Raw genomic sequence first — 115,343 nt, forward strand, 5'->3', positions numbered from 1 at the left:
TTTTTATGCTTTATGTTGGGACAACATGTGTCGGTAATACATTCATAATAGATTGGGGGGCGCCTGATTTCTTTGTCGTTAAAAGAGGCTCCCCTGTTTCATGGTTTTGGGCATCTTTACACATACCAAGGTGATAACGATCACCTAAAAATGGATCAATATAAAAACCGTTTTTGAATATTTTATCATTTGGATGTTTTTCATGATGAATATCAGAGCAGTTAATGCAATAGAACATAGCGTTCAACCCCTTTTTATTTTGTTTGAAAAAAGTGAGTCGGTAGTCATTTCGCTCCTGAGGAAATGTTGAGGAGAAGAGAAATAACTACCTACTCAAATGGTGGGCATATTCCTTCTGATTTGTCATATCTCGCGTATTGTCCCTGAGGGAAGGAGGAGAGACGAAGTACGCATGATATAAGTAAGGCGTTTCTTTCAATATGAATGATGGAGTTTCATGTTGAGAGAAGTTTTTATTTTGTATTGCCTTTGTGAGTATATTATGAGGAAATGCTAAGAGGGTGTTTGTCCTGTTGAAAAAATGTTGAGAATTTCTCAACAGTAAAAGAATTAGCGTTGACATGAAACTAAAAGGTGTTATATTATCGAAGTGTAACCAAAAGGTGTTATGTTATAACGCCGAGTAAAGGAGAATGAACATGGAACAACAAAATACATTAAATGATATTAAACAAACAATCGTTTTTAACGCGTCTATTCAAAAGGTATGGAGTGTAGTATCAACTGCAGAAGGGATTGCGTCATGGTTTATGCCAAATGATTTTGTATTAGAGGTAGGGCATGAATTTCATGTGCAATCGCCATTTGGGCCATCACCATGTAAAGTGTTAGAAATTGATGAGCCAAACCATTTATCTTTCTCATGGGATACAGATGGCTGGGTTGTTTCATTTAATTTGAAAGACTTAGGAGATAACAAAACAGAATTTACGTTAATTCACGGCGGCTGGAAACATCCTGATGAAATTCTTCCGAAAGCGAATGCGAAGAGCTCTATTATTCGCGATAGAATGAGCGGTGGTTGGGTAGCGATTGTAAATGAAAAACTGAAAAAGGTTGTCGAAGGCTAAGTGTCCTCGTCAGCAGCGAAATATGATGTATTTCAAGCAATTGCTGATCCAACCCGCCGAGAAGTAATACGGTTATTAAGTGACAAAGAGTTACCGATTTCCAAAATAACGGATCATTTTCCGATGAGTCGTACTGCGGTTGTAAAGCACCTTCATATTCTTTCGGAAGCGAATTTAGTAAGTGGAAGAAAAAGCGGAAGAGAGAAGATATATCGTTTGCATCCAGAACCATTAGAAGAATTACAACAGTGGCTCTCGTATTATGAACGTTTTTGGGATAATAAATTATCCATGCTGAAACATATTGTGGAAAATGAAGAATAAAAAAAGGGTGACCAAAATGGTCATCCTTTTTATTGTTGCTCACTTGTTTGTGTAGCTGGTTTTAATAAAAGCCAAGCAATAATTAATGTAAATACTGCTAATACGAAAGTGCTCATATAAATGACATGTACGCTTGATGCTAATGCGGATTGTGATTCGGTTACTACGTTTGCTGTAGTACCGCCATGTCCACCAGATACAAGATCAAGATTTTTAATACCACGTGCGTGAATCATCGTATTAAAGATTGTACCGAATATTGCAGCACCTAACGTTTGACTAAATGTATTAATAAATGTATTTAAACCAACAGCTGTCCCGCGTGTATGAGCTGGCACGGCTGCTTGAATTGTTACCATGTAAATCGGTGTCACAAGCCCCATTCCTAAGCCGAATAACCCGACTGCTACATAAATAAGGAATGATGGTGAATTTGTTGATAGTGTAAATAATAAGAACGTAGCAACTGATAAAATGCTAGCTCCAAGTAAAATAATTTGTTTCGTTTTTAACTTGCCAACTAAGTTACCCGAGAACATAGCCCCAAATGTCCACATAACAGGAATTGGCATTAAAATGAGTCCAGCTTCTGTTGCATTTTTTCCTAAAACACCCTGGCTCCAAATTGGAAGATACACAGTAATACTAATAATCATTGCGCCAGCAATAAGAGTTAATATATTTATCGTAGATAATGTACGGTTAGAGAAAAGTGCTAGCGGAATTAATGGTTCCGGAGATTTTTTCTCGATGAATAAGAAAATAATAAATGAAACGACGGCGAAGATTAATAGGCCGATAATTGTTATGTCTCCCCAGTTTTGCTTACTGCTACCTGTTAATAATGCATATAGTAGAGCGATTGTACTTAATGAGAAGACTGTTGCACCAAGATAATCGATATGATGTTTAGCAGGTTTAATAGATTCTTTGTAGTAAATTACAATCATTAAGCAAGCGATAATTCCGAATGGTACGTTTAAGAAGAAAATATAACGCCAAGAAAGGGAATCAACTAAAAATCCACCTACTAACGGTCCGATAACACCGGATACACCCCAAACGGCACTCATCCAACCTTGTGCTTTCGCGCGGTCTTTCGCTTCGCTATATAAGTCTCCAATAATCGTCATTGTGATTGGCATAACAGCACCAGCACCGATACCTTGAAGTGCGCGGAAGAAAATTAATTGTTCCATCGATGTAACGACTCCGCAAAGTGCAGAACCGACTAAAAAGATTGTAGCCCCGATCAGTAAAACCTTTTTACGACCGAATAAATCAGCGAGCTTTCCGTATATTGGAGTCGAAACAGCTGTTGCAAGCATATAAATTGCATATACCCAACTAACAAGTTCGACGCCTGACAAATCACTCGTTATACGAGGGATTGCTGTACTAACAATCGTTCCTTCTACCGCAGAAAGAAACGTCATTAACATTAAAGACATCATGACTTTTTTTCTCATTTGTTTTCCCCTTACCCTTTTTTAAATATTCAACAATATAAAATATAAAGGTACTAAGGTATATAAAGCAACAAAAAAGCAATGGAAAGTTACATGGAGCAGATGTTTATCGCTTCTTGTCGGTAAGTCGATATATTTGAGAAATCGCCGATATAATTACAGAATCGCTGATATATCTGTGGAATCGCCGATAATGATTTCATGGCAATATTAAAAAAGAAACAGGAATCCCTGTTTCTTTTTTTAATATTGCATTTTCGCGTTTTCTCCAGCAGTCGTTCCAGCAATTCTACCAGTAACAAGGGCTGATGTAATATTATAGCCACCAGTATAACCGTGGATATCAAGAACTTCTCCGCAGAAATATAAGCCGTTCGTAAATTTAGAAGACATTTCTTTCGGATTAATTTCTTTCACGGATACACCTCCGCCAGTAACGAATGCTTTTTCAATTGACTGCGTACCATTTACATTCACAGTAAACTCTTTAAAGTCTTTCACAAGTGCACGAATCTTTTCGTGAGAAACTTGTCCAGCTTGTTCACTACCGTCAATTTCATTTTTTTCTAATAAGAATAGGAAGTAACGTTCAGGGACATAACCTTTTAAAACGTTTTTAATTCCTTTTTTCGGATCTTCTTTCATTTGTTTCAGCATGCGCTGAAATAATTGCTCACTATTTTCCTCTGGCAATGCATCAATACTCATTTGTATTGTATTCGTTTTAAACTTTTTAAGTGCTTTCACGACGAATTGACTACAGCGAAGAGCAGCAGGACCAGATAGGCCGAAATGAGTGAAGAGCATGTCCATTTTGTGAGAAATGATAGCTTTTCCTTTCGGGTTTAATACGCTTAAGTTTATATCACGTAAAGCAAGACCTTGTAATGAGCGATCACGTATAAACGGCTCGTTTGACAGGATAGGTACTTCTGTTGGGAATAATTCTGTAATTGTATGACCTGCTTTTTCAGCCCAAGCGTATCCGTCTCCAGTAGATCCAGTTTGAGGAACTGATTTTCCGCCAACAGCGATAACGACGTGATTTGTTTCTAACACTTCGCCTGTTTGCAGTATAACTGCTTTCGTTTGACCATTTTCATATTCAATCGTTTCAACAGGTGTATTTGTACGGATTTTTACACCTAAGTTTTTTAATCGTGTTAAAAGTGCGTCTACAACAGATTGCGCTTTGTTTGACACAGGGAACATGCGACCGTGGTCTTCTTCTTTCAATTTAACACCAAGATTTTCGAAGAATGTAATAATATCTTCATTATTAAAAATAGAAAAAGCGCTGTATAAGAAGCGACCGTTTCCTGGTATATGTTTAACAATTTCATCAAGTGGTAGACGGTTTGTTACGTTGCAGCGTCCGCCACCAGAAATCGCAAGTTTACGCCCAAGTTTATTTCCTTTATCAAGAAGTAAGACATTTGCGCCTTCTTCTGCAGCACCAATTGCAGCCATTAGCCCAGAAGGACCGCCGCCGATGACAATAACATCATAATGCATAATATATCGACCTCATTTTCTACATTTCCTGCCTAAAAGAATAGCATGTTTTCCCTTAAAAGAAAAATAGAGTGAAGTACTGCTTAATGAGAGAATTGTGGTACAATACAAAAGTTAGAGTTCAGCACTATCCTGCTATTTGTAGGCGATAAGACTAAAACCTCAAGATTTAGGAGAAGTAAATAGGGAGTCTGTTAGCCTGTAAATGCTCGAATGGTTCAACTAATAAGGAGTAGGAGAGAAGTCTCCAACTAATTATAGTTTCACTTTATGTAGATGTAGGAGGATTTTTGTATGTCCGATTCGAAATTTCTGCGCGGAACGCTTATTGTTACGCTAGGGACATTTTTAGTAAAGTTCTTAGGCATGATTTACGTCTTTCCGTTTCATGCATTAGTAGGCACAGAAGGCGGAACGCTCTATACATATGGATACATTCCATATACGATCTTTTTAAGTATCGCAACGGCAGGTGTGCCGCTTGCTGTTTCAAAATTTGTTTCCAAATATAATGCGCTTGGCGATTATAAAACGAGCCGGAGAATGTTCCGCTCGGGAATGGTTATGATGATAGTAACAGGAGTTCTTTCGTTCCTAGTACTGTACATGACGGCGCCATTGTTTGCAGAAGCGATGCTTGGTAAACAAAGTATACACAATAATGTAGGAGAAGTTACGACGATCATTCGTCTTGTAAGTTTCGCACTTATTGTTGTACCAGCAGCGAGTTTAATTCGTGGTTATTTCCAAGGTCACCAGTCTATGGGACCAACTACCGTTTCACAAATTATTGAACAAATTATTCGTATCGTCTTTTTATTAGCTGGTAGTTTTATCGTTATTAAAGTACTTGGCGGTACAGTTGCAACAGCAGTTGGAGTAGCGACGTTTGCTGCGTTCGTTTCAGCGGTTGGAGCACTTGGTGTGTTAATTTGGTACTGGTTAAAACGTAAAAAATATTTGGATCAATATTTAATTGAACAAACTGTACCAGAATCAACAGTAAGTACCGTTCAATTGTTTAAAGAGTTATTCGCATATGCGATTCCTTACGTGGTAATTGGGTTAACAATTCCTTTATATCAACAAATTGATACATTGACATTTAACTCAATTATGCAGGCGATTGGTCAAGGTGATATCGCAGAGCGAGCGCTTGGTATTTTCACAATGTGGACGCATAAGTTAATTATGATTCCTGTATCACTTGCAACAGCGTTTAGTTTAACGCTTGTACCAGCAATTACAAAATCATTTACTGAAAAACAATACCGCTATTTGAAATTACAAATTACACAAACATTCCAAGCAAATATGTTTTTAACATTGCCAGCAGTTATCGGTATTTCAACACTTGCATATCCAATTTACACTGCTTTCTATGACTCAGATCCATTAGGTGGACAAGTATTAATGTGGTATGCACCAGTTGCATTGTTATTTGCTTTATTTACAGTAACAGCGGCAATTCTTCAAGGGATTAATCAGCAAAAGCATGCGATTGTCGCGCTTATTATGGGTGTTATTTTGAAATTTGTATGTAACGTAATCTTTATTCGTTATTTCGGTACAGTAGGAGCAATTCTAGCGACCGCAGTTGGTTTCTTAGCTTCTGTTTGGTATACAAATCGACAAATTAAAAAATACGCACACTATTCATTCGGTGTTGTATATAAAAGAACATTCCAAATTGCAGTACTGACACTTATAATGGTCGTTGCTGTAAAACTATCACAATGGCTTCTATCCTTCATGATTTCGCCTGATGGCCGTATTGGTGCTCTTATAACAGTTGCGATTTGTGCAGGTATTGGTGGTCTTGTTTACGGATTGTTAGCAATTCGCACAGGAGTACTTGAAAGAGTATTTGGCGGAGAAGCATTAGATAAAATTCAACGTAAACTTGGTAGTAGATTTAAAATAAAGTTGAAATCAAGAGGGGCGTAATTACGTCCCCTTTTCTATGATAAATAAAGAAGGTGAAAAACGTGAGATTAGATAAATTATTAGCGAATATGGGATATGGAAGTAGAAAAGAAGTAAAGAAATTATTGAAAGATGGCGTTGTGAAAATTGATGGAACGCCAGTAAAAGATGCGAAAGTTCATGTAAATGTAGAAGAGCAAGAAGTTATGATTCACGGTGAAGTTGTGGAATACAAAGAGTTTGTTTACTTAATGATGCATAAACCACAAGGTGTTATTTCAGCGACGGAAGATGATAATCATGAAACAGTAATAGATTTATTAGAATTAGAAGATGCAATCTTTGATCCGTTCCCAGTTGGACGACTTGATATCGATACGGAAGGTTTCTTATTGATAACAAATGATGGGAAGTTATCACATCAATTATTATCTCCTAAAAAGCATGTGCCGAAAAAATATTATGCACACGTTGCAGGAGTAGTAACAGAAGAGGATGTAAAAGAGTTTGCTAAAGGTGTTATTTTAGACGATGGCTATGAAACAAAGCCCGGTGCGCTTACAATATTGAAAAGCGATGATATTTCTGAAATTGAGCTTGTGATTACGGAAGGGAAATTCCATCAAGTGAAGCGTATGTTTGAAGCGGTAGGGAAAAAAGTAGTCTACCTAAAAAGAACAGAGATGGGTCCGTTAGTATTAGATGAAGAACTAGAACTTGGACAATACCGAGAGCTAACAGATGAAGAAGTAGAAATGTTAAGAACATATCAAGTAGATACTGAAAAGTAGTACCTTTATAGGTGCAGAAAAAACCCCTTTCTAATAGTTAGAAAGGGGTATGTATTTATTTACATACAATTATTTTTCGTTATGAGGTCATTCTCACTTTCTTTCCTGTTGTTGTCCACTTACCGCGGCAAGGGCTATACACGAGTTCATTAAACTGCAACACATTTAGATCACGTTGTATCGTTCGCGGTGTGATCCCGAACTCATCTACAAGGTCTTTCGTCGTTACCGTTCCGTTTTCATTGATGTACATATAAATTGATTTAATGCGTGTTAGCATACGAGTAGTTGTAGGTTTCAAGAGAAAACCACTCCTCTACTAGTTTTTTTGACCCCATTCAGGAAAGAAGGTCGTTACTACCATTGTACTCTACATGATAAAATTCATGCTTTAATCTACTTAAATTTTACAAAAGTTTAACAAATATTTATATAGAAAAATATTGGTAGTTGACATTGTATATATGGTCAGTCAACTAACACATAAAATTCTACGTAAAACGCCAAATTCCTGCAAATTTTTTTGAAAAAATAAAAGAAAAACTAATAAGAAATGTCTGAAATATTACAATTGTTCGGTATTTAGTTTTCGTGTATGGCATAAGGGATTTCGGTTTGCTATGATGAAAGAGATAATATAGTGAAGGATGGATGCGTGATGTCAGCGATTAATTGGACTGAAGAAGTTGCAAAACGAAAAGATGATTTAATTCGTGATACACAACAATTTTTACAAATTAAAAGTGTATGGGAAGAAGAATCGGCGAAAGAAGGCGCACCATTCGGTGAAGGTGTAGAAAAAGCGCTATCTTTCATGTTACATAAAGGAGAAGCTGAAGGTTTTGCTTCTAAAAATTTAGAAGGATATGCAGGTCATCTTGAAATGGGACAAGGAGAAGAGTTAGTAGGTATTCTTTGTCACGTTGATGTTGTACCAGAAGGAGATGGCTGGACGACTCCTGCGTATAGTGCGGATATTCGCGACGGAAAGATTTTTGCACGTGGTGCAATTGACGATAAAGGCCCAACGATGGCAGCATATTATGCGATGAAAATTGTGAAAGAATTAGGCTTACCTCTTTCAAAACGTGTGCGTATGATTATAGGAACAGATGAGGAAAGCAATTGGAAATGTGTAGATCACTACTTTAAAAACGAAGAAATGCCAACAATCGGTTTTGCACCAGATGCAGACTTTCCAATTATTAATGCAGAAAAAGGAATTTCTGATATACAAGTTGTGCAAAATGGTAGTGAAGAGAAAAAAGGTACATATGAACTTGTTTCATTTGATTCAGGGCGTCGTTTAAATATGGTTCCTGATTTTGCAGAAGCAGTTATTACAGGAGAAGATGTAAATGCACTTACAGTAGCATATGAAGAGTATTTACAAACTGCTAAAAAAATAGGGAAATCGACTATAGAAGGCAATACAGTGACGTTGCAAATAGAAGGAATTTCAGCGCACGGATCTACTCCTGAAAAAGGAGAAAATGCAGGTTTATTATTAGCAAACTTCTTAACTACAGTTTCACTTGATGGAAAAGCAACTGCATTTGCGACATTTGCAACAGAAACATTTACTGGTGATATTTTTGGTGAAAAAGCTACTATTGCTTATAAAGATGAAATTAGCGGTCCATTAACAGTGAATGTTGGTCGCCTTTCTTATACGAAAGAGAATGGTGGTAATTTAGGATTAAACGTACGTTACCCAGTTACGACTAACTTTGAAGAAATGATTGCAAAGTTAAAAGAATATGTAGGTACGTATGGATTTGCAGTAGCAGACTATTCTAACTCTCGTCCGCATCACGTTGATAAAGATCACGAGTTAATTCGTACGTTGCAACGTGTATATGAGGAACAAACAGGTGAAAAAGCTGAATTGTTAGCAATCGGCGGAGGTACTTATGCTCGCTCATTAAAAGCTGGTGTGGCATTTGGACCGCTATTCCCTGGAAAAGAAGAACTTGCGCATCAAAAAGATGAGTACATTGAAATTGAAGACTTATTAAAAGCAACAGCAATTTATGCGCAAGCAATTCATGAACTAGCGAAGTAAAGTGAAACTTTAATCACCGATATATGAATAATGACCGCTCTCTACTTTAGAGGGCGGCTTCTTTTTAATTGAATGAGATAAGAAAGAAAAGAAACAATAGAAAGAAGGAGACGGTGTACATGGATAGGCATTATTTTGTCGCAATTACGTTACCAAATCATATAAAAGAAGTGCTGTCTAACTATAAAGAGGATACGAATGCGGAATTACCATTTCGCTCGTGGGTACATAAGGAAGATTATCATATTACCCTTTCCTTTTTAGGAGGTGCGACAGAAGAACAGTTAAAAGGGATAAAGAATGGATTACAAACACTTACAAAAACAAAAGAACTATCGTTCACGTTACAAGGTTTTTCAACGTTTGGTAGAGAAGATCAGCCCCGTATTTTTTGGGCGAAGGTAAGTGAGAATCACGGTTTGTTTCAGTTGCAAAAGCAAGTACATGTCATTTGTGAAGAAAATGGATTTTCTCTAGAAACACGCCCGTATCATCCGCATATTACTGTTGCTCGTAAATGGATAGGAGAAGAAAAGTTTCATTTAGAAAGTATAAAAGAAGTACCTGAAATATCATTTCAAGCAGATACAATTACTTTATACGAATCCCACGTGAAAGAAACCCCGAAGTATAAATCGATTGCTGAAATAAAATTACAAAAATAGAATGGTGAAAACGTTTTTTATGCAGGTGAATATAATATAGAGAAGAATGGAGTTACTGTATAGAGTCTTGTTGATAAGAAAAGCCTTATCATTTGCAGCTCATTTTATCTCGCTCATTAAAGTTTCACTTTATTTTAACTTTGAGAATGATGGTGATTTTTTTATGTTGAAAGTAAAACGTCCATTTGATGCCTATTTAGATGAAATGAATAAAATTACAATTTTGCTCCCACATGCGTATGGAACAAGTCGGACATTTCGTTTGCAAGAAGGAAGTAATGTGAAAGATTTACCGATTGCTCATACGATTGCGCTTCCAGATGCAACGAAGTATGAGTGCTTTATAGAAGAGCCGCTAGATGTGGGAAAGTATTATACAGTACGAGATGAACGGAATGAAGAAACGGATTTACAAATAGGTGCTGTTATTCGAACAACAATTTTCGATGAAAAGTATTATTACGAAGGTACAGATTTAGGTGCTGTGTATCAAAAAGAAGAAACGACATTTAAAGTATGGGCCCCAACTGCAAGGCTTGCAAAAGTAAGAATTTATAAGAGCGATAAAGAATATGCCGATCATGAAATGTACAGGGGAGAAAACGGAGTTTGGATTCAAACATTACAAGGTGATTTAGACGGAGCACGCTATACATTTCTCGTTTGTATTAATTTAATATGGAACGAAGCTGTAGATCCTTATGCAAAGTCGGTGACGGTAAACGGAAAACACGGTGTTGTTATCGATTTAGAAAAAACGAATGTAACAAGAAGAGAAGGATTACCACCATTACAATCAATGACAGATGCCATATTGTATGAACTGCATATTCGTGATGCGACTATACATCAAAATAGTGGAGTGATTCAAAAGGGAACATATAAAGGATTGATGGAAGAGGGAACAACAGGACGGAATGGGACTTTAACAGGGTTGTCTCATATAAAAGATTTAGGTGTTACACATGTTGAACTATTACCGTTATATTGTTTCGGTGGTGTAGATGAGGCGAATCCTTCGTCTGCCTATAATTGGGGGTATAATCCATTATATTACAATGCACCAACAGGATTTTATGCTACAAATCCCTCTGATCCGTATAACAGGATAGTAGAGTGTAAACAGTTGATCGAGACATTTCATGAGCATGGCATTAGGGTAATTATAGATGTTGTATATAATCATGTTTATGAAAGAGAGCTATCATCATTTGAAAAGCTTGTTCCAGGATACTATTTTCGTCATGGTGAAGATGGTATGCCTTCTAATGGGACGGGAGTCGGAAATGATATAGCATCTGAACGGAAAATGATGAGGAAATTCATTGTAGAGTCTATTTTATATTGGCTTACTGAATATAATGTCGATGGATTCCGATTCGACTTAATGGGAATTTTAGATGTTGATACAATGAATATGATAGAAAAAGAAGTGCGAAACATAAAACGAGATGCTTTGTTATTAGGAGAAGGATGGGACTTACAAACACCGCTTCCTCGTGAGGAAAAAGCAACGTTAAATAATGCGAAGAAAATGCCACATATGGCGCAGTTTAATGATCAATTTCGTGATGGGATAAAAGGGAGTACATTTCATATAAATAAGCGTGGTTTTGCATTTGGTGGGCATGTAGACTGTAATCATTTGCAGTATATTGCAGCAGGAAGTCTTTTAAGTATGAAAGAAACAGGGCTGTTTCTAGAGCCGGCGCAAAGCATTAACTATGTAGAATGTCATGATAATATGACGATGTGGGATAAACTAGTGCGCAGTAATGAAGAATCAGAAGCGATTTTGAAAAAACGTCACCTGCTAGCGAGCGCAATGGTTATTCTTTCACAAGGTATTCCTTTCTTACATGCAGGACAAGAGTTTTATCGTACGAAGAAAGGAAATGAAAATAGCTATAATGCAAGTGATGAGATCAATCAATTAGATTGGGATCAAAAAGAGAAAGAAATAGAGACCGTTAACTATATAAAAGGTTTAATTGCGATTCGTAAAGAGCATGGGGCATTCCGATTACAAAACGCAGACCTTATAAAAAAACATATGACTTTTTTACAAACATCTACAGAAGTACTTGCATATCACCTAGAGCATGCAGAATCGTTTGGGCCGTGGAAAGAGATTGTCGTTTTATTTAATAGCGGTTTAGAAGCTAAAACTGTGCAACTTCCGAAAGAAGAAACGTGGCATGTGATAGTAGACGAAAAGCAAGCGAAAATAGAGCCAATTTCTTCATTTAGAGGAAAGGAACTTAGGCTCGCTCCAATTAGCACGTATATATTGACGATAATGTGACAAATCGCTACTTGACGATGAGAATGTAATAAATGTAGAATTGACAAAGGTGACGATTTTGATAAGTTGTCATTCTATGACAGGTTTTGTAAAATAAAATAGAGAATTTTTGGCTGAGGCTAATTTTTCTTTTCATTTACAGTAAAATATATGAATCCACAACATGTGTAGAAATGTTGCGGTTTTTCTTTTCATAACTATAAAAGATAAGGATTTGTTAACGGGTAATGAATATGGAATGGTTGGAACAATTATTAGGAAAAGAGTGGAGTCTTGTACCGGCTGGTGGAGTAACGGGCGATGCATATATTGCGCAAAACGGACAACAGAAGTTATTTTTAAAGCGGAATACATCGCCCTTTTTAGCGGTATTGTCAGCAGAAGGAATTGTTCCAAAATTACTTTGGACAAGAAGGGTAACGAACGGTGATGTAATTTCTGCTCAAAAATGGCTTCCGGGACAGAAGTTAGAGCCAGAGGATATGAAACTAGAACGTGTTGCGAAACTTTTGAAGAAAATTCACTCCTCTAAAGCGCTTGTACAGATGATTCAAAGACTTGGGAAGCAACCGCTTCACGCACAAGAGTTATTACAACAACTGCAACTCGTTTTAAGAGGAGATATAAGGGATGATGAAACAATTCAGCAAGGCCTTCAATATTTAATGGATTCATTAAAAGCTATTGAATACAATGAATTCGTTGTATGCCATTGTGATGTAAACCATAACAACTGGATATTGTCGGATGAAGATGAGTTGTTTTTAATTGATTGGGATGGAGCTGTAATTGCTGACCCAGCTCTAGACCTTGGTATGTTATTATATTGGTACATTCCGCGCCAGGAGTGGAGTGAGTGGCTCGGTTTTTATGATATTGAAATGGATGAATCGCTGCTTAGGCGCATGAGATGGTATGTGATAGCACAAACGATTTTGTCTATTCAATGGCATACAACAAAAAAACAGCAAGCAGAAGCTGAATATTGGCATCAATATTTACAGCAACTACTTGCTTCAGAATAATACTTAAGAAAAATTGTCCATTCCAGCAATCCACTGAGTAAGTTGTTCTTGATTATTGGAAATATGGTTGTCCAAATTAGAGGAAGATTTACCCGATTGACTATAAGAATATACATCGTTTAGCATTGTTTTAGCGTCACTACTTATATTATCGTTTGCGAGTAACGATTGAATGAGGCGCTCTAATTGCTCGCATTCTGAAACTGTCCCGCAGCAATCACTTTGGTGGTTGACTAAAATATCTTTCAGCACTTCTAATTGATGTTGTTGATTAATTGGCATGAACGGATCATCCTTTCGATTGTTTTTCTCTTCAAATGTAAGAGAAAAAGCTGTTTCGTCATGGAATGTTTAATGCTGTATGTAGTTTTTATCAAAATGGTACATCTTATACTTGAAAGAAACGGACCGAGTGCTCGTACGTACTTGGTTTTTTGTTTGGTAGATTGATAAAAAAAAGAAAGAAGGAATTATTCCTTTAAAATAGTTTTGTAAAGAGAGGGAGACATCTATGCGTTTAAGACATAAACCATATGCAATGGATCGAATTAACGAGTATTCACATATCGTAATCGGAAACCCAGAGGAGCGCGCTGGTAACTGGAAAGAAGTATTTGGAAATGAACAACCAATTCATATTGAAGTAGGTACAGGTCGTGGCCGCTTTATGTATGATATGGCAAAAGCGAATCCACATATTAATTATATTGGAATTGAAAAATTCACAAGTGTTGTTGTAGATGCACTTGATAAATTAATTGAAGAAGAAGTGCCGAACTTAAAGTTAATTAATAAAGATGCTGAAGATTTAACAGTTTTCTTTGCAAAAGGTGAGATTGATCGCGTTTATTTAAACTTCTCAGATCCATGGCCAAAGAAGCGTCATACGAAGCGTCGTTTAACGTATAAAACGTTTTTACGCAATTATGAAGAAGTGTTAGTAGAAGGCGGAGAAATTCATTTCAAAACAGATAACCAAGGTTTATTTGAATATTCTCTTATGAGTATGGCTGAGTATGGTATGTTACTAACTTACTTAAGCTTAGATCTTCATAACAGCGACTTTGAAGGTAACATCATGACTGAATACGAAGAGAAATTCTCTAGTAAAGGTCATCGTATTTACCGAGTTGAAGCAAAATATCGTACAGAGCCTATGCAGTAATGCATAGGTTTTTTTATATCTAAAATAATCAGAATTTTATGTTAAGATTAATTGAAAGGGGGATGTGTAATGGAACAGTTACAAATTGGAGATATAAAAGTAACGTGGTTAAAAGGCGGAAATACACATTTAGATGGAGGGGCAATGTTTGGTGTTGTGCCGAAAGTACTTTGGTCACGTAAATATAAACATAATGACACAAATCATATTTACTTACGAACAGATCCGTTACTTTTACAAACGAAAGATGGAAATATGCTCATTGATTCAGGAATAGGAAACGGTAAGTTGGATGAGAAGATGAAACGAAATCAAGGTGTAACAGAAGAATCATCGGTTTATGAATCGTTAGAAAAACAGGGATTAAAGCCTGAAGATATTCAATATGTTTTAATGACACACCTTCATTTTGATCATGCATCTGGCCTAACAAAATGGGATGGGGATCACCTTGTACCAGCGTTTCCAAATGCGAAAGTTTACGTAAGTGAAACAGAGTGGAATGAAATGAGGAACCCAAATATTAGATCCCGTAATACATATTGGAAGGAAAATTGGGAACCGATTGTAGATCAAGTTGTTACGTTTCAGCAAGAAATAGAAATTACAGATGAAATCAAGATGGCACATACGGGTGGGCATAGTGATGGACATGCAGTCATCATTTTGGAGAGTCAAGGGGAAACGATGCTACATTTAGCAGATCTCTTGCCGACGCACGCGCATCAAAATGTATTATGGGTAATGGCATACGATGATTATCCGATGACCTCGATTGAAAATAAACAAAAATGGATGAAGTATGGTGCTGAAAAAGAGGCATGGTTTACGTTTTACCATGACGCATATTATCGCGCTGTGAAGTGGAATGAGGAAGGTCATATCGTAGAAAAAATAGAACGGAAAACGAGTATAGAAGCATAAAAATAGGAGGTTGTTCCATCATATTTATTGGAGCAGCTTCTTTTTTATTGTCGGGTTTTGTCGGTAAGTCGATATATTTAAAAAATCGCTGATATAATTTGAGTTGCGCTGATATATTTAAAAAATCGCCGATATAATTTGAGTTGCGCTGATATATTCGAAAAATCGCTGATATAATTTTAAGCAATACCCGCAATTTCAAAAAAATAAGAGGTTCACCTAATGGGAACCCTCCGTTTTATGCTGCTATAACCTCTAAAACAGTACCTGTTTTAGCATCAACTAAAAATTCAAATCGTTCTTGTATATCATCTAACATTGTTGTAAGACCGCCGCGATAAACTTCATATGCGACATCATATTTTTCAAATGTCTCTGGAACCATATGTACCCAAGAGCCAGTAATTTCACCTTTATGACTTAATGCTTGTTTCACCATTTTCAATGCTTTTTCTGAAGAAATATGGGATTGTTCTTGTACTTTGTTTGCAACGAGATAACCAGCTGCGAACCCAACGCCAAGACCTGCTACTAAACCTTTCCAGCTCATATATTCACCTCAATTCTATAAAATAAAAATAGTGTACCAATAATAATTATAAAGCAAATACAGCTAAAAAAGAAGAAACTAGAAACATTTCGAAAATTTCGTTACAATAAAAGAGGTATTCTACTAAGGTTTGAAAGAAGGGGACTTCGTGAATAAAGAGACATTGCAATTATTTCGTACGTTAACAGAATTACAAGGTGCATCAGGTTTTGAACATGATGTACGCCGTTTTATGAAACAAGAATTAAGCAAATATGCGGATGAAATTGTACAAGACGGTTTAGGTAGCGTATTTGGTCTGAAAAAAGGGGACGAAACTGGCCCGCGTGTTCTTGTAGCAGGTCATATGGATGAAGTAGGTTTCATGGTTACGCAAATTACGAAAAACGGAATGCTTCGTTTTCAAACGTTAGGCGGCTGGTGGAGCCAAGTTTTATTAGCGCAGCGTGTACAAGTTATGACGAAGAATGGTCCTGTTATTGGGGTTGTTGGTTCTATTCCTCCTCATTTATTAAGTGACGCGCAACGTGCAAAACCGATGGATATAAAAAATATGTTAATTGATATAGGTGCAGATAGTTATGAAGATGCGATTGAAATTGGTGTAAAACCAGGACAACAAATCGTGCCGATTTGCCCATTCACACCGATGGCAAATGAGAAGAAAATTATGGCGAAAGCTTGGGACAACCGTTACGGATGTGGTCTTGCAATCGAATTGTTAAAAGAATTAAAAGACGAAACATTACCAAATACATTATATTCTGGTGCTACTGTACAAGAAGAAGTAGGTCTTCGCGGAGCGCAAACCGCTGCAAATATGATTCAACCAGACATTTTCTATGCGCTTGATGCAAGTCCAGCAAACGATGCATCTGGTGACAAAACGCAGTTCGGTCAATTAGGAAAAGGTGCCCTTCTTCGTATTTACGATCGCACGATGGTAACACATAGAGGAATGCGCGAATTCATTTTAGATACAGCAGAAACAAACAACATTCCGTACCAATACTTTATTTCACAAGGTGGTACAGATGCTGGTCGTGTACATACAAGTAACTCTGGTATCCCATCAGCAGTAATTGGTGTTTGTGCACGCTACATTCATACACATGCTTCAATTTTACATGTTGATGATTATGCAGCGGCGAAAGAATTAATTACGAAGCTTGTAAGAACAACAGATAAAACGACGTTAGAGACAATTAAGAATAACGCGTAGAGAAGAAGGGCGAAAAACCCTTCTTTTTTTAGGTTGAATAGATGACCCAGCGATGAGTGGGAGCGGTCAGTGCTTAATTGGTGTTCGAATGATGTATGAAGACTCCAAGTAGGAAGTGAGAGGAAGGCTGTTTTTGTTTTCGAAGACGGTAATGTTGCTAGAAAAAACCTTCTTTTTTAGGCTGAATAGATGACTTGGTGATATGTGGTAGTGGTTGATGTTTAATTTGTAACTGAAGCGGATATTAGAATAGAATGATGAATTTTTATAGAGGTGAACGAAATGAAAGTAGTAGTTGGATCGAAGAATAAAACGAAGGTTGGCGCTGTGGAGAAGGTTTGGAAAGATGCTGAAATTACATCTTTTTCTGTTCCTTCAGGAGTAGCAAATCAGCCGTTTTCAGATGAAGAGACGATGCAAGGAGCGATTAATAGAGCGAAGCGAGCGCTAGAGGAAGGAGGAGCTCAAATTGGTATTGGGCTAGAAGGCGGCGTAATGAAAACGGAGTACGGTTTATTTATGTGTAATTGGGGCGCGCTAGCAACAAGTGATGGTAAAATATTTGTTGCCGGCGGGGCACGTATTACGTTACCGGATGATTTTTTAGCACCTCTTGAAGAGGGCAAGGAGTTAAGTGAAGTGATGGAAGAGTTTGTACAGAGAAAAGATATTCGTAGTCACGAAGGTGCAATCGGTATTTTTACAGATGATTATGTTGATCGCACGGAATTATTTGTACACGTTGTTAAGTTACTTGTTGGGCAATATAAGTATGACAAAAAGCAAGCATAAACCTTGCACCATGCGTGATGTATGGTAGTATAAAAGAAAGATTATAACATGAAAACATGCACTCGTTAGAGGAGGAAATATAGATGAAGTCATTAGAAAGCATGGAGCAATTCCAACAATTAAAAAATGAAGAGAATGTAGTCTTTATGTTCTCAGCAGAATGGTGCCCAGACTGCCGTTTTGTAGACCCATTTATGCCAGAAGTAGAAGAGAAATATAGTGATTTCTCATTTTACTATGTAGATCGTGATGAGTTTATTGATCTATGTGTAAAATTAGACGTATTTGGCATTCCGAGCTTTGTAGCGTACAATAAGGGTGAAGAAACTGGTCGCTATGTAAACAAAGATCGTAAAACACAAGAACAAATCGAAGAGTTCATTGAAGGTTTAAAATAAGGCAATTTGCCAATTGAATTGTAAAACAACCTCTACCTTCGCGGGGGAGGTTATTTTTTTGGAAGGGAGGAAAAAGAGATGAAGATGACAAGTAAAAAGATGAAAGACGAGTTAATGAAGAAATTATCTCGCCCAGAATGGGACTTTCAGTATGATAGCGAGAAAGAAGTTCTACGTATTGAACAGAAAGACTCTAAAAAAGGTATTAACGTATCGCTTCCAGGAGTTGTGGCAAAATGGGAAGTGAATAAAGAAAAAGCAATTGAAGAGGTTGCTTATTACGTACAAGAAGCGCTAATTGCGATGCATAAAGAAGAAAATAGCGGAGCGAAAATTTTACCTGTTATTCGCTCTACTTCTTTCCCGAAACAAGCAGAAGAAGGAAATCCGTTTATTATGACGGATCATACGGCGGAAACACGTATTTACTACGCGTTAGATTCTAATAAAACGTATCGACTAATCGATGAGCGTTTATTACAAAAGTTAGAGCTTACAGAACAACAAGTACGTGAAATGGCATTATTCAATGCTCGTTCATTAGGTTATGAATTTAAACAAGACACAGTAGCGGGTAATACATTCTACTTTTTAAACACAAATGATGGATATGACGCGACGCGTATTTTAAACGAATCGTTACTACAATCGATGCGTGAAAAGATTTCTGGTGACATGGTTGTTGCTGTTCCTCACCAAGATGTATTAATTATTGCTGATATCGTTAACGAAATCGGTTATGATATTATTGCACAAATGACAATGAAATTTTTTGCCGAAGGGCATGTTCCGATTACATCACTTTCATTCGTATATGAAGATGGAGACTTTGAACCAATCTTTATTTTAGCGAAGAATCGGAAGAAGACAGATGGAAAAGAGAAAGGATGAACGAAGTGAACGTTTTTTACAACCTTGAAGGAATTGGTGACACTTTAATTGTTGCCTTACAAGATATTACTTTAGAGAACCGTACTTTTGATCGCAAAGGAGATGTTGCTCGCGTTTATGATCGTGAAAGCAACGTAACGGGAGGATTCAACATCTTTAATGCATCTTCTTATTTAGAAGTAACAGAAACAGGTAACCTTACATTAACGAAAGAGCTTGTTGAGAAAATCAACGAAATTTTAGCGAAGAACGGCTTTGAAGAAACAGTAGAAGCAGATCTTTCTCCGAAATTTGTTGTAGGTTATGTAGCTGAAAAAGAAAAGCATCCAAATGCTGATAAGTTAAACATCTGTAAAGTAGAAATCGGTACAGAAACATTACAAATCGTATGTGGCGCACCAAACGTTGATGCAGGACAAAAAGTTGTCGTTGCAAAAATCGGTGCTGTAATGCCAAGCGGTATGTTAATCAAGCCAGCTGAGCTTCGCGGTGTTCCTTCTTCTGGAATGATCTGCTCTGCACGTGAATTAGAGCTTCCAGACGCTCCACAAGAAAAAGGTATTCTTGTATTAGAAGATAGTTTTGAAGTTGGACAAGAATTTAAATTTTAATTGATATAAGAAAAGAGAGGTTGTCCTTTTGGGCAGCCTCTCTTTTTTGTCATTTTTGTTGGTAAATCGAAATTTCGTGTTGAATCGTTGATATATTGAGAGTTGTGATAGATATACTCAAAAAATCGTAAATATGATCAGGGTGTCACCTTTTGTCTTAAAATCTATATTGTATTTTATAAACAAACTAGTTAAAATTTAGAAAAATAGAAGGGGATAGACGTATGAAACAACAACTAAAAATCGCAGAACTTCTAAAACGAATTGAAACTTCAAAACAGCAAGATGTTGAGCTAGGTACTTATGAAATATATGTGTTTAGTGAAAGGGAATTAGAAAAAGGACAAATCGGTTACCGATACGATAAACATAAAAATTCATTAATAAGTGAAGAAAACGGAAAGTGGCAAGAAGGATGGATTGCAATTGGATATGAAACGGATATGGGCGATCCAGTTTTCGTAAATATAGATGATGACGCTTATCCGGTTTATACTGCAGAACGTGGTACAGAAAAATGGCAGCCAGTTTATATTGGAAATATGGATGAGATTATAGGGCAATTATAAGAGAAACTTTGAATCCGGTGTAAAGTGATGGGAGAGAAGTATGAAGTATATAAAAATAATGAGCATGATTGTATTCATTGGAATATATATGGCCGGTTGTTCACAAGAGCAGCCGAAAAAAGAAACTACATCTTCTATACAAGAGAAAAACAAAGATACCAAAGAAGACGCACCGGTAGAAAAGCAGCAAGAACAAGAAAAGAATGAAGAATCACAAGTAGAACATAGGCAAGAGAAAGTATCAGCCGAGGAAAAGAAAGAAGAAACTACAACGGTGCAGCCAATTGAGCAACCAGTGCAAAATAATGAACAAAAAGTAGAGAGTAATGAAAAGCAAGGAAAGTTTCTCGTCGTTATTGATCCAGGGCATCAACAAAAAGCGAATTTAAATTTAGAGCCGATTGGACCAGGGGCAACAACGCAAAAATATAAAGTGACAGACGGTACAACAGGTGTTGTGACGAAAAAGAGAGAGGCTGTACTTGTATTAGAAATGGCTTTTTTATTAAAAGAAAAGCTTGAAGCAAAAGGGATACAAGTGTTAATGACGAGAATATCACAAGACGTTGATATAAGTAATAAAGAACGGGCGACATTCGCAAATAATCATAAGGCCAATTTATTTTTACGTCTTCATGCAGATGGTTCTGAAAATCCAAACCAAAGTGGATTTGCTGTATTGACGCCGGCAGAAGGAAGTCCATATACGAAAGAGATTTATGTGGAAAGTCTTCAAATCTCTCAAACGATAGTAAATAAAATGAGAGAAAATCAGCAAGTGAAAGTAAATGGAATTAAATTTAGGGATGACCTTTCTGGATTCAATTGGTCCAAAGTACCTGGCGTACTATTAGAACTTGGGTTTATGTCAAACCATGAAGAAGATAAAAAATTATCTGACCCGCAGTATGTAAATTCTTTATTGCAAAGTGTAACGGATAGTGTAGATGCATATCGGAAGAGTAAAGCTTAAGCGCAGTCTTACATGAAAGGCTGCGTTTTTCCATATGAAAACACTCGTAAATTAGAATATTGTGGATAAATATGACATGCTTAATTTTACCTGCACTTTTTGCCGAATGCTGATACAATAAAGGATGTTACTATTTAGTAGAAAGAGTGGTAAGCATGTTAGATTGGATGAAAAAGCTGTTTAACAAAGAGGAAGAACAAACAGCGATGAATAAAGAAGTACCAAAGCAAATTGAAAGTCAGCCGAAAATTCCTCGTGTAAACCACTACACTGAAGCAAGAGAAGCACAAATGGCAAGTAGGAATGCAGGTAAATGCCGTTTTCCTTTAGTACCGGATAATGGGTTCGATGAAGAGGATGAAAGCGAAGTAAATCGCTTTGAAGAACAACCTGTTCAAGGAGTAGCATATGAAGAACCGACTGCCCAAAGAGGAATAAAGGTGGAAAGAAGCAGACGACCGTATGTGGAAAAGGTTGTTTCTACATATGAAGAACCGGAAGTGCAATATGAACCGGTGCGGGAGTCTGTCGTTAAAAAGGCATCTGCACCTTCGCAAGAGAGTAACCGTAGACCATTTCGTCCAACAGAAATGATTTCGCCAATTTATGGATATAATCGTCCTTCAGTAGAGAAAAAGGTTGAAAAGCAGGAGGAAGTAAAAGAAAGAGAAGATCTTGAAATATCTGTAGAGGGAAAAGCAGTTGTTGATGCATGGTTAGAGAAAAAAGGATATAAATTATCTGATTTCTCAGAAGGGCAAGCAACGTCTTCTGCTCCAGGTGAAGTAGTTGAACAGAAAGGCCAACAGGGCAAAAAAGAAGAAAAATCAGTTGTTGATCAATGGCTAGAGAAAAACGGTTATGAAATTGAACGCCAAGTGCATTTAGTAGAAGAAAAAGAAGTGATTAAAGAAATGAGTACACCGCAGGAAGTTTCAGCGGATGAATTACTTCATAAAACAGTAGCTGAGCAGATGGAAAGTGTTAAGCTAGAAAAAGATGTAGTGGTGTTAAACGAAAACAATCTACAAGAAGAATTAGTAGCTTCTAAAGTAGAGCACGAGGATACAATATTATCAGAAGAAATTAAACGTAATACAGAAATAAAACAACCTACTATTGAAGTAGAAAAGCAAGCTCCAGAAGAATCAGTGATTGTCAAAGCAGAAGAAAAACTTGAAGAAACAATCATTGTGGAAATACCAGAAGAGCTAGAAGAAGTGGAAGTAATTACAGAAACAGAAGAGCTAGAAGAAGTAGAAGTAATTGCAGAAACAGAAGAGCCAGAAGAAGTAGAAGTAATTGCAGAAACAGAAGAAACAGAAGAATCAGAAGAAGTGGAAGTAATCGCAGAAACAGAAGAATCAGAAGAAGTGGAAGTAATTGCAGAAGCAGAAGAGCTAGAAGAAGTAGAAGTAATTGCAGAAACAGAAGAATCAGAAGAAGTGGAAGTAATCGCAGAAACAGAAGAATCAGAAGAAGTGGAAGTAATCGCAGAAACAGAAGAATCAGAAGAAGTAGAAGTGATTGCAGAAGCAGAAGAGCTAGAAGAAGTAGAAGTAATTGCAGAAACAGAAGAATCAGAAGAAGTGGAAGAAATTGCGGAAACAGAAGAATCAGAAGAAGTGGAAGTAATTGCAGAAGCGGAAGAGTCAGAAGAAGTGGAAGTAATTGCAGAAGCGGAAGAGTCAGAAGAAGTGGAAGTGATTGCGGAAACAGAAGAGCTAGAAGAAGTGGAAGTGATTGCGGAAACAGAAGAGCTAGAAGAAGTGGAAGTAATTGCGGAAACAGAAGAGCTAGAAGAAGTGGAAGTAATTGCGGAAACAGAAGAGCTAGAAGAAGTGGAAGTAATTGCGGAAACAGAAGAGCTAGAAGAAGTAGAAGTGATCGCAGAAACAAAAGCGCCTGTAGTAGAGACATTTGTAGCACTTGAGGAAATTCAGCAAGAAGATGAAGTAATTGAACAAAACAGTGAATTCATACATGTAGCTGAGGCTGATGAACAGACAAAGAACGATGTTCAAAGCTTTGCGAATGTTTTAATTGCAGAAACAGAAGAAAATAAACGAGTTGAAGAAGAAGCACCGGTCGTAGAAGAGCAATCAGTTGAAGAAGAAGCACCGGTCGTAGAAGAGCAATCAGTTGAAGAAGAAGCACCGGTCGTAGAAGAGCAATCAGTTGAAGAAGAAGTGCCGGTCGTAGAAGAACAACCCGTTGTAAAAAAAGAAGAACCAAAACGTGAGAAAAAGCGTCATGTACCATTTAATGTTGTTATGTTGAAACAAGATAGAACACGATTAATGGAAAGACATGCAGTTAGAGCAAATGCAATGCAGCCTTCTGCTAATGTACGAGTAGAGAATAAGCCAGTACAACAAGAGGTAGCAGAACCACAAGTGGAAGAAAGCCCAGTGCAGCAAGTAGTAGCAGAACCACAAGTGGAAGAAAGCCCAGTGCAGCAAGTAGTGGCAGAACCACAAGTGGAAGAAAGCCTAGAGCAACAGGTAGTAGTAGAACCACAAGTGGAAGAACAACCAATGCAGCAAGTAGTAGCAGAACCACAAGTGGAAGAGCAACCAATGCAGCAGGTGGTAGTAGAATCACAAGTGGAAGAAAGCCCAGTGCAGCAAGTAGTAGCAGAACCACAAGTGGAAGAACAACCAATGCAGCAGGTGGTAGTAGAATCACAAGTGGAAGAAAGCCCAATGCAGCAAGTAGTAGCAGAACCACAAGTGGAAGAACAACCAATGCAACAAGTAGTGGTAGAGCAAGTACAAAAGTCAATTTCAAGTACAGAACCAAAAGAGAAAGCATATGTTGTAAATCAAAGAGAGAACGATATGCGAAATGTATTGCACACACCACCGACATATACTGTTCCGCCATTAGCGTTGTTGTCAATTCCACAGCAATCAGCGCTAGATAATACAGAATGGTTAGATGAGCAAAAAGAATTATTAGATACAACGTTTAATAATTTTCATGTTGGAGCACATGTTATTAATGTATCGCAAGGGCCAGCAGTAACTCGTTTTGAAGTGCAACCAGACCCAGGCGTGAAAGTAAATAAAATTACAAATTTAAGTGATGATATTAAGTTAAGTTTAGCTGCGAAAGATATTCGTATTGAAGCGCCGATTCCAGGGAAGAGTGCAATTGGAATTGAAGTTCCAAATAAAGAAAGTAAGCCAGTATTTCTTCGCGAGATTTTAAGAAGTCCTGTATTCACAAAGAGTGAATCACCGCTTACTGTTGCGCTTGGACTTGATATTTCAGGGGATCCAATTGTAACGGATATTCGAAAAATGCCGCACGGACTTATTGCGGGTGCAACGGGTTCAGGTAAAAGTGTGTGTATTAACGCGATTTTAACGAGTATTTTATATAAAGCGAAACCACATGAAGTGAAGTTAATGTTAATTGATCCGAAGATGGTTGAGCTTGCACCATACAATTCTGTTCCGCATCTTGTAGCACCTGTTATTACGGATGTAAAAGCAGCGACAGCTGCGTTAAAGTGGGCAGTTGATGAGATGGAGCGTCGTTATGAATTGTTTGCGCATGCTGGTGCTCGTGATTTAACTCGCTATAATACAATTGTAAGTGAGCGAGATATTCCAGGTGAGACATTACCTTATATCGTTATCGTTATTGATGAGTTAGCCGATTTAATGATGGTAGCACCAGGTGATGTTGAGGAAGCAATTTGTCGTATTGCGCAAAAAGCACGTGCTTGTGGTATTCATTTATTAGTTGCGACGCAGCGTCCATCTGTAGATGTTATTACAGGGTTAATTAAATCAAATATTCCAACGCGTATTGCGTTTACTGTATCATCTCAAGTTGATTCACGTACGATTATCGATATTGGGGGCGCGGAAAAATTACTTGGCCGTGGTGATATGTTATTTTTAGGGAACGGTACATCTAAGCCAGTTCGTGTACAAGGTGTATATGTATCGGATGATGAGATTGAAAAAACAGTTGATCATGTGAGAAAGCAAATGAAGCCGAATTACTTATTTAAGCAAGAGGATTTATTAGCGAAAACAGAACAGGCTGAGTCGGAAGATGAGCTGTTCTTTGATGCATGTCAATTTGTTGTAGAACAAGGGGGAGCGTCCACATCTTCTGTACAGCGAAAATTCCGTATTGGTTATAATCGCGCAGCACGTCTCATTGAAGAGATGGAATCGCAAGGGATTATTTCTGAAGCGAGAGGAACTAAGCCGAGAGATGTCCTTATTTCTGAGGATGAATTTGCTGCTATGCAGGAAACCAATGTATAGTCCACGGTTTTGCTGTATACTAATAGAAAATGTTGGATAGTAAAGTAGGGAGTAAAGCGACATGAAAGAAATTGAATTAAAATTAAAAGGTGAAATAAATCGACTAACAAATAAAACATTTAAATTTGACGAACGCGTTGGGGAAGGTTGGTTCTCCGCCGTTTACTTTTTAAAAACTAGAGAAATTATTGAAGAATTTCGCCCAAAAAGTGTTGTAACGATGCAATTTTTCCAAAAAGAAAATGCAGTTCTTTGCGGAACAGATGAAGTAATTGCATTGCTGCAAACATTCGCTAAAAATCCTGAGGAACTTGAAATTAACTCTTTAAAAGATGGCGATAAAATTAGTCCATTTGAAACAGTGTTAACAATTCATGGTCCTTATGAGAATTTCGGATTTTTAGAAGGTGTTATTGATGGGATTTTAGCTCGTCGTACATCGGTTGCAACAAACGTATATAATGTTGTCCAAGCTGCACGTAGTGTAGATAAAGAAAAACCAGTTATTTTCATGGGAGATCGTGACGATCATTATACACAACAAGCTGGTGACGGTTATGCAGCATACATCGGAGGTATGAGCGCACAAGCGACGCATGCAATGAATGAATGGTGGGGCAGAAGTGGTATGGGAACAATGCCTCACGCATTAATTCAAATGTTTAATGGTGATGTTGTAGAAGCGGCAAAAGCATATCATAAGAAATTCCCAGAAGATGAATTAGTTGTACTAATTGATTACAATAATGATGTTATTACAGATGCACTTCGTGTAGCGCGTGAGTTTGGATCAACATTAAAAGGTGTGCGTGTAGATACGTCTCGCACAATGATTGATCAATACTTTATTCGCCATCCAGAAGTACTTGGAACATTCGATCCACGTGGTGTAAACCCATCGCTCGTATTTGCACTTCGCAAGGCGCTTGATGAAGAAGGATTCCAGCATGTAGACATCGTTGTAACTGGTGGATTTGATGAAAAACGTATTCGTGAATTTGAAGCTCAAAAGGTACCTGTTGACATATACGGGGTAGGAAGTAGCTTGTTAAAAATGAATATTGGCTTTACTGGTGATAATGTAGAATTAAATGGGAAACCAGAAGCAAAAGCTGGTCGTAAATATCGTCCAAACCCACGTTTAGAGCGTGTTCAATTAGAAAAAAGAGAAGATATGTAAAAGAGAGAAAAACTGATAGGTGATTGACCCTATCAGTTTTTCTGTTATCATAGTATAGCGGCTTCTTTTTTGCTATAATGGACTTGTTATGGACATATAAAGAAGTACGTACGAGTTTATCCTGATAAGTGAAGGGAAAGAATAACTTCACTACATCAAAAATGTATGATGATTACCAAAATAAGAAAAGATTCATATACTGTCTTATAGATAGGCCGTTGTATTAGTTCGAAATGTTGGAGGTTCTTTAAGATGACAGTTTACCATTTTGTAGGAATTAAAGGAACAGGAATGAGTTCATTAGCGCAAATTCTTCATGATATGAAGCATACTGTTCAAGGGTCTGATTATGAAAAGCGTTTCTTTACACAAACAGCGTTGGAAAAGCGTAGTATCTCGATCCTTCCTTTTGATAAGAATAATGTAGAAGAAGGACAAGTGATTATTGCAGGAAATGCATTTCCTGATACGCATGAAGAAATCGTAGCAGCAAAAGAATTAAACATCCCAGTCCATCGTTACCATCACTTCTTAGGTGACCTGATGAGCCAATACACAAGTGTTGCTGTAACTGGTGCACACGGAAAAACATCAACAACAGGTTTGTTAGCCCATGTAATGCAAGGTGCACACCCGACATCTTACCTTATTGGAGATGGAACAGGGCATGGGGTAGAAAATAGTAAGTATTTTGTATTTGAAGCTTGTGAGTATCGTCGTCATTTCTTGTCTTACAATCCAGACTATGCAATTATGACGAATATTGATTTTGATCATCCAGATTATTTTGCAGACATCAATGATGTATTCAGTGCATTCCAAGAGATGGCATTGCAAGTGAAAAAAGGCATTATTGCATGTGGAGATGATGAAGAACTTCAAAAAATTCAAGCGAAAGTACCTGTTATTTTCTATGGATTTGGAGAAGATAATGATTTCCAAGCACGTAACATTCAAAAGAGAACAGATGGCACGATATTCGATGTATTCGTTCGTAATACGTACTATGACACGTTCAAAATTACAGGATACGGCAACCATAGCGTATTAAATGCATTAGCAGTAATCGCGCTTTGTCATTATGAAAACGTTGATGTAGAAGCAGTAAAACATCAATTAACAACTTTTGAAGGCGTAAAACGTCGCTTTAATGAAAAGCCGATGGGAGAGCAAGTAATCATCGATGACTACGCACACCATCCGACAGAAATTAATGCAACGATTGAAGCTGCTCGTCAAAAACATCCAGAGCGTGAAGTTGTCGCTGTATTCCAGCCACATACATTCTCACGTACAGAAAAGTTCTTAGATGAGTTCGCAGAAAGCTTAAGCAAAGCTGACCAAGTATACTTATGTGATATTTTCGGATCAGCACGTGAAAACAAAGGTGAATTAACAATCGAAGATCTGCAAAAGCGTATTGACGGTGCAGAATTAATTACAGATACAACAACGGATGTATTAAAGAAACATAAAAACGGCGTTCTAATTTTCATGGGCGCAGGTGACATCCAAAAATTCGAAGCAGCTTACGTAAAAGAAGTTCAAGTTGCAGAGAAATAATAGAAAAGACGCATAGCTTGGCTGTGCGTCTTTTTTATGTTGTCGTGGTTGTGCTTTAATGTTGAAACGTCGATATATATGGAGTTGTGTTCGATATATTTCAAAAATCGTTGATATATTGGTACGCGTTTTGAAATATAAATGTTAGAATAATAAGAAAACTAAAAAGAGGACTAAAAAACATGTTCACACTCCGAGTAGATGACGAAATCGAACTACAATTACTAGAAAAACATCATAAAGAGGAATTATATCAATTATTAGATCAAAACCGTAATCATTTACGAAAATGGCTCCCTTGGGTAGATGGGACAAAATCTGCTGATGCTTATGATGAGATTTTTCCGATGTGGTTAAAGAAGTTTGCAGAGGGAGACGGTTTTGAAAGTGGTATACGTTACAAAGGAAAGCTCGTTGGGATGGTAGGCATTCATCCAGTGAGCTGGGGGAAGAAAGCCGCGAGTCTTGGGTATTACCTTGCAGAAGATGCTGGAGGAAAAGGCGTTATGACGCGTAGCGTGAAGGCTGTGCTTCAATATGCATTTGAGAATTTAAAATTAAATAAAATGGAAATCCGATGCGGTGTTGAAAATGTGAAAAGTCGCGCTATTCCAGAGCGTTTAGGGTTTAAGTTAGATGGTATTTTACGAGATGAAGAATGGCTATATGATCATTTTCATGATATCGCTGTATATAGTTTACTAGCTTCAGAATGGAAAGAGATTCGATGAACGAGAAGATTCGTATTGTTCCGTATGAAAGTACGTTTCAAGAGGAAGTAGTAGATCTTATCGTTCATATTCAGCAAAAAGAGTATAATGTTCCCATTACGAAAGAAGAGCAACCTGATTTACTTGAAATAGAAACATTCTATCAAAAGGATCACGGAAACTTTTGGGTAGCAATTTATGATGGTAAAGTAGTTGGAACAGTAGCTTTATTAGATATTGAGAATCATCAAGTAGCGCTAAGAAAAATGTTCGTACAAAAAGAGTTTCGCGGAAAAGAATGGGGCGCATCACATATGTTGCTTCAAACAGCAATTTCATGGGCTGAGGATAAAAAATTGAAAGATATTTACTTAGGAACAACAGTAAAATTTTTAGCGGCACATCGTTTTTATGAAAAGAATGGTTTTCAAAGTGTGAGTATAGACGAGTTGCCGAAAAACTTTCCGGTGCTACAGGTAGATAAGAAATTTTATAGGTACATTGTGTAAAAGGTCATTTAGAAATGGCCTTTTTCTATGAACCAAAATGGAAATAGTGGTATAATTTGGATTAGGGGGTGTAGGTATGAACTTTCCAATTCAAAGAAGTAAGTCAGTAGTCATTTTCGTTTGCCTTACGTTAGTTTTTATGTTTATATATCCAATTGTCATGCTTTTCACTAATAAAGCGCATTGGATGTCAGCGTTGATTGGGATGGGTTTATGCTTCATTGTAAATGTACCACTCGTTTGGGAAGTATTTATTAAAAAACATAAAGTAGAAAATGGCGTATTAAAGTACGGTATTTTAAATGATGATATTGTATTAAAAGATGTGAGAATTATACGTCAGGTCGGAAAGTCTCTTGAAATTACGACGAATGCATATAAAGTACATATGGTTGCGATGCCGCAAAATATGGATGAATTCTTGGCGCTTATAGAGAAAGAAAATCCACATGTGAAAATAGAAATGGTAGGAAAGAAATGAAATATGTAAAACCTTTGTTTTGTTTAGAAATATTATTTGTGCTTGTTGGTTGCACTAGAGTATATATGAAATGGGATCTTCCTTTATATGTTCCGATATCAATAGGTACTATCGCAGTGGCACTTTTATATTATTTTCATTTTCAGCAAACAAAAAGTAAGAACAGTAGCTCGATATAGAGTGAGGATAATAAAAAAATGCTCGGATATAATTCCGAGCATTTTTTATTATTTTAAGTTCTCGGGGTTTAAAGCTTCTAATTCAGGTACAACGAAGCGTCCGTCTTTACGGATTAGTACGTCGTCGAAGTAAATTTCACCGCCGCCGTATTCAGGGCGTTGGATGCATACTAAGTCCCAATGGATGTTCGAGTTGTTACCATTCCATGCATCGTCGTAAGCTTGTCCAGGAGTGAAGTGGAAGCTGCCATCGATTTTTTCATCGAATAGGATGTCTCCCATTGGATGTAAGATATATGGGTTTACGCCGATTGCGAACTCACCAACGTAGCGTGCGCCTTCGTCTGTATCGAAGATTTTATTAATGCGTTCTGAATCGTTTGCAGTTGCTTCAACGATTTGGCCGTTCTCGAACTTAAGTTGTACATTTTCAAATGTATAACCGTTGTAAGGAGATGGTGTGTTGTAAGAAACTGTACCGTTAACAGAGTCACGAACTGGTGCAGAGTATACTTCACCATCTGGAATGTTTAAATGACCTGAGCATTTAATTGCTGGAATGTCTTTAATAGAGAATGTTAAGTCAGTTCCAGGACCAGTTAAACGAACTTTATCTGTTTTATTCATTAATGTAACAAGGCTATCCATCGCCTTATCCATTTTACCGTAGTCTAAGTTACATACTTCAAAGTAGAAGTCTTCGAAAGCTTCTGTACTCATTTTAGCAAGCTGTGCCATAGAAGCATTTGGGTAGCGAAGAACAACCCAGCGTGTTTTTGGAACGCGAATGTCTCTATGAACTTTTTTGCCAACTGTTTGGCCATGAACTTTCATACGCTCACTTGGAACGTCAGCTTGTTCATTAATATTATCGCCAGAGCGAAGACCGATATAAGCGTCCATGTCTTTCATTACGCTTGCTTCATATGCAGCGATTTGTTCGAAATGTTCTTCAGTAGCACCCATTAATAAAGAGCGATCTACTTGATGATCTTTTAAAGAGACGAATGGGAAACCACCAGCTGCATATGCTTCTTTTACAAGTGCAGTTACAAGTTCTTTTTGTAAGCCAAAGTTTTCAATTAATACTTTTTCACCTTTTTGTAAGCGGATAGAGTAGTTAATTAAATTGTATGCTAACTTTTCAATACGTGGATCTTTCATATGTAAAGCCTCCCTACTAATTATGTATCCTCTCCTATTGTAACCTACTTAGTGGAATTTGTTGAATGATTTATGTTACAGTTAACGAATAAGTATGAAAATTCTAATGATGAGATAGGGATTAGAATGAAACGGAAAATGATTGTATAATAGGGGAAAGTATGAAAAAGATAAAGGAAGTGATGAAATGCAAGTTCTTTTATATGTAAGTGCGGCTATTATCGCGGTTGCTTTCGCAGTATTAGTAGTGTATGTATGCAGAACGTTGTTATCGGTTCAGAAGACGTTAGAAAACGTTGCAAGCACGTTAGAAGGTTTAGAAAAACAAATGCAAGGAATTAGCGTAGAGACAGAGCAATTATTACATAAAACGAATGCGTTAGCTGATGATATTCAACAGAAGTCACAGTCATTAAATAAAGTGGTAGCGGGTGTAGATGGGATTGGAACGACAATCCAATCTTTAAATACGAAGCTTCGTAATGTATCAGACTCTGTAACGGACGAAATTGAAAATAACGCTGATAAAGTAGCGCAAGTTGTACAGTGGAGCAGTGCGGCGATTGAAGTATACAATCATTACCGTGCGTCGAGACAAGAGAAGAAGGTTGAAAAAGAAGAGCGTAAATTAGAAAGAATTGAGAAAAACGCTGAAAAGAAAGAGAAGCGCTCTAGATTTCGTATGAGAGGTGAATCGTGATGAATATGACAAAGCTTGAAACAATTGAAGAGCTTGAAGTCTTAGTAGAAAAGAATGAGCCGTATGTTCTTTTTAAACATAGTACGACATGCCCGATTAGTCACGGTGCATACACAGAATTTCAAGCGTATTGCAGTGAAGAAAGAGAAGTGCCAGCGTATTACTTATACGTACAAGATGCAAGAGATGTGTCAAATCGTGTTGCAGAACAATACAGTATTAGACATGAATCACCGCAAGTGCTATACATAAAAGATGGGATGGTAGTATGGAATACATCTCATTGGAATATTAAAAAAGATGCTTTAGAAGAGAATATAAAGTAAAAAGAAGCAAGCTAAAGGTGCTTGCTTCTTTTTTTTGTTTTTGTTGAAATATATTTAATGGTACACTATTAATAGTTCAAACTAAATAACTAGATTGTTGAAAGTAGGTTTTAAGTAATGAAGAAAATGGCATTATCCTTCGCAGTCGTAAGTTTATTACTGGGAGCTTGTAGTAACAATAGTAATACGATTAGTAAGAAGGATGAAGTTATACAAAAAGATACAAAAGAAAAAAGTATGATTCCGAGAACTGCTGTTTCTAAAGATTATTATAGAACTGTTATTCCTTTAAAAGAACAAAAGGTTATTAATACAGCTAATATAAAAACAAATTCTAAATTAGATTTAGCAGAGTATGAAAATGGTTTAATAAATATTGCAACGCAGCAATTTGATACAGAGAGCCACGTACTGCAATTAAATCAGTATATTCCAGAGAAACTAGTTGATGAACTAGTTGCGAAAGTAGAAGCGCCAGTTTTGACGAATATTATAGAACAAGACTATTTCGGAAAACAGAATTCAAATGAATTAAGTTTATCTGGTGTTATGATTGGCTTAGCTATGTCTTCAAGTGTATCGAATGAAGAAGCTATGTCTAAAGGGTCTGAAGTTGCTAAACAACTTATTGAAGCTATTAACAAAAATGATAAATATAACAAATCTCCAATTACGTTTGCTATCTTTAAGCAAGAAAGTACAAGTTCTTTAAAAAATGGTACGTATATTGCTAGTGCTACTGTTCAAAAGAATGATACGAACCTTGGAAATTGGAGTACAATTGATGAAAAGTCGTATTCATATCCTTCTGATGAATTTACACAAGCACATGGAGAAGATAATACAAAAATAACTAACTTTGCTAAGGAAATAAAAGGTTTTTCTACTGGAGATTTTATTCCAGTCAACGCAAAAGTTTCTTATAAGAAAGATCAAATGGATACATTAAATATGAATATTGTTATTAAATATAACGGTAAAACAGAATTAATGGCTCTTACCCAATTGGCTGCGCAAGGTATGTTGGACAAATTGCCTAAAGATGCGAAAGTACAATTACAGATCAAGTCCGAGAGTAAAATTGAGGCCGTTATTATAAAAGAGAAAAACAGTGATAAACCGTTTGTTTCCTTCTTGTAAAAAAGACAGTATGTAAACTGTCTTTTTTTTATTTTAAATGAAAATATACAATGTTTTTTGATGATAATTCATTGCTGTATATCGTGTGACAATCGTATATGTATCAACTATAATAAGTTATCTTAAAAAAGTAATATATAGGAATTTGAAAGATGTGGCTTTTTTATGGCATCACAACAATTAGGTCGTTTAAGTTCTGAAATTGATCAACTTAATTTACAAATATTAGAGTTATTAAACGAAAGAGGTCGTCTCGTACAAGAAGTTGGTACTTTAAAAGAAGTATAAGGTGTGAAACGTTTTGATCCTGTACGTGAAAGAAATATGCTGGATTTAATTGTAGAGAATAATAATGGTCCATTTGAAACTTCGACTTTACAACATATTTTCAAACAAATTTTTCAAGTTGGTTTAGAGTTACAAGAAGAGGATCATCGTAAAGCACTACTTGTGTCTTGTAAGAAAAAATAGAAGATACGATTGTTGAAATTAATGCGTGGTGGTGCTTTCAAGCCACATACTTCACCGTATGATTTTCAAGGTCTTGGATTAGCAGGATTACAAATTTTACGCCAAGTAGCAGATAAATATGATTTGGCTGTTATTAGTGAAATTTTAAATCCAAATGATATTGAGATGTCATTAGATTACGTTGATGTTATTCAAATTGGCACTCACAATATGCAAAACTTTGATTTGCTAAGGGTAGCTGGTGCTGTAAATAAACCAGTATTATTAAAACGTGGTCTATCAGCAACGATTGAAGAATTCATTAATGCGGCAGAATATATTATGGCAAAGGGAAATGGGAACATTATTTTATGTGAAAGAGGTATTCGCACTTATGAAAGAGCGACGCGTAAGACGCTTGATATTTCCGCTGTACCGATTTTAAAGAAAGAAACACATTTACCTGTTGTTGTCGATGTAACGCATTCTACAGGGCGACGTGACCTTCTCTTATCAACTGCAAAAGCAGCGATGGCAATTGGTGCAGACGCAATTATGGCTGAAGTACATCCAAATCCCGCTGTAGCTTTATCAGATGAGGCGCAGCAAATGAATATTCCGCAGTTCAATGATTTTATGAATGAATTAAAATCATTTGGAAGTAAATTATAAAAACTTTTAATGAGCTGTTCCAATAAGGCGTTTTGGGGCATCTGTATAGAGACTGTCATTGTCGATTTTTGTTGGTAAGTTGATATATTAAAAAAATCGCTGATATAATTAGAGTTGTGGTAGATATATTTGGAAAATCGCTGATATATTTCAAGTTACGGTTCATATATTCGAAAAATCGTCGATATAAATTTCATTTACTATCGTACTGCTTAAAATAAGATTTCTACTTAGGAAACAACTATTTTTTTACAAAAAATGCTCTTTTTTCATAAAAAATACGAAAATACGAGAAAAGAAGCGAATTTTTTCGAAACTTTTGCGGGAAAATATTGTATGAGCCTGCGTTTTTATCGTATCATTAGTAAAAGGAAGAACTCGGGACGATTGGTGGCATCTGCAAATAGAGTTGATGTCTTTTTTTCATTCAAGTAACCGATACATAAAAATAGATAACAAAAATAGAAGGAGTGTGCGATGAGATGAACGTAACAATCTATGATGTAGCGCGCGAAGCGAACGTTTCAATGGCTACCGTATCACGCGTTGTGAACGGTAACCCAAATGTAAAGCCTACAACAAGAAAGAAAGTATTAGAAGCAATTGATCGTTTAGGGTACCGCCCAAATGCGGTAGCACGTGGACTAGCAAGTAAGAAGACAACTACAGTAGGTGTTATTATTCCTGATATCTCAAATACGTTTTATGCAGAACTTGCACGTGGAATTGAAGATATCGCAACAATGTACAAATATAACATCATTTTAAGTAACTCTGACCAAAACAAAGAGAAAGAGTTCCATTTATTAAATACGATGCTTGGAAAGCAAGTGGACGGAATTGTTTTCATGGGTGAAGATATTACAGACATTCACATTGAAGAATTTAAAAAATCTCCAGTACCAATTGTATTAGCAGCGTCATTCGATGAGCAAAATGAAACGCCATCAGTAAATATTGATTATACACAAGCAGCTTACGATGCAATGAAGCACTTTATTGAGCAAGGACATAAGCGTATCGGTTTCGTCTCTGGTCCATTCATTGATAAAGCGGGAAGCGCGAAGAAGTTACAAGGTTATAAAAAAGCTTTAGAAGAAGAAGGTATTTCATATGATGAAAATCTTGTAATCGATGGAGATTACACATATGACTCAGGTATCGAAGCATTCGAAAAGCTTTGGAGCAATGATGAAAAGCCAACAGCAATCTTCGTATCGTCTGATGAAATGGCACTAGGTGTAATCCACGCAGCACAAGACGCTGGATTAAACGTACCAACTGACGTAGAAGTACTTGGTTTCGATAATACACGCCTTGCATTAATGGTTCGTCCGCAACTTTCAACAGTTGTACAACCGATGTATGATATCGGTGCAGTAGCAATGCGTCTATTAACAAAGTATATGAACAAAGAAAAAGTGGAAGATCACACTGTTATCTTACCTCACCGTATCCAATTTAGAGATTCAACGAAGTAAGTATAAAAAAGCTCACAGCGATTGCTGTGAGCTTTTATTCATATTCAGGATAATATTTTTCAATTACTGTATCTACAGTTTCATTTTTCTTAACGTGTAAAAATCTTGCGTACAATTCTTTTCCAGTTTCAAATGGCGTATCGTCTAATTCAAACACATGTAACACTTTTCGGAACGTCCATGTGATTTGCTCATCATACATATTATCGTATGTGTGCTCCGATTGTATAGCTATATTTTCACCTAGTTCATGAGCTTCTTCTAAACTGTTTGCTTTAACAAGAATAATACTTTCTTCAAAAAGTGTATCGTGATTCTCTTCATAATGCTCATCAATTTTCGTAGGATCAGGCTCACCAGCATGAACAGACTCAAACAATAATTTTACAGCGTACACATTATGCTGCATGTTTCACTTTATAAATAATACTTGCGACAAGCGAAGCAGGTATTGTAAATACGTTACTTTGATAATGGTAATGCACTTGGGATTCTTCATAAGACATGTTGTCATATAGTTCGTTTTGTGAGACATTCATTTTTTTCTGTTTTTCTTTGAGCATTTTAATGTAGTTGTACTGTATTGGGACGAGAATGATGAAATAAGCTAATACGATTAGTGAAATCCAAATCATTATGAACACTCCCTTACAAAGAATATTTGTATATGGTAATTATATCGATTTATATGAAAAATATCCATATTTTCCTAGTGGTCAATTTCTTTTCCAAAATGCAAAAAGTTCTTCAGCGCTTCGTAAATTATGTTCAAGGCATGTTTGGGCAGTGCGTTTTAAAACTTTGTATTAACTGTTCTAATCTAGAAGGATCATATTGTTTCACATGGCCAGTAATAATGGTTTCATCTTTGTCTAAGTCAATTGTAATTTAATCGAATCGCTCTACTTGTTTAAAATATCCTACAATATCATCTTCCAATTGAAATTCTCCATAGTTTATAGCTTATTTAGAAGATTTCTCTATAAATTGTATGATTCCTTGTTATATGTCACATAAGTGCAAATTTACCTATTATAGGGCAATGTCATGTATAATAGAAAGAAAAGGCTTGTGAGGGGGGAGAAGAGATGATCGTTCTTTGGATAATTACGCTTTGTATGACTGCTATTTTTGCATATATGACGTTAAAACAAAATGGCTTAAAGCGATTTGTTCCAGGAAGTATTCTTGCAGGAATTGCCCTTATCACGTATGTAATTTCTATTTTTATTGAAAGTGTATCAGTAGATATGAGCACAAGTTTAATGTTTATTGGTATTACACTATTTGCAGGTAGCATTATGGTACTTATGGTTGCTGGTATTATTTTATTTATTCATATGAATTCGGAGACGTTATAACATATAGAAAAGGCATGTCCCGAGGGACATGCCTTTTTATCCGTTCAATTATGCTCTATCTTTAGAAGAGTTTTGCTGTTTTAGTAAGTCGCGAATTTCGCCAAGAAGTTCTTCTTCTTTTGTTGGTTCTGGAAGTTCTTCCTCTTTTTCTTCTTCTCTTTTAGATGTTAGTTTGTTGAAAACTTTAACAAACATAAAGATAGCAGCTGCAATAATTAAGAAATCAAAAATAGTTTGGATGAAGTTACCATACATAATAGATGATTTACCGAATGTAATTTTTAAATCTGTAAAGTCAACGCCACCTAATACCATACCAAGTAATGGTGTGATGATATCTTTTACTAAAGAACTAACGATTTTACCGAATGCAGCACCGATTACAACCCCGACAGCTAAATCGATTACATTACCTTTGAATGCGAATTTTTTAAACTCGTTCCACATGTGTTAATCCCATCCTTTCCACGATTCATTATGAAATTTATAATTCCTATCAACATATTCTATAGAAATTTACGAGAGAAATAAAGAGGAAATGGGAATGAAAGTAAATTCTGAAAAATGTATCCGTTTTAATTTTTGTTTACATCATCTAGTAAAGATTGTAGCATTTGCTGCGTTTTTAATCCTTCTAATCCATCTACAACAGGCTTTGTATCTCCTTGTACACATTCAATAAAATGATGAACAGCATCTTCAAAACCACGTTGTTTTAACGTTGTATCCCATGATGGGGAACCGCTTTGTGAAACTGAGTTTTCCTGTTCAATTTCAAATGTGTTCATATTTTTTACGCGAATGATTTTCCCTGGCGTTACAAGTTCAATTTGTTCTAAATTTGTACCGGCATGGCGATGCATTGCAGTAGAAAGTAACAGTCCACTTGGAGTTGTATATGTATGATGTCCGTAAAGAAGTTCATTCTTTTCATTGATTTGCATCATATTGTGAACGACGTTAAGGTCATTATTAGCTAACCAGCGAGCTGTATCTACAATGTGTAAATAATCATCTAACATAGTGAAATCGTACGTATATGGCCCGACTTTATTTGTGCGATGCTTTTCAATTCGAATCCATGAAATATCATTAGCCTGTTCTTTGGCAGCGACATACATAGGAACGAATCTGCGATTAAATCCGACCATTAATTTTCGGTTATATTTCTCGCTCAACTCGACTAGTTGCTCAGCTTGTTCCACTGTAGCTGCTAGCGGCTTATCAACATAAACGTCGATCCCTTTTTTCAGAAGTTCAGAAACGATTTCATAATGTGATGCAGTTGAACTATGCACGAAGATTGCATCGCATTCCGAAGCTAACATTTCAATAGAATGAAAGTCTTGAATCCGGTATTGCTGGCAAACTTGTTTTCTTTTTTCTGCGTTAGGTGTAAACGCCCCTACAAAATTCCAATCAGTTTCTTTTGTAAGTGTTGGAAGATAGGCCTTTTGCGCAATACTTCCAAGTCCAATCATCCCAATTTTAGGTTTGTTCATTTTTATTCCCACCCTATTAATATTAATGTAACGGCTTAAATGTAGCATAGGGTGGGGGAGGAAGGCAAAAATTAGCTTTTTACTTACGTCCTTCTAACAAAATCTTCTCTATCTCTTCAAAGTGATGAGCGCGAGCATGCTCTAACGGGGTAACACCATCATGGTCTGGAATATTTACATCTGCACCGTGCTCAATAAGAAGGCGAATGACTTGTTGCTGTGTTTCGTTTCCGTTATTTAGTACGATGGCTTCCATTAAAGCTGTCCATCCGAGGTTATTTACATGATTTACATCAATATTTGTTCGAGTGAGGAGTTCTTTTATAACTTCAATATAGCCATGTTCTGAGGCTGGGATAAGAGCTGTTCCACCGTAACGATTTGTAATCGTAGGATCTGCACCAGCATCAATTGTTAGCTTTAAAATGTCTAAGTAACCTTCCGCACCGGCGTATAGAAAGGGATTGTTTTTCATGTCATCTTGGATATTTACATCAGCACCAGATTCGATAAGCGCTTTTGCGGTTTTTACATCATTTTTGTATGTAGCAATCATAAGCGGAGTGCGTCCTTGATTATCCGTCGCATTTATATTTGCGCCTTGTTTTAGTAAAGATATAACAGTATTCGTTTCATTTTTTTCAGTAGCTGCTAGTAGTGCAGTCTCCATGTTTGTCATCTCCTTTTTTACTTCTTGTTCTTGCGAGCATCCTTGTAAAAAAATTACGCAACATATCATACTGAATGTTTTTTTGAACATGGAATTTCAACCTCCTAATTTCAACTGTAAAATAGGAACATTAAATTTTTATAAACTGACGCTAAAATTACTATAAAATCGCTTGAGTATTTGAACATATATTTTTATGCTTATGAATATGAAGGATGGGTAAAGTGAGGATGTAAATGATGTCTATTAAAACAAGGTTTTTATTTTCTTATATTGCTGTAATTCTCGTTTCTATTACGCTCATATTAGTCGCGGGATTTTTAATTGTTTTTTCGATAACAGGTGACTTGGAAGCAGTGAAAAATTTCTATAAAAGTTCTTACATTCAAAAGCCGCTTACACCAGAAGAAGAGAATGCCTATCTTGAATTAAAATTAGCGGCAAAGCAACATCAATCTCAATTATTAGATGAATCGTTCGTTTCATCAATTGAAAAAGAAGGCGTGAAAATAATTGTAAGAAAGGGAGAAAACATTTCTTATGCTACAAAGGGTTTTGAAAGTTCGACTTTAACAGAAGCCCTTCCGAAATTTGAAGCAGCAAATATTAATAGTCGTGGTACAACGGAACTAGGTGATACATTTTATCGATATGTAAAATTTGATTTTTATTTTGCACAGAAAGAAGAAGGGAGTATATTTGTACTAAAAAAGCAAAGTTCATTTGTAGATCTTACACAAAAATTATTTCCAATCTTATTCGTATCGCTTTTACTATTAGCTATTTTACTTATTGGGTTATTAAGTTATCTCGTTTCAAGAAGTGTAATAAAACCAATTTTTGTATTGAAAGGCGCAACAGAGAAAATTAAAGAAGGAAATTTAGATTTTCAAATGCCAGTTACATCGCACGATGAAATAGGTCAATTAAATCAAGGATTTGAGGAAATGAGGAAGAAGTTAAAAGAATCGATTGAAGTACAAACGCAGTATGAAGAAAATCGAAAAGAACTTATTTCAAACATATCGCATGATTTAAAAACACCGATTACATCTATTATCGGATATGTAGAGGGAATAAAGGACGGGGTAGCAAATACGCCAGAAAAAATGGATAAGTATTTAACGACAATTCACACGAAGGCAAAACATATGGACACACTCATTGATGAACTCTTTTTGTTTTCAAAGCTCGATTTGAATCGAGTTCCATTCCAATTTGAGACAGTTGAATTAAATACGTTTATGCAAGAATTAATAGAAGAGATGCAGATGGATTTAAGTGAAGAAGGTATAGAAGTTAACTTACAATTACATTCATCGCCATTATATGTAACGGCTGATTGCGAAAAGATAAATAGAGTTATATCAAATTTAATTCATAATAGTGTGAAGTACATGGATAAAGAAGAGAAGAAAATTACTGTAACAGTATCGAGTGATAACAATAAAGTTATTGTGAAAGTGATGGACAATGGATCAGGTATAGAATCTGATACGCTACCGTATATCTTTGAACGTTTTTATCGTGCAGAACAATCGCGAAATTCTAGCACAGGTGGAAGTGGACTTGGTTTAGCAATAGCGAAGCAAATTGTTGAAGAACATGGCGGGGAAATTTGGGCGGAAAGCGAGCTTGGTAAAGGCACAAGCATTTTCTTTTCATTGGAAAAAGTAGAGGAATGTGGTGAGTAAATTGAAAAGAATTTTATTAATAGAAGATGAAGTAAGTATTGCAGAATTACAGCGAGATTATTTAGAAATTAATGATTTCCAAGTTGATGTAGAGCATTCAGGAGAAATAGGTTTACAAATAGCCCTGCAAGAAGACTATGATTTAATTATTTTAGATATTATGCTCCCGAAAATGAACGGATTCGAAATTTGTAAACAAATACGTGCTGTAAAAGATATTCCGATTCTACTTGTTTCAGCAAAAAAAGAAGATATAGATAAAATTCGCGGACTCGGATTAGGAGCGGATGATTATATAACGAAACCGTTTAGTCCAAGCGAATTAGTTGCAAGAGTAAAAGCACATATTGCCCGTTATGAAAGATTATCAGGAAATGTAAGTAAGCAACGTGATACGTTATATATTCACGGAATTTCTATCGATCAACGAGCGAGGAAAGTTTTTATAAACAATGAAGAAGTGGCATTTACAACGAAGGAATTTGATTTATTAACATTCTTTGTAACACATCCAAACCAAGTATTAAATAAAGAACAGTTATTTGAACGCATTTGGGGATTAGATTCCGCTGGTGATTTAGCCACTGTTGTCGTCCACATTAGAAAGCTACGTGAAAAAATTGAAAGAGATCCTGCCCACCCGCAATATATTGAAACAGTATGGGGAGCTGGTTATCGTTTTAATGTGTAGGGAACCTGCCGAGTAATTGGCAGGTTTTTTGTATGTTATTCGAATGAAAAGGAAGGAATAGGTAATTTATGTTAAAATGTAAAGAGAAACAAAACAGAGGAGAGCATGAGGAGCGTGCTATATGTTGGGGGATATATTAAAAGATAATAAATCAAACAAGGCTTTAAAGATTGGAACTAATATCGTACTTATCTTATTGATTATTGGTGCAATACAAATGTTTTATGATGAAGATTCTACGAATGATCATTTTGGTTGGTTCTTTTTTGCGATCTTTTGGGTAATTAAAAGCATTTCTAGCTCTAAGGTAAGTTTAAAAGATAGAGATAAAAAGTCGGTATTACTTGATGTGGGTTTAGTTGTTATTTCTTGTATTTTTTTAGTTGTTTTTAGTGTGAAATATTTCTTTTGAAAAAAGCTCATAGTCTTATAGAGGCTGTGAGCTTTTTGTTGGAAAATTAGTTTGCGACCTTAACATACTATTTTAGAGTTCCTTGTTGCAATGATTTATAAAATGTTTGAGTAGTAGAAGTAAACTGAGTAGCCTCTTCTAAAAAAGGATAATGGTTGCTGTTTTCAAATGGAATGAAGATAGAATTACGTATCCCATCATGCATCTCGATAGAATACTGAATTGGGCACTGTACATCATATCTTCCGCATATAATAAGTGTCTTTGTTTGGATGGAAGGTAAATACTCTCTTAAATCAAATGAAGGATATTCATTGGCGAAAGCGTTCATCCGGCTAACGGACATTGTTTTTTTGATTGGTTTACAAAAATAAGAGTTGTAGTTTTCTGGTTTATACAATGATAATTTTGTTCTCTTAGTAGATAGTTCTTTCCGTTCTTCACTTGTAAGGTGAGGGATTTTTAAGTTTTCGATGAGCTCTTGCATATAATGAAAGTGTGAATGTTCGGGATGATAAATGCAAAATGGTGTTTCGGTATAGTTACTTGCTGCAGCTCCTGCTACGACTAATGATTGTAAGGGATTTGGATATGTAATCGCATATAAAAGTCCAAGCATACCACCTGTTGAATGACCAGCGAAATGCCATGTTGGAAGTTGTAATGCTTCTCGTATTGCTTCTAAGTCGTGGATTGTTTCAACCATGCTTAATTCGTTTTCTGACTGGGCGGTTACAGAGCGACCAGTATCTCGTAAATTAATGAGAAATACACGATGCGTAGCAGTAAAAACATCTGCAAAGTAATCACCAGTTTCATTAAATTGTGAATAGTGATGTGTAATACAAAGCGATTCGCCATCTCCTTTTGTAAAGAGTTCAAATGTACCACGTTTCGTGTGGATCATTTGTCGTTTCCACATAATATCACTACCTTTTCTCATAAAAGTTGGGCCAGGCTGTTATGAAATGAAAATATATCAGCGATTATTAAAATATATCGACTTACCGACAGAAACCGACAATAAATAAAAGGAGGCTATTCAAAAACGAGCCTCCTTTTCGTTTAGTACAAAGATTTTGTCATATTATTCCGAATAATTTCAAGGGATTTCGCTACAGTTAATGCATTTTTTTCTTCAATTTCTGGTTTACGGGGGATAGGTTTATACATGTTGTCTGGATCTTCCCATGTGAGGGGAAGTTCTGTTTCTGCTTGTCCTTTCCAAGCTTCAATCCATTCTGGAGGGAGATAACCTGAGATGTTTTGGATGTTGTTCATTTCGAGCCAAATGAGCGCCCATGCTCTTGGTACGACACGCCAATGGTCATAGCCGCCACCGCCGACAGCGATCCAGCGACCTTCGCAATATTCATTAGCAATTTCACGAGCGAGTTTCGGTATTTCGCGGTAAATATTCATTGTCGCACAAAGGTGTGTAAGTGGGTCGTAGTAATGTGCATCAGCACCATTTTGCGTTAAAATAATATCCGGTTTAAAGTATGCTGCAACTTCTTTTACAACAGTTCGATATGATTCTAAGAACGATTCATCTTCTGTAAAAGCATCGAGTGGAACGTTAAAAGAATAACTATAACCATTACCTTGTCCGCGTTCGTTTACAGCGCCAGTTCCAGGGAATAAATAGCGACCAGTTTCATGTAATGAAATGGTGCATACGTTAGGGTCATCATAAAATGACCACTGTACACCATCACCGTGATGAGCGTCTGTATCAATATATAGGACGCGTAAACCGTATTTCTTCTGAATATACTTCATTGCGATAGAACTGTCGTTATAAATACAAAAGCCAGATGCTTTACCACGGAAGCCATGATGTAAGCCGCCTCCTAAGTTAAGCGCGTGTTTTACTTTTCCGGAAAGAACAGCATCGACAGCTGTTAATGTACCACCAACGAGCAATGCGCTTGCTTCGTGCATATTTGGAAACATCGGTGTATCTTCTGTTCCAAGTCCATATGTCATCGCAATTGATTTTTCTAAATTTCCTTCTCCAGCACGTTTTACCGCATTTATGTACTCCTCTGTATGAACGTAGGCAATCTCTTCATCTGTAGCCATCCGTGGTGAGATGATTTGAGAGGGAGAGATGAAACCGCCCTTTTGTAATAAATCATACGTAAGTGTGACGCGCAGTTGGTTAAAAGGATGATCAGGGCTAAATGAATAGCCCCGAAAGTCATCCGAATAAATAAACGCGCTACTCATGCTTGCATCCCCATGATGTTTGGCCATAATACGCGGTAGCCTTCTGCTTCAAGTGCATCAATCACTTTTAGAGGATTCATCGTTTGAATGCGGAAAACGAGTACTTTATCATTCTCGTCTTTTGCTGGATAGACGAGAACGCTCACGATATTTATTTGTAAATCACTAAAAATAGCAACGACTTTTCCAAGAATACCAGGTTCGTTTTTTACTTGAATTTCAATTTGCGAACTCGGTTGATGTGCTCCTGTTAATTTTACTAACGTGTGTAATACTGTAGATTCAGAAATGATTCCAACTAACTTCCCGGCCTTTGTAACAGGAAGGCAGCCAATTTTATTTTCAAAAAATAAAGTAGCAATTTCCTCAACGAAATCGAGAGGGTGACAAGTCATTACAGGATGTTTCATAATAAGTTCAAGCGGTTGCTGTAGCATATCGAGTGAAACTTGTTCATCTAGAATAGACGGACTTGCATCTCTTACATCCCGATCAGAAATAATGCCTACGACGTGATTATTTTGATCGACAATTGGAATGTGCCGAATGCCTTTCGTGCGAATCGTTCGGATTGCTGTTTCGATTGTATCGTTTGGATGTAGTGTAACTACATTTTGATTCATAATTTCTTCTACAATCATTCCAGTTGCCCCCTTTATTAATACATAAAACGATTGTGAAAACGTAGACGATCAAAAGCTTGAATAGAATCCGTATCAACGCGTTTACCGATGCGGACCATTAAACAGTTGGCGGGATGTGAACAAATTTCAGGATCGTCTGTAGCCATCCATTGTAACCCGCCGGCATTCATCATCTTTTCCATTACTTTTCGGTATTCCCACACATTCAATCCTGTTTGTTTCAAATCCCAGTGCCAATAATATTCAGTCGTCAATATAATGTAATCTTCCATATAATCGTCCATCATAGAAACCTCTAGTAAGTTCTTTCCGACAGAACTCCCGCGGAAGGCTGGGACTACTTCTATTGCCCCAAGCTCAATTAAGTTTTCCATTTTTCCTTCTGACCATCGTTCAAGTGGATCAGGATATAAATATGTAACATATCCAACAATCATTTGGTCATGTCTAGCAATAATGAGTCGAGCTTCTGGTAATTTAGAAATTTCGACAATTGCTTTATATTGCTGTTCAGCAGGACGAAATGCAACTAAATCTGGATGAAATTCATACATTTCAAGATTATGTGTAGAGACAGGACCTTCAATAATTAAAGTGCCTTTCGCTGTTTTTAAGTTTCTAGCATTGTATATTTTTTTATGAATCAATGTATTGCTCACCACCTTGAGGGTTTGTGAATCTATTAATATCGTACTTTATAATATATGCGATGTGAATCGAATTTTGTCATTAAAAATTTGTCTAAAAATCAACAAATATACTGAAAATTTTAAATAATATCATTATAATAGATAATAGAATACATAGGAGGGGGATGTAAAGTATGAAAGTAGAAACGCTTCCTGTCATTAAAGGAGAAAATAATTTGCCGAATTATGATGAGGCATACGCGAATTTTAACTGGGAAGAGGTTAATAAAAACTTTACTTGGAATGAAACAGGCCGAGTAAATATGGCGTATGAGGCAATTGATAAGCATGCGAAATCCGATCGAAAGAATAAAGTAGCTCTTTATTATCAAGATGGATCGCGAAAAGAGAAATATACATTTAAGGAAATGAAGGATTTTTCTAATAAAGCAGGGAATGTCCTGAAAAATTATGGCGATGTAGAAAAAGGCGATCGCGTTTTTATTTTTATGCCACGTTCTCCAGAGTTATATTTCGCACTTTTAGGTGCAGTGAAATTAGGAGCAATTGTTGGACCGTTATTTGAAGCATTTATGGAAGGTGCGGTTCGCGATCGTTTAGAAGATAGTGAAGCGAAGGTGTTAATTACAACGCCTGAGTTATTAGAGCGTGTACCATTAAATGATTTACCTGCTTTAAAAACAGTTTTCCTTGTTGGAGATAATGTAGAAGAAGGCGGTAAAACGGTAGCGTTCAATCCTTTATTTGAACAAGCTTCAAAAGAATTACATATTGAATGGTTAGGCCGTGAAGATGGTTTAATTCTTCACTATACGTCTGGTTCTACTGGTAAGCCAAAGGGTGTGCTTCATGCGCAAAATGCAATGGTTCAGCACTATCAAACGGCGAAATGGGTATTAGATTTAAAAGAAGATGACGTATATTGGTGCACAGCTGACCCGGGCTGGGTAACGGGAACTGCTTACGGTATTTTCGCACCGTGGTTAGTTGGAGCGTCAAATGTTATTTTAGGTGGACGCTTTAGTCCAGAAGCTTGGTATGAAGCACTGCAAGATTACGGTGTGACGGTTTGGTACAGCGCACCAACAGCGTTCCGTATGTTAATGGGAGCTGGACAAGACGCAATTAAAAAATACGACTTATCACAAGTTCGTCACGTATTAAGCGTTGGTGAGCCGTTAAATCCAGAAGTAATTCGCTGGGGTATGAATGCATTTGGACTTCGTATTCATGATACGTGGTGGATGACAGAAACAGGTGGACAAGTTATTTGTAACTACCCTTGTATGGAAATTCGCCCAGGCTCAATGGGTAAACCAATTCCAGGTGTGAAAGCAGCGATTGTTGATAATGAAGGAAATGAAGTTCCTCCATACACAATGGGTAACTTAGCAATTGCGAAAGGTTGGCCATCTATGATGCGCGGGATCTGGAATAACCAGCAAAAGTATGAATCTTATTTCATGCCGGGAGATTGGTACGTATCAGGTGACTCTGCCTATATGGATGAAGATGGATACTTCTGGTTCCAAGGACGTATTGACGATGTAATTATGACGTCAGGTGAGCGCGTTGGTCCGTTTGAAGTAGAAAGTAAATTAATCGAGCATGCTGCTGTTGCAGAAGCAGGTGTAATTGGTATTCCTGATCCAGTGCGCGGCGAAATTATTAAAGCATTTATCGCACTTCGAGCAGGATACGAACCATCTGATGAATTAAAAGAAGAAATTCGTCAATTTGTAAAGAAAGGCCTAGCAGCTCATGCAGCGCCAAGGCAAATTGAATTTAGAGATAAATTACCGAAAACGAGAAGTGGTAAAATTATGCGCCGCGTATTAAAAGCGTGGGAGTTAAACTTACCAACAGGTGACTTATCAACGATGGAAGATTAAGAGAGGAAGGTCTGAACGAAAAATGTTCAGGCCTTTTTTTATGTTATTATTAACTTATATATATAAGTTAAAGGGGGAGTATGATGAAAACAGAAAAAGAAAAGATGATACTAGGAGAAATGTACATACCGACTGATCCAGTTTTAGTACAAGAAAGAGAGCAAGCACGTATATTAACGAGAAAATTAAATGATACGCCAGAAGAGCAATTGAAAGAGCGTAGCGAAATCGTAAAAGAATTATTTGGAACGACAGGAGATAATATTCATCTTGAATCTTCTTTTAGATGTGATTACGGTTATAACATTCACGTTGGCGAAAATTTTTACGCGAACTTTGACTGTACGATTTTAGACGTATGCCCGGTAACAATCGGAGTGAACTGTATGTTAGCTCCAGGTGTTCACATTTATACAGCAACACACCCGCTTGATCCAGTAGAGCGCATAAGCGGATCAGAATACGGAAAACCAGTTACAATTGGCGATAACGTATGGATTGGCGGAAGAGCAATTATTAATCCAGGTGTAACAATTGGAGACAATGCGGTAATCGCATCTGGTGCTGTCGTAACGAGAGATGTACCTAATAATGTAGTAGTTGGCGGGAATCCCGCAAAGATTATAAAAAAATTAAAATAATATTTGAACGAAGTGTCTTCCTCGTCTGTATACATTTGTGAAAGAATAGATGAGGGAGGCTTTTTTATGTCTAATAAATTACTTCTTGCTTTTGCTTTAATTGGAATTATAGTTGTATTTTCTTGTGGTCTTTTCTTACCGATACCAATTGGATATAGAGTATCAATGCTTACAGCTGGAGCTATAATGGGTGTTCTGTTTTCAATAATTATTCCATTTGATAGAAAACATATAGTACGGAAAAATGGATATAAAATTGATTTTACAAAAACAAAAGTGTATTTTCGCTGGAATGTATTTGATACTATTTCTGTCTGCCTTGCGTTGTATGCATGCATATGTGTGCAAGCGTTAAATATTTTAGTTGCAATGGGATTTACGATTCAAAACCCATATGTGCAATTTTTTACAAATCAATCACAATTGTGGATTTTTATTGCGATTGCATATTTAATTTCCCGTATTTCATTAACGTTAAAAGGAATAAAGGAGATCAAAAATCATGGCGCAGATTGGGATTGAGGAGGAGCTCATGCTTGCTTATCAAAGTGGAGATAAACAAGCGGGAGAAAGACTATATATTTTAATCAAACCAGCGCTATACACATTTTTATATCGATTTAACCGAGATGAACAATTAAGTATCGATCTTGTGCAAGATACGTTTTTGACGCTAGAGCGTAAGAAACATATGTATGAAATTGAAAAAGGTAAAATAAAAACGTATTTATTTCAAATTGGTTATCGTCTTATGATTAATAAATTGAATAGGAGAAAAAAGTGGCGTACGCTTTTGCCATTTTTAGTGCCGATTCCGGAAAAAGAATTTTCTCACGAAGATCGGCTCACAGTAAGAGAAGCAATTTTGAAAGTTCCAGAAGAGCAAAGAGCGGTCCTAATCCTTTCTTATTATCATGATATGCAGCAAAAAGAAATTGCAGAAATATTAAACATTCCGATTGGAACAGTGAAATCGAGACTTCATAATGGAATAAAGAAATTGAAACAATTGCTGGAGGTGGATGAAATTGAGCGAAAATCCCTTTAAGAGTGAATATAAGTTAAAGCAACATTTAGATAGTGATCATGTAGAAATACCAGACTTTCCAAAAACGGTAAGTCGATTCGATCGATTAATCGGGTTTCTTGGTTCCCCGGCGAAAGATCCTGTGGAGGCGACCATTGGAAATGATTTATCGGTTGTGTTTCATGTATCGTTGTTAGTTGGGGTTCCAATTCTTTCTCTTATTACGATACTCTTTATGGCGTTGTAAAGGATTGGAAAGAAGAGAAATTCCACCTCTATTTGACACGCCTATATAAATGATGGTATAAAGAAAAGTATATGAATAATTGAGCGTGGAAAGGGAGAAGTAGTGATCATTTCCCTGTTTTAGAGAGCTGATGGTCGGTGAAAATCAGCACATAGATGATCGCGAATTACGCCCCTAGAGCATCTTTTTTCGATTGAATTGTATTCAAAAGGGAAAAGACGGTGCTAAGCCGTTATGTAAATAAGGTGGTAGGCTTTTTGGCCTGCAACTAGGGTGGTAACGCGATAATCAAAATCGTCCCTTATTTGAAGGGGCGATTTTTTTATGTTTTCAACCTTCACGCCAGTAATGAACTTAAAGGAGAGTATGTAGGATATGGGTATTTTACAAGATCTTGAATTTCGCGGTCTAATTAATCAGCAAACAGATGCTGAGGGCCTTGAGCAATTATTAGAAAAAGAAAGCGTTAAATTATACTGTGGTTTCGATCCGACAGCAGATAGCTTACACATCGGTCATATGTTACCAGTATTAATGTTACGTCGTTTCCAATTAGCTGGTCACCAACCAATCGCACTTGTTGGTGGTGGTACTGGTATGATCGGTGACCCAAGTGGTAAAAAAGCAGAGCGTACATTAAATACGAAAGATACAGTTGCTTACTACACAGAAAGCATTAAAAACCAACTTTCAAACTTCTTAGAGTTCGAAAACGTGGACAACCCAGCAACAATGGCTAACAACTATGACTGGCTTGGTAACTTAGATGTAATTTCATTCTTACGCGATATCGGTAAAAACTTCGGTTTAAACTATATGTTAGCAAAAGATACAGTAGCATCTCGTTTAGAAACTGGTATTTCATTCACTGAGTTCAGTTACATGATTTTACAATCATACGACTTCTTAAACTTATACCAACACCATAATTGTCGCCTACAAATCGGTGGTAGTGACCAATGGGGTAACATTACAGCTGGTCTTGAATTAATCCGTAAATCAGAAGAAGATGCGAAAGCATTCGGTTTAACAATTCCACTTGTTACAAAATCAGACGGTACGAAGTTTGGTAAAACAGAAGGCGGCGCAATTTGGTTAGACCCAGAGAAAACAACTCCTTACGAGTTCTACCAATTCTGGATCAACACAGATGACCGCGACGTTGTTAAATACTTAAAATACTTCACATTCTTATCTCATGAAGAAATTCTTGAGCTTGAAAAGCAAGTAGCTGAAGCACCAGAAAAACGTGCAGCACAAAAAGCATTAGGTTCTGAAATGACAAAACTTGTTCACGGCGAAGAAGCATTAGAGCAAGCGATTAAAATTTCAGCTGCATTATTTAGCGGTTCTGTAGCAGAACTAACTGCAAGCGAAATCGAGCAAGGATTCAAAGACGTACCATCTGTAGAACGTACTGCAGAAGATACAGTATTAATCGACTTACTTGTAGAAAGCAAAATCTCTCCATCAAAACGTCAAGCACGTGAAGATGTAACGAACGGCGCAATCTACGTAAACGGTGAGCGTACACAAGCATTAGACTACGTTGTAACAGAAAACGACCGCATCGAAGGTAAATTCACAATCATTCGCCGCGGTAAGAAGAAATATTTCTTAATTCGTTACTAATTAGAAACGAATATAAACAAATAATACCCCGAATTATAGGCTGAAAAGTTTATGATTCGGGGTTTTTTATGTATGGATTTAAATCGCCAGATCTTTTTTTGAAAATAGAATATAAAGAATTAATATGAGCATATAAAGTAAACTAACTAGCATAACGATAAATGCTGTTGGATAAAATTTTGCTGCATATATAAAGAAATCAATTTGATAAATATCTTGGTAATTTGAAACGGTGCCTTTGAAGTAATTCGTAAACTTAGCGCTATATTTCCATTCATCAGGATTATCTATTAAATTACTCCCCTGATACCAACTCATCAGTGCTGAAGTAATAAACAACATAAATGAACTTCCGAGTTGAACCATTTGGTTTATTGTCAAAAAGAATCCACCTCCTATTTTATGGTTATTATAGCGTGCATTCATATGCTTGTAACCATTTTGTTGTAATCTCCTTTTCGAGTTCATACGGAAATCACATGTAAGCGGTATGATAAATGTATAACAAATAGAAAGGAGTGGTAAAATAAAATGTCACTAGAAGCGCTCATTATTTTTTCTTTGCTAAATGCGGGTCAGCTTGCAGAGAATTCGAAGGTGGATGTACATAAAGAGCAGAAAGATGCTTATGTATATGTTCAAAAAGAGGAAAATAAATAATTTTATTTTATATATAAACGAAAAAAGCCAATCCACAGGATTGGCTTTTTGTCATTAACGAGAGTAGAACTCTACGATTAATGCTTCGTTGATTTCAGCTGGTAACTCAGCACGCTCAGCGTGACGAGTGTAAGTAGCTTCTAATTTGTCAGCATCGAAAGTTAAGTATTCTGGTACGAAGTTGTTAACTTCGATCGCTTCTTTAACAACAACAAGGCTGTTAGATTTTTCGCGAACGCTGATAGTTTGACCAGGTTTTACACGGTAAGATGGGATATCTACGCGAGCGCCATCAACCATGATGTGACCGTGGTTTACTAATTGGCGAGCTGCACGACGAGTGCGAGCTAAGCCCATACGGTAAACTAAGTTGTCAAGACGAGCTTCAAGAAGGATCATGAAGTTTTCGCCGTGCTTACCAGGCATTTTACCTGCTTGGTCAAATGTGCGACGGAATTGACGCTCAGTCATGCCGTACATGTGACGAAGTTTTTGTTTCTCTTGTAATTGTAAACCGTATTCTGAAAGTTTCTTACGTTGGTTAGGACCGTGAGGACCTGGTGCGTAAGGGCGTTTTTCTAATTCTTTTCCTGTGCCGCTTAGAGAGATTCCAAGACGACGAGACAGTTTCCAAGCTGGACCTGTATAACGAGCCATAGTTGACTCCTCCTTTAAAAATGTTTTTATTTACGTAAAATAAAAACAGACGTAATCGATATTTACGGGCATTTTGTTTTCATGTACCTTCGCTCCAGCAGCAGGGAGTTACGAGATACACCTCCGTAGAGGAACAAAATACAAACGATAAACTCACATTACAAGGCTGCCTTTTTATTTTACACAAACGCTATTATATCTTTTACCCAGAGTTTCGTCAAGCGAGTACGTTTTTGTTTTATGCATATAAATTTTGGAAATTAATATAAGAAGGAATTTAAAACAATATAAAAGAAGAGATAGAAACACAAATAAAACGCTTACATAAAATGTAGTAAAAACGTTCATCAGTTTTTTACTGGTGAATATGCGGTAATAAAAACATAAAGGGGATGTTTTTATGAAAAAGAAGCATATGGAGACAGCGTTAATTCATCACGGTTATACACCTGAGGAACATAAAGGAAGTTTAACACCACCTTTATTTCAAACCTCTACGTTTACATTTGAGACTGCGCAGCAAGGAGAGGCGAGTTTTGCGGGAGTGGATCCATCTTATATTTACTCAAGGCTTGGAAATCCGACTGTGAAATTATTTGAAGAACGTATGGCGGTGTTAGAAGGAGGAGAAGAAGCACTTGCCTTCGGATCTGGTATGGCAGCTATTTCAGCAACTTTAATCGGTTTTTTAAAGGCTGGAGATCATATTATTTGTTCAAATGGATTATATGGGTGTACGTACGGTTTTTTAGAAGTGTTAGAAGAAAAATTTATGATTACGCATTCGTTTTGTGAGATGGAGACAGAGATTGATATTGAAAATAAAATTCGTCCAAATACAAAGCTTATTTTCGTTGAAACACCGATTAATCCGACAATGAAATTAATCGATTTAAAACAAGTTATTCAGGTTGCGAAGCAAAATGGTTTACTTGTCATTGTTGATAATACGTTTTGTTCACCTTATTTACAAAGACCGCTTGAGCTTGGCTGTGACGCTGTTGTGCATAGTGCGACAAAATATATTGGTGGCCATGGTGACGTTGTAGCGGGTGTAACAATTTGTAAAACGAAAGCGTTAGCTGAAAAGATTCGCCCGATGCGAAAAGATATCGGCGGCATTATGGCGCCGTTTGATGCGTGGTTATTATTACGCGGGTTAAAGACGTTAGCGGTAAGAATGGATCGTCATTGTGATAATGCAGAAAAAATTGTATCGTTCTTAAGAAAACATGATGCGGTAGAAGGTGTTTGGTATCCAGAAGGGGAATTAGCATCTCGTCAAATGAAGCGCGGGGGCGGTGTTATTTCTTTTTCAGTAAAAGGCGGAAAAGAAGAGACGCAAGCATTTATTAATGACCTCCACTTTATTACAATTGCGGTGAGTTTAGGAGATACAGAAACGTTAATTCAGCATCCAGCAACGATGACGCACGCTGCGATTCCAGCTGAACTAAGAAAAGAAATGGGCATTTTCGATAATTTAATACGCTTATCGGTTGGTTTAGAATCTTGGGAGGATATCGTTTCTGATTTAGAGCAAGCATTAAAGAAAATATCTACTGTTAATCAATAAAAAAAGAGTGAGCTATCGGTTTTGTACAGGACGTACTAAATCGATAACTCGCTCTTTTCTTTTTACATATGTTTTAGGAGTGTTTCCACAAACTTTTCTAAATAGCACTGATCTACTTCATCAAAACGATTCTTTTCAGGACTATCAATGTCAAGTACACCAATGACAGCTCCTTCTTTCACAATCGGTACAACGATTTCTGAATTAGAAGCACTATCGCAAGCGATGTGACCTGGGAATTGGTGAACGTCCGCTACAAGCTGCGTTGTTTTCGTTTCAGCTGCTACGCCGCAAACGCCTCGTCCAAATGGAATGCGTACGCAAGCAGGCATTCCTTGGAACGGTCCAAGGACAAGCTGATTTCCTTCTGTTACGTAAAAGCCAACCCAATTAACGCGATCTAAAAATTGGTTTAATAATGCGGACGCATTTGATAAGTTTGCGACTACGTTTGATTCGCCAGTTAATAACGCATCCAGTTGTTTAATTACTGTCTCATATTGCTGCACACGAGATCCTGCATAACTTTCTTTAGTAAACATGGAAACAGCTCCTTTTTTATCGAGATGTGTAAAATATTAGCAAAATACGATGTATTTCACATGACTTTGTCGATAGAAAATTAAAGGAATTTGTCTTAAAAGTCAAGAAATTTAAACTATAGCTGTTCATTGAGAGGAAGTGAGCGCATGAAGCAGACGAAACAAAAAGTAATTGATGCGGCAATATCGTTGTTTAATACGAAAGGTTATGATGGAACGTCGGTGCGAGACATTGCAAAGCGAGCGGATGTGAATGTAGCGAATATTTCATATTATTTTGCTGGGAAGCAAGGTTTATTAGAACAGCTTATTACTGATTTTTTAGAAGGGTATATTCATGTGATTGAAATTTCGTTTGAACAGAGAGAGTATTTGTCGGCTAAAGATGTGATGGTGCAAATGGTGCGTGGGATGTTACGATATCAATTTGAAAATAGAGAACTAACACGTTTCTTCTACCGAGAGCTTTCGCTTGATACGACATTAATTCGTGAAGTAATGACCGTTTATTTTTCTAAAGAAAGATATTATATAGAGCAAATTATTAGACAAGGACAAATGAAACAAGAATTTCAGAAAGTATCATTTACAATGTTTATGACGCAATTAAAAGGTATGATAAATATGCCGTTTTTATATCCACAATATATATCAGAAGTACTGCATTCTTTCCCGTCTGAGACATTTTTCATAGAAATGTATACGAAAGAGATTGAGCAATGGATGGAACAAGCATTATGTAAAGCAAATATGTACCATGAATGGCCAAGAGCTGTTCATATGTGAAGAATCCCCACCTAACGAACTGAGGTGGGGATTTTTATGTTTACTTTTCTTTGCCATAAATTGTTACATAATAGAGCGATAATTGTTAATGCAGCTCCAGCGATTTCAATTTTATCGACTGTATAACCTCGAAAGATAGAACCGATCAGGGCAAGGATAGGAACTAAATTCATAAATAATATGCCGTTAATAGATGAAATATAGCGATTTCCCATATTCCAGCAAAATACAGCGATAACTCCTGCGATAATCGACATATAAAAGAGCTCAAAACGAACGCTCACAACTGTACGCAGTGACGGCATAGTAACTATATTTGTATACGTTAAGAAAGTAACAATAACGATGAGTGAAATGGAGCCAAATAAACAAGTTAATGTCGTATATCGAAGTGGTGACCAAGATTGAAAACGAGCACCCCCGTTTGTATAAATGACCCAGCAAGTAACGCCGCATAGCATCAATATATTTGTCGATAAGTGGCTTGCAGCTCCAAATAATAAGTGAATATTTCCTTTTGAAATGACAAGCATAACACCGAGTAATGCAACGAACATACAAAGGAATGTGTAGTTTTGTGGGCGCTTGTTTTTTGTTATCCATTGTAATGATAAGGCAATTAGTGGCATGAGAGACTGAATCATCGCTGCATGGATTGCTCCAGAAGGCCCGGCAAGTTGTTGTCCGTAGAAAACGAGAAAACCATATCCTGCGAAACCGACTGTCCCGTAAAAGAACAGAGAAAGTGTTCTTTTTTCTAAGTGGAGTGAAGTCTTCCCTTCAGTAATTAATAGCAAAATAAGAAAAATAATAGCTGCTGATCCATAGCGAATCGTTGTGAAGAAGAACGGATCGATAAATTGCAGGGCATTTGCCATTACAGGAAACATAAATCCCCAGGCAGTTACGGCGAGTAAGCATAGAAAGGATCCGAGTAGCATTTGTTTTTTGTTCAAGAGTATCTTTCCCCTTTACATTTCGTTATAGTAAGTTGATGAAATAAGTATAAAGAGTAATTGTTTATAGGAGGAAATATCGATTTCTTATAACGGTTATAACTTTTTGTTAGAGGTGTGTACGATGGATTTGGAGGCAGTACGATCGTTTATCGAAGTGAAGCATACGCGAAGTTTATCAAAGGCAAGTAAGATTTTACATATATCTCAACCAGCGCTTAGTAAGCAAATTCAAAAGTTAGAAGCGGATTTAGAGGTTACTTTACTTAAGCGTTCTGCGCAAGGAGTGGAGTTAACGGAGGCAGGAGAGTTATTTATAAAAAGAATGCTACCGATTTTGGAACAAATAAATGAAGCAAAAACAGAAATGAGGGGGTATCAAGAGAACCGAAAGTTTTCAATTGGTATACTACCGAGTTTAGCAGAACATTATATATTAGAATGTAAAGATGTATTAGGTGATGAGTTCGAAGTAGAGTGGCAAATCGGACATACGGAAGTATTAAGAGATTTATTTAAAGCGCGGGAGATTGAAGCGATGTTCATCGATTCAGTAGTAGAAGGTGCTACGTATATAAAAGAAGTGCAACAAGAGAAAATTGTTTGTGCCGTTTCAAATAATCATCCGTATAAAGAGAAGAAAGTCATTCAAATAGAAGAGCTGCAAAATGAAAAATTAATTGTATATCCAGAAATATGCGATGTAAGGAAAATGATTATGAACATGTTTCATGAGATAGATGTAAAACCAACTATAGCTGTGGAAACATCTTACGCAGAACCGATGCTTGCAATGGTAAAAGCTGGCCTTGGCATCACTTTACTTCCAGAAAGGGCAGTAGAGCAGTCTGTAAGGCAGGGAAATGTACATGGAATTTCTGTTGAACCACCACTCATGCGGAAAATTTATTTCGTATCTCATACGAAAGATTGTTTGTTATTACAATCATTTGAGGATAGGTAGTGAGGTAGGCGGAATATTGAGAAAGATTACAATCGCATTGAAAGAAACATGAAATTTTAAAAAAAACTAGGTCAAAAACAAGCCATTACATGGTATGATTAGTACATTGTTAGTTGTTAAATATAGGGGAATTCCCTTTTTATACATAATGCCTTCCATTTCATAAACGGAACGGACAAAAAAAGAGATATAACTAGGAGGCTTTTTTGCATGGATTCTATCCTGACGATCGTTATCATTGTAGTAAGCTCTATTCTAGTGCTGCTCATGATAGAGCTTGTGATAAGAAATCGTTCATATAAAGATATTGAAGCACTGGAGCAGTGGAAACAAGAGATAAAAGATAAACCTGTGGCAGATGAACTAAAACGGGTAAAAGATTTAAACATGACGGGTCAAACAGAAGAACTGTTTGGTAAATGGCGTGAAGAATGGGATGAAATTGTATCAACAACCCTTCCGAAAGCTGACAAAGATTTAGCGCAAGCGCGAAAATTCGCCTCGCAATTCTCCTTCCGAAAAGCAAAGCATGCGATGAACGAATCCATAAGTGGTTTAGATGACGCTGATAATCGTATTACAGGTGTTTTAAATGAATTACAGCAATTGTTAGAAAGCCATGAGAAAAATAGCTCGGAAATTGAAGGGTTACGTGATACATATCGTAGTATGAAAAAGAGTGTTCTTGCTCATAGACATATGTATGGAGCAGCAGAGCAGAAAATCGAAGAGATGCTAGACGCTGAATCTAATAAATTTAAAAGCTTTGAAGAAGCAACAGATAATGGTGACTACTTAAAAGCGAGAGAAATTGTTATTAGTTTAGAAGAAGGTTTAGCAAGTTTAGAAATCATTATTCACCAAATTCCAGATTTATTAGTAGAGTGTCAAGCGACGCTACCAGTTCAACTGGAAGATTTATTACAGGGTCATAATGATATGGTAAGACAAGGTTATGTATTAGAGTATTTGGAAATCCCTAAAGAAGTTCGTGATATGACGACACAACTAAACACATGTTTAATGGATATACAGGAGCTTCATATAACAGAAGCGGCTGAAAAAGTGGAAGACTTAAAAACTCGTTTAGATGGTTTCTATGATCAACTTGAGCAAGAGGTGCATGCGAGACATTATGTGGAGCAAAAAACACTTTCTGTTTATGAAGACTTAGAAGAAATACGTATCGAAACGATTGAAACGAAAACAGAAACACAACTTGTGAAACAAAGCTATCAATTGCAAGATAAGGATATTGAATCTCAAAAAGTAATTGAAAAGCAAATGCACATTTTAACGAAACGTTTTGAAATGCTACAATTACGCGTTGCTGAACAAGATATTGCCTTCTCTATTATTCGTGAGGAACTAGAAGAGGTTTATGAGCAATGTGAAACGTTAAAAGTACTTCATGCAGAATATAAAGAAATGCTGCAAACGATGCGTAAAGAAGAATTTGAAGCGCGTGAGAAGTTACAAGAAATGCGAAATACTATTTTCGAAACGAAACGCTTTATGCAAAAGTCGAATTTGCCAGGTCTCCCAGAGAGTATTATGGAAGATTTAAAAAGAGGGCAAATTGCAATGCAAGCTGTATATGAACAATTAGAAGTGAAGCCGTTAAATATGAACGCTGTAAATAGCAGTTTAGAAGAAGCATACACAACTGTGAACGGTGTAGCTGAAATGACAGAAGAATTAATTGGACAAGCGTATTTAGTTGAAAAATTAATTCAATACGGTAACCGTTACCGCAGTCATGATGAAAGCCTTGCAGAAAGCTTAAATTATGCGGAGAAATTATTCCGTGAATATCAATACGATGCAGCTTTAGAACAAGCCGCTTCTGTACTAGAGCAACTTGAACCTGGTGTTGTTCAAAAAATAGCTGAATATGTAGACAATGAACAAACCCTTTCATAAAAGGGTTTGTTTTTTTGTGTAATTTTGCAGGCGATGTTGCTATAATGAATAGCGGAATACAGTAAGGTTATTCGTTTCAAAATAAAGTGAAACTGTAATCAGTGGGGGTATCTCACTAATTATTATTATTCACTAATCGGGATAAAACGGAACCTTTGCGTAGTCTTAGCGTAATGACACGTATTTATGATATGATTATATGATGTGATAGCGCTGAAAGGGGAAGAACGATGATCTATTTTGATAATAGTGCGACGACGAAGCCATATCCAGAAGCTCTTCAATCGTACGTGACGGTTGCTGGGAAATATTTTGGTAATCCTTCTTCTATTCATTCGCTTGGAGGAGAGGCAGAGCGTCTATTAACACAATCAAGAACGATTGCAGCGCAGCTTCTTCACGTTAAACCTTCTGAAATTATTTTCACATCAGGTGGAACGGAAGGGAACAACCTTGCGATTAAAGGGATAGCGATGAGGAATCGTTCGCGCGGCAAACATATCATTACAACAAATATTGAACACGCGTCTGTGTTTGAGGCATATAAGCAATTAGAAGAACTCGGATTTGATGTAACATATTTACCGGTTAACGAGCACGGTGTCGTATCGGTAGAGGATGTAAAACGAGCACTTCGTGAAGATACGATTCTTGTGTCAATTATTCATGTGAACAACGAAACTGGAGCAATTCAGCCCGTTGCTGAAATTGGAACGTTATTATCGAATCATCCGAAAATAAGATTCCATGTAGATCATGTACAAGGGATAGGAAAAGTACCGCTTGATTTATATGCTTCTCATATTGATCTTTGCTCAATATCTGGACATAAATTCCACAGTGTAAAAGGAACGGGTCTTCTTTATATACGTGATGGTGTAAGATTAGATCCGATTTTATCAGGTGGTCAACAAGAGCTTAAGTATCGCTCTGGTACAGAGAATTTACCTGGCATTGTAGCGATGGTGAAAGCTCTTCGCATGACAATGGAACAAGTGAAAGAAAAGGTAGCTCATTTGCAAAGTTTACAAGCAGAGCTTGTCAGCTTCTTTAAAGAGATGGAAGATGTGACAATTAATACATCGCTTGCATATGCAGCACCGCACATTTTAAATGTATCATTTGTTGGTTTAAAACCAGAAGTAGTCGTTCATGCTTTAGAAGAGCACGGTGTATATGTATCGACGAAGTCTGCTTGTTCTTCAAAAGCAAATGAAGTAAGCAGAGTGTTAGTGTCGATGGGAGTGCCGCATGCAGCAGCTGCAAGCGCTATTCGTATTAGTTTGGCACCAGACAACACGATGGAAGAAGTAAAACAATTTGAAGGTATTGTAAAAGAGACAATGCCAAAATTATATGAAGTGATGAGGTAAAGAAATATGATGACATATGAATATATTTTAGTGCGTTACGGAGAAATGACGACAAAAGGTAAAAACCGTTCTAAATTTGTAAGCACATTAAAAGATAACGTGAAGTTCAAACTGAAAAAGTTCCCAAATATTAAAATTGATGCAACGCATGACCGTATGTACATCCAGTTAAATGGTGAAGATCATGAAGCAATCTCTGAAAGATTGAAAGACGTATTTGGTATTCATAAGTTTAACTTAGCGATGAAAGTACCATCAGAATTAGAAGACATTAAAAAAGGTGCATTAGCAGCGTTCTTACAAGTAAAAGATGATGTGAAAACATTTAAAATTACAGTGCACCGTTCTGATAAGCGCTTCCCAATGAAGACGATGGAGTTACTTCCAGAAATCGGTGGGCACATTTTAGAAAATACAGAGGATATCACAGTAGACGTCCATAATCCAGATGTGAATGTACGTGTAGAAATTCGCAGTGGTTACAGCTATATTATGTGTGGTGAGCACATGGGAGCTGGCGGTTTACCAGTTGGCGTTGGCGGAAAAGTAATGGTACTTCTTTCTGGTGGTATTGATAGCCCAGTAGCAGCGTACTTAACGATGAAACGCGGCGTATCTGTGGAAGCAGTTCACTTCCATAGCCCACCTTTCACAAGTGAGCGTGCAAAACAAAAAGTAATCGATTTAGCACAAGAGTTAACGAAATACTGTAAACGTGTAACGCTTCACCTTATTCCGTTTACAGAAGTGCAAAAAACGATTAATAAAGAAATCCCATCTAGCTATTCAATGACGGTTATGCGCCGTATGATGATGCGTATTACAGAGCAGATTGCTGAGGAGCGTAATGCACTTGCAATCACAACTGGTGAAAGTCTTGGACAAGTAGCAAGCCAAACATTAGATAGCATGCATACGATTAACGAAGTAACAAACTACCCAGTTATTCGTCCGCTTATTACGATGGATAAATTAGAAATTATTAAAATTGCTGAAGAAATCGGCACGTATGATATTTCAATTCGTCCATACGAAGATTGCTGTACAGTATTCACACCAGCTAGCCCGGCGACGAAGCCGAAGCGTGAAAAAGCAAATCGATTTGAAGCGAAATACGATTTCACACCGTTAATCGAACAAGCTGTAGCGAACAAAGAAACAATGGTATTACAAACAGTTGAAGTAGTGGCGGAAGAAGAAAAATTCGAAGAACTTTTCTAAAACCATAAATTACCATATCTAAAATGTGTATGAAGTCATGTTATTTATCACACTCTATACTCACAAGGAGGTGATATAACATGGCACGTAGCACAAATAAATTAGCGGTTCCTGGTGCTGAATCAGCATTAGACCAAATGAAATACGAAATCGCTCAAGAGTTTGGTGTTCAACTTGGAGCGGATGCAACATCTCGCGCTAACGGTTCTGTTGGTGGCGAAATTACAAAACGTCTAGTTTCACTAGCTGAGCAACAATTAGGCGGTTTCCAAAAATAATCCCATATACGATGGCTTAGAAAGGGCGGGTTTTCCCGCTCTTTCTTTTTGTTGTTCAAATTAGTATAAATTCATTTCGACAAAAGCATAAAAAAATTGTCAAAAGAAGAGGGTTCAAAATTTACTGAAAATTCTTTATTATATAAGGGAGGCATAAAGAAAAAGGAGGATGTTTATGAAGAGAGAGGAATTGTTGGCACCACCATCTTATAATTTAGTTTCAGAAATAGAGAAATATACAGACGATAAAGAGAAGCTTGCTTTAATTTGGCAAGATGATAAAGGGAATAGACGAGAAGTTACATATTTTGAATTAATGCAAGGTGCAAATAAAATTGGAAACGCTTTTATAAAAAGTGGCTTACAAAAAGGGGACAAGCTCCTTATTATGATGCCGCGCTTAATTGAAGCATACATGACGTATATCGCTGCGATTAAAGCAGGATTTGTTGTAATTCCGAGTTCGGAAATGTTGCGTAAAAAAGATATCGAATATCGAATTGGACATGGCGAAGTAAAAGCGATAGTAAGCTATGAGCCGTACATTGGACAGTTTGATGATATAGAAGCAATGGAATCTCTTCAAAAATTCGTCCTGAGCGAGCAGTCAGTAGACGGATGGGTCAATTTAAAAACAGCATTAGAAACAGAAAGTGACATGTTAGAAATGGCGAAAACAGATAAAGAAGATATGGTCTTTTTATCTTACACGTCAGGGACGACAGGAAACCCGAAAGGTGTCGTTCATACGCACGCGTGGGCATACGCTCATTTACGTACAAGCGCCCCAAATTGGCTCGGAATTGAAGAGAATGACGTTGTATGGGCAACGGCTAGTCCAGGGTGGCAAAAGTGGATTTGGAGCCCGTTTTTAGCAACTCTCGGTTCAGGGGCAACAGGATTTGTATACAACAGTAAGTTTGAACCGAAAACGTATTTAAATTTATTAGGCGATAATAAGGTGAATGTGCTTTGTTGTACACCGACTGAGTATAGATTAATGGCAAAGGTAGAAGATTTAAGCGAGTACAATTTAGAGGCGTTACATAGCGCTGTATCCGCAGGTGAGCCGTTAAATAGAGAAGTCATTGGAACATTCCAAAAGCACTTTGATATTACAGTAAGAGACGGCTATGGGCAAACGGAAAATACACTACTTGTTGGTGTAATGAAAGGGATGGATATTAGACCAGGATCAATGGGGAAACCAACGCCAGGTAACCACGTCGATATCGTAAATGAGGAAGGTATTCCAGTTAAAGTAGGCGAAGTTGGTGATATTGCAGTTCACATTGAAACGCCGGCACTCTTTAAACAATATTATAAAGACGATGAGCGTACAGCGATGCAATTCCGCGGTGATTATTATATTACAGGTGATAAAGCGAAGAAAGATGAAGACGGCTACTTCTGGTTTGAAGGGCGCGGTGATGATATCATTATTAGCTCTGGTTATACAATCGGGCCGTTTGAAGTAGAGGATGCGCTTGTAAAACATCCTTACGTAAGAGAATGTGCGGTTGTCGCAAGTCCTGATGAAATTCGCGGAAGTGTCGTGAAGGCATTTATCGTATTAAGAGAGAATATAGAAAAGAACGAAGAAATATTAATTCCAACACTCCAACAACACGTCAAAGAACTTACTGCACCATATAAATACCCTCGCAAAATTGAATTTGTAGATGAACTACCAAAAACGATTTCTGGAAAAATTCGCCGTATTGAACTTAGAAAACAAGAGATGGAGATTCCGTCAAAATAATTTTGAAAACAGTGAAGTAAATAGTTGAACGAAATGCAAAACAATGATAATATAAAAACGAACACAAGTTCGATTTTATAAACTTAAAAAAGAGGTGTCCGTATGATTTTAGGTATTAATCCGTACTTAGTTTTAGATGGTAGTGGGCAAGAAGCTGTACAGTTTTATAAAGAGGCTTTAGATGCAAAAGTAGAAGTCATGCAAACTTTTGGTGACATGCCTGAAAATCCAGAATACCCGATTCCAGCTGAAGCGAAAGAGCGCGTTTTACACGCTACTTTAAAAGTTGGTAATACGGATCTTATGATTTCTGATACATTCCCAGGTCAAGGGCATGCAATCGGATCTCAAGTAACAATCGCAATTCAAATTAGTAATGCAGAAAAAGCAAAAGAAGTATTCGATAAGTTACAAGAAGGTGGAGAAGTTATCATGCCACTTCAAGAAACATTCTGGAGCCCAGCATACGGACAAGTAAAAGATAAATTTAATATTGAATGGCAAGTTACAACGTCTACTACTGAACAAAAGTAATTTTTAGAAAAGCACCATGTTTTGAAATGGTGCTTTTTTTTATACAATAAAAAATAAAGGAGATGGGATATATGGGAGAAATTTGGTATGGCGGCACCATTTACACAATGAGAGAAGAAAATGAAAAAGTGGACGCTGTTTACGTTGAAAACGGTACAATCGTTGATTTTGGAAGTAAAGAAGAGTTAGGAAACCAATATGCCGCGGTTACATTGCACGATTTAAAAGGCAAAACAATGATCCCAGGCCTCGTTGATAGCCATATGCATCTTATTGGGCATGGAGAGAGATTACTCCGTCTAGATTTATCAAATTGTACATCTTATGGTGAAGTGCTTACTCTTGTTCAGAAGCGAGTGAAAGAAGCTCCAAAGGGCTCTTGGATTATTGGAGAAGGATGGAATGAAAATAACTTTACAGATACGAAAGATGTTCACGCGCGTGATTTAGATGAAATTTCGAAAGAACACCCCATTTTATTAAAGCGAGTTTGTCGTCACGTTACATGGGTGAATTCATACATATTGCAAGAAGCGAACATAACAGAAGCGACGCAAAATCCAAAAGGCGGGAAAATCGGTAGGGATTCATCAAATAAGTTAACAGGACTTTTATATGAACAAGGACAAGAATTAATTAAACATGTTCAGCCTGAAATTGATGAAGCGTATTTACAAAGAGCTTTGCAAACAGCGATTAAAGATTGCTGGAAATACGGACTTGTAGGCGGGCATACGGAAGATTTAAATTACTACGGTGGTTTTAGAAAAACATATAATGCGTTTTCTCACGTTATAAAAGAAATGCCATTTAAAGCACATTTGCTCGTTCACCATGAAGTAGCACATGAACGAAAAGAATATGAAAATGAACATTATATTGAATTTGGGGCAATGAAAATTTTTTCTGACGGTTCTTTTGGAGGAAGAACAGCATTATTAAGTGAACCGTATGAAGATGCAAAGAAAACGAATGGGGTTGCAATTTTCACGCGTGAAGAACTTGCAGAATTAGTGAAGAAAGCACGAGACTTACATATGCCAGTTGCGATTCATACTATCGGTGACTTGTCGCTTGAATATGTTATTGATGCACTCGAATTATATCCACCAGCAGAAGGGTTACGTGACCGTATTATTCATTGTCAGCTTGCTCGTGAAGAGTTGATAGAAAGAATGAAAAACTTGCAAGCCATTATCGATATACAGCCAGTCTTTCTTTCATCAGATTTTCCATCAGTCATTGAAAAACTGGGAGAACACCGTCTTCGTTATGCGTATGCTTGGAAGACATTACTGGAAGCAGGACTACATTGTAATGGTGGTTCAGATGCTCCTATTGAACAAGTAAATCCGTTTCTAGGCATATATAGCGCTGTTACACGTAGAAGTTTTATTGACGGTGTATGCTATATGCCTGAGGAAAGATTAACGGTATATGAGGCTGTTTCTTTATTTACAACAGGAAGTGCCTATGCAATCGGAAAAGAAGCGAAACGAGGGCAAATTACAAAAGGATATGAAGCAGACTTTACAATATTAGACCACAATATTTTTGAAATTGAGGCAGAAGAAATAAAAGAAGTACAAGCAGAAATGACTGTAATAGATGGCCGAGTTGTCTATAGAAAAGATGTGTAAAAATATATCAGCGATTTTCGGAATATATCGACCGTAACTCGAAATATATGAGCGATTATTAAAATATATAGATTTACCGACAAAAACTGACAAGAATAACGGCCGGATAGTAAGAGATTATTGTTCGCGTCAATCGGGGTAAATAAATAACCGCAGAATTATGGAATTCCATAATTCTGCGGTTATTTTAATCCTATAAAAACGTTCTCTGTACTTTTTCCCAGAACGAATTATTTTTTAATTTAACTGTTTTAATTTGTTTATCGCTTAAGCGTACAACAGCTTTTTCCACTTGTTTAATGCTAAGCGCTTCGTTATCCATGCCGATAACAGGATAATCGTTACCGTCTGGTCTTAGTTTTAAAGTTAATGTACGTTCGTGATTTAAAATGAACGGTGAACCGAGCGTACGGTAAGTGTTGTTGTTTAAAGATGCTAGTTCGCTTACTTGGAAACATGGAATAAGTGGGTCAACAACTGCACCATGCAATGATTTATTGTAAGCTGTACTTCCTGTTGGGGTAGAAACTACTAAACCGTCCCCTCTAAATGTTTCGAAATATAAATCATCAACGTGAACATCTACAACGAATGTTTTAATAATGCTAGAACGTAATGAGAACTCATTTAAACAATAGAAAGATGTACCATGATCTACATCTACCTGAATTGTTGGGTATTTTCGCACTTCAATTTCATTTTTTGTAATTTCTTGAAGGGCTGTATCAACGTGATCAATGTGAAAATCGCAGTAGAACGAAGTTTCATCTTTCGTAGAAATCCCTGCGTATAAGCAATCTTCTCTAAAACCAGTTTTACGAACGGCTTGTAAGAAGGTTGCATCATCTCCAACACTGACGATAGCGTTTGCATTTTTTGGATGATCTAATATGGTAAATCCATTCTCTTCTAAAATACGATAGATTGGTTTCATTTTTTCAACGAGCGTTGCTTTGTCATCACCATAAAAGAAAAATAAATTGCGACGATCTGCCATTATGTATCCCTCCACTGCAGTTAAATTTTCTGTTTTTCGTGCTACATATCATTAGAGTCCGTTCCCTGATGATATGTTCAAATAATATATTTCGATACAAATTGTCAAAACACCTTTTTATTTTTAGAAAAATTTTTATATTCAATCTTATGGAACTCTGTTTAATGATGAATAAAGTTGTCGATAATGGGTACGGAGTGAAAGGATGATACGTATGAAGTGGCTCGTAATTGGAATAATAATTCTTCTCCTATTTATTTTGCTTATACTATTGTCGAAAATATCGCTTAAGGTGACATTTTTATATTCAGAAATGGAAAAGCAATGTTTATTTCAAGTGAAAATATGGATGATTCGATATACATTTGATGTATTGGAAAGAATTGAAAAACAGCAGAAAAAAACAGGACAGAAAATCGAAAAAGCTGAAGAGGACGGCGGACTAGATAATAAAATTATGGCGCAACTTGACAGTATTGGGGAACTGATAAAAAGGCTTCAAAAAGTTCATACTATCGTTAAAGATTTTCTCAAACGAGTGAAAATCAATGGTTGGAAATGGCATACGCAAATTGGAGCAGGCGACGCAGCTAGTACTGGAATTGTCACTGGATATGCATGGGGGACAAAAGGAATGGCTGCTGGAGTTGTCGGACAATATATGCATATTGTCGATGTACCAGAATTTGAAATTACTCCTGTTTTTCAAGGGAAAGGATTTGCATCGAGATGCGAGTTAACAGCATCTTTTCGTATATTTCGTACTATAAAAACAGCGGTGAAATTGCTCATATTTATGAGGCAGCAAAAATCTGGTATGACAGAAAAATCTGTTCAAGCATAGGGGGGATATAGAATGGACCATCCAATTCAAGGTTTAATGACAACCGCAATGCAGCATTTAAAACAAATGACTGATGTAAATACAATTGTTGGTGACCCAATTAAAGCGGCAGATGGAAGTGTAATTCTTACTGTTTCGAAAGTAAGTTTCGGATTTGCTGCTGGTGGAAGTGAATTTGGTAGGGTAGAACATTCAGGCCGTCATCCATTTGGCGGAGGAAGTGGAGGAGGAGTTTCTATTAATCCTGTTGCCTTTCTTGTTATAAATGGAGATGGTGTGAAAGTATTACATTTAGATAAGCAAACGCATGTCATCGATAAAATAATTGAATTAGCGCCACAAGCTGTTGATAAAGTGAAAGAAATGATGGATAAACGAAAAGAAGATGATCCTGAATTTCAAATTTAACGAATAAAGAAGCTAATCAATAGGTTAGCTTCTTTTATTTTTTTGTAAATAAAGCGATTTTATTTGCATTATCGATAGGGACAAACTATCATTTACATTGTACATATTTTGTTTAAATAAGGGAGGATTTTCAAGTGGCAAACGTAACTTTTAAAGGTAATCCAATGACTTTAGTTGGAACAGAAGTTAAAGTTGGCGATCAAGCGCCAAACTTCCAAGTATTAGCAAACGACTTATCTCCAGTAAGTTTAGAAACATACAAAGGCGAAGTAAAATTAATTAGTGTTGTACCTTCAATCGACACAGGTGTGTGTGATGCACAAACACGTCGTTTTAACCAAGATGCAGCAGGTATTGAAAACGCAAAAGTATTAACAATTAGCGCTGATTTACCATTCGCTCAAAAACGCTGGTGTGCAGCAAACGGTTTAGAAAATGTTGTAACACTTTCTGACCACCGTGACCTTTCATTCGGTGAAGCTTACGGCTTAGTAATGAAAGAACTTCGTTTACTTGCTCGTGCAGTATTCGTAGTAGATAGCAACGACAAAGTAGTTTACGTAGAATACGTAGGCGAAGGTACAAGCCATCCAAACTATGAAGCAGCATTAGAAGCAGCTAAATCTGCAAAGTAATGTGAAGGAAATGACCTCTTATAAAGAGGTCGTTTTTTCTCATATATCGCTGCGTAACGGTGCCGATATATGAGAAAAAACGTTATATCATATATAACTTGAGAGGGAGCTCTTTACAGGAGGTCGCTTTTTCTTTTTGGAAAAAATCACTTTGTGGTATGATATAAGTTATGTGTAAAAGAGAGAAGGAGGAATGTACGTGAGTCAGACAGTGGAAACATTATTTTCTATTTTTGATTCTTCTGCGGTAGTTTTACGTAAAGAATTAGATGTGACATATTTAGAGGCGCTTGTAGAAACAGGTGATAACTTGTTTGAGGGAGCGATTTTACAAGAGGAATTATCCGAATCAGCAATTGAAAGGCTGAATCGTGAATATAGTACGTTTAATGAAGAAACATATAAAGGTGAAGAAATTCGTAAAGCATTTCAGTTAGCCATCTTAAAAGGAATGAAAGAAGGCGTACAAGCGAATCATGAAATGACGCCTGATGCAGTTGGGATGTTCATGAGTTACTTATTCCATAAATTTATGCAAGGTCAAAACGAAATTACAGTTTTAGATCCTGCAATTGGAACAGGAAATTTAATGACTACAGTGTTTAATAGCGCCAAAGAAGGACTAACAATGAGTGGATTTGGTGTAGAAGTGGATGAAGTGCTAATTAAACTTGCTTTAGTAAATGCAAATTTACAGAAGCATGCAATCGAATTCTTCCATCAAGATGGACTAGCACCACTTTATATCGATCCAGTTGATGCAGTCGTTTCAGACTTACCGATTGGTTACTATCCAAACGAAATCGGTGCCAGTGAATATAAATTAAAAGCAGATGAAGGAATGTCGTATGCTCATCACTTATTTATTGAACAAAGTGTGAAACATACGAAAGAGGGCGGGTACTTATTCTTCTTAGTACCAAACTTCATTTTTGAAAGTGACCAGGCACCAAAATTACATGCATTTATTAAAGAAACATGCTTTATTCAAGGGTTATTACAGCTACCTGTTTCCATGTTTAAAAACGAGAAAAATGCAAAAAGTATATTTGTTCTCCAAAAGAAAGGCTCTAATGTAACAATGCCAAAACAGGCGTTATTAGTGGAGTTGCCTAAATTCTCTAACATGAAGGCGATGGAGAACATTATGGATCAATTAAATACTTGGTTTGCAACACATAAATAAAGCTGGGTATATGTAACAGAGTTAGTGATTCATGTAGTACAGTTTTATATAATATGTCATATTTTTAAATATATACTAGATTTAACTGAATTTTTTTGAAATCTGTAATATATATTTTTTCTTGGTGTTACAATTTTTTCACTTGAAATATATGTCGGACGATGTTTAAATTAAAATCGTGAGTATAAAATTTGCTAATGATGAAACGTTTTCATATTTAGTAAATTTGATTAGATAAAATCGAGCGGTTTGTGGAAACATCCACACAACTACCAAGAGAAAAAGGGGCGAAAGACTAGATGTCAAAAATCATCGCGATTAACGCAGGAAGCTCTTCCTTAAAATTCCAATTATTTGAAATGCCAAGTGAAACAGTATTAACAAAAGGTTTAGTAGAACGTATCGGTTTAGAAGATAGTATCTTCACTATTACTGTAGATGGCGAAAAACAAAAAGAAATTACAAACATTCCAGATCACGCAGTAGCAGTTAATATGCTTCTTAAAAAATTAACTGAAAACGGAATCGTTAAATCTCTAGATGAGATTGGCGGTATCGGTCACCGTGTTGTTCACGGCGGCGAAAAATTTGCTGACTCTGTTTTAATTACTGATGAAGTATTAGCTGATATCGAAGAATTAAGCGATTTAGCACCACTTCATAACCCAGCAAACGTTGTTGGTATTAAAGCATTCCAAGAAGTATTACCAAACGTACCAGCAGTAGCAGTATTCGATACAGCATTCCACCAAACAATGCCGGAATCTGCATTCCTATACAGCTTACCATATGAGTACTATGAAAAATTCGGCATCCGTAAATACGGTTTCCACGGAACTTCTCATAAATATGTAACTGAGCGTGCGGCTGAATTATTAGGTCGTCCAATTGAAAGCTTAAGCTTACTTTCTTGTCACTTAGGTAACGGTGCAAGTATCGCAGCAGTAGAAGGCGGTAAATCTATCGATACTTCTATGGGCTTCACTCCACTTGCTGGTGTAACAATGGGTACACGTTCTGGTAACCTTGACCCTGCGTTAATTCCATACATCATGGAAAAAACAGGCCAAACAGTAGAAGAAGTAGTTAACGTATTAAACAAGAAGAGTGGTATGTTAGGTCTTACTGGTTACTCTAGTGACCTACGTGACATCATTGCGAAAGAAGAAGAAGGCGACCACCGTGCGAAAGTAGCACTTGATGTATTCGTAAGCCGTATCCACAAATACATCGGTTCTTACACAGCTCGTATGAAAGGTGTAGACGCAATCATCTTTACAGCTGGTGTAGGTGAGAACAGTGCGATTATTCGTGAGCGCGTATTAGAAGGCCTTGAGTACATGGGCGTATACTTCGATGTAAAACGTAATAACGTATTCGGTGAAGAAGCATTCATCAGCTTCCCACACTCTCCAGTAAAAATTATCGTAATTCCAACTGACGAAGAAGTTATGATTGCTCGTGACGTACTACGTCTTGGAGATATTGGTTAATATATGAAAAGAAAGACGAGATCTTATAGGATCTCGTCTTTTTTCTTTTGGATATATTTTAAAATTCCATCCGGATATAATATTTTTTCTTTCTGAATGAATGCCGTAATAGGAATCCATTTCGCATACGCTACTGTTTGCTCATCTTGTATATTTAATATTTTCATTTCATATAGTGATGTGTCTAATAAACGCAAAGAATATAGTTGAATGATTTCATGACCAATGCCCCCATCTAGATGAAAGACATTTTCTAAACAACCTAAATAATTGATGATTTCTATCTCCGTATGAAGCTCTTCTGTAAACTCCCGAATAACAGTATGTGCTGATTTTTCACCAAGTTCAATGGAACCGCCAAGAGGACGATAATATGTTTCGCCTTCTGTATGATATTCTTGTACGAGAAGGCGATCTTGATGTACAGCAAGACCGAAAGCTTTTGCACGTGGATACATATAGAATCACTCCTTATTTGTTTCGTATAAGGACGATTATAATGTATGGTGTGATAAAAGTATCGTGTATTTAAGTGTGTGGTCTAACTGTAATTCCATCAAATAAGTCTTTCCAAAATGCTTCATTGTATTGGTATACATCCATAATAGGACATTTCATAACGCAAGTACGTTGTAATCCCCAATCTTCTTGGGTGATAGTTGGTATATCGGCAGGAATTAGTAATAGGACAGAGAATGTATGTGTAACGATTTGAGATAAAATTTGTTCTAGGGAACATGCTTCTTCATATGTTCCTCCAGTTCGAATAAACAATATGGATTCTGCCGTTTCAATTGTAGTTAGAAAACGATTAATTCGATGTTCATAGTTTAACTTAATTTCTGTATAAGAAGGCCAATAATTTGGTGTGTTTACATCTGTTTTAAAGTCATGACAGGAGTCAATTTCATAAAGGTTGTCCCTTAATCTTAATTTGGCATCATCATCCCAAAATGAGATGAAGGATAGATTTTCGGAATTTAAAAAACGGTCAAATCGATTTTGTAATAATAAATTTACTTTCGTTAATGAAGGACTTAGCATAAAATCAATAACGCCAAAAAATGGTGATAATTCTAATTGATATAATGCCCAAGCAGGCCAACAGTTTTGTCCTAAGCTGAATACTGCGTTATAGTTTTGTTTTAGATTGGATAGATTCATGTGAAGTATCTCATCCTTTTTGCTATTATTTTATGTCACTCATAAAGGGTATGTGAAAAGAGATATACAAGCATATTTGTAAAGAATAAGCAGAAATATGTTACAATAGAAAAAAATCGAACGAGGTGGTTGTTACGATGCGATCGAAGCGAGAACAAGCCATTTTAGACAATATAAAAGAATGGGAAGCGCAATTAGTTGAGCAAGAAGCGACCGATTTTCAAAAAGTGTTTGATAAATGGTTACATACTACAGTTGCGAAATTACCTGAGAAAAAGCGAAAAGAATTCTTCACGAAAGCAGATGGATGGCTCTTTCATTTGCATGCATTTATTCAAAGTTCACAAGCACAGTTAGACGCACGTAATCGGATTTTAGGAACATCGAGATTATTTGATGAATCGATTGAACAGCTTGAAGATTTGAAAGCATTATCTATTGATCAGTTAACATACATAGCAGAGCAGCAAACAGCACGTCATCGTCTATATTCATTTGTGCAAGGCGGGGCGACAGGTGCTGGAGGTTTATTATTATTAACGGCGGATTTTCCGGTTATGATCGCGTTAAATGTGAAGGCGGTCCAACTTATTGCAACATCATTTGGACATGATGTGAACAAGCCATATGAAATGATGCTTGCGTTAAAGGTGTTTCACGCGTCATTACTACCAGGAAGACTTCAGCAATACGCATGGTACAATTTATTGCAAGAGCTGGAACAAGAAGATTCGTTCTTTTATGAAGGAGACGAAGCAGTGTTACAAACAGCTTCTACTGAAGTTGTGTTAAAACAAATTTTGAAGACATTTTCGATTTATGCTCTTCGTCGTAAATTATTCCAAGGTATTCCGGTAATTGGAATGGCAATTGGATCTACAGTGAATTATCGTTTAACAAGAAACGTTACTGAATTTGCAAATAGATTTTATCAAGTGCGCCATATAGTCGAGAAAGAAAAAAGAGCATAAAAAAAAGCGAGAGGCCGAAGCCTTTCGCTTTTTTAATTTGTTGCATGTTTTTTGGACATTGGAACAGATACTGGCTGTTTTTCTGCTGTTTTTTCTGTTTTTGGATAATAAATTAAATCCAATGTTTTTGCCTGTACGGCAATCGAAAGAATAGTAAAAGCAATTTCAGTCCAATTTAAATAATATAATGAAAGCGCAAGAACAATCGCGTCAAAGACGAAGAAAATTTGCCCAATTGTAAAACGAGTTCGTTTACTTAATACAATTGTTAAAATATCGTCTCCACCGGTTGCACCGCCAAATCGCAATATAAAACCGAGTCCAATACCAGCTAACGCACCGCCAACTACTGCAGCTATAAATAAGTTATTTGATAAATCTACCGTAAATGGAGAATAATTTTCCATAAAGGAATAAAATACTCCGAATGAAATTGAACCTAAGAATGAATAGCCAACCATTTTTTTACCTAAAAATGAAGCACACAGTAAAATAATTGGGATATCCATTAATACAGTTGAAATAGATGGTGAAATATCATAAAAGTTTTGAATGAATAGTGCAATTCCTACAAATCCACCTTCTGTTAAGTGGTTTTGAAAGTGAATATGATATAGCGCTGCTGCTAAAATAAATGAACCGATTAAAACCATAAAAATTTCTTTAATAATTTGCCGACTTTGGATGTTCCTCATCGTTATTCCTTCTTTCCGTAGTTAGTAGTCCTTTTTGTGTTGTAAACTAACTACGAGCTCACATGTAGCTTTCAGTTAGTTTACGAAAAAACTAACTACGCTATATGTCGCTGAAGAAATAACGAATAATCCTCTCGTCCATCAATTCTCCCTACCTTCGTTTTAGTTTAAGTCTTAAAACGACTAAACAAAACGTGGAGTAGGATTCGTCATTTAGCAATCCTGCTCTTCTTTGTTTTGTTTAGTTAGTAACAATTAAGTCCTAAACAAAACGCTATGTGTAAGAAGAGTCTTTTTTTTGCCAAATTATCCTTCGGGCAATCATAATTTCCCCACTCTCGTATTTTTTTCGCTAGACTAAAGTATCTGAGCTAAAAAATACGCTACGTGTATGATTCGTCAATACGATGCCACATGCTCCTTCGAGCGATCATGATATCAAAATCCCTTCCTTCAAGATTTATACTATTATATCATACTTTTAAAAAATGTATGCGGATGGAAACCGACAATAAACGGAGGGAATCTACAAAAAATGTTATGTTTAAATATTTTTGTAGAAAAGCCTAAGTTATTTCGGAGGATTGGACAGTTTGTAACGGTTTGTCCAATAAGTAAGAAAAAAAGGGTTTTATTCAGTTGTATTCTTTTCATCACTTTTATCTTTAAAAAACGCATCCCAACTAATCACACTTAAAAAAGTTAAAGCGATAATAACGAAAGCACGCATAAGCTTTAGACCCCCCTTTGTACATAGTATATGAATCATTCGATTCGGAATGTGTCATTTTTTTACAAGTCTTAACTATTATGAGAGTATATTAATATAGATAGATGAAGGGGAGAGTGAAGATATGCTAAAAGACATGTTCAAAAGAAAAGAATTAATATGCATTTCATGTCAGAAAAAAATTCAATATGAAGAAGAGCTTGTTGCTTTTGTAAAGTTGCCGAAAGAAAGAAGTATATTAGTTGGTCCATTCGATGTATGTTTGGCAAAAACAGCACAAGAAATATATTGTAAATCATGTTACGACAAAAAAGCATGACCCAAAGTAATTGAGGGGCATGCTTTTTTCATTGGTGTGCTTTCCCCTCAGATACATTTTGAGTGAGTCGATACCAAAGCCAAAGGTCATTAATGATAGAAGCAAGATCGGCAATTTCTGAATTTAGTTTACAAGAAACTTCGAAGTCTTCTTCGTTATTTAAATAATGTTGTTTTGTATTAATATAGTGCTCAAGTTCTTTTATACGATCAGGAATTTTCCCGCGAACTTGTTCCCATTTTAGTAAAATAGCATGTTGCATTTTTTCGGGGATTTCTTCCCAGTCTTCTTGTAAATGTGGAATTTCAATTCCTAGATGTTCATCGTATAAGAAATACTTTTCCATAAGTTCACCCCCGTTTTCCTGCTTATATTGTACAGAAAAACAGAAAGAAGTTCGACGAAATTGTTTGAAAAAATTTGAAAATGACTCTTGATACATTTTGTGAAAGGTGGTAAAGTGTGAATTATTATAAAAGAAAATGAATATTTATTCTTTAGGGGGATGCAAAATGGAGAAGAAAAAAGTTGTATTAGCATATTCCGGAGGTCTTGATACTTCCGTTGCAATTAAATGGTTACAAGAGAAGAATTATGATATTATCGCGCTTTGTTTAGACTTAGGGGAAGGAAAAGACTTAGGGTTTGTGAAAGAAAAGGCACTTTCAGTAGGTGCAATTAAATCATATATGGTGGATGTCCAAGAAGAATTTGCGAATGAATATGCATTGATGGCGATGCAAGCACACACATTATACGAAGGGAAATACCCTCTTGTCTCTGCATTATCTCGTCCGCTTATTGCGAAGAAATTAGTAGAAATCGCAGAACAAGAAGGTGCAACTGCAGTTGCACACGGATGTACAGGGAAAGGAAATGACCAAGTTCGTTTTGAAGTTTCTATCCAAGCATTAAATCCTTACTTAGAAGTGATTGCGCCTGTACGTGAATGGAAATGGTCACGTGAAGAAGAAATTGCATATGCAAAAGAAAACGATGTACCAATTCCGATTAATTTAGATAGCCCGTTTTCAATCGATCAAAACTTATGGGGACGCAGCAACGAATGTGGAATTTTAGAAGATCCATGGGCAGCGCCGCCAGAAGATGCATATGAGATGACATTGGCATTAGAAGATACACCGAATAAACCAGAGTTTGTAGAAATCGGATTTGAAGCAGGAGTACCGACTACTTTAAATGGCACTGCATATTCACTTGCAGAATTAATTAAAACGTTAAATGCGCTTGCTGGAAAACACGGCGTTGGACGTATTGATCACGTAGAAAATCGTCTTGTCGGTATTAAATCTCGTGAAGTATACGAATGCCCAGCAGCAATGACGTTAATCACTGCGCATAAAGAGTTGGAAGATTTAACACACGTAAAAGAAGTAGCACATTTTAAACCAGTGATTGAACAGAAAATAACAGAACTTATTTATAATGGTTTATGGTTCTCGCCTTTAAAACAAGCGCTTCATGCATTTTTACAAGAAACGCAAAAGAATGTAACAGGTACAGTGCGTGTGAAATTATTTAAAGGTCATGCGATTGTAGAAGGACGTAAATCTGAATACTCTTTATACGATGAAAAATTAGCAACATATACTGCTCAAGATGAATTTAATCATGATGCAGCAGTTGGATTCATTTCATTATTCGGTTTACCGACGAAAGTATACAGCCAAGTGAATCAAAAGAAGGTGGAAGCGTGAGCAAACTTTGGGGTGGACGTTTTACAGAAGAAGCGGAAGCGTGGGTTGAAGAGTTCGGAGCATCCATCTCTTTCGATCAACAATTAGTAAATCAAGATATAAAAGGAAGTATTGCACACGTAACGATGCTAGCAAAGCAAGGCATCGTTACGAAAGAAGAGGCAGAGAAAATAAAGATAGGTCTTCAATATTTATTAGAAGAAGCGAAACAAAATAAATTGCATTTTTCGGTTGAAGCTGAAGATATTCATTTAAATATTGAAAAGATGTTAATTGAAAAAATCGGTGAAGTAGGAGGGAAACTTCATACAGGCCGAAGTCGTAACGATCAAGTGGCCACAGATATGCATTTGTATTTAAAAGAAAAGGTAGAACATATTATAAAAGCTACAAAACAATTGCAAACTGTTCTTGTTCATCAAGCAGAAAATAACATTGAGACAATTATGCCGGGCTATACGCACTTGCAGCGTGCCCAGCCGATTTCATTTGCTCATCATATTCTTGCTTACTTTTGGATGTTAGAGCGTGATGTGAATCGTTATGAAGATTCATTAAAGCGTATTAATATCTCCCCATTAGGAGCAGGAGCGCTAGCTGGGACGACATTCCCGATCGACCGAGAATATAGTGCGGAACTTCTTGGGTTTAATGGAATCTATGAAAATAGTTTAGATGCAGTAAGTGATCGTGATTTCATACTGGAGTTTTTAAGTAACTCATCTATGCTTATGATGCACTTATCACGCTTTTGTGAAGAACTTATTTTATGGAGTAGCCAAGAGTTTCAATTTATTGAAATGAGCGATCAATACGCGACAGGAAGCAGCATTATGCCGCAAAAGAAAAATCCGGATATGGCGGAACTAATCCGTGGTAAAACAGGCAGAGTATACGGTAATTTATTCAGTTTACTTACAGTAATGAAAGGATTACCACTCGCTTACAATAAAGACTTACAAGAAGATAAAGAAGGAATGTTTGATACAGTCAAAACAGTAGAAGGATGCCTTCATATTATGGCGGGCATGCTTGAAACGATGACTGTAAACAAAGAAAAAATGGGGCAAGCTGTGACGCAAGATTTCTCCAACGCAACAGAAATTGCCGACTACTTAGCAAACAAAGGACTACCATTCCGTCAAGCTCATGAAATTGTTGGGAAGTTAGTGCTACATTGCACACAAAAAGGAATTTATTTATTAGATGTCCCGCTTGAAACATATCAAGAAATGAGCTCTTTATTTGAAGAAGATTTGTATGAAGTTCTTTCACCATATGCGGCTGTAAAGCGTCGTAATAGTGCTGGTGGGACAGGGTTTGAACAAATCAAAAACGCTTTGGAGAAGGCGAAGGGGTTAACGAAAGAAGTTATTAGGAATTGAGTTGGAAAGTACGCTAGTCTGTTAAAGTCTAGCGTACTTTCTTTTTATCGGCATTAAAGTTATGATATAGTCAAAGATTACAATTAAAGGTCAGGGGAATCTATGAAAAAAATAATATTTATAGTCGTACTATTAATCAGCTTACTTGCAAATGCTAAAGTATTTCTCTTGGACAAATATTTGTCTGTTGGTGAAAAAGAGAAGCAAGAGGAAGCGATTATCGCAACGATGTGGCATTTGCAAGAGAAAGGATATAAAGAAAGTGATATTTTATATATAAAACCGGCCTTTTATAGCAAAATGGATTCGTATGGAATGAATGTGCAGTTTAAGGATGAACCAAATGAATCATATACATATAGAGTTTTAAAAGATGCGAAAACAAATAAACTAACTGTACACCAAGATAGCAATGAGCCAGGTGGTATGGGCGGGAAGCATCAAGAGCTTAAATAAAGAAAGAAAACGACTGATGGCATTCGCCTGCAGTCGTTTTTCTTTTAATCATACTTATGTCGATCTTCCGTAATTCGAATATACTCAATATCCATCAAATCACGAAGCAATGCACCATTACTTAGTTCAACGCCATGTTTCTCTTTAAAATGAGTGCGAATTGTATCTAGCATTTCAATTTCTTTTCCGTTCACGTCTAAAATAATGCGTTCAGAATCATCCATATAGCATCCTCCTTTTTTACACATATATATATTTTGTCCGTCTATTTCTAAAAAATGTATGTTAACGTAATGTTAGGAAATAAGAAAGGGATGAAAAATGAGACGTATTTATTTTATAGGGCTAATTTTGTACACGCTAATTGTATTGCATGTTGCATTCCCAAATATCTTTTCATTTGAGGATTTAGAAACAGTACACGTTGCGATATTTATTTTTGCTCTATTTGTAGTAGATTGCTTTATTTCTATATGGCTTTCGAAAAGAAAAGATATACAAGGCAAAAAAGAAATGGAACGGAAAAAGAGAAAACGTTCATTTTGGATGATGACATACTGTTTGTCTGTAGTGCTTACTGCTGCTTTTTTTAGTGAACATATTCCATTAGAAAGAGTGAATATTGGATTTGGAGCATTCGTATTCGCATACTATTTTTTTATGCACTTTCTTCCTTATATGAAAGAAAAGCGAGGCGAAGGGGAAAATCCGCTTGTAGAAGAAGCGAAAGAACAAGAGCATAAGAGAATAGAAGAAGATATAAAGAAACTTGGAGAACAAAAGTGGTATTTAAAATCAAAAATCATATACGTTCTTTGCTTTATTACGCCACCAATTGGTTATTTGTACGTTTTCTTATTTCGTAAAAAAATGACAGAAGGTGCAAGACGAACGTACTTAACGGTTGCGACGATTATGATGGCATTATGGTCTTTGAAGTTTCTTCCGCCCTATGTGTTGGCAATTACCGTTGTTGTCGTAGCATGTCTTGTGTTTATAGTGAAGTTGATAAAATGAAAAACACCAAGCCTATGTGGACTTGGTGTTTTATCTGTAAATTAAAGATCACCTTGCTCCTCATCACCACGAACAACAAGGACATCGCATTTCGCATAGCGAATAATATGTTCAGAGACGCTACCGATTAGGAAGCGTTCAACAGCATTTAAACCAGTCGCACCACACATAATTAAATCTACTTTATGGTTTGGAGCGATTTCTTTTGAAATTTTAGATTTAGGATTACCAAATTCTAATACAGTTTCAATTTTTTCAAGACCAGCTTCAAGCGCAGTTTTTTTGTAGTCTTCTAATAAGTCTTCTGCAAATAGATTTGCACGTTCAGCAATTGCACGGCTATAAGCCTCTACTGCTGAGTACGCTTTTACATCAACGATATGAGCGATTGTTAATGTTGCATTGTTGCGCTTTGCGACTTGAATTGCTTTTTTAAAGGCTTTTTCTGCTTCTTTAGAACCATCCACCGCGATTAAAATATTTGTATATGTATTATTCATAGTAAATTCCTCCCAATCTGTTTTATAACTGTTTACAACTTAATTATAAAACAAATTTTGGTAACGTGCTTGCCAGAAACGTTACAGAATTTTGAAAACTCTGTTTCAATTCATTTTAGTTGTAATTGGAGCGAGAACTTGTTACATATGAAGTATAGCAATTTAAAAGGGGGCAGTTTTGTGAGACATGCGCTCATTACAGCCGGTACGAAAGGTTTAGGAAAGCAAGTAACAGAAAAGTTATTGGCTAAAGGCTATTCAGTAACAGTAACGTACCATAGCGATATCACCGCTATGGAAACGATGAAAGAAACATATAAAGATGTGGAAGAGCGTCTACAATTCGTGCAAGCAGATGTCACGAAGAAGGAAGATTTACATAAAATAGTAGAAGAAGCGATGAGCTGTTTTGGCAAAATTGACTTTTTAATTAATAATGCTGGTCCATATGTATTTGAACGAAAAAAGTTAGTTGATTATGAAGAAGATGAATGGAATGAAATGATTCAGGGAAATTTAACAGCGGTATTTCATTTATTAAAACTTGTCGTTCCGGTCATGAGAAAACAGAACTTTGGCCGTATTATTAATTACGGATTTCAAGGGGCGGATAGTGCACCGGGATGGATTTATCGTTCAGCTTTTGCAGCGGCGAAAGTAGGACTTGTTTCATTAACGAAAACAGTTGCTTATGAAGAAGCGGAGTATGGTATTACTGCGAACATGGTATGTCCTGGTGATATTATTGGCGATATGAAAGAGGCGACTATTCAAGAAGCACGTCAGCTAAAAGAGCATAACACACCGATTGGTAGATCTGGAACAGGTGAAGATATTGCAAGAACCATTTCGTTTTTATGTGAGGACGATTCCGATATGATTACCGGTACAATTATTGAAGTGACTGGTGCAGTGGATGTTATTCATAGACATCGATAGAATAAAATAAGATGAAGTTTCAAATAATTGGACAGTTTATCCATTGTGCTGAGAGGTGCGGATAATACTGTCTTTTAATATAAAATTAAATCTATCGGAAAACTTGTATTATTTTTTGTCAAATATTGAGATATTATGTTAAAATATAAGAGCGTAGAAAGCGCTTTAAAAAATGATTCAGGGGTCATTTCATAACTCAAGGGGGAACTAATCATGCGTATCGGTATTCCAACAGAAATTAAAAACAATGAAAACCGTGTGGCAATGACGCCAGCGGGAGCAGTACATTTAGTACAAAATGGTCATGAAGTTTTTGTTCAAAAAGGAGCAGGTTTAGGATCTGGTTTTACGGATGAAGAATACGTACAAGCTGGTGCGAAACTTGTAGAAACTGCTGAAGAAGCATGGAATCAAGATATGGTTATGAAGGTAAAAGAGCCAGTAGCAAGTGAATACGGCTATTTCCGCGAAGGTTTAATTTTATTCACATACTTACACTTAGCTCCAGAACCAGAATTAACGAAAGCATTAATCGATAACAAAGTTGCATCAATCGCATACGAAACAGTACAATTAGACAATCGTTCTTTACCATTACTTGCACCTATGAGTGAAGTAGCTGGTCGTATGTCTGCACAAATCGGTGCACAATTCCTTGAGAAAAACAAAGGCGGTAAAGGTATTTTACTTGCAGGCGTTCCAGGGGTAAAACGCGGCAAAGTAACAATCATCGGCGGTGGTCAAGCTGGTACAAACGCAGCTAAGATTGCAGTAGGTTTAGGTGCAGATGTAACAATCATTGACTTAAGTGCAGAACGTCTTCGTCAATTAGATGATATTTTCGGTAACCAAGTAAAAACATTAATGTCTAATCCATACAACATTGCAGAAGCTGTTAAAGAATCTGACCTTGTTATTGGAGCAGTATTAATTCCAGGTGCAAAAGCGCCAAAACTTGTAACTGAAGAAATGATTCAATCAATGGAACCAGGTTCTGTCGTTGTAGATATTGCGATTGACCAAGGTGGTATTTTCGAAACAACTGATCGTATTACAACTCATGACAACCCAACTTACGAAAAACATGGCGTTGTTCATTATGCAGTTGCTAATATGCCAGGTGCGGTTCCACGTACGTCAACTCTTGCATTAACAAACGTAACAGTACCATATGCAGTACAAATTGCGAACAAAGGCTATAAAGATGCTTGCCTAGGCAACTCTGCATTATTAAAAGGTATTAACACATTAGATGGATATGTAACATTCGAAGCAGTTGCAGAAGCTCACGGCTTACAATACGCTGATGCGAAAGAGCTACTTGAAAAAGCTCCTGCTTTATCATAATAGAAATACATTTGAGACCTTCCTTTTCATAAGGAGGGTCTTTTTTATATGGGGAAATAACATGTGAATAATTGTTATTTATTGGTGTAAATCGATTTTTATTATGATAATTTAGAATTATATAATAAAAGAGGGGATTCAATGGGGAGTAAAAAAAGGAAGCAAAAGCAAGCTAAAAGACAAAAGTACATAAAGAAAAAACAGGAACAGAACATACCTTTTTCACAAAAAGTAGTAGTTATGATAGAAAAAACATTCCGGTATATTTGTATGGCTCTGTATGTAATTTTGTGTATGTATTCATTTGGAGTGTTTTACAGTTTTGGGATAACTCCCAATATTATTGAGAGCATTCTAGAATTTATACTTGTTGTAATAGAATTAGCCTTATTCGTTATACTCTTTGCTACAGTATGGCCTAGTCATGAAAGTAAAAAAGATAGAAAAAGAAGCAAAAAATCTTCATACGCTTCAAGCTCATCAAGTGGATTCGGTCACTACAGTAGCAGTGATTGTAGTAGCTCAAGTGATGGTGGAGGAGATTGCGGAGGTGGTGGAGATTAAGTTAATTTTTCAGAAGAACGACTAACGAAAGGATGGGATGAAATATGGAAACTGTGAACTTAATAGAATTAACAAAAGACATTCAAGATCAACATAAAAACTTCGTCGTTTCAAATATAAACAGTCATTGTTTACGAATCGCTGTATTTACTGGTGAATATGATTGGCACTATCATTCTAATTCGGATGAATTATTTATTGTGCTAGAGGGAGAATTACTTATTGATTTTGAAGATGGAGAAACAGCGGTTTTAAAGCCAAATGATTCTATTTTAATTCCAGCATGTACGATTCATAGAACGAGAGCATTAAAGAGAACGGTAAATCTTTGTTTTGAACATATAGAGGCTGATACGATTAAAGTGGAGCAATTATGAAAAAATTATCTGTAGCCGATTATAGAAAAGTTCTTCCGGTTTTAGAAGGTAATACAAGAACGACGACGTTTGCTTATGCGGTATGTGATCAAATGATAGATGGCGAGGTTTTTATAAACGGGCAATTAACAGCAGGATTAATTATTACAGCTAACGGTATCTATTATTTATTTGGTGATACGGATGATCAAAATTATAACGAAGAGTTATTTTCATATTTAAAAACGGCTATTGAAAAAACAGAGAAGAGATTTACACTGTTCACTTCGAGTGAAGAGTGGGAAATGATGATAGAAGAGCGTTTTAGTAATGTACTTCGGGACATCCCGCGAATGAAATTTCAAAGCGTAACCTTTGAAGAGAGTCAACGAGATTTTAACAAAAATACATATGAAGTGAAGCGTATTGATAGAAGAGATATAGAGCGCAGCAGTGAATTTAAAGAGGAGTACTACAAAGAGTATTGGGGATCAAAAGAAACGTTTTTGAACAGTGGTTTTGGATTTTGTATAGAACAAGATGGGATAATTGTAGCTGAATGTGTCTCAATATTTAGCGGGAATGGTTTTGCTGAAATAGATATTGCAACACATGAAGCACATCAAGGGAAAGGATTAGCTCAAGCTGTTGCAACAAGGTTCATTGAACATTGCATGCAAAATGACATTATACCGAGCTGGGATTGTTATGTAGACAATATTCCTTCGCGAAAATTAGCTAGTAAATTAAGTTTTTATCATCCAATAGAATATAGTTTGTTTGTACGTAAGAAAACGGGGGAATAAAAATGAATGTAGAATTAACAAGATTTAAAGTTAAGCCTGGTAAGAGTCATCGAGTAGATGAATGGATGCAGCTTCTTAATGACAATTTGAAAGAAGTGCTTTTGACATTAAACGACGAAAAAATGTACGTTGAGACAATTTTCCGGGAAATAAGAGATGGAGAAGAGTACTTATATTGGTATTCTGTGCAAGGAGAAGGTGGTATTTTTGTCGAAAATTCGCATCATGAAATTGATAAAAAGCACTTAGCATTTTGGTATGAATGTATCGATGAAGAAGCACCGTCTATTGATATGAAAACAGAAGTTGTTATGATTCAAGATGTTGTGAAGGAAGCGATGAAATAATAGATTGTTATTTTATAACCGTAAAATGATCTTCTTTTTTGTTGGAATATATATTATTGGAGATGCTGTAGGATGAAAATTAGTAATAAATATATCACTCTCGGTGAAATAGAAATAATAAGAGAACCTTTAAATAAATTGCATGAATATCATAATAATAAATCAAAACATTTTTCTGGTGATTATCCAAGAATGACATTTGAGGAACGTATTGAAAATTATAAACAGAATTCAAATTACGGAGAATATAGAATTGAATTATTAGTTGAGGCGGAAACAGATGATATATTAGGGTTTTGTATAGCGTATAGTAAAAGTGTAAGCGGAAAGATTGAAGTTTTATTCGTTGATGAAAAATACCGAAGAAACGGATTTGGCTTAAAATTAATGAATAGTGCAGTGGAATGGTTTAAAGCGAAGAAGATAGATGAAATTGAATTAACAGTAGTGTATGGAAATGAAGCTGTATCGTTTTATGAAAAGTTGGGGTTCTATCCTCGTTCAATTATTATGGCAACTAAGTCATAACGATAGTATGGGGAGAGAGGAGTGGGAGTTTTTGCTTCAAAAAAATGATTCATATTTTACTAAAATATATGTGAAAAGCGCATCAAAATGGATGTGCTTTTTATTATGAAACAATTTATAAAAGCTGCATTTGGATGTCTTTAAGTGAAAATAAAGAGGGATACTGAGAATATTTTAGGATAAACTATAAAGTGAAACTTTAATCAGTGTGGGGTTCATCCCCCATCTAACTTCTTGCTTCCGCTGAATTTTGATGTGAGGTCTTACTGCCCGTTAATGCGGGATAAAGAAATAAAAAAACACCAAACCAAAAGACTTACCAATATACGGTATAGTCGTAACAGGAAAAACAGAGGATTTACAAAGTTTACAAGGGTCACCGTATATTAAGGCTGCTGTAAGAGGTGTAACAGTTGAGAAATATTGATTACAAGTAATTAATGTGAATAATCAGAAAATTTATGTTATAATATGGGAAAAGGAGGTTTATATGAGGCAAATACATGGAGCAATTTATATTTACATAACAATGTTTTTCGTGGCGATATCCTATGGGTTGGGGCACGTGTATTCGCATCCTATACTAACTTTTTTAAGTGGAGCATGTATGGCGTTTGCGCTTCTTGTCCACCTTTTCTCAGTTTGGATCGTGAAATTTCAATTAAATATTAGTGAAATAGAAGAAGGCACTTTTTGAGTAGCCTTCTTTTTTAATAATATTTTGGAAGCTCTTGTAGCAATTTTTCAATTTCGAATTCGGTTTCTTCACATATAGAAAGTGTGCGTAGTCTGAAAAATAAGCTACGTAAGAAAGGTTTTGTATTTCCATATAAAAACTCGTACGATTCAATAGGTAGTGCTTGTTTTTGGACCGGTAATTGAGCTACTAAGTCACGAAGGGCTAATATGAGTATTTCTTCTTTCAGGCCATTTTGCAGCATTGCGACAATCGGATAAACGAGACGCTCGTCTTCTTCGTATTTATAGTAAATAGAATGGACAAAAACTTTGTTTAACAAAGTTTTTAATATCTCTTCGTAATGTAAAGTTTCTAATTTAGGACTATGAACAAGCGCCTCAAATGTATCGGAAGCATGTGCGATACTATGTGCCCAGCCGTGGTCTTGCACATATCCGCGGAAATCATGTTCATTGTTCATATATAGAATTAATTGATCTTTTACAGTTAAAATATCATTCTGTGATAAGAAATTATGAGTTGTATCTGCATCTATAATGAGCGCAATTAATAAGGTCGTAAATGCACGAGTAAATACAGCATCTTCATCATCTGAATGAATCTTATACAATAAATATTTTTCACCGATGCTTTCTAATAATAGTTTCTGTAATTGTGTGTGTGAAAGGTAGTCCTTCTTGATGAGATGAGAAAAAGTAGAGTAGATGAGTTTGTCCCTTAAGTAGCTATCAGTAACACCGATATGTTCAAGCATACTGGAACTTAAAGAATCAATATGAAGTGTGTTATCTATGATGTAATTATTATTACGAATTTTTTCTAACTGTTGTTGTAACATATAAACCTCCTGTTTTAGAAAATTCTGTATTTTTATAATATAATAAGAGGAAGAAATAGACAATAAATAAGTGCATTTGAATGGAGAGGGCATTATGAAGAGAGCATTATTCTTTTTTATTAGTATTTTCTTTTTAGGAAGCTGTTCCATTTCGTATGTTAATTTTTCTAGCGAGAGCCAAAGTTGGACTGGACAATATAAAGGGCATATTAAGGATGACAGTGAAGATGGAATGTTTACGTTTCAATATAAGGGTGGGGATGGAAAGACAGAATTTAAAAACTTAGAGATTGCTATTAATGGAGCCTTTAGTACAATGACACAAACGTCAGAAGTTCATAAAGGAGCAAGGGTTGAAATAAAATCTTCTTGTGTAAGTTGTGCACCTCTATCTAAAGATGAACCGATAGAAGTTGTAATTAAATGGGATGATAAGTATGAGGAGAAGATGGTGTTAAATTTGAAATAGCCTAAAGTAAGGAGTTAAAAATGAATAGGCATGTGAAAATTGTTATGTTTTTAAGTGTATTTCTAGTCATATTATCAGCTTGTACTACAAAACAAGTAGAGCAGGTAACGGTAAAAGAAGTCCCTAAAGAAGGGTATATCATATTAAGAAATGACACGGTATTTTTTGTCGATGATAAAACGTTTAACACAAAAGTAGAGTTGCAAAATTATATAGAACAACAAATGAATAAAGAGCATCCATCACATATAGTCTTGAGCTTTAAGGACAAAGACGCATATAAACAGTTAAAAACAGGGGATAAAATAAAAGTATGGTTTTCTCAAATACTTGAAAGCTATCCAGCAAGAATGATTGTAGAGAAATTTGAAATAGTAGAGAAATAAAAAAAGGCAGCATTCACGCTGCCTTTTTATTATTTTACAAATTGTAATTCTTTCGGGAATTTCGTTAAAATTTCTGATCCGTCTTTTGTGATGTAAATATCATCTTCAATACGAACGCCACCTACGTTTGGTACGTAAATACCAGGTTCGATTGTGAAGACCATACCTTCTTTTAATGGAGACTCGTTACCAGCTTTTACATCTGGATATTCGTGTACGCTAATTCCAAGTCCATGACCAAGTCGGTGCGGGAAGAAGTCTCCGTAACCTGCATCTGCGATAACAGAACGAGCAGCGTTATCGATTGCGCCAAGTGTAACACCTGGTTTACATGCTTCAACTGCTTGTAGTTGTCCAGCAAGTACAGTGTTGTAAATGCGAGTTTGCTCTTCAGAAATCTCACCGAATGCTACTGTACGTGTAATATCAGAGCAATAACCTTCAATGATTACACCTAAATCAAATAGTACGAAATCACCGCGCTTCATTTTGTTTGCGCCAGGAATACCGTGTGGAAGAGCAGAGTTTGCACCCGCTAATACCATCGTATCAAATGACATCTTATGTATGCCTTTTGTTTTTAATTCGTGTTCAATAATTGCTAATACTTCTAGCTCGCTACGGTTTTCTTTAATTGCATTTACACCAACTTCAACAGCGTAGTCCGCCATTTTAGCTGCTTCGCGTAAAATAGAAAGTTCTTTTTCATCTTTAATTAAACGAAGTTCGCGAACTTTCTCCTCAGCTGATTTGAAAGCTGCATTTGGGAATAATTTCGTTAATTCTTCGTAGCGCTCTACGTTTAAATGTTCTTTTTCAATTGCAACTGCATTTGCATTGATGCCGCGGTCTTTAATTGCTTTTGCAATCATATCCCATGGTCTGTCAGTATCAGTAAATCCGATAATTTCATGTGCCCAGCCAGCGTTACGTGCTTGACCTTCTTCCATTTTAGGACAAATTAAAATAGGTTCTTTTTCTTGGAATACAAACATACCAAGTAATCTTTCATGCGGTTCACAGTGGAAGTTCGTCATGTAGAAGACGTTCGGTGTAGAAGTTAAGAACGCAGCTTCTACGTTTTTTTCTTTTAGCCATTGCATTAAATTTTCTAATCTAGCATTCATCGATTGGCACCCCCGAGATATTTAATTACAAATATAACTTTAACTCGGAAGAAAGCGTTATGACAAGTAAATAGATGTTAGAAAAGACAGGGAATTGAAAAATCATGTAGAATAAAAAGTGAGAATGTGAATAGGGGAGGAATGTAATAATGAAAGTATCTTATCATGGGCATTCAGTTGTGAAAATTGAGGCGAATGGAAAAGTTATTTTAATTGACCCGTTTTTAACAGGTAATCCGAAAACAGATTTAAAAGCTGAAGATGTAAAAGTGGATGCAATCCTTTTATCGCATGGACACGGTGATCATGTTGGAGATACAGTAGAACTTGCGAAGAAAAATAATGCAGTTGTTGTAGCGCCATTTGAACTAGCAACATTTTTAAGTTGGCAAGGTGTAAATACACATCCGATGCATATTGGTGGTTCACATGAATTTGACTTCGGAAAAGTGAAGTTTACACAAGCATTCCACGGCTCTAGTTATATTGATGAAGCAAATAAGACGATTACATATACAGGTATGCCAGCAGGTATTTTATTTACAGCAGAAGAGAAAACAGTGTACCACGCAGGAGATACTGCACTATTCTCTGATATGAAGTTAATTGGGGAATTAAATAAAGTTGATCTAGCATTTTTACCAATTGGTGATAATTTCACAATGGGACCAGAAGATGCTGTACTAGCGGCAAAATGGATTAATGCGAAAACTGTTGTACCGATGCATTACAATACGTTCCCAGTTATTGAACAAGATCCATATCAATTTGTAGAAAAGCTACAAAATTGTACAGGGAAAGTATTAGAAGCTGGAGAAAGTATTACACTATAGAAAAGAAACCCTTCATTTGAAAAGAAAAGTGAAGGGTTTTTACGTGTGTAGAACAGCTTTTAATGCTTGTATTTGTTTTGGTGATTCTTTTCTTTTGGTACGTGGTTGTTCAGGTGTTTCATTCAATTCCATTGCAACTTTTTTCCCATCTACGAAAGCTAAAAATACAGCACCTACAACCTCTAAAAGTTTTTTCATCATGTGTTCGCTCCTTTGTTTTATTTCTTGTCTTCATTGTATAGGGAATCAAGTGGGCGAACTATCGAATGAGATGACAATAGCATTACATTGTTGTAATAGAATGACTGGTGGAATGTAAGAGTCATTTTGTTATAAAAAAAATAGTACAGGTATGCAAAGAGAGAGTGTAACAGTTTTGAAAATATAGTATACTGAAAGTACAACACATGAAGAATTTAGGGAAAAGAAAGTATGGTGAAACCATTTGGCTACCAAGCATAACCAAATTTTAGAACATATTAATAGCCTGCCAGTAGGCCATAAAATTTCTGTAAGACAAATTGCGAAAGATTTGAGTGTAAGTGAAGGGACAGCTTACCGTGCAATTAAAGATGCAGAAAATAAAGGGTATGTTAGTACAATTGAACGTGTCGGAACAATTCGAATTGAACAAAAGAAGAAAGAAAATATCGAAAAACTGACATATGCAGAAGTCGTTAACATTGTCGACGGTCAAGTACTTGGGGGCAGAGAAGGACTACATAAAACATTAAATAAATTCGTAATCGGAGCTATGAAATTAGAAGCGATGATGCGCTATACAGAAGCTGGGAATTTACTCATTATTGGTAACCGTACGAATGCACATCAATTAGCGCTAGAAACTGGAGCCGCTGTATTAATTACGGGCGGATTTGATACGGAAGATCATGTGAAGAAATTAGCAGACGAATTAAAGCTGCCAATTATTTCAAGTAGCTACGATACATTTACGGTTGCAACGTTAATTAACCGTGCAATTTATGACCAACTTATTAAGAAAGAAATTGTACTCGTTGAAGATATTTTAACGCCAATTGAAGAAACGTTATATTTGAAGCCAAATGATACTGTACAGCAATGGCATGCATATAACGAAGAGACAATGCACGGAAGATATCCAATTGTTGATGAAAATAAAAAGGTGCTAGGAATCGTAACTTCAAAAGATATGATCGGTGTAGCGAAAGAAACATCAATTGATAAAGTAATGACAAAACACCCAATTACAGTGAACGGTAAAATGTCTGTCGCAGCTGCGGCACGTATGATGGTGTGGGAAGGAATTGAATTACTTCCTGTCGTTGAGGAAGGAAATAAACTGCAAGGTATTATTAGCCGTCAAGATGTACTTCAGGCACTGCAAATGATTCAACGTCAGCCACAAGTTGGAGAAACAATTGATGATATTGTAACGAATCAATTTATGACGCCAAAAGAAGCGAAGAATGAGCATCTATATCAATTTTCGGTGACGCCGCAAATGACGAACTCAATCGGAACGTTATCGTACGGTGTATTTGCAACAATTGTAACAGAAGCGACAAATCGCGTCATTCGTGCGCAAAAGAAAAGCGATTTAATTGTTGAAAACTTAACGATTTATTTCGTAAAACCAGTTCAAATTGATAATGTTGTATCCGTTCATCCGAAAGTATTAGAAATTGGACGTAAATTTGGTAAGGTTGATGTAGAAGTGCATCATGAAGGTAATGTTGTTGGAAAAGCATTACTTATGGTGCAGTTAATCGATAAATAAAAAGATGGAACAAATCGTTTTGATTTGTTCCATCTTTTTTGTTGTTTTAAATTTGAAAGGCATGATTTTAGATGAGAGTTTTAGTGAAATATGTATGGGGTGGAGTGGAAAAGTAACGCAAGAAAAGACAGAATAGTAATTCAATTTGGTTGTATATTGTGTTATGATTATATTGTAAGAAAATGGATTTATGGAAGGTGGTATACATTATGTCGTCAGCCGTACTCTTTTTTGGTAGTATCGCACTATTTTACTTTCTTGTAATGATACCGATCCAATATTTATATTTACAAGGTTTACATGAAAAAAAGGAAAAGACAGGATTATCTCAGCGAGAGCTATACGAAAAAATGTCTTTTGGAGAAGAACAATTACATTTTCACGTACAAGGTAACCCATTTAATATACCATCTGCGTTTGTCGCATATATGATTTTAAAAGTTAGAGGACGTAAAAAAGCATCACAATTTTGATGCTTTTTTACGTTGTTTCATAGACTTCTGCTTCTTTAACTGCTAATGGTAAGAAATGTTTGTATTGGCGAAATCCATTAAATACACTTGCACTACCAAATAGAACGAATAAGATACCAACGATAATACGAGCGGTTGAAAGTTCTAAAAAGAATTGGTTTATCCCGAAGAATAAGACGAATGAACCGAGTGCCATTGCGGATTTTCCAGAGAGCCAACCTTTCTCCATTGGGCGGTTTGTACGAAAGTATTTTGTTTTGTAGAAGAGATACAACATAAATGAGACGATAATACAGAAGACTAATACTGGCATAATGAACACTCCCATCGTTTTATGAAAAAAATAGTGGAGAAAAAAGAAATATCTAAACTTTCTAACTTTTATTATAAAGCAATTGTTCGCATGTATGAAATACTTTCCGTTATAATGAGAGATAAAGTGAAGAAGTTGATTAAAAAGGAGATTATACATATGCATGAGCAAATTTTAGGAGCAATTAAAGAGTTTGATACAATTATTATTCATCGCCACGTGCGTCCGGATCCAGATGCATTAGGTTCACAGGGTGGCCTTGGTACAATTCTAAAAGAATCGTTTCCAGAGAAAAATATTTATACGGTTGGGTACAATGAACCGTCGTTAGCATACTTACGAGTAATGGATGATATTGAAGATAGTATATACGAAAATGCGCTTGTTATTGTTTGTGATACTGCGAATCAAGAACGTGTTGACGATCAACGCTATACAAAAGGGAAGATGTTAATTAAAATTGATCATCACCCAAATGAAGATCCATATGGAGATATTACGTGGGTAGATACGACAGCGAGTTCGACAAGTGAAATGATTTATGAGTTTTATAACTATGGAAAAGATAAAGGATTAAAAATAACAAAAGAAGCAGCCCGCCTTATTTTAGCAGGAATTGTTGGAGATACAGGTCGTTACTTATTCCCAAATACGACAGCAAAAACACTTCGTTACGTAAGTGAGCTTGTTGACATGGGTGTGAAATTCACAGATTTATACAATGAAATGTATAAGACAAAAGAAAAAATTGCTCGTTTAAACGGTTATATTTTACAAAACTTTACGATGGTAGAAGAAGGAGCAGCTTACATTAAATTAACGAAAGAAGTATTAGAAGAATTTGATGTACTTCCTTCTGAAGCATCTGGTGTTGTTGGAGCGCTTGGCAATATTGATGGATTAAAGGCGTGGGTTCTATTTTTAGAGGAAGACGACGTAATTCGTGTTCGTCTTCGTTCAAAAGGACCAGTTATAAACAAATTGGCAATGCAATATAACGGCGGAGGACATCCGATGGCTTCTGGTGCCAAGGCATCTTCTTGGGAAGAAGCGGATCGTCTTTTTGCTGATTTACGTGAGATTTGTAAATAAGGGACTATATGTTAGAACGAAAAGAAGGAGCGGCGCTAAAGCCCTCCTTCTTTATTTTTCCTTTTCTATAGTAATGCTAATTTCAAGCACTGTATCAAAAGATATTGTATCGACTTTAAAACGGTATAGTCGATCGTAATGTTTGTACGTTTTGTTTTCGATTACCTTTTTGAGTAGATCTTTATTTTTTGCGATACTTTGAATGTTTTTCGTTAAAAGATGCTGGAGATCATTATGGATAGATGTAGTCATATTTTCGAGTGTAAGATTGTCTAAATCGTATTTTTCTCGATTGATAAGTTTTATTTTAATCTCTTGAATGGTTAAGAGCCGTTTATTTTCAGTGTTCAATTTTTCTTGATCTTCGAGAAGGACGTGGAGTTTTGCTTCTTGTTTTTCTATAATTTCTCTTTGTTCTGCTATTTTACTAGCTTGTTCTTCTTGAAAAACACCGTATATGTACAAAAAAATAAACCAGCTCAACACGCCTCCAACAGCAGCACCAGCTAATACTAAGTACCATCTTTTTGCTGTATTGGCACTTGGTACTCTCATACATGTTCCTGCGTTAGCCATTTAATAATAATGAGACCTGTTTGCATACCACCAGTCGCGAAAAAAATAAGGAGAATTTGTTTTACGATATCTTTCATATCTCCGCCAAAGAAACTTCTTTCAAAGCTATAAAAGGTATCGAATGTTCCACCAATTGCTGCAACGAGTGCCCAAATTCTTAAATTTTGGGCGAATTGATTAATGTAAGTTAGAGCTGGTTTTCCGATAAGAAACGCACCAAATCCACCAATTAATGAACCGCCAAGTATAACCCCAAAGGCAATAAAATAACTAATAATAAGCAGAGAGAAAAAAGTATGTTCTCTTACATCCATCGTCATTCCCCTTTCTTCTTCATATATATGGACAAAGTATAAGAAGTATGTTTTGATTTCCGCTTTCCTCATCACCTATAATAAAAGTAGTCAAATAGGTAAAGAGAGGGTACAACAGTGAAGTTTGTGCATTTACAATGTCAAACCGTTTTTAGTTTATTAAAAAGTGCTTGTAAAATTGATGAGCTTGTAGTCAGGGCGAAAGAACTTGGTTTTTCATCGCTGGCTATTACGGATGAAAATGTTATGTATGGCGTTATTCCGTTTTATAAAGCATGTAAGAAACATGGTATACAGCCTGTTATTGGATTAACCGCTTCTATTTTTAGTGAAGAAGAAGAAAGGTCTTATCCGCTTGTATTACTTGCTGAGAATGAAATAGGCTACCAAAATTTATTAAAGATTTCTAGCAGTATTATGACAAAATCTAAAGAAGGTATTCCTAAGAAGTGGCTTGCGCATTATGCGAAAGGATTAATTGCTATTTCACCAGGTAAAGATGGCGAAATTGAGCAATTATTACTAGAAGACAATGAGAGTCAGGCTGAAGAAGTAGCTCGCACATATCAAAATATGTTCGGCCATTTTTATATGAGTTTGCAGCATCATGCGATTCAAGATGAGTTGCTTTTACAAGAGAAACTACCTGAATTTATTAGTAGGGTTAATATTCCAGTCGTTGCAACAAACGATGTGCGCTATATCAATCAAAGTGACGCACTTGTTCACGAATGTTTACTATCTGTTGAAAGTGGAACGAAAATGACTGATCCAGATAGGCCGAGGCTGAAAACAGATCAATATTATTTAAAGTCATCGGATGAAATGGAAGCACTATTTTCCCATGCGCCGGAAGCAATCCAAAATACAATGAAAATTGCAGAGCGTTGCCAAGTAGAAATACCGTTCCATGTAAATCAACTTCCGAAGTTTCCTGTTTCGTCTAATGAAACGAGTGATATATACTTGCGTCGTGTTTGTGAAGAAGGTTTACGGAAACGATATGGTGCGCCGAAAGAAGTGCATATAAAGCGTTTAAATCATGAATTAAATGTTATTTCTCGTATGGGATTTAGTGATTATTTCCTCATCGTATGGGATTTTATGAAGTATGCACATGAAAATCATATTTTAACAGGACCAGGTCGTGGATCGGCAGCTGGTTCACTCGTCTCATACGTATTAGAAATTACAGATATTGATCCGATTGAATACGATCTATTATTTGAAAGGTTTTTAAATCCTGAACGTGTGACGCTTCCCGATATTGATATTGATTTTCCAGACGTAAGACGTGATGAGATGATTCGCTATGTGAAAGATAAATACGGTCAGCTCCGTGTTGCGCAAATTGTAACGTTTGGTACGCTTGCAGCAAAAGCGGCAATTAGAGACATTGCCCGCGTAATGGGGCTTCCGCCGCGAGATATTGATATATTTTCAAAACTTATCCCATCAAAGCTTGGTATAACGTTAAAAGATGCATATGAAGAATCACAATCACTTCGTGAGTTTATACAAGGGAATCTTCTGCATGAGCGTGTGTTTGAAATCGCAAAACGTGTAGAAGGTTTACCACGTCATACGTCTATTCATGCGGCTGGCGTTATTATGAGTCAAGAACCGCTAACAGGCAGTGTAGCAATTCAAGAAGGACATAACGATGTTTATGTTACGCAATATCCAGCCGATGCGCTAGAAGAACTTGGGTTGCTTAAGATGGACTTTTTAGGATTACGTAATTTAACGTTACTTGAAAATATTATAAAATTTATCGCGAACAAAACAGGGAAAGAAATCGATATAAGAAACTTACCTCTTCAAGATGAAAAGACGTTCCAATTATTAGGGAGAGGGGATACAACAGGTGTATTCCAGCTTGAGTCAGGTGGTATGCGAAATGTACTTCGCGGGTTAAAACCGAATGAGTTTGAAGATATCGTAGCTGTTAACTCATTATACAGACCGGGACCGATGGAACAGATACCGACCTTTATTGAATCGAAACATGGAAAAAGAAAAATTGAATATTTACATCCGGATTTAAAGCCAATTTTAGAAAGAACATACGGCGTCATTGTATACCAAGAACAAATTATGCAAATTGCATCGAAGTTAGCAGGGTTTTCGCTTGGTGAAGCAGATTTACTGCGCCGTGCAGTGAGTAAAAAGAATCGTGATATTTTAGATCAGGAACGTAAGCATTTTGTCCAAGGTTGTTTGCAAAATGGTTACGATGAGACGTCTGCTGAGAAAATTTACGATTTAATTGTAAGATTTGCGAATTACGGTTTTAACCGAAGTCACGCTGTAGCTTACAGTATGATCGGATATCAACTTGCCTACTTAAAAGCGAACTATACGCTGGAATTTATGACGGCACTATTATCAAGTGCAATTGGAAATGAAGATAAAATTGTACAGTATATACGAGAAACGAAGCGAAAAGGTTTTCATGTTTTGCCGCCGTCTCTTCAAAAAAGTGGTTACAACTTCCAAATAGAGGGGAATGCGATACGTTACAGTTTACTTTCGATTCGAAATATTGGAATGGCTACAGTGACGGCATTATTAGAAGAACGAGAGAAAAAAATGTTCGAAGATTTGTTTGAATTTTGTCTCCGTTTGCCGTCAAAGTTTGTAACGGAGCGCAATTTAGAAGCTTTCGTCTGGTCGGGATGTTTTGATGATTTTGGTGTTTCGAGAACGAATTTATGGAAAAGTATTAAAGGGGCATTAGAGTACGCAAATCTCGCACGTGATTTAGGAGATGCTGTTCCAAAATCAAAATACGTACAAGGAGAAGAGCTATCTTTTATTGAACAACTAAATAAAGAGAAAGAAGCACTTGGCTTTTATTTATCAAGTTATCCGACAGCGCAGTATGTAAAGTTAGCAAAAGAATTAGAAATTCCATCTCTCGCTCAGGCGATGCGACACAAGAAAAAAGTACAAAGAGCTATTGTGTATATAACAAGTGTGAGAGTGATTCGTACGAAAAAGTTTCAAAAGATGGCATTTATTACATTTTGTGATCAAAATGATGAAATGGAAGCGGTCCTCTTCCCGGAAACGTATATACATTTCTCGGATAAGTTACAAGAAGGAGCAATTGTTTTAGTTGACGGCATGATTGAGCTAAGAAATCATAAGCTGCAATGGATTGTAAATGGGCTATATCCGCTAGAGGAAATGGATGTTTATGAAGAAAAGAAAGACGCATCTGTTTACGTGAAATTGCCGTCTCAGTATGAGAAAAAGCTTTTAAATCAGGTTACGAAAATATTGTTCGACTATTCAGGTTTTGCGAAAGTACTAATTTATTATGAAAAGGAACATAAAATGGTACAATTATCTCGAAGTTTATCGATTCATCCAAGTGAAGAATGTTTAGGAGCACTTCGTGAAATTGTCGGGGAAGAAAATGTAGTTGTGAAAATATAATGGACAATTTCCCTACACTTCGATTATTATAGTAGTAGTGTTCGTGGTCAGACCACTTGGAGAAATTGATATCAGCAAGAATAATTTGAGGAGAGTGGATAGTTTGTCAACACTTCGTGAAGAAGCACTTCACATGCATAAAGTGCATCAAGGAAAATTAGAAACTGTATCAAAAGTAAAAGTAGAAAATGCAAAAGATTTAAGTCTTGCATATTCTCCAGGGGTTGCAGAACCTTGTAAAGAAATTTATGACGATAAAAGTAAGGTATATGAATATACGATGAAGGGAAATATGGTAGCAGTTGTGACAGATGGAACGGCTGTACTTGGTCTTGGTAACATTGGACCTGAAGCATCTCTTCCAGTAATGGAAGGTAAAGCTGTATTATTCAAGAGCTTTGCTGGTGTAGATGCATTCCCGATTGCCTTAAATACAAACGATGTAGATAAAATTGTTGAAACTGTAAAATTAATGGAGCCAACTTTTGGCGGCGTTAACTTAGAAGATATCGCAGCACCAAACTGCTTCATTATTGAAGAGCGTTTGAAAAAAGAAACAAATATTCCTATCTTCCATGATGATCAACACGGAACAGCTATCGTAACAGTAGCAGGTCTTGTAAATGCACTGAAATTAGTTGGAAAGAAAATGTCTGACATTAAAGTTGTCGCAAATGGCGCAGGTGCAGCAGGTATTGCAATTATTAAACTTTTATATCGCTATGGTGTACGCGACATTATTATGTGTGACCGTAAAGGGGCAATCTATGATGGTCGTCCTACAGGTATGAATCCGGTGAAGGATGAAGTTGCAAAATATACAAATAAGAATCGTATAGAAGGTTCTTTAGCTGATGTTGTACAAGGTGCGGACGTATTCATTGGTGTATCTGCAGAAGGTGCATTAACAGAAGAGATGGTTCGTACAATGAATGACAATGCGATTATTTTTGCAATGGCAAATCCAGTTCCAGAAATTATGCCAGAATTGGCAAAAGCAGCGGGCGCAGCTGTTGTTGGAACAGGTCGTTCTGACTTCCCGAACCAAGTAAATAATGTACTGGCGTTCCCTGGTATTTTCCGCGGTGCACTTGACGTACATGCGACACAAATTAACGAAGAAATGAAGATGGCAGCTGTACAGGCTATTGCTGAGCTTGTAGCAGAAGATGAGTTGAATGCAGACTATATCATTCCAGCACCATTTGACGCGCGTGTAGCGCCTCAAGTAGCGGCTTACGTTGCAAAAGCAGCAATGGAGACAGGAGTAGCTCGCCGTCAAGTAGATCCAAATGAGATCGCTGAAAAAACAAAACAATTAGCGCTGATTGGTAAAGAATAAGCGAGGAATTTCCATTGACATCATCAAATACAAAAGTATATCTCGAAATTGTAAAAAAAATTCGTTCCATTATGGAAGAGGATGGATTGGTAGCGGGGGATCGTTTGCCGTCTGAGCGCGAGTTAAGTTCACGTTTAAACGTAGGACGTTCCTCTGTAAGAGAAGCATTGCGTGCTTTAGAACTGGTAGGATTGATTGAAACGAGACGTGGTGAAGGGACGTTTATTCGAAACTTTTATGATAACGGTCTTGTACAATTAATTGCTCCGTTCTTACTGCAAGATGAGAAAACAATTCGTGATTTATTACAAACAAAACGATTGCTTGAGAAAGATATGATTCGAATTGTATGTAATTTACCGAAAGAAACGTTTTCTAAAGTACTAAGTAGATTACACCAAGTACTTGAAGAAAATGAAAGCTCAATCCCAACGCTTCATCAAACGTTCTTTAAAACACTTATTGAACAAGTCGATAATTATTTACTATATCGCATTTGGATGATCGTAAATGATTACGTAGCAACTCTTTCTTGTAAAGTTTCAAGAGATTCTATTGATATGTATAGAAAGCTTTATGCTACTTTGGAAGAAAAACAAGAAAATGATGCACTAAAAATTTACGATGAATTAGTAGAGAATATACAGTTTCACTCGTAATGTATAAAATTTGTCGAAATGACCATGACACGTTATGACAAACATTCTACCGCGTAGCGGTTAAAGTTAAACGTAAAGAGTGAGGTTATTAGACAGATTGAGAAGATAAGGCTAACATCAAACTTTGGTGTTAGCCCCATTTTCTTCTTACGCTAACCTTAGCTCTCAACGAAGGGGGTCAAATTGTGCTAAGAGATTTATTCGTGAAAAAGAAAAAGTACGCTGCAATACCTTCAGAACAAGTACGAAAAGATGTGCCAGATGGCGTTATGACAAAATGTCCGGAATGTAAAAAAATCATGTATACGAAAGAACTTCTAAAAAATTTAAAAGTATGTGTGAATTGTGGATATCATCATCCTATGAATGCATGGGAACGTCTTGATAGTATATTGGACGAAGGGTCATTCCGTGAGTATGACAAAGAAATGGTTTCATTAAATCCACTCGAGTTTCCAGGTTATGAAGAGAAACTAGAGAGCGATCGTAAGAAGACTGAATTGAACGAAGCGGTTGTAACTGGTGAAGGAACAATTGATGACATGCTTGTTGTTGTTGCAGTAATGGATTCTCGTTTTCGAATGGGGAGCATGGGCTCTGTAGTAGGAGAAAAAATCGCCCGTGCGGTTGAAAAGGCGTACGACTTACAAGTTCCATTTATTATCTTTACTGCTTCGGGTGGTGCCCGTATGCAAGAAGGGATATTAAGTTTAATGCAAATGGCAAAAACAAGCGTAGCTTTGAAAAAGCATAGTAATGCAGGAGGGTTATTTATTTCTGTTATGACTCACCCAACGACGGGCGGGGTTTCAGCGAGTTTCGCTTCACTTGGTGATTATAATCTTGCAGAACCAGGTGCACTTATCGGATTTGCTGGTAGACGTGTAATTGAACAAACGGTGCGTGAGAAACTACCGGAAGATTTCCAAACGGCAGAATTCTTACTAGATCATGGTCAATTAGATGCGGTGGTGCATCGTGATGATATGAGAGAATCGCTTCGCAAGATTTTAGAAGTTCATCAAGGAGGGGAAATGGCTGTATGGCAGAGCTAGAATTTGAAAAACCAGTTGTTGAGCTAAGAAATAAGATTCGTGAACTGAAAGACTATACGAAAAACAGCCAGATGGACTTCAGTGAGGAGATTCGTATTTTGGAAGAAAAGCTAGAAAATTTAGAGGAAGATATATACGGCAATCTAAAAGTATGGGACCGTGTTCAAATTGCTCGTCATGCAGAACGACCGACAACGCTCGATTATATTGAGCACTTATTTACTGATTTTTTCGAATGTCATGGAGATCGTCTATTTGGCGATGATGCAGCGATTGTCGGCGGCATTGCGAAATATAAAGGGATGCCTGTAACTGTAATTGGGCATCAGCGCGGAAAAGATACGAAAGAAAATATTCGCCGTAACTTTGGAATGCCTCATCCAGAAGGATATCGAAAAGCACTGCGTCTCATGAAACAAGCGGAAAAGTTTAATCGTCCTATTATTTGTTTCATCGATACGAAGGGAGCTTATCCTGGTAAAGCAGCTGAAGAACGTGGACAAAGTGAAGCTATTGCCCGCAACCTATTTGAGATGGCAGGTTTAACGGTACCAGTTATTTGTATCGTTATCGGTGAAGGCGGTAGTGGTGGTGCGCTAGGTCTTGGAGTAGGAGATTACATTCATATGCTAGAAAATTCCACTTATTCTGTTATTACACCAGAGGGTGCAGCGGCAATTCTTTGGAAAGATGCAGGAAAAGCAAAGGAAGCTGCAGAAGCAATGAAAATTACAGCAGCAGATTTGAAAGAATTAGGTGTAATTGATGAAATTATTCCAGAGGCAAAAGGTGGAGCTCACCGTAATCTTTTAAAACAGTCAGAAAATATAGACTTAATGATTAGAAAAACTTTTGAACAATTAAACGGAATTTCGAAAGATGAATTAATCGAAAAACGTTATGAAAAATATATGAAAATTGGGCAAGTTTCGTTTTCAAACGCTTCCATTGGGATAAAATAAGAAAAGCGTGCGTTCCTCTTCGCGAATGCACGTTTTTATTATGAAAAGACACATCTTCTCCATTGTGTTTTTATATTTTTTCGTGTTATTTTATTATAAGGCAAATAATCTTTATGAGGTGAGTACAAATGAAACGTATTGGTGTATTAACAAGTGGTGGAGATTCACCTGGTATGAATGCTGCCATTCGTGCAGTTGTTCGTAAAGCGATTTTCCATGATATTGAAGTATATGGTATTTACCATGGATACGCTGGATTAATTTCTGGTCACATTGAAAAATTAGAACTTGGTTCTGTTGGCGATATTATCCACCGCGGTGGTACGAAATTATATACAGCAAGATGTCCTGAGTTTAAAGACCCAGAAGTACGACTAAAAGGTATCGAGCAATTAAAGAAACATGGTATCGAAGGACTTGTTGTTATTGGTGGAGATGGTTCTTACCAAGGCGCTAAAAAATTAACTGAACAAGGATTCCCATGTGTTGGTGTACCAGGTACAATCGACAATGATATCCCTGGAACAGACTTCACAATTGGTTTCGATACAGCTTTAAACACTGTTATTGATGCAATTGATAAAATCCGTGACACAGCTACATCTCATGAACGTACATATGTTATCGAAGTAATGGGACGTCACGCTGGTGATATCGCATTATGGGCTGGTTTAGCTGATGGTGCAGAAACAATCTTAATTCCAGAAGAAGAGTATGACATGGATGATGTTATCGCTCGTCTGAAGCGCGGTAGTGAACGTGGTAAAAAACACAGTATTATCGTTGTAGCTGAAGGTGTTGGAAGTGCAATTGACATCGGTAAGCACATTGAAGAAGCAACAAACTTTGATACTCGTGTAACTGTATTAGGTCACGTACAACGTGGCGGATCACCAAGTGCACAAGACCGTGTATTAGCAAGTCGTCTTGGCGCAAGAGCAGTTGAATTATTAATTGCTGGTAGAGGTGGACGTTGTGTAGGTATTCAAGATAACAAACTTGTTGATCATGATATTATCGAAGCGTTAGCTCAAAAGCATACAATCGATAAAGATATGTATCAATTATCTAAAGAATTATCCATCTAATCGGCGTAATGTCAGATATTTGGGAACGGTTTCATAATTTTCGGAGGTGCAATATGCGTAAAACTAAAATTGTATGTACTATAGGTCCTGCTAGTGAAAGTATTGAAAAATTAGAGCAATTAATCGAAGCAGGTATGAACGTTGCTCGTTTAAACTTCTCTCATGGTAGCCATGAAGAGCACGGAGCTCGTATTAAAAACATTCGTGAAGCTTCAAAGAAAACTGGTAAAACAGTTGGTATCTTACTTGATACAAAAGGTCCAGAAATCCGTACTCACGACTTCGTAGACGGACAAGCTGAGCTTGTAACAGGTGCAGAAGTAGTTCTTTCTACTGAGCAAGTATTAGGTACTGCAGAGAAGTTCTCTGTATCTTATGCTGGTCTTTATGACGATGTAGACCCAGGTTCTCGCATTCTAATCGATGACGGTCTTATCGAACTAGAAGTAATCGAAAAAGCTGATGGAAACATCCGTACAAAAGTTCTTAACAGCGGAACTGTAAAAAATAAAAAAGGTGTTAACGTACCAAACGTAAGCATTAAGCTTCCTGGTATCACTGAAAAAGACGTAAAAGATATCATCTTCGGTATCGAGCAAAAAGTTGATTTCATCGCAGCTTCATTCGTACGTAAAGCGTCTGACGTATTAGAAATCCGTGAATTATTAGAAGAGCATGGCGCTCAATACATCCAAATCGTACCGAAAATCGAAAACCAAGAAGGTATCGACAACATCGATTCAATCTTAGAAGTTTCTGACGGTTTAATGGTAGCTCGTGGTGATATGGGTGTAGAAATTCCACCAGAAGAAGTACCATTAGTACAAAAACGTCTAATCAAAAAATGTAACGTGTTAGGTAAACCAGTTATTACTGCGACACAAATGTTAGACTCTATGCAACGTAACCCACGTCCAACTCGTGCTGAAGCAAGTGACGTAGCTAACGCAATCTTCGATGGTACAGATGCAATCATGCTTTCAGGTGAAACAGCTGCTGGTCAATATCCGGTAGAAGCAGTAACAATGATGGCTAACATTGCAGTACGTGTTGAAAAATCATTACAATACGAAGATATGTTCAAAAAACGTATTAAAGAGTTCACTCCAACAATTACAGATGCAATTAGCCAATCTGTTGCGCATACAGCACTTGCTCTTGATGTAGCTGCAATCGTAGCTCCAACAGAAAGTGGACATACTGCGAAAATGATCTCTAAATACCGTCCAAAATCTCCAATCGTAGCTGTAACATCTGACGAGCAAGTAGGACGTCGTCTTGCACTTGTTTGGGGTGTACAAGCATTTATGGCTGAGAAGCGCGCAGCTTCAACTGACGAAATGTTAGATACAGCAATTCAAACAGGTATGGATGCAGGTCTAATCGGCCTTGGAGATACTGTAGTAATTACTGCTGGTGTTCCAGTTGCTGAAACTGGTACAACAAACTTAATGAAAATCCACGTTGTTGGTGAAGAAGTTGCTAAAGGACAAGGAATCGGTCGTAAAGCTGCAAAAGGTAAAGTAGTTGTAGCAAAAACAGCTGCTGAAGCTGTAGCGAACGTAAACGAAGGTGATATCCTTGTTACAACAAGCACTGATAAAGATATGATTCCTGCAATCGAAAAAGCTGCTGCTTTAGTTGTAGAAGAAGGTGGCTTAACAAGCCATGCTGCTGTTGTAGGCGTATCAATCGGTATTCCTGTTATCGTTGGTGTAAACGGCGTAACAGCAACTTTAAAAAATGGCCAAGAAGTAACAGTTGATGCAGCACGCGGAATTGTTTATAATGGACATGCGGAAGTGCTATAAGTAATACGGAGAGAAGGATCGGAGTCCTTCTCTTTTTTTTTACACAAAAACGAGATAGAGTTAGCTTAAAACGCCTAGAATTGCTTTTAAAAGCTGTTTGTTATGGGTTTTAATATGAAAGGGTATTATATTTCATATGATGTATATAGGCGTTGTGAGGGCGTTAAAAGTGAGTTGTGAGAGAGGTGTAGAACTATGAAGTGGTTACTATTCTTGTTTATTTTAATACCGGCGATTGAGATTACGGTCTTAATCGGATCAAGTCATGTAATAGGTTTATGGTCTACGTTCGCTATGATTGTATTTACAGGTGTAGTAGGTGTGTATTTGGCGAAAAGACAAGGATTTAAAGTGCTTGGAGAGATTCAATCTAAGTTGAATAGAGGGGAAATGCCAGGTGAGGCAGTACTAGATGGTATTTTTGTATTTGTAGGAGGTATTCTCTTAGTGCTTCCTGGTTATGTGACAGATGTGCTAGGGTTTATCTGCGTGATCCCTATTACGAGAGCTTTATTGAAGCCGCTTGTTATGAAGTGGATGGAATGGAAGTTTAGAAAGAACTCTACTATTATCATTCAGAAGTAGCGCTTAGATTATAACGATCTAAGTGCTATTTTTTTGTCTTGTAAGAGGAGGGGAGCTTTCTGATTGAGGCTTTGCTTTACCGCACTATTTGTGGGGGGATGATGAGTGGGGATGAACAAAATGTCCGCTTATTATATTTGCTATATAATTTTCGTTTGAACTCTTGTTGTGCTTCGATTAAACGTGTGATTTTTTAGTGCTATTAATTTGGATGAATAAGATGGTGCGAAATGCAGCCAAATTAAAGTTTTGCTTTTGTATATAAAGGAGCGATTGGTGTAAAGAATTCATATAAAAGGTGGTGATTGTTAGTTGAAGCCTTATTTTATGCCATTTTGTATATTTATTCATTTACATAAAAAGTAATAAATGTAAGTAATAATTATAGATAAAATAGAATAAAAATGTATTTTTAGCTAGAATATGTGTTTTTTTATGCAAAAAAACAAGAGGATTATCCTGTTTCTGGGTAATGCTCTTGTTGCGTGTGAGTAGTGTGAAAAATAGGTGAAAGGAATAATCAGTGGGAATTTCCCACTGATTATAGCTTGATTTTTTGTATGAATTAGAAACTGTTATTTTGAAGGTGAACCTTTAATATATTTCCACAAGTCATGGAAGACATTAGCTTTGTGTAATGTATTAAGTAGTACTAAGGTGACTGGACCGATGATTAATCCTAAAAAGCCAAAAAGTTTAAAGCCGACAAATAGAGCGACGAGTGTTGCTAATGGATCGAGACCGATGTTAGATGAAAGTACTTTCGGTTCCATAATTTGTCTTTGGACAATCACGACGATGTATAAAATGAGAAGACCAATGGCGAATGCGGTATCGCCAGTGAAAAATACGTATATAACCCATGGAACGAAGACTGCGCCTGTTCCTAAATATGGTAGTAAATCTACAACTCCTGTAATAATCGCAATAGTAATGGCGTATGGTACGCGTAATATTAAAAGTCCGATCAGTACAATAACGGTTGTCATAGATACGAGTGTAAGTTGTGCTTTCACAAAACCAAATAAAGCTTTTTTTAAGTCGACAAAAATAGTTTTTCCGTAGCCATGTACACGATTTGGTAGTAATTTTCTTGCTTTTTGAGCAAGACGGTGCCAATCGTAACTAATGAAGAAAGTGGCTAATAAAATGAATACAAGGACAGTTAAAGTTGTTGGCAGTGCACTAATGAAATTCGTTAACCCGCTTATAATGGCGGTTAAAATTTCTTTCATTTGTGTTGTTGCCTCTGTTCCTAAGTTTTGAATGTTTTGTGTAATTGTATAGCGCTGTGGTTCTCCAAGATGATTAAATTTAGAGATTAAATCATCGTAGAGAGGCATAATATGATTAAGTGCAAATTGCTGAGCGAATGTAACGATATCTGGAAACTTTACTGTAACAAGTTGTAGTAAGTATGTTGTGGCAGATATTGCTTCAGTCACAAGATATGTAACAAGTCCAACGATAGCTCCAAATACGAGAATTAAGCTAACGAGTACTGCTAGTGCGCGAGGAAATTGTAGTTTTTGATTAAGGAAATTGACGACAGGATTAATCAAATAAGCAAATGCAAAAGCGATAATAAAAGGATAGATAAGCCCTGACATGTATAGTAATACATAGAACCCAGCTACCGTTGCTACAATGACAAATATGAGTCGCAATATCATATATAGTAAGTTTCGGTTCAAAGATGTATACCTCCCATTCCAATTTGGATTATCCTAATTCGTTCAACTTATAACGAGTGTGCCCCACTGATTAAAGTTTCACTTTACCCCGCATTAACGGGCAGTAAATCTCCTACCCGAAGTGCGGCTGGATCAAAGGAGTTAGATGGAGATAAACTGCCCGTAAAAGCCCGATTGGTTCAACTAATAATCAGTGGAAAATGCCCCACTGATTAAAGTTTCACTTTATGTTATAGTGGAATGATGGATTTTTCCTGCTTTTTCAGTATGTGAGTGACTGTGAAAGCTTGGTGTTGATGCTTCTACTATATGGTAAAAACTTCATTTTCTCTTCTTTTTATTTTACCTGTTTCTAATTAGAAAAGAAAGAAGAGACGCCTGTTTTTTAAAATGTATACATGCTTAAATTTTTATGGTGAAAGTCTCAATTTATCATTTTAAAATACATAAAAAATGAAGTGATTCATGTTGAATAGGCATCGATATATCATGTATAACGATAGGTTTAAAGGTATTTTTGTTTGGAAATGAGTTCATTATTTTCAGAAAGGAAGTGCAAACATGATTAGTCAGTCAACGTTATTTTTATTCATACTACTTATTATAGGACTTATTGCTAAAAACCAATCGCTTACTGTAGCAATTGGTGTGTTATTTTTATTGAAGTTTACGTTTTTAGGAGATAAGGTCTTTCCTTATTTACAAACGAAAGGAATTAACCTAGGTGTAACAGTCATTACAATAGCGGTGCTCGTACCGATTGCGACGGGGGAAATAGGTTTTAAACAACTTGGAGAAGCGGCAAAATCTTATTATGCGTGGATTGCTTTAGCTTCAGGTGTAGCGGTCGCTTTGTTAGCGAAAGGCGGCGTACAATTGTTGACAACGGATCCTCACATTACAACTGCGCTTGTTTTTGGGACAATTATAGCGGTTGCGCTATTTAATGGGGTTGCTGTTGGTCCGTTAATTGGGGCTGGAATTGCCTATGCGGTTATGAGTATTATACAAATGTTTAAATAAGGAATTTTATAGTAATATAAAATTTTTGAATTCTTTCTGTTCACAAAAGTCAGATAATTGTTTATAATAGGATTAGAAACTTTGAAAAGTTACATAACAGCAGAGACTTTACACCAGATAAAATAAAAACAACATAAAACAATTTTATAATGATATTGTTTTATGTTGTTTTTATCATAAAACTCTTCGGAATGTATTTTCCTCACTAACTTGTTGTTTTGAGCGTGAGGATTCGGGGAGACATTCACGCTCATGCTTTCCATGTAAACAATGGACAATAAGAGGGGAACATCGCAACAAATTTGCATGATCGTGCATTTTGCTTGCCTAAAGAGTGAACGGGCGTTCATAATTCATAAGGGGAGCAAATAGATATAAGGAGCAAGGTTGGGAGAATTTTCAGGAAAAGGAGAGAATGTCATGACTGTTATTCGAGGTTTAGAAGGGGTAGTAGCAACAACATCATCTGTGAGCTCTATTATTGATGATACATTAACTTATGTTGGGTATAATATTGATGATTTAGCTGAGAATGCTACGTTTGAAGAAGTAGTGTACTTATTATGGCACCGCAAGCTTCCTAATGAAAAAGAACTAGCGGAATTTAATGAAATTGTATCTGAATACTATAAAGTTCCAGGTGAGATTTTAACATATTTGAAACAAGTAGATTTAAAAATTGCACATCCGATGTCTGTTTTACGAACTGCAATTTCCATGCTATCATTATACGATGAGAGCGCTGAAATTATGGATGAAAAGTCTAATTATTTGAAAGCGGTTAAATTACAGGCTCAAGTGGGAACTTTAGTTGCTGCTTACGCGAGAATCCGTAAAGGTTTAGATATTGTTGAGCCAAGAAAAGATTTATCATTAGCTGCAAACTTCTTGTACATGTTAAATGATCGCGAGCCAAATGAAGTTGAAATTGAAGCTTTTGATAAGGCGCTTGTACTTCATGCGGATCATGAGTTAAACGCTTCTACATTTACTGCACGTGTTTGCGTGGCTACACTTTCAGATGTATATTCTGGTATTACAGCAGCAATCGGTGCATTGAAAGGTCCTCTTCACGGTGGGGCGAATGAAAATGTAATGAAGATGTTAACTGAAATTGGCGAAGAAGAAAATGTAGAATCATATATTCATAATGCTCTTCAAAATAAAGTGAAAATCATGGGCTTTGGTCACCGTGTGTATGAGCAAGGTGATCCGCGTGCAAAACACTTACGTGAAATGTCTAAGAGATTATGCGTGCTTTTAGGAGAAGACAAATGGTATAATATGTCTATCAAAATTGAAGACATTGTAACAAAAGAAAAAGGTCTTCCACCAAATGTCGATTTCTATTCAGCTTCTGTATACCATTGTTTAGGAATTGACCATGACTTATTTACACCTATTTTTGCAATTAGCCGTATGTCAGGCTGGTTAGCTCATATTCTAGAACAATATGAAAATAACCGTTTAATCCGTCCGCGTGCTGATTATAATGGACCAACGCATCAAGTGTATGTTCCAATCGCACAACGATAAGCGAAAAACACTATTTCGATAGTGAAAATACGCTTTCAAAAGTCTGATTTTTTCGGAAAGATGTAATGATTAGAATATTTTAATTTGACTAACGGTTTGAACTGAGGGGTTATTCCCTCAGTTTCATACATATGAAATTTCAAACATGGGGGTTATCACATTGACGACAGGTGAAAAAATTACTGTAACTAATGGTGTTATGAATGTACCGAACAATCCGATTATTCCATTTATTGAAGGAGATGGAATTGGTCCTGATATTTGGGCAGCTGCATCTCGCGTAATAGAAGCAGCAGTTGAAAAAGCTTATGATGGTGAGAAGAAAATCGTTTGGAAAGAAGTGCTTGCAGGGGAAAAAGCATTCAACCAAACAGGCGAGTGGTTACCAGAAGAAACTTTAAATTTAATTCGCGAATATTTAATCGCAATTAAAGGTCCACTTACAACTCCAGTTGGCGGTGGTATTCGTTCTCTAAACGTAGCACTTCGTCAAGAATTAGATCTATATGTATGTCTACGTCCAGTTCGTTATTTTGAAGGTGTTCCTTCACCTGTAAAACGTCCGGAAGATACTGATATGGTTATTTTCCGTGAAAATACAGAAGACATTTATGCTGGAATTGAATATGCACAAGGATCTCCAGAAGCAGAAAAAGTTCTTGCTTTCTTAAAAGAAGCAATGGGTGTTAATAAAATCCGCTTCCCAGAAACATCTGGTATTGGTATTAAACCAATCTCAGAAGAAGGGACAAAGCGTCTTGTTCGTGCTGCAATTCAATATGCAATTAATGAAAAACGCTCTTCTGTTACATTAGTTCATAAAGGAAACATTATGAAATTTACAGAAGGTGCTTTCAAAAACTGGGGTTACGAAGTAGCGGAACAAGAATTCGGCGACAAAGTATTTACTTGGGCTGAATATGATCGCATTGTTGAAAAAGATGGTAAAGATGCAGCAAATAAAGCGATGGCAGACGCTGAAGTGGCTGGAAAAATCATCGTAAAAGATTCTATTGCAGACATCTTCTTACAACAAATTTTAACTCGTCCACGTGAGTTCGATGTTGTTGCAACAATGAACTTAAATGGTGACTATATCTCTGATGCACTTGCTGCACAAGTAGGTGGAATTGGTATTGCACCTGGTGCAAACATTAACTATGTGACTGGACATGCTATCTTTGAAGCTACACACGGTACAGCTCCAAAATATGCAGGTTTAGATAAAGTAAACCCATCTTCAGTTCTTCTTTCAGGTGTATTATTATTAGAACACCTAGGATGGAATGAAGCAGCGAAATTAGTAACAGATTCAGTTGAGAAAACAATTGCATCAAAAGTAGTAACATATGACTTCGCTCGCCTAATGGAAGGCGCAACAGAAGTGAAGTGTTCTGAGTTTGCTAATGAGCTTATTAAAAACATGGATGTAGCGATAATCAAAAACGCATAATTAAAGCGGGGGGGTAAATTATGACAATCAAACGCAAGAAAGTTTCAGTCATCGGTGCAGGATTTACAGGAGCAACAACGGCATTCTTATTAGCACAAAAAGAACTTGCAGATGTTGTATTAGTGGACATTCCACAACTGGAAAATCCAACAAAAGGGAAAGCGTTAGATATGTTAGAAGCGAGCCCAGTACAAGGTTTTGATGCTAACATTATTGGAACATCTGATTACGCAGATACTGCTGATTCTGACGTTGTCGTTATTACAGCAGGTATTGCACGTAAGCCTGGTATGAGCCGTGATGACTTAGTAGCAACGAACTCTAAAATTATGAAAAGTATTACGCGCGACATTGCAAAACATTCACCAAATGCAATTATTGTTGTGTTAACAAATCCAGTTGATGCAATGACATATTCTGTATTTAAAGAAGCAGGATTCCCGAAAGAGCGTGTAATTGGCCAATCGGGCGTATTAGATACAGCTCGTTTCCGTACATTCATCGCACAAGAATTAAATCTTTCTGTGAAAGACATTACAGGATTTGTTCTTGGTGGACACGGTGACGACATGGTACCTCTTGTGCGTTATTCTTATGCAGGCGGTATTCCGTTAGAAACGTTAATTCCGAAAGAGCGTTTAGAAGCAATCGTAGAACGTACACGTAAAGGTGGCGGTGAGATTGTAGGCTTATTAGGAAACGGTAGTGCATATTACGCACCAGCAGCTTCTTTAGTTGAAATGACAGAAGCAATCTTAAAAGATCAACGCCGTGTATTACCAGCTATTGCGTACCTTGAAGGTGAGTATGGTTATAGTGACCTTTACTTAGGGGTACCAGTAATTCTAGGTGGTAACGGAATTGAAAAAATTATTGAATTAGAACTTCTTGCAGATGAAAAAGAAGCGTTAGATCGCTCTGTAGAATCTGTACGTAACGTAATGAAAGTTCTTGTTTAATAATTGAATAGTAGTGAAAAAGATTCGGGATTCCGAATCTTTTTCTACTATTTACCGAATTGTTTTTTTGAAATAATATGAAAACGCTATCATTTGTAGTATCCTATAATGAAACTATAGATTTATACTATACATTGCCCTCATCATAGTAAATTTCGGATAAGGTATCGCTTTTAGTAGGATAATAAGGTGAAAAAATCGGAGGGGGTTGTAACATGTTAAAGAAAAAAGTTCAAATTGGTCGTAAAATGGATGAAATTACAGTAGGAGAGAAATTATCTATCACTGAAAAAATTGAGGATAAAGATTTGTTATTGTACTTAGGGTTAACGAATGATGCCAATCCATTATATATTCAGCATGATTACGCATCCCAAACTCCGTATGAAAAGCCGATTGTACCAAGTATTATGCTAACGGGAATGATTACAACGGCAGTTACGAAATATTTACCGGGTCCAGGAAGTCATATTACTAGGAAGGACCTTACGTTCGTGAAGCATGTTCACCATTATGAAACGTTACAAATCCACTTTGAAGTTGTGGCTGTTTCTGAGGAGGAACATACAATTGATATGCTTGTATCTGCTCATGATGAAAAAGGAGAAACTGTTGTAAAAGGTTCATTAACAGTCACGCCGCCTTTTAAATCTGTTTCCATTATGGAAAAAGCATTAGATAATTTTTAAAAGATGAAAATATGAATAGCGCTAGCATACCTTGAATAAGGATGCTAGCGCTATTTTTAGTTGAAAAATCCTTCTTTGAATCCTTCAGCAAATTCTGAGCACCCCGTTTTAATCGTATCCCAGCTCGGTACGTTAAAAGTAAGGAAACATGTTACTACTAAAGTTAAAATAGGTAGTAATAGTCGCATAATAGACCCCTTTTTATATTCGGATTATTGGATTAACAATATTTACTATATTATAATTTGATAATTTAAGTCAATGGAAGGAATGATTCTTTAAGATGAGGTGGAAAGGAGAAAACGTTATCTTTGAAACGGTAAGAGAAGCTGAAGTGTGGGCAGACGGGGTTGCGAATGAAATGTACGGGAGAGTATTTGATGGATATGAAACACCGGATTATAAAATAGCGTATGCTCTTTCGTTTTTCCTAGCACAAAATCAAGATTTTATAGTTCATACGGAAGTGAGCTTTAAAGAAGAGAGAGTAATCTATAAAGTTTGGCAAAATTCTGTGTAGTTGCAGGTGAATCGTAATTACGTCTATTTTCTCAATTCTACACAAACGATCTCCATGAATAGACAATTATATTGAGAGGGACCTTGTTTTCTAGTATGATGAGAATAACGGGGAAAATACTAGGATGAAGAAGGTTTCAAGTCTATAACTTGGAGGAAAAGAATGAACAATCGTATTTTAGTAGTTGATGATGAGGAATTTATCTTAACTTTAATCGAATTTAATTTACAACAAGCTGGGTTTGAAGTTATAACAGCGATGGATGGAGAAATGGCGCTTCAAAAAGCGACAACAGAACGCCCAGATTTAATTATATTAGATTTAATGCTTCCGAAAATGGATGGTATGGAAGTGTGTAAAGAATTACGATTGCAGCGCGTTATGACGCCGATTTTAATGTTAACGGCAAAAGATGATGAGTTTGATAAGGTGCTAGGCCTTGAACTTGGGGCAGATGATTATATGACGAAGCCATTTAGTCCAAGGGAAGTTGTTGCTCGTGTGAAGGCGATTTTGCGCCGCACGAAATTACAACAAGAAGAACAAGTTGCAGAAGCGCCAGATGAAGATAGCATCACAATTGCAGAACTTAAAATTTTACCGGAGTTTTATGAGGCTTATTTCCAAGGAAGAAAGCTTGAATTAACACCAAAAGAATTTGAACTACTTGTGTATCTTGCGAAAAATAAAAGTCGCGTGTTGACGCGTGATCAATTATTAAGTGCTGTATGGAATTACGATTTTGCTGGTGATACACGAATTGTTGATGTTCATATTAGCCATTTGCGCGATAAAATTGAACAAAATACGAAAAAACCGACGTACATTAAAACGATACGTGGTTTAGGATATAAATTAGAGGAGCCAAAAGGGAATGAATAAATTTCGTTCCAGGCTTCTTTTTACATTTGTTTCTCTTATTGTATTTATTTTAGTTGGACTAGGTTTATTGCTAGAAACTGTGTTTGAAAACTACTATATAGATCATGCTAAAGAGAGAATGGTCAAAGAGACGGAGTATGTTGCGGCGTTAGCAGAAGAGCAAGGTTTTGATAATGTCTTAAAAAATCCATACGTATTTGAAAAGTTAGAAGAAAAAATACCAGCTTCTATCGTATTTGTGGATGAAAAAAAGAAAGTTCAATATAGAAAAGGACAAGAATTGGCATTTAGTCCAGAGACGATTAAAGAACTTACTTCGGAATTGGCAAAACAACGAAGTAAAGTGATTACGAAAGAGACAGATCGAAAGAATGAATTTTATCATGCGGTGTTCGTTCAAGATGTAGAAGGAAAACAAGGATACGTTTTGGTGAAAAGTACAATCGATCCTTTAAAAGACGTACATCAAAAAACGTGGGGATTATTAATTATCGGATTTGTTATTGCTTGTCTCGTAGTTGTATTTTTAGGTATGAAAATTACAGGGCAATATATTAGGCCGATTGAATCGGTTACAAAAGTTGCAATTGAATTGGCAAAGGGTAATTATAAAGCACGTGCATACGAAAGTCATTCGGATGAAACAGGAATGCTGAGTAAAGCGATTAATATTTTAGCTCGTAACTTACAAGAGATGACACTTGAACAAGAAATGCAGCAAGATCGTCTGCATACGTTAATTGAAAATATGGGAAGCGGAATGATTTTAATTGATAGCCGCGGGTATATAAACCTTGTAAACCGCTCTTATAAGGAAACTTTCCACGTAACAGATGAAGAATATTTAGATCGCTTATATTATGAATCGTTTCATCATACAGAAATTATTGAGCTTGTAGAAGAAATCTTTATGACAGAAGTGAAAGTGCGTAAACAAATGTTATTGCCACTTGGAATTGAGCGGAAGCATTTCGAAGTATATGGAGCGCCGATTATCGGGACAAACCATGAATGGAAAGGGATTGTTCTTGTATTCCATGACATAACAGAGTTAAAGAAATTAGAACAAATGAG

Annotated in this window: 125 protein-coding genes, 2 pseudogenes and 1 other annotated feature (1 of these 128 running past the window's edge); of the genes and pseudogenes, 92 read left to right on the top strand and 35 right to left on the bottom strand. The window is 36.5% G+C overall.

Translation table 11 applies throughout. The features are described 5' to 3' along the window. Positions 1 to 10: 10 nt before the first annotated feature. A complete protein-coding gene (locus MRP26_RS22325; RefSeq protein ID WP_098015197.1) occupies positions 11 to 238 on the bottom strand; it encodes a DUF3973 domain-containing protein in 228 nt (75 codons plus the stop codon). A gap of 421 nt (positions 239 to 659) precedes the next feature. On the opposite strand from MRP26_RS22325, the gene MRP26_RS22330 reads away from it, so the two are divergent. Together MRP26_RS22330 and MRP26_RS22335 are read left to right on the top strand one after the other, a co-directional pair. Continuing rightward, entirely contained in the window at positions 660 to 1,091 is a 432-nt protein-coding gene (locus MRP26_RS22330; RefSeq protein WP_000437769.1) for an SRPBCC family protein, read from the top strand. Next, positions 1,092 to 1,415, top strand: coding sequence for an ArsR/SmtB family transcription factor (locus MRP26_RS22335; protein ID WP_000098837.1), 324 nt, complete (start codon positions 1,092 to 1,094; stop codon positions 1,413 to 1,415). Positions 1,416 to 1,444: 29 nt separating this feature from the next. On the opposite strand, the gene MRP26_RS22340 is transcribed toward MRP26_RS22335, so the two are convergent. Together MRP26_RS22340 and MRP26_RS22345 are read right to left on the bottom strand one after the other, a co-directional pair. After that, positions 1,445 to 2,884: an MDR family MFS transporter gene (locus MRP26_RS22340; protein WP_001228030.1), complete on the bottom strand. Its 1,440-nt coding sequence runs from the start codon at positions 2,882 to 2,884 to the stop codon at positions 1,445 to 1,447. 243 nt (positions 2,885 to 3,127) lie between these two features. Beyond that, positions 3,128 to 4,399: a BaiN/RdsA family NAD(P)/FAD-dependent oxidoreductase gene (locus tag MRP26_RS22345; protein ID WP_078400688.1), complete on the bottom strand. Its 1,272-nt coding sequence runs from the start codon at positions 4,397 to 4,399 to the stop codon at positions 3,128 to 3,130. Positions 4,400 to 4,693: 294 nt separating this feature from the next. Here MRP26_RS22345 and MRP26_RS22350 point away from each other — a divergent pair, with 294 nt between their 5' ends. Together MRP26_RS22350 and MRP26_RS22355 are read left to right on the top strand one after the other, a co-directional pair. Next, entirely contained in the window at positions 4,694 to 6,346 is a 1,653-nt protein-coding gene (locus MRP26_RS22350) for a putative polysaccharide biosynthesis protein (RefSeq protein ID WP_001284026.1), read from the top strand. 41 nt (positions 6,347 to 6,387) lie between these two features. Then, complete coding sequence (locus MRP26_RS22355; RefSeq protein WP_001234948.1) at positions 6,388 to 7,116, top strand: pseudouridine synthase; 729 nt, start codon at positions 6,388 to 6,390, stop codon at positions 7,114 to 7,116. Between the two features lie 79 nt (positions 7,117 to 7,195). On the opposite strand, the gene MRP26_RS22360 is transcribed toward MRP26_RS22355, so the two are convergent. Further along, positions 7,196 to 7,417: a DeoR family transcriptional regulator gene (locus MRP26_RS22360; protein WP_000805512.1), complete on the bottom strand. Its 222-nt coding sequence runs from the start codon at positions 7,415 to 7,417 to the stop codon at positions 7,196 to 7,198. A gap of 357 nt (positions 7,418 to 7,774) precedes the next feature. Between MRP26_RS22360 and pepV the strand changes: the two genes are divergently transcribed. The 4 genes from pepV (at position 7,775) to MRP26_RS22380 (ending at position 13,176) form a co-directional block, all read left to right on the top strand. Further along, a complete protein-coding gene (gene pepV, locus MRP26_RS22365) occupies positions 7,775 to 9,181 on the top strand; it encodes a dipeptidase PepV (RefSeq protein WP_001274237.1) in 1,407 nt (468 codons plus the stop codon). 119 nt (positions 9,182 to 9,300) lie between these two features. After that, entirely contained in the window at positions 9,301 to 9,846 is a 546-nt protein-coding gene (thpR, locus tag MRP26_RS22370; protein WP_078400687.1) for an RNA 2',3'-cyclic phosphodiesterase, read from the top strand. Between the two features lie 163 nt (positions 9,847 to 10,009). Continuing rightward, complete coding sequence (pulA, locus tag MRP26_RS22375; RefSeq protein WP_069356317.1) at positions 10,010 to 12,151, top strand: type I pullulanase; 2,142 nt, start codon at positions 10,010 to 10,012, stop codon at positions 12,149 to 12,151. Between the two features lie 227 nt (positions 12,152 to 12,378). Beyond that, positions 12,379 to 13,176 (top strand): phosphotransferase family protein, encoded by a 798-nt coding sequence (locus MRP26_RS22380; protein WP_002094168.1) that lies wholly within the window; start codon positions 12,379 to 12,381, stop codon positions 13,174 to 13,176. Between the two features lie 3 nt (positions 13,177 to 13,179). On the opposite strand, the gene MRP26_RS22385 is transcribed toward MRP26_RS22380, so the two are convergent. Next, the gene (locus MRP26_RS22385; protein WP_001122235.1) at positions 13,180 to 13,458 is read right to left on the bottom strand and encodes a YtzH-like family protein; all 279 of its coding nucleotides are present in this window, start codon (positions 13,456 to 13,458) and stop codon (positions 13,180 to 13,182) included. Between the two features lie 229 nt (positions 13,459 to 13,687). Here MRP26_RS22385 and trmB point away from each other — a divergent pair, with 229 nt between their 5' ends. Together trmB and MRP26_RS22395 are read left to right on the top strand one after the other, a co-directional pair. Beyond that, on the top strand, positions 13,688 to 14,341 hold the full coding sequence (gene trmB / locus MRP26_RS22390; RefSeq protein WP_001239383.1) for a tRNA (guanosine(46)-N7)-methyltransferase TrmB: 654 nt from the start codon (positions 13,688 to 13,690) through the stop codon (positions 14,339 to 14,341). A gap of 69 nt (positions 14,342 to 14,410) precedes the next feature. After that, a complete protein-coding gene (locus tag MRP26_RS22395) occupies positions 14,411 to 15,265 on the top strand; it encodes a YtnP family quorum-quenching lactonase (RefSeq protein ID WP_000436840.1) in 855 nt (284 codons plus the stop codon). A gap of 238 nt (positions 15,266 to 15,503) precedes the next feature. Here MRP26_RS22395 and MRP26_RS22400 read toward each other — a convergent pair whose 3' ends face one another. Then, entirely contained in the window at positions 15,504 to 15,815 is a 312-nt protein-coding gene (locus MRP26_RS22400) for a PepSY domain-containing protein (protein ID WP_000118541.1), read from the bottom strand. A 148-nt stretch (positions 15,816 to 15,963) separates the two neighbouring features. Here MRP26_RS22400 and MRP26_RS22405 point away from each other — a divergent pair, with 148 nt between their 5' ends. The 14 genes from MRP26_RS22405 to MRP26_RS22470 all read left to right on the top strand — a co-directional run bounded on the left by MRP26_RS22405 (position 15,964) and on the right by MRP26_RS22470 (position 30,182). Further along, positions 15,964 to 17,037, top strand: coding sequence for a M42 family metallopeptidase (locus MRP26_RS22405; RefSeq protein WP_001031517.1), 1,074 nt, complete (start codon positions 15,964 to 15,966; stop codon positions 17,035 to 17,037). Between the two features lie 282 nt (positions 17,038 to 17,319). Then, positions 17,320 to 17,829: a DUF84 family protein gene (locus tag MRP26_RS22410; protein ID WP_242806976.1), complete on the top strand. Its 510-nt coding sequence runs from the start codon at positions 17,320 to 17,322 to the stop codon at positions 17,827 to 17,829. A gap of 83 nt (positions 17,830 to 17,912) precedes the next feature. Next, complete coding sequence (locus tag MRP26_RS22415; RefSeq protein ID WP_000838193.1) at positions 17,913 to 18,227, top strand: thioredoxin family protein; 315 nt, start codon at positions 17,913 to 17,915, stop codon at positions 18,225 to 18,227. Positions 18,228 to 18,305: 78 nt separating this feature from the next. Next, complete coding sequence (locus MRP26_RS22420; RefSeq protein ID WP_000784605.1) at positions 18,306 to 19,118, top strand: DUF1444 domain-containing protein; 813 nt, start codon at positions 18,306 to 18,308, stop codon at positions 19,116 to 19,118. Continuing rightward, positions 19,115 to 19,729 carry a YtpR family tRNA-binding protein gene (ytpR, locus tag MRP26_RS22425; protein WP_001006777.1) on the top strand — a complete coding sequence of 205 codons (615 nt, stop codon included), beginning with the start codon at positions 19,115 to 19,117 and terminating at the stop codon, positions 19,727 to 19,729. The genes MRP26_RS22420 and ytpR overlap by 4 nt, the downstream gene beginning before the upstream one ends. A 224-nt stretch (positions 19,730 to 19,953) precedes the next feature. Further along, positions 19,954 to 20,298 (top strand): thiamine transporter, encoded by a 345-nt coding sequence (locus tag MRP26_RS22430; RefSeq protein WP_072940379.1) that lies wholly within the window; start codon positions 19,954 to 19,956, stop codon positions 20,296 to 20,298. A 40-nt stretch (positions 20,299 to 20,338) separates the two neighbouring features. Further along, positions 20,339 to 21,271 carry an N-acetylmuramoyl-L-alanine amidase gene (locus MRP26_RS22435; RefSeq protein ID WP_242806977.1) on the top strand — a complete coding sequence of 311 codons (933 nt, stop codon included), beginning with the start codon at positions 20,339 to 20,341 and terminating at the stop codon, positions 21,269 to 21,271. A gap of 155 nt (positions 21,272 to 21,426) precedes the next feature. Beyond that, positions 21,427 to 25,560: a DNA translocase FtsK gene (locus MRP26_RS22440; protein ID WP_242806979.1), complete on the top strand. Its 4,134-nt coding sequence runs from the start codon at positions 21,427 to 21,429 to the stop codon at positions 25,558 to 25,560. Positions 25,561 to 25,621: 61 nt separating this feature from the next. Continuing rightward, a complete protein-coding gene (locus tag MRP26_RS22445) occupies positions 25,622 to 26,740 on the top strand; it encodes a nicotinate phosphoribosyltransferase (RefSeq protein ID WP_000658372.1) in 1,119 nt (372 codons plus the stop codon). A 252-nt stretch (positions 26,741 to 26,992) separates the two neighbouring features. Next, positions 26,993 to 28,303, top strand: coding sequence for a UDP-N-acetylmuramate--L-alanine ligase (gene murC, locus MRP26_RS22450; protein WP_000219469.1), 1,311 nt, complete (start codon positions 26,993 to 26,995; stop codon positions 28,301 to 28,303). Positions 28,304 to 28,485: 182 nt separating this feature from the next. Next, positions 28,486 to 29,034: a GNAT family N-acetyltransferase gene (locus MRP26_RS22455; RefSeq protein ID WP_078400681.1), complete on the top strand. Its 549-nt coding sequence runs from the start codon at positions 28,486 to 28,488 to the stop codon at positions 29,032 to 29,034. Continuing rightward, complete coding sequence (locus tag MRP26_RS22460; RefSeq protein ID WP_078400680.1) at positions 29,031 to 29,522, top strand: GNAT family N-acetyltransferase; 492 nt, start codon at positions 29,031 to 29,033, stop codon at positions 29,520 to 29,522. Before MRP26_RS22455 ends, MRP26_RS22460 begins: the two co-directional genes overlap by 4 nt. 76 nt (positions 29,523 to 29,598) lie before the next feature. Beyond that, on the top strand, positions 29,599 to 30,003 hold the full coding sequence (locus tag MRP26_RS22465; RefSeq protein WP_001010643.1) for a PH domain-containing protein: 405 nt from the start codon (positions 29,599 to 29,601) through the stop codon (positions 30,001 to 30,003). Then, a complete protein-coding gene (locus tag MRP26_RS22470) occupies positions 30,000 to 30,182 on the top strand; it encodes a hypothetical protein (RefSeq protein WP_071740266.1) in 183 nt (60 codons plus the stop codon). Before MRP26_RS22465 ends, MRP26_RS22470 begins: the two co-directional genes overlap by 4 nt. 48 nt (positions 30,183 to 30,230) lie before the next feature. Here the strand turns inward: MRP26_RS22470 and MRP26_RS22475 are convergent, their stop codons facing one another. After that, positions 30,231 to 31,346 (bottom strand): aminopeptidase, encoded by a 1,116-nt coding sequence (locus MRP26_RS22475; RefSeq protein ID WP_000654729.1) that lies wholly within the window; start codon positions 31,344 to 31,346, stop codon positions 30,231 to 30,233. A 187-nt stretch (positions 31,347 to 31,533) separates the two neighbouring features. Between MRP26_RS22475 and MRP26_RS22480 the strand changes: the two genes are divergently transcribed. From MRP26_RS22480 to ccpA, 5 genes and pseudogenes are all read left to right on the top strand, one after another. Then, a complete protein-coding gene (locus MRP26_RS22480) occupies positions 31,534 to 32,046 on the top strand; it encodes a DUF948 domain-containing protein (RefSeq protein WP_001197721.1) in 513 nt (170 codons plus the stop codon). After that, positions 32,046 to 32,372, top strand: coding sequence for a bacillithiol system redox-active protein YtxJ (ytxJ, locus tag MRP26_RS22485; protein WP_001057469.1), 327 nt, complete (start codon positions 32,046 to 32,048; stop codon positions 32,370 to 32,372). Before MRP26_RS22480 ends, ytxJ begins: the two co-directional genes overlap by 1 nt. A gap of 117 nt (positions 32,373 to 32,489) precedes the next feature. Beyond that, positions 32,490 to 33,512, top strand: coding sequence for a CamS family sex pheromone protein (locus MRP26_RS22490; protein WP_000738029.1), 1,023 nt, complete (start codon positions 32,490 to 32,492; stop codon positions 33,510 to 33,512). Positions 33,513 to 33,677: 165 nt separating this feature from the next. Continuing rightward, positions 33,678 to 34,634 (top strand): annotated as a pseudogene (locus tag MRP26_RS22500) (bifunctional 3-deoxy-7-phosphoheptulonate synthase/chorismate mutase). Between the two features lie 482 nt (positions 34,635 to 35,116). Continuing rightward, positions 35,117 to 36,115 carry a catabolite control protein A gene (gene ccpA / locus MRP26_RS22505; protein WP_001103303.1) on the top strand — a complete coding sequence of 333 codons (999 nt, stop codon included), beginning with the start codon at positions 35,117 to 35,119 and terminating at the stop codon, positions 36,113 to 36,115. Between the two features lie 34 nt (positions 36,116 to 36,149). Here the strand turns inward: ccpA and MRP26_RS22510 are convergent, their stop codons facing one another. Both MRP26_RS22510 and MRP26_RS22515 read right to left on the bottom strand, forming a co-directional pair. Next, positions 36,150 to 36,512, bottom strand: a complete 363-nt coding sequence (locus tag MRP26_RS22510) for a DUF4288 domain-containing protein (RefSeq protein ID WP_003271799.1) — start codon at positions 36,510 to 36,512, stop codon at positions 36,150 to 36,152. A gap of 1 nt (position 36,513) precedes the next feature. Next, a complete protein-coding gene (locus MRP26_RS22515; RefSeq protein ID WP_000637899.1) occupies positions 36,514 to 36,750 on the bottom strand; it encodes a DUF3949 domain-containing protein in 237 nt (78 codons plus the stop codon). A gap of 453 nt (positions 36,751 to 37,203) precedes the next feature. Here MRP26_RS22515 and MRP26_RS22520 point away from each other — a divergent pair, with 453 nt between their 5' ends. Next, on the top strand, positions 37,204 to 37,476 hold the full coding sequence (locus MRP26_RS22520; RefSeq protein ID WP_000636589.1) for a DUF3917 domain-containing protein: 273 nt from the start codon (positions 37,204 to 37,206) through the stop codon (positions 37,474 to 37,476). A gap of 48 nt (positions 37,477 to 37,524) precedes the next feature. Here MRP26_RS22520 and mscL read toward each other — a convergent pair whose 3' ends face one another. The 3 genes from mscL to MRP26_RS22535 all read right to left on the bottom strand — a co-directional run bounded on the left by mscL (position 37,525) and on the right by MRP26_RS22535 (position 39,738). Further along, on the bottom strand, positions 37,525 to 37,923 hold the full coding sequence (mscL, locus tag MRP26_RS22525) for a large-conductance mechanosensitive channel protein MscL (RefSeq protein WP_000267003.1): 399 nt from the start codon (positions 37,921 to 37,923) through the stop codon (positions 37,525 to 37,527). 128 nt (positions 37,924 to 38,051) lie between these two features. Beyond that, entirely contained in the window at positions 38,052 to 38,978 is a 927-nt protein-coding gene (locus MRP26_RS22530; protein ID WP_078400679.1) for a Gfo/Idh/MocA family protein, read from the bottom strand. 79 nt (positions 38,979 to 39,057) lie between these two features. Then, positions 39,058 to 39,738, bottom strand: coding sequence for an ankyrin repeat domain-containing protein (locus tag MRP26_RS22535; protein WP_053563542.1), 681 nt, complete (start codon positions 39,736 to 39,738; stop codon positions 39,058 to 39,060). A 149-nt stretch (positions 39,739 to 39,887) separates the two neighbouring features. On the opposite strand from MRP26_RS22535, the gene MRP26_RS22540 reads away from it, so the two are divergent. The 3 genes from MRP26_RS22540 to MRP26_RS22550 all read left to right on the top strand — a co-directional run bounded on the left by MRP26_RS22540 (position 39,888) and on the right by MRP26_RS22550 (position 42,445). Then, complete coding sequence (locus tag MRP26_RS22540; protein ID WP_242806980.1) at positions 39,888 to 41,342, top strand: HAMP domain-containing sensor histidine kinase; 1,455 nt, start codon at positions 39,888 to 39,890, stop codon at positions 41,340 to 41,342. 1 nt (position 41,343) lies between these two features. Continuing rightward, entirely contained in the window at positions 41,344 to 42,033 is a 690-nt protein-coding gene (locus MRP26_RS22545) for a response regulator transcription factor (protein WP_078400720.1), read from the top strand. 121 nt (positions 42,034 to 42,154) lie between these two features. Next, entirely contained in the window at positions 42,155 to 42,445 is a 291-nt protein-coding gene (locus tag MRP26_RS22550) for a hypothetical protein (RefSeq protein WP_000900160.1), read from the top strand. 67 nt (positions 42,446 to 42,512) lie between these two features. Here MRP26_RS22550 and MRP26_RS22555 read toward each other — a convergent pair whose 3' ends face one another. The 4 genes from MRP26_RS22555 to acuA all read right to left on the bottom strand — a co-directional run bounded on the left by MRP26_RS22555 (position 42,513) and on the right by acuA (position 45,968). After that, positions 42,513 to 43,388 carry an alpha/beta fold hydrolase gene (locus MRP26_RS22555; protein ID WP_197242831.1) on the bottom strand — a complete coding sequence of 292 codons (876 nt, stop codon included), beginning with the start codon at positions 43,386 to 43,388 and terminating at the stop codon, positions 42,513 to 42,515. A 122-nt stretch (positions 43,389 to 43,510) separates the two neighbouring features. After that, the gene (gene acuC / locus MRP26_RS22560; RefSeq protein ID WP_078400677.1) at positions 43,511 to 44,677 is read right to left on the bottom strand and encodes an acetoin utilization protein AcuC; all 1,167 of its coding nucleotides are present in this window, start codon (positions 44,675 to 44,677) and stop codon (positions 43,511 to 43,513) included. Next, a complete protein-coding gene (locus MRP26_RS22565) occupies positions 44,674 to 45,318 on the bottom strand; it encodes an acetoin utilization AcuB family protein (protein ID WP_000634583.1) in 645 nt (214 codons plus the stop codon). Before MRP26_RS22565 ends, acuC begins: the two co-directional genes overlap by 4 nt. Positions 45,319 to 45,335: 17 nt before the next feature. Then, positions 45,336 to 45,968: an acetoin utilization protein acetyltransferase AcuA gene (gene acuA / locus MRP26_RS22570; protein ID WP_000581393.1), complete on the bottom strand. Its 633-nt coding sequence runs from the start codon at positions 45,966 to 45,968 to the stop codon at positions 45,336 to 45,338. 176 nt (positions 45,969 to 46,144) lie between these two features. Between acuA and acsA the strand changes: the two genes are divergently transcribed. The 6 genes from acsA to tyrS all read left to right on the top strand — a co-directional run bounded on the left by acsA (position 46,145) and on the right by tyrS (position 51,410). After that, positions 46,145 to 47,863, top strand: a complete 1,719-nt coding sequence (gene acsA, locus MRP26_RS22575) for an acetate--CoA ligase (protein ID WP_000862049.1) — start codon at positions 46,145 to 46,147, stop codon at positions 47,861 to 47,863. An 80-nt stretch (positions 47,864 to 47,943) separates the two neighbouring features. Then, positions 47,944 to 48,504, top strand: coding sequence for a maltose acetyltransferase domain-containing protein (locus MRP26_RS22580; RefSeq protein ID WP_276576177.1), 561 nt, complete (start codon positions 47,944 to 47,946; stop codon positions 48,502 to 48,504). Between the two features lie 66 nt (positions 48,505 to 48,570). After that, positions 48,571 to 49,026 carry a hypothetical protein gene (locus MRP26_RS22585; RefSeq protein WP_000066427.1) on the top strand — a complete coding sequence of 152 codons (456 nt, stop codon included), beginning with the start codon at positions 48,571 to 48,573 and terminating at the stop codon, positions 49,024 to 49,026. Continuing rightward, positions 49,007 to 49,552, top strand: a complete 546-nt coding sequence (locus tag MRP26_RS22590; RefSeq protein ID WP_000057198.1) for an RNA polymerase sigma factor — start codon at positions 49,007 to 49,009, stop codon at positions 49,550 to 49,552. Before MRP26_RS22585 ends, MRP26_RS22590 begins: the two co-directional genes overlap by 20 nt. Next, entirely contained in the window at positions 49,533 to 49,778 is a 246-nt protein-coding gene (locus MRP26_RS22595; RefSeq protein WP_001293782.1) for a hypothetical protein, read from the top strand. Before MRP26_RS22590 ends, MRP26_RS22595 begins: the two co-directional genes overlap by 20 nt. Positions 49,779 to 49,855: 77 nt before the next feature. Next, positions 49,856 to 50,083: a binding site (T-box leader), on the top strand. A 70-nt stretch (positions 50,084 to 50,153) separates the two neighbouring features. After that, the gene (gene tyrS / locus MRP26_RS22600) at positions 50,154 to 51,410 is read left to right on the top strand and encodes a tyrosine--tRNA ligase (RefSeq protein ID WP_000512081.1); all 1,257 of its coding nucleotides are present in this window, start codon (positions 50,154 to 50,156) and stop codon (positions 51,408 to 51,410) included. Positions 51,411 to 51,488: 78 nt separating this feature from the next. On the opposite strand, the gene MRP26_RS22605 is transcribed toward tyrS, so the two are convergent. Next, entirely contained in the window at positions 51,489 to 51,836 is a 348-nt protein-coding gene (locus MRP26_RS22605) for a YjdJ family protein (protein WP_141544798.1), read from the bottom strand. A 105-nt stretch (positions 51,837 to 51,941) separates the two neighbouring features. Here MRP26_RS22605 and MRP26_RS22610 point away from each other — a divergent pair, with 105 nt between their 5' ends. Continuing rightward, a complete protein-coding gene (locus MRP26_RS22610) occupies positions 51,942 to 52,070 on the top strand; it encodes a hypothetical protein (protein WP_000050944.1) in 129 nt (42 codons plus the stop codon). A gap of 54 nt (positions 52,071 to 52,124) precedes the next feature. Here the strand turns inward: MRP26_RS22610 and rpsD are convergent, their stop codons facing one another. Beyond that, entirely contained in the window at positions 52,125 to 52,727 is a 603-nt protein-coding gene (rpsD, locus tag MRP26_RS22615; RefSeq protein WP_000135315.1) for a 30S ribosomal protein S4, read from the bottom strand. A gap of 400 nt (positions 52,728 to 53,127) precedes the next feature. Between rpsD and megL the strand changes: the two genes are divergently transcribed. Continuing rightward, positions 53,128 to 54,303 carry a methionine gamma-lyase gene (gene megL, locus MRP26_RS22620; RefSeq protein WP_061660076.1) on the top strand — a complete coding sequence of 392 codons (1,176 nt, stop codon included), beginning with the start codon at positions 53,128 to 53,130 and terminating at the stop codon, positions 54,301 to 54,303. A 62-nt stretch (positions 54,304 to 54,365) separates the two neighbouring features. Here the strand turns inward: megL and MRP26_RS22625 are convergent, their stop codons facing one another. After that, positions 54,366 to 54,845 (bottom strand): GAF domain-containing protein, encoded by a 480-nt coding sequence (locus MRP26_RS22625; protein WP_000494338.1) that lies wholly within the window; start codon positions 54,843 to 54,845, stop codon positions 54,366 to 54,368. 147 nt (positions 54,846 to 54,992) lie between these two features. Between MRP26_RS22625 and refZ the strand changes: the two genes are divergently transcribed. Next, a complete protein-coding gene (refZ, locus tag MRP26_RS22630) occupies positions 54,993 to 55,631 on the top strand; it encodes a forespore capture DNA-binding protein RefZ (RefSeq protein ID WP_000814914.1) in 639 nt (212 codons plus the stop codon). An 11-nt stretch (positions 55,632 to 55,642) separates the two neighbouring features. On the opposite strand, the gene MRP26_RS22635 is transcribed toward refZ, so the two are convergent. Next, on the bottom strand, positions 55,643 to 56,587 hold the full coding sequence (locus MRP26_RS22635; protein ID WP_071731410.1) for a DMT family transporter: 945 nt from the start codon (positions 56,585 to 56,587) through the stop codon (positions 55,643 to 55,645). A 124-nt stretch (positions 56,588 to 56,711) separates the two neighbouring features. Here MRP26_RS22635 and MRP26_RS22640 point away from each other — a divergent pair, with 124 nt between their 5' ends. From MRP26_RS22640 to MRP26_RS22675, 8 genes are all read left to right on the top strand, one after another. Further along, complete coding sequence (locus MRP26_RS22640; RefSeq protein WP_053563549.1) at positions 56,712 to 57,551, top strand: LysR family transcriptional regulator; 840 nt, start codon at positions 56,712 to 56,714, stop codon at positions 57,549 to 57,551. 210 nt (positions 57,552 to 57,761) lie between these two features. Then, a complete protein-coding gene (gene ezrA / locus MRP26_RS22645) occupies positions 57,762 to 59,474 on the top strand; it encodes a septation ring formation regulator EzrA (RefSeq protein ID WP_078400673.1) in 1,713 nt (570 codons plus the stop codon). A gap of 230 nt (positions 59,475 to 59,704) precedes the next feature. Beyond that, positions 59,705 to 60,847, top strand: coding sequence for a cysteine desulfurase family protein (locus MRP26_RS22650; protein ID WP_000638976.1), 1,143 nt, complete (start codon positions 59,705 to 59,707; stop codon positions 60,845 to 60,847). 6 nt (positions 60,848 to 60,853) lie between these two features. Beyond that, the gene (thiI, locus tag MRP26_RS22655) at positions 60,854 to 62,068 is read left to right on the top strand and encodes a tRNA uracil 4-sulfurtransferase ThiI (protein WP_000989275.1); all 1,215 of its coding nucleotides are present in this window, start codon (positions 60,854 to 60,856) and stop codon (positions 62,066 to 62,068) included. A gap of 80 nt (positions 62,069 to 62,148) precedes the next feature. Beyond that, a complete protein-coding gene (locus MRP26_RS22660) occupies positions 62,149 to 62,346 on the top strand; it encodes an alpha/beta-type small acid-soluble spore protein (protein WP_000124490.1) in 198 nt (65 codons plus the stop codon). Between the two features lie 175 nt (positions 62,347 to 62,521). Further along, positions 62,522 to 64,108: an acyl-CoA synthetase MbcS gene (gene mbcS, locus MRP26_RS22665; protein ID WP_242806982.1), complete on the top strand. Its 1,587-nt coding sequence runs from the start codon at positions 62,522 to 62,524 to the stop codon at positions 64,106 to 64,108. Positions 64,109 to 64,210: 102 nt separating this feature from the next. Continuing rightward, positions 64,211 to 64,642, top strand: a complete 432-nt coding sequence (locus MRP26_RS22670) for a VOC family protein (protein ID WP_000600350.1) — start codon at positions 64,211 to 64,213, stop codon at positions 64,640 to 64,642. A 71-nt stretch (positions 64,643 to 64,713) separates the two neighbouring features. After that, positions 64,714 to 66,282 carry an amidohydrolase gene (locus MRP26_RS22675; RefSeq protein ID WP_078400671.1) on the top strand — a complete coding sequence of 523 codons (1,569 nt, stop codon included), beginning with the start codon at positions 64,714 to 64,716 and terminating at the stop codon, positions 66,280 to 66,282. Between the two features lie 193 nt (positions 66,283 to 66,475). Here MRP26_RS22675 and MRP26_RS22680 read toward each other — a convergent pair whose 3' ends face one another. After that, positions 66,476 to 67,279 carry an NAD kinase gene (locus MRP26_RS22680; protein WP_078400670.1) on the bottom strand — a complete coding sequence of 268 codons (804 nt, stop codon included), beginning with the start codon at positions 67,277 to 67,279 and terminating at the stop codon, positions 66,476 to 66,478. Positions 67,280 to 67,484: 205 nt separating this feature from the next. On the opposite strand from MRP26_RS22680, the gene MRP26_RS22685 reads away from it, so the two are divergent. The 5 genes from MRP26_RS22685 (at position 67,485) to ackA (ending at position 71,845) form a co-directional block, all read left to right on the top strand. After that, positions 67,485 to 68,123, top strand: coding sequence for a DUF2953 domain-containing protein (locus MRP26_RS22685; RefSeq protein WP_002094156.1), 639 nt, complete (start codon positions 67,485 to 67,487; stop codon positions 68,121 to 68,123). Between the two features lie 12 nt (positions 68,124 to 68,135). Beyond that, a complete protein-coding gene (gene ytfJ, locus MRP26_RS22690; protein ID WP_000350007.1) occupies positions 68,136 to 68,531 on the top strand; it encodes a GerW family sporulation protein in 396 nt (131 codons plus the stop codon). A 134-nt stretch (positions 68,532 to 68,665) separates the two neighbouring features. Continuing rightward, positions 68,666 to 69,166, top strand: a complete 501-nt coding sequence (gene tpx / locus MRP26_RS22695; protein ID WP_000024527.1) for a thiol peroxidase — start codon at positions 68,666 to 68,668, stop codon at positions 69,164 to 69,166. A gap of 199 nt (positions 69,167 to 69,365) precedes the next feature. Then, the gene (locus tag MRP26_RS22700) at positions 69,366 to 70,352 is read left to right on the top strand and encodes a class I SAM-dependent methyltransferase (protein ID WP_000084365.1); all 987 of its coding nucleotides are present in this window, start codon (positions 69,366 to 69,368) and stop codon (positions 70,350 to 70,352) included. 299 nt (positions 70,353 to 70,651) lie between these two features. Further along, positions 70,652 to 71,845: an acetate kinase gene (ackA, locus tag MRP26_RS22705; protein ID WP_053563553.1), complete on the top strand. Its 1,194-nt coding sequence runs from the start codon at positions 70,652 to 70,654 to the stop codon at positions 71,843 to 71,845. Positions 71,846 to 71,868: 23 nt separating this feature from the next. On the opposite strand, the gene MRP26_RS22710 is transcribed toward ackA, so the two are convergent. Beyond that, the gene (locus MRP26_RS22710; protein ID WP_078400669.1) at positions 71,869 to 72,303 is read right to left on the bottom strand and encodes an NUDIX hydrolase; all 435 of its coding nucleotides are present in this window, start codon (positions 72,301 to 72,303) and stop codon (positions 71,869 to 71,871) included. A gap of 70 nt (positions 72,304 to 72,373) precedes the next feature. Beyond that, a complete protein-coding gene (locus tag MRP26_RS22715) occupies positions 72,374 to 73,009 on the bottom strand; it encodes a DUF1796 family putative cysteine peptidase (RefSeq protein WP_078400668.1) in 636 nt (211 codons plus the stop codon). A gap of 137 nt (positions 73,010 to 73,146) precedes the next feature. Here MRP26_RS22715 and MRP26_RS22720 point away from each other — a divergent pair, with 137 nt between their 5' ends. Next, on the top strand, positions 73,147 to 73,980 hold the full coding sequence (locus MRP26_RS22720) for an EcsC family protein (protein ID WP_001256853.1): 834 nt from the start codon (positions 73,147 to 73,149) through the stop codon (positions 73,978 to 73,980). A gap of 32 nt (positions 73,981 to 74,012) precedes the next feature. Here MRP26_RS22720 and MRP26_RS22725 read toward each other — a convergent pair whose 3' ends face one another. Beyond that, a complete protein-coding gene (locus tag MRP26_RS22725; protein WP_043935401.1) occupies positions 74,013 to 74,675 on the bottom strand; it encodes a YitT family protein in 663 nt (220 codons plus the stop codon). Between the two features lie 854 nt (positions 74,676 to 75,529). Here MRP26_RS22725 and MRP26_RS22730 point away from each other — a divergent pair. Continuing rightward, on the top strand, positions 75,530 to 75,724 hold the full coding sequence (locus MRP26_RS22730; protein WP_000910273.1) for a hypothetical protein: 195 nt from the start codon (positions 75,530 to 75,532) through the stop codon (positions 75,722 to 75,724). 28 nt (positions 75,725 to 75,752) lie between these two features. Here the strand turns inward: MRP26_RS22730 and MRP26_RS22735 are convergent, their stop codons facing one another. Beyond that, positions 75,753 to 76,070 carry a hypothetical protein gene (locus MRP26_RS22735; RefSeq protein ID WP_000417218.1) on the bottom strand — a complete coding sequence of 106 codons (318 nt, stop codon included), beginning with the start codon at positions 76,068 to 76,070 and terminating at the stop codon, positions 75,753 to 75,755. Between the two features lie 166 nt (positions 76,071 to 76,236). Here MRP26_RS22735 and MRP26_RS22740 point away from each other — a divergent pair, with 166 nt between their 5' ends. The 3 genes from MRP26_RS22740 (at position 76,237) to MRP26_RS22750 (ending at position 79,283) form a co-directional block, all read left to right on the top strand. Next, positions 76,237 to 77,442, top strand: a complete 1,206-nt coding sequence (locus MRP26_RS22740; protein WP_071731416.1) for an argininosuccinate synthase — start codon at positions 76,237 to 76,239, stop codon at positions 77,440 to 77,442. Beyond that, positions 77,439 to 78,827 (top strand): argininosuccinate lyase, encoded by a 1,389-nt coding sequence (argH, locus tag MRP26_RS22745; protein ID WP_053563557.1) that lies wholly within the window; start codon positions 77,439 to 77,441, stop codon positions 78,825 to 78,827. Before MRP26_RS22740 ends, argH begins: the two co-directional genes overlap by 4 nt. A gap of 102 nt (positions 78,828 to 78,929) precedes the next feature. Further along, entirely contained in the window at positions 78,930 to 79,283 is a 354-nt protein-coding gene (locus MRP26_RS22750; RefSeq protein WP_053563558.1) for a DUF3139 domain-containing protein, read from the top strand. Positions 79,284 to 79,327: 44 nt separating this feature from the next. Here the strand turns inward: MRP26_RS22750 and MRP26_RS22755 are convergent, their stop codons facing one another. After that, positions 79,328 to 79,507, bottom strand: coding sequence for a hypothetical protein (locus tag MRP26_RS22755; protein WP_000342760.1), 180 nt, complete (start codon positions 79,505 to 79,507; stop codon positions 79,328 to 79,330). A 97-nt stretch (positions 79,508 to 79,604) separates the two neighbouring features. Here MRP26_RS22755 and MRP26_RS22760 point away from each other — a divergent pair, with 97 nt between their 5' ends. After that, complete coding sequence (locus MRP26_RS22760; RefSeq protein ID WP_001252888.1) at positions 79,605 to 80,300, top strand: hypothetical protein; 696 nt, start codon at positions 79,605 to 79,607, stop codon at positions 80,298 to 80,300. 41 nt (positions 80,301 to 80,341) lie between these two features. Here the strand turns inward: MRP26_RS22760 and MRP26_RS22765 are convergent, their stop codons facing one another. After that, positions 80,342 to 80,800, bottom strand: coding sequence for a universal stress protein (locus MRP26_RS22765; protein ID WP_001066672.1), 459 nt, complete (start codon positions 80,798 to 80,800; stop codon positions 80,342 to 80,344). 147 nt (positions 80,801 to 80,947) lie between these two features. Between MRP26_RS22765 and MRP26_RS22770 the strand changes: the two genes are divergently transcribed. The 9 genes and pseudogenes from MRP26_RS22770 (at position 80,948) to MRP26_RS22810 (ending at position 86,384) form a co-directional block, all read left to right on the top strand. Beyond that, positions 80,948 to 81,739, top strand: coding sequence for an SDR family oxidoreductase (locus MRP26_RS22770; protein WP_242806987.1), 792 nt, complete (start codon positions 80,948 to 80,950; stop codon positions 81,737 to 81,739). Positions 81,740 to 81,952: 213 nt separating this feature from the next. Continuing rightward, positions 81,953 to 83,086 (top strand): alanine dehydrogenase, encoded by a 1,134-nt coding sequence (gene ald / locus MRP26_RS22775; RefSeq protein ID WP_001219401.1) that lies wholly within the window; start codon positions 81,953 to 81,955, stop codon positions 83,084 to 83,086. Between the two features lie 141 nt (positions 83,087 to 83,227). Next, complete coding sequence (locus MRP26_RS22780; RefSeq protein ID WP_078400666.1) at positions 83,228 to 83,650, top strand: hypothetical protein; 423 nt, start codon at positions 83,228 to 83,230, stop codon at positions 83,648 to 83,650. Positions 83,651 to 83,694: 44 nt separating this feature from the next. Beyond that, on the top strand, positions 83,695 to 84,027 hold the full coding sequence (locus MRP26_RS22785) for a cupin domain-containing protein (RefSeq protein WP_000450933.1): 333 nt from the start codon (positions 83,695 to 83,697) through the stop codon (positions 84,025 to 84,027). Further along, positions 84,024 to 84,812, top strand: a complete 789-nt coding sequence (locus MRP26_RS22790) for a GNAT family N-acetyltransferase (protein ID WP_078400665.1) — start codon at positions 84,024 to 84,026, stop codon at positions 84,810 to 84,812. The genes MRP26_RS22785 and MRP26_RS22790 overlap by 4 nt, the downstream gene beginning before the upstream one ends. Before the next feature lie 2 nt (positions 84,813 to 84,814). Beyond that, positions 84,815 to 85,159 carry a DUF6176 family protein gene (locus MRP26_RS22795; protein ID WP_001100204.1) on the top strand — a complete coding sequence of 115 codons (345 nt, stop codon included), beginning with the start codon at positions 84,815 to 84,817 and terminating at the stop codon, positions 85,157 to 85,159. Between the two features lie 72 nt (positions 85,160 to 85,231). Then, positions 85,232 to 85,687 (top strand): GNAT family N-acetyltransferase, encoded by a 456-nt coding sequence (locus MRP26_RS22800; protein WP_000703678.1) that lies wholly within the window; start codon positions 85,232 to 85,234, stop codon positions 85,685 to 85,687. 295 nt (positions 85,688 to 85,982) lie between these two features. Beyond that, a pseudogene (locus MRP26_RS22805) lies at positions 85,983 to 86,114 on the top strand (anti sigma factor C-terminal domain-containing protein); the annotation flags it as partial. A gap of 63 nt (positions 86,115 to 86,177) precedes the next feature. Beyond that, positions 86,178 to 86,384: a hypothetical protein gene (locus MRP26_RS22810; protein ID WP_001248905.1), complete on the top strand. Its 207-nt coding sequence runs from the start codon at positions 86,178 to 86,180 to the stop codon at positions 86,382 to 86,384. Positions 86,385 to 86,397: 13 nt separating this feature from the next. On the opposite strand, the gene MRP26_RS22815 is transcribed toward MRP26_RS22810, so the two are convergent. Continuing rightward, a complete protein-coding gene (locus MRP26_RS22815; protein WP_197242822.1) occupies positions 86,398 to 87,225 on the bottom strand; it encodes a DUF2785 domain-containing protein in 828 nt (275 codons plus the stop codon). 94 nt (positions 87,226 to 87,319) lie between these two features. On the opposite strand from MRP26_RS22815, the gene MRP26_RS22820 reads away from it, so the two are divergent. Further along, positions 87,320 to 87,694 (top strand): hypothetical protein, encoded by a 375-nt coding sequence (locus MRP26_RS22820; protein WP_069356290.1) that lies wholly within the window; start codon positions 87,320 to 87,322, stop codon positions 87,692 to 87,694. 20 nt (positions 87,695 to 87,714) lie between these two features. After that, positions 87,715 to 88,080: a DUF3221 domain-containing protein gene (locus MRP26_RS22825; RefSeq protein ID WP_069356289.1), complete on the top strand. Its 366-nt coding sequence runs from the start codon at positions 87,715 to 87,717 to the stop codon at positions 88,078 to 88,080. A 29-nt stretch (positions 88,081 to 88,109) separates the two neighbouring features. On the opposite strand, the gene pepQ is transcribed toward MRP26_RS22825, so the two are convergent. Next, positions 88,110 to 89,207: a Xaa-Pro dipeptidase gene (gene pepQ, locus MRP26_RS22830; protein WP_000994037.1), complete on the bottom strand. Its 1,098-nt coding sequence runs from the start codon at positions 89,205 to 89,207 to the stop codon at positions 88,110 to 88,112. 149 nt (positions 89,208 to 89,356) lie between these two features. Between pepQ and MRP26_RS22835 the strand changes: the two genes are divergently transcribed. Next, positions 89,357 to 90,040 carry a metal-dependent hydrolase gene (locus MRP26_RS22835; RefSeq protein ID WP_000868922.1) on the top strand — a complete coding sequence of 228 codons (684 nt, stop codon included), beginning with the start codon at positions 89,357 to 89,359 and terminating at the stop codon, positions 90,038 to 90,040. Between the two features lie 39 nt (positions 90,041 to 90,079). Here the strand turns inward: MRP26_RS22835 and MRP26_RS22840 are convergent, their stop codons facing one another. Further along, positions 90,080 to 90,241: a hypothetical protein gene (locus MRP26_RS22840; protein WP_000976304.1), complete on the bottom strand. Its 162-nt coding sequence runs from the start codon at positions 90,239 to 90,241 to the stop codon at positions 90,080 to 90,082. A gap of 244 nt (positions 90,242 to 90,485) precedes the next feature. Between MRP26_RS22840 and MRP26_RS22845 the strand changes: the two genes are divergently transcribed. After that, on the top strand, positions 90,486 to 91,799 hold the full coding sequence (locus tag MRP26_RS22845; RefSeq protein ID WP_069356286.1) for a DRTGG domain-containing protein: 1,314 nt from the start codon (positions 90,486 to 90,488) through the stop codon (positions 91,797 to 91,799). Positions 91,800 to 92,008: 209 nt separating this feature from the next. Further along, on the top strand, positions 92,009 to 92,272 hold the full coding sequence (locus MRP26_RS22850; protein WP_000093046.1) for a DUF3949 domain-containing protein: 264 nt from the start codon (positions 92,009 to 92,011) through the stop codon (positions 92,270 to 92,272). A 7-nt stretch (positions 92,273 to 92,279) separates the two neighbouring features. On the opposite strand, the gene MRP26_RS22855 is transcribed toward MRP26_RS22850, so the two are convergent. Then, positions 92,280 to 92,585: a YtpI family protein gene (locus MRP26_RS22855; RefSeq protein WP_001144766.1), complete on the bottom strand. Its 306-nt coding sequence runs from the start codon at positions 92,583 to 92,585 to the stop codon at positions 92,280 to 92,282. Between the two features lie 159 nt (positions 92,586 to 92,744). Between MRP26_RS22855 and MRP26_RS22860 the strand changes: the two genes are divergently transcribed. Then, complete coding sequence (locus MRP26_RS22860) at positions 92,745 to 93,677, top strand: DHH family phosphoesterase (protein WP_197242821.1); 933 nt, start codon at positions 92,745 to 92,747, stop codon at positions 93,675 to 93,677. Positions 93,678 to 93,728: 51 nt separating this feature from the next. Here MRP26_RS22860 and ytrI read toward each other — a convergent pair whose 3' ends face one another. Beyond that, on the bottom strand, positions 93,729 to 94,232 hold the full coding sequence (gene ytrI / locus MRP26_RS22865) for a sporulation membrane protein YtrI (RefSeq protein ID WP_001265736.1): 504 nt from the start codon (positions 94,230 to 94,232) through the stop codon (positions 93,729 to 93,731). Beyond that, positions 94,229 to 94,642, bottom strand: coding sequence for a YtrH family sporulation protein (locus MRP26_RS22870; RefSeq protein WP_002005839.1), 414 nt, complete (start codon positions 94,640 to 94,642; stop codon positions 94,229 to 94,231). The genes ytrI and MRP26_RS22870 overlap by 4 nt, the downstream gene beginning before the upstream one ends. 42 nt (positions 94,643 to 94,684) lie before the next feature. On the opposite strand from MRP26_RS22870, the gene dnaE reads away from it, so the two are divergent. From dnaE to MRP26_RS22910, 8 genes are all read left to right on the top strand, one after another. Then, on the top strand, positions 94,685 to 98,011 hold the full coding sequence (dnaE, locus tag MRP26_RS22875; RefSeq protein ID WP_197242819.1) for a DNA polymerase III subunit alpha: 3,327 nt from the start codon (positions 94,685 to 94,687) through the stop codon (positions 98,009 to 98,011). 133 nt (positions 98,012 to 98,144) lie between these two features. Then, positions 98,145 to 99,353 (top strand): NADP-dependent malic enzyme, encoded by a 1,209-nt coding sequence (ystJ, locus tag MRP26_RS22880; protein ID WP_161114790.1) that lies wholly within the window; start codon positions 98,145 to 98,147, stop codon positions 99,351 to 99,353. A 14-nt stretch (positions 99,354 to 99,367) separates the two neighbouring features. Beyond that, on the top strand, positions 99,368 to 100,012 hold the full coding sequence (locus tag MRP26_RS22885; RefSeq protein WP_000204444.1) for a FadR/GntR family transcriptional regulator: 645 nt from the start codon (positions 99,368 to 99,370) through the stop codon (positions 100,010 to 100,012). A gap of 185 nt (positions 100,013 to 100,197) precedes the next feature. Next, positions 100,198 to 101,067: an acetyl-CoA carboxylase, carboxyltransferase subunit beta gene (gene accD, locus MRP26_RS22890; protein WP_000942856.1), complete on the top strand. Its 870-nt coding sequence runs from the start codon at positions 100,198 to 100,200 to the stop codon at positions 101,065 to 101,067. Next, entirely contained in the window at positions 101,055 to 102,029 is a 975-nt protein-coding gene (gene accA / locus MRP26_RS22895; protein ID WP_000818801.1) for an acetyl-CoA carboxylase carboxyl transferase subunit alpha, read from the top strand. The genes accD and accA overlap by 13 nt, the downstream gene beginning before the upstream one ends. A gap of 128 nt (positions 102,030 to 102,157) precedes the next feature. Continuing rightward, positions 102,158 to 103,117, top strand: a complete 960-nt coding sequence (gene pfkA / locus MRP26_RS22900; RefSeq protein WP_000821158.1) for a 6-phosphofructokinase — start codon at positions 102,158 to 102,160, stop codon at positions 103,115 to 103,117. Positions 103,118 to 103,170: 53 nt separating this feature from the next. After that, positions 103,171 to 104,928, top strand: a complete 1,758-nt coding sequence (gene pyk, locus MRP26_RS22905) for a pyruvate kinase (protein ID WP_001232667.1) — start codon at positions 103,171 to 103,173, stop codon at positions 104,926 to 104,928. 195 nt (positions 104,929 to 105,123) lie between these two features. Next, positions 105,124 to 105,513, top strand: coding sequence for an FxsA family protein (locus MRP26_RS22910; protein WP_000871631.1), 390 nt, complete (start codon positions 105,124 to 105,126; stop codon positions 105,511 to 105,513). 575 nt (positions 105,514 to 106,088) lie between these two features. On the opposite strand, the gene ytvI is transcribed toward MRP26_RS22910, so the two are convergent. Continuing rightward, entirely contained in the window at positions 106,089 to 107,207 is a 1,119-nt protein-coding gene (gene ytvI / locus MRP26_RS22915; protein WP_078400661.1) for a sporulation integral membrane protein YtvI, read from the bottom strand. 561 nt (positions 107,208 to 107,768) lie between these two features. Here ytvI and MRP26_RS22920 point away from each other — a divergent pair. From MRP26_RS22920 to MRP26_RS22940, 5 genes are all read left to right on the top strand, one after another. Beyond that, positions 107,769 to 108,230 (top strand): DUF441 domain-containing protein, encoded by a 462-nt coding sequence (locus MRP26_RS22920; RefSeq protein ID WP_000625507.1) that lies wholly within the window; start codon positions 107,769 to 107,771, stop codon positions 108,228 to 108,230. 387 nt (positions 108,231 to 108,617) lie between these two features. Further along, positions 108,618 to 109,766, top strand: a complete 1,149-nt coding sequence (gene citZ / locus MRP26_RS22925) for a citrate synthase (protein WP_000503651.1) — start codon at positions 108,618 to 108,620, stop codon at positions 109,764 to 109,766. 160 nt (positions 109,767 to 109,926) lie between these two features. After that, positions 109,927 to 111,219, top strand: coding sequence for an NADP-dependent isocitrate dehydrogenase (gene icd / locus MRP26_RS22930; RefSeq protein ID WP_000206893.1), 1,293 nt, complete (start codon positions 109,927 to 109,929; stop codon positions 111,217 to 111,219). A gap of 20 nt (positions 111,220 to 111,239) precedes the next feature. Next, a complete protein-coding gene (mdh, locus tag MRP26_RS22935) occupies positions 111,240 to 112,178 on the top strand; it encodes a malate dehydrogenase (RefSeq protein WP_000153232.1) in 939 nt (312 codons plus the stop codon). Between the two features lie 215 nt (positions 112,179 to 112,393). Next, the gene (locus tag MRP26_RS22940) at positions 112,394 to 112,867 is read left to right on the top strand and encodes a MaoC family dehydratase (RefSeq protein WP_000914180.1); all 474 of its coding nucleotides are present in this window, start codon (positions 112,394 to 112,396) and stop codon (positions 112,865 to 112,867) included. 56 nt (positions 112,868 to 112,923) lie between these two features. Here MRP26_RS22940 and MRP26_RS30835 read toward each other — a convergent pair whose 3' ends face one another. Then, on the bottom strand, positions 112,924 to 113,055 hold the full coding sequence (locus MRP26_RS30835; protein ID WP_001238014.1) for a hypothetical protein: 132 nt from the start codon (positions 113,053 to 113,055) through the stop codon (positions 112,924 to 112,926). Positions 113,056 to 113,150: 95 nt separating this feature from the next. Here MRP26_RS30835 and MRP26_RS22945 point away from each other — a divergent pair, with 95 nt between their 5' ends. The 3 genes from MRP26_RS22945 to phoR all read left to right on the top strand — a co-directional run. Next, on the top strand, positions 113,151 to 113,387 hold the full coding sequence (locus tag MRP26_RS22945) for a hypothetical protein (protein WP_098628527.1): 237 nt from the start codon (positions 113,151 to 113,153) through the stop codon (positions 113,385 to 113,387). Between the two features lie 162 nt (positions 113,388 to 113,549). Then, positions 113,550 to 114,269: a two-component system response regulator PhoP gene (phoP, locus tag MRP26_RS22950; protein ID WP_001065220.1), complete on the top strand. Its 720-nt coding sequence runs from the start codon at positions 113,550 to 113,552 to the stop codon at positions 114,267 to 114,269. Continuing rightward, positions 114,262 to 115,343, top strand: the 5' portion of a protein-coding gene (phoR, locus tag MRP26_RS22955) for a sensory box histidine kinase PhoR (protein ID WP_053563569.1). 682 nt of this gene lie beyond the right edge of the window; the window shows 1,082 of its 1,764 coding nt (coding positions 1-1,082); it begins with the start codon at positions 114,262 to 114,264; the stop codon falls past the right edge of the window. Before phoP ends, phoR begins: the two co-directional genes overlap by 8 nt.

Source organism: Bacillus sp. CCB-MMP212 (assembly GCF_022748145.1).
Lineage (GTDB): Bacteria > Bacillota > Bacilli > Bacillales > Bacillaceae_G > Bacillus_A > Bacillus_A cereus.

Coding starts and splice junctions, on each gene's coding strand:
- MRP26_RS22325 (WP_098015197.1), bottom strand. CDS start 238: ATGTTCTATTGCATTAACTGCTCTGATATTCATCATGAAAAACATCCA.
- MRP26_RS22330 (WP_000437769.1), top strand. CDS start 660: ATGGAACAACAAAATACATTAAATGATATTAAACAAACAATCGTTTTT.
- MRP26_RS22340 (WP_001228030.1), bottom strand. CDS start 2,884: ATGAGAAAAAAAGTCATGATGTCTTTAATGTTAATGACGTTTCTTTCT.
- MRP26_RS22345 (WP_078400688.1), bottom strand. CDS start 4,399: ATGCATTATGATGTTATTGTCATCGGCGGCGGTCCTTCTGGGCTAATG.
- MRP26_RS22350 (WP_001284026.1), top strand. CDS start 4,694: ATGTCCGATTCGAAATTTCTGCGCGGAACGCTTATTGTTACGCTAGGG.
- pepV (WP_001274237.1), top strand. CDS start 7,775: ATGTCAGCGATTAATTGGACTGAAGAAGTTGCAAAACGAAAAGATGAT.
- thpR (WP_078400687.1), top strand. CDS start 9,301: ATGGATAGGCATTATTTTGTCGCAATTACGTTACCAAATCATATAAAA.
- pulA (WP_069356317.1), top strand. CDS start 10,010: ATGTTGAAAGTAAAACGTCCATTTGATGCCTATTTAGATGAAATGAAT.
- MRP26_RS22380 (WP_002094168.1), top strand. CDS start 12,379: ATGAATATGGAATGGTTGGAACAATTATTAGGAAAAGAGTGGAGTCTT.
- MRP26_RS22385 (WP_001122235.1), bottom strand. CDS start 13,458: ATGCCAATTAATCAACAACATCAATTAGAAGTGCTGAAAGATATTTTA.
- trmB (WP_001239383.1), top strand. CDS start 13,688: ATGCGTTTAAGACATAAACCATATGCAATGGATCGAATTAACGAGTAT.
- MRP26_RS22395 (WP_000436840.1), top strand. CDS start 14,411: ATGGAACAGTTACAAATTGGAGATATAAAAGTAACGTGGTTAAAAGGC.
- MRP26_RS22400 (WP_000118541.1), bottom strand. CDS start 15,815: ATGAGCTGGAAAGGTTTAGTAGCAGGTCTTGGCGTTGGGTTCGCAGCT.
- MRP26_RS22410 (WP_242806976.1), top strand. CDS start 17,320: ATGAAAGTAGTAGTTGGATCGAAGAATAAAACGAAGGTTGGCGCTGTG.
- MRP26_RS22415 (WP_000838193.1), top strand. CDS start 17,913: ATGAAGTCATTAGAAAGCATGGAGCAATTCCAACAATTAAAAAATGAA.
- MRP26_RS22420 (WP_000784605.1), top strand. CDS start 18,306: ATGAAGATGACAAGTAAAAAGATGAAAGACGAGTTAATGAAGAAATTA.
- ytpR (WP_001006777.1), top strand. CDS start 19,115: ATGAACGAAGTGAACGTTTTTTACAACCTTGAAGGAATTGGTGACACT.
- MRP26_RS22430 (WP_072940379.1), top strand. CDS start 19,954: ATGAAACAACAACTAAAAATCGCAGAACTTCTAAAACGAATTGAAACT.
- MRP26_RS22435 (WP_242806977.1), top strand. CDS start 20,339: ATGAAGTATATAAAAATAATGAGCATGATTGTATTCATTGGAATATAT.
- MRP26_RS22440 (WP_242806979.1), top strand. CDS start 21,427: ATGTTAGATTGGATGAAAAAGCTGTTTAACAAAGAGGAAGAACAAACA.
- MRP26_RS22445 (WP_000658372.1), top strand. CDS start 25,622: ATGAAAGAAATTGAATTAAAATTAAAAGGTGAAATAAATCGACTAACA.
- murC (WP_000219469.1), top strand. CDS start 26,993: ATGACAGTTTACCATTTTGTAGGAATTAAAGGAACAGGAATGAGTTCA.
- MRP26_RS22455 (WP_078400681.1), top strand. CDS start 28,486: ATGTTCACACTCCGAGTAGATGACGAAATCGAACTACAATTACTAGAA.
- MRP26_RS22460 (WP_078400680.1), top strand. CDS start 29,031: ATGAACGAGAAGATTCGTATTGTTCCGTATGAAAGTACGTTTCAAGAG.
- MRP26_RS22465 (WP_001010643.1), top strand. CDS start 29,599: ATGAACTTTCCAATTCAAAGAAGTAAGTCAGTAGTCATTTTCGTTTGC.
- MRP26_RS22470 (WP_071740266.1), top strand. CDS start 30,000: ATGAAATATGTAAAACCTTTGTTTTGTTTAGAAATATTATTTGTGCTT.
- MRP26_RS22475 (WP_000654729.1), bottom strand. CDS start 31,346: ATGAAAGATCCACGTATTGAAAAGTTAGCATACAATTTAATTAACTAC.
- MRP26_RS22480 (WP_001197721.1), top strand. CDS start 31,534: ATGCAAGTTCTTTTATATGTAAGTGCGGCTATTATCGCGGTTGCTTTC.
- ytxJ (WP_001057469.1), top strand. CDS start 32,046: ATGAATATGACAAAGCTTGAAACAATTGAAGAGCTTGAAGTCTTAGTA.
- MRP26_RS22490 (WP_000738029.1), top strand. CDS start 32,490: ATGAAGAAAATGGCATTATCCTTCGCAGTCGTAAGTTTATTACTGGGA.
- ccpA (WP_001103303.1), top strand. CDS start 35,117: ATGAACGTAACAATCTATGATGTAGCGCGCGAAGCGAACGTTTCAATG.
- MRP26_RS22515 (WP_000637899.1), bottom strand. CDS start 36,750: ATGATTTGGATTTCACTAATCGTATTAGCTTATTTCATCATTCTCGTC.
- MRP26_RS22520 (WP_000636589.1), top strand. CDS start 37,204: ATGATCGTTCTTTGGATAATTACGCTTTGTATGACTGCTATTTTTGCA.
- mscL (WP_000267003.1), bottom strand. CDS start 37,923: ATGTGGAACGAGTTTAAAAAATTCGCATTCAAAGGTAATGTAATCGAT.
- MRP26_RS22530 (WP_078400679.1), bottom strand. CDS start 38,978: ATGAACAAACCTAAAATTGGGATGATTGGACTTGGAAGTATTGCGCAA.
- MRP26_RS22535 (WP_053563542.1), bottom strand. CDS start 39,738: ATGTTCAAAAAAACATTCAGTATGATATGTTGCGTAATTTTTTTACAA.
- MRP26_RS22540 (WP_242806980.1), top strand. CDS start 39,888: ATGTCTATTAAAACAAGGTTTTTATTTTCTTATATTGCTGTAATTCTC.
- MRP26_RS22550 (WP_000900160.1), top strand. CDS start 42,155: ATGTTGGGGGATATATTAAAAGATAATAAATCAAACAAGGCTTTAAAG.
- MRP26_RS22555 (WP_197242831.1), bottom strand. CDS start 43,388: ATGAGAAAAGGTAGTGATATTATGTGGAAACGACAAATGATCCACACG.
- acuC (WP_078400677.1), bottom strand. CDS start 44,677: ATGAGTAGCGCGTTTATTTATTCGGATGACTTTCGGGGCTATTCATTT.
- MRP26_RS22565 (WP_000634583.1), bottom strand. CDS start 45,318: ATGATTGTAGAAGAAATTATGAATCAAAATGTAGTTACACTACATCCA.
- acsA (WP_000862049.1), top strand. CDS start 46,145: ATGAAAGTAGAAACGCTTCCTGTCATTAAAGGAGAAAATAATTTGCCG.
- MRP26_RS22580 (WP_276576177.1), top strand. CDS start 47,944: ATGATGAAAACAGAAAAAGAAAAGATGATACTAGGAGAAATGTACATA.
- MRP26_RS22585 (WP_000066427.1), top strand. CDS start 48,571: ATGTCTAATAAATTACTTCTTGCTTTTGCTTTAATTGGAATTATAGTT.
- MRP26_RS22590 (WP_000057198.1), top strand. CDS start 49,007: ATGGCGCAGATTGGGATTGAGGAGGAGCTCATGCTTGCTTATCAAAGT.
- tyrS (WP_000512081.1), top strand. CDS start 50,154: ATGGGTATTTTACAAGATCTTGAATTTCGCGGTCTAATTAATCAGCAA.
- MRP26_RS22605 (WP_141544798.1), bottom strand. CDS start 51,836: ATGAATGCACGCTATAATAACCATAAAATAGGAGGTGGATTCTTTTTG.
- MRP26_RS22610 (WP_000050944.1), top strand. CDS start 51,942: ATGTCACTAGAAGCGCTCATTATTTTTTCTTTGCTAAATGCGGGTCAG.
- rpsD (WP_000135315.1), bottom strand. CDS start 52,727: ATGGCTCGTTATACAGGTCCAGCTTGGAAACTGTCTCGTCGTCTTGGA.
- megL (WP_061660076.1), top strand. CDS start 53,128: ATGAAAAAGAAGCATATGGAGACAGCGTTAATTCATCACGGTTATACA.
- MRP26_RS22625 (WP_000494338.1), bottom strand. CDS start 54,845: ATGTTTACTAAAGAAAGTTATGCAGGATCTCGTGTGCAGCAATATGAG.
- refZ (WP_000814914.1), top strand. CDS start 54,993: ATGAAGCAGACGAAACAAAAAGTAATTGATGCGGCAATATCGTTGTTT.
- MRP26_RS22640 (WP_053563549.1), top strand. CDS start 56,712: ATGGATTTGGAGGCAGTACGATCGTTTATCGAAGTGAAGCATACGCGA.
- ezrA (WP_078400673.1), top strand. CDS start 57,762: ATGGATTCTATCCTGACGATCGTTATCATTGTAGTAAGCTCTATTCTA.
- MRP26_RS22650 (WP_000638976.1), top strand. CDS start 59,705: ATGATCTATTTTGATAATAGTGCGACGACGAAGCCATATCCAGAAGCT.
- thiI (WP_000989275.1), top strand. CDS start 60,854: ATGATGACATATGAATATATTTTAGTGCGTTACGGAGAAATGACGACA.
- MRP26_RS22660 (WP_000124490.1), top strand. CDS start 62,149: ATGGCACGTAGCACAAATAAATTAGCGGTTCCTGGTGCTGAATCAGCA.
- mbcS (WP_242806982.1), top strand. CDS start 62,522: ATGAAGAGAGAGGAATTGTTGGCACCACCATCTTATAATTTAGTTTCA.
- MRP26_RS22670 (WP_000600350.1), top strand. CDS start 64,211: ATGATTTTAGGTATTAATCCGTACTTAGTTTTAGATGGTAGTGGGCAA.
- MRP26_RS22675 (WP_078400671.1), top strand. CDS start 64,714: ATGGGAGAAATTTGGTATGGCGGCACCATTTACACAATGAGAGAAGAA.
- MRP26_RS22680 (WP_078400670.1), bottom strand. CDS start 67,279: ATGGCAGATCGTCGCAATTTATTTTTCTTTTATGGTGATGACAAAGCA.
- MRP26_RS22685 (WP_002094156.1), top strand. CDS start 67,485: ATGATACGTATGAAGTGGCTCGTAATTGGAATAATAATTCTTCTCCTA.
- ytfJ (WP_000350007.1), top strand. CDS start 68,136: ATGGACCATCCAATTCAAGGTTTAATGACAACCGCAATGCAGCATTTA.
- ackA (WP_053563553.1), top strand. CDS start 70,652: ATGTCAAAAATCATCGCGATTAACGCAGGAAGCTCTTCCTTAAAATTC.
- MRP26_RS22710 (WP_078400669.1), bottom strand. CDS start 72,303: ATGTATCCACGTGCAAAAGCTTTCGGTCTTGCTGTACATCAAGATCGC.
- MRP26_RS22715 (WP_078400668.1), bottom strand. CDS start 73,009: ATGAATCTATCCAATCTAAAACAAAACTATAACGCAGTATTCAGCTTA.
- MRP26_RS22720 (WP_001256853.1), top strand. CDS start 73,147: ATGCGATCGAAGCGAGAACAAGCCATTTTAGACAATATAAAAGAATGG.
- MRP26_RS22725 (WP_043935401.1), bottom strand. CDS start 74,675: ATGAGGAACATCCAAAGTCGGCAAATTATTAAAGAAATTTTTATGGTT.
- MRP26_RS22730 (WP_000910273.1), top strand. CDS start 75,530: ATGCTAAAAGACATGTTCAAAAGAAAAGAATTAATATGCATTTCATGT.
- MRP26_RS22735 (WP_000417218.1), bottom strand. CDS start 76,070: ATGGAAAAGTATTTCTTATACGATGAACATCTAGGAATTGAAATTCCA.
- MRP26_RS22740 (WP_071731416.1), top strand. CDS start 76,237: ATGGAGAAGAAAAAAGTTGTATTAGCATATTCCGGAGGTCTTGATACT.
- MRP26_RS22750 (WP_053563558.1), top strand. CDS start 78,930: ATGAAAAAAATAATATTTATAGTCGTACTATTAATCAGCTTACTTGCA.
- MRP26_RS22755 (WP_000342760.1), bottom strand. CDS start 79,507: ATGGATGATTCTGAACGCATTATTTTAGACGTGAACGGAAAAGAAATT.
- MRP26_RS22760 (WP_001252888.1), top strand. CDS start 79,605: ATGAGACGTATTTATTTTATAGGGCTAATTTTGTACACGCTAATTGTA.
- MRP26_RS22765 (WP_001066672.1), bottom strand. CDS start 80,800: ATGAATAATACATATACAAATATTTTAATCGCGGTGGATGGTTCTAAA.
- MRP26_RS22770 (WP_242806987.1), top strand. CDS start 80,948: ATGAAGTATAGCAATTTAAAAGGGGGCAGTTTTGTGAGACATGCGCTC.
- ald (WP_001219401.1), top strand. CDS start 81,953: ATGCGTATCGGTATTCCAACAGAAATTAAAAACAATGAAAACCGTGTG.
- MRP26_RS22780 (WP_078400666.1), top strand. CDS start 83,228: ATGGGGAGTAAAAAAAGGAAGCAAAAGCAAGCTAAAAGACAAAAGTAC.
- MRP26_RS22785 (WP_000450933.1), top strand. CDS start 83,695: ATGGAAACTGTGAACTTAATAGAATTAACAAAAGACATTCAAGATCAA.
- MRP26_RS22790 (WP_078400665.1), top strand. CDS start 84,024: ATGAAAAAATTATCTGTAGCCGATTATAGAAAAGTTCTTCCGGTTTTA.
- MRP26_RS22795 (WP_001100204.1), top strand. CDS start 84,815: ATGAATGTAGAATTAACAAGATTTAAAGTTAAGCCTGGTAAGAGTCAT.
- MRP26_RS22800 (WP_000703678.1), top strand. CDS start 85,232: ATGAAAATTAGTAATAAATATATCACTCTCGGTGAAATAGAAATAATA.
- MRP26_RS22810 (WP_001248905.1), top strand. CDS start 86,178: ATGAGGCAAATACATGGAGCAATTTATATTTACATAACAATGTTTTTC.
- MRP26_RS22815 (WP_197242822.1), bottom strand. CDS start 87,225: ATGTTACAACAACAGTTAGAAAAAATTCGTAATAATAATTACATCATA.
- MRP26_RS22820 (WP_069356290.1), top strand. CDS start 87,320: ATGAAGAGAGCATTATTCTTTTTTATTAGTATTTTCTTTTTAGGAAGC.
- MRP26_RS22825 (WP_069356289.1), top strand. CDS start 87,715: ATGAATAGGCATGTGAAAATTGTTATGTTTTTAAGTGTATTTCTAGTC.
- pepQ (WP_000994037.1), bottom strand. CDS start 89,207: ATGAATGCTAGATTAGAAAATTTAATGCAATGGCTAAAAGAAAAAAAC.
- MRP26_RS22835 (WP_000868922.1), top strand. CDS start 89,357: ATGAAAGTATCTTATCATGGGCATTCAGTTGTGAAAATTGAGGCGAAT.
- MRP26_RS22840 (WP_000976304.1), bottom strand. CDS start 90,241: ATGATGAAAAAACTTTTAGAGGTTGTAGGTGCTGTATTTTTAGCTTTC.
- MRP26_RS22850 (WP_000093046.1), top strand. CDS start 92,009: ATGTCGTCAGCCGTACTCTTTTTTGGTAGTATCGCACTATTTTACTTT.
- MRP26_RS22855 (WP_001144766.1), bottom strand. CDS start 92,585: ATGCCAGTATTAGTCTTCTGTATTATCGTCTCATTTATGTTGTATCTC.
- MRP26_RS22860 (WP_197242821.1), top strand. CDS start 92,745: ATGCATGAGCAAATTTTAGGAGCAATTAAAGAGTTTGATACAATTATT.
- ytrI (WP_001265736.1), bottom strand. CDS start 94,232: ATGAGAGTACCAAGTGCCAATACAGCAAAAAGATGGTACTTAGTATTA.
- ystJ (WP_161114790.1), top strand. CDS start 98,145: ATGCATAAAGTGCATCAAGGAAAATTAGAAACTGTATCAAAAGTAAAA.
- accA (WP_000818801.1), top strand. CDS start 101,055: ATGGCAGAGCTAGAATTTGAAAAACCAGTTGTTGAGCTAAGAAATAAG.
- pfkA (WP_000821158.1), top strand. CDS start 102,158: ATGAAACGTATTGGTGTATTAACAAGTGGTGGAGATTCACCTGGTATG.
- pyk (WP_001232667.1), top strand. CDS start 103,171: ATGCGTAAAACTAAAATTGTATGTACTATAGGTCCTGCTAGTGAAAGT.
- MRP26_RS22910 (WP_000871631.1), top strand. CDS start 105,124: ATGAAGTGGTTACTATTCTTGTTTATTTTAATACCGGCGATTGAGATT.
- MRP26_RS22920 (WP_000625507.1), top strand. CDS start 107,769: ATGATTAGTCAGTCAACGTTATTTTTATTCATACTACTTATTATAGGA.
- mdh (WP_000153232.1), top strand. CDS start 111,240: ATGACAATCAAACGCAAGAAAGTTTCAGTCATCGGTGCAGGATTTACA.
- MRP26_RS22940 (WP_000914180.1), top strand. CDS start 112,394: ATGTTAAAGAAAAAAGTTCAAATTGGTCGTAAAATGGATGAAATTACA.
- MRP26_RS30835 (WP_001238014.1), bottom strand. CDS start 113,055: ATGCGACTATTACTACCTATTTTAACTTTAGTAGTAACATGTTTCCTT.
- MRP26_RS22945 (WP_098628527.1), top strand. CDS start 113,151: ATGAGGTGGAAAGGAGAAAACGTTATCTTTGAAACGGTAAGAGAAGCT.
- phoP (WP_001065220.1), top strand. CDS start 113,550: ATGAACAATCGTATTTTAGTAGTTGATGATGAGGAATTTATCTTAACT.